Below are 111,414 nucleotides of genomic sequence, written 5' to 3' on the forward strand. Positions count from 1 at the left end.
GTTCGGCCGTCGCGGCGATGCGCTTTACGTGGGCCTGCCCGGCAATCCGGTTTCGGCCTATATCACATGGCAGATCATCGGATCGCAAATGATGGCCCGCCGCGCCGGTCTGCACCGGTCCGATCGCTTTCCGGAACACGCCGTTCTGGCCGAGCCGTTGGAGCGTCGTGCCGGTCGTCAGGAATACCGCCCCGTGCGCATCGACGGGATCGCCCCCGACGGCACGCCGCGCCTACGGCTGATGGCGGCTTCGTATAGCGGTCGGGTTGCGCTCTTGGCGCAGGCGGACGGTCTGGCGGTTATTCGCGCCGAGACCCAGGCGCTGCCAGCCGGCGAGGCGCTGGACTTTATCCGGTTCTGACGCGGTGCTGTCCCTATGACCTTTTCTGTCCAGCGCTTGCAAGGTCAAAGCGCCTGCGGCTACAACACTCTTGCGCCAGCTGAATCAGCCTGCTCGGAAGCCCGTATGGTCAAAGAACATATCCTTGTTGTTGATGACGATCCGCAGATCACATCTTTCTTGCAGCGCTATCTGGAAAAGCAGGGCTGTCAGGTCTCTTGCGCGGCGGATGGCACCGCCATGGATGCGGTGCTTGCGCGGGAAGAGGTTGATCTGATCCTGCTGGATATCGGCCTGCCGGGGCGCAACGGGTTCGACATCACGCGCGAACTCAGGGTCAGTTCAAACATTCCCATCATCGTGCTGTCCGGTCGGGATGAGATTTTCGACCGCGTCGTCGGGCTGGAATTCGGGGCCGACGACTACATCACCAAACCTTTCGAGGCACGCGAGGTTCTGGCCCGTATCCGCACCGTTCTGCGCCGCGCCCGCCCCGAGGACAAACCCGTCAACGGGGCCGAGATGCCTCTGATCACCTTCGGCGACTGGGTGCTGAACGTAAACGAACGCACCCTGACTGCGACCGGGGCCGAAGAAACCACGCCCCTGACCACCACCGAGTTCGACGTCCTGCAGGCCTTTGTCTCGAACCCGCATATGGTGTTTTCCCGCGATCAGCTGCTGGACAAGGCTCGGGGTCGTGAAACCATCGTCGGTGACCGCACCATCGACGTCCACGTCGCCCGCCTGCGCAAGAAGATCGAGCCCGACCCCGCCGCCCCAACTTTCATTAAGACGGTCCACGGCATTGGCTATTGCTTTGCCGCCAATGTGCGCAGAACCGGCGGTTAGGTTAGCTCTTTATACATATAGGTCGTCGGCTCCAGCCGGTCCTCGAACGGGTTGCGGCAATAATTCGGGATTTCTCCGGCAATCTGAAAGCCCAATGATTGGTACAGAAGACGCGAGGGATCGCTGCTGCGGGTGTCCAGCACCAGTGTGCTGCGCCCCATCTCTCTGGAGCGATCCTCCAACGCGCCCATCAGCGCTCGACCCAACCCGCGACGGCGGGCGTCGGGATGGACCAGCAGCTTGGCCACATCCGCCCGGTGGGGTTGGTTCGGCATGGTGGCGGGGATCAGTTGCACGGTGCCCTGAATGCGGCCCTCGCCATAAGCCACGAACAGATCCAGCGCCCCGGCCTGCACATCGGGACCCACGCGATCCTGCCAATAGGCGCGGGCATCGCACTGCGGAAACGGCAGGATGAACCCGATGCTGGCCCCGGTATGTACGCAGCGATGTAGGATCTCCGTCAGATCATCCAGCGCGCCGTCGAAAAAGGCCGGGCTCAGGCGCGTGATCATATCAGCACCAGCAAATACCGCGCCCCGCGCGCGGATCCGGTTTCAAACCGCGTCGGGCCGGACAGGTGATAGCGCAGGCAATCGCCGCCGCTCAGCACGTGTTCGGTGCCATCCACCGTCAGCGTCAGCCCGCCGTCCAGAAGGATCAGATGATGTTCCTGGCCCGGCTTGGGCGGTGTGTTATAGCTGATCACGGTGCCGGGGGGCAGGTGACCCTCCAACACCTCGCCGCTCAGCCCAGAAGCCGGGGGCGAAACCGACCGGCGCGTAAAACCGGTCTCGGGGTCGCGCCATTCGGGTTGGCGTTCGAAGGGTACACGGGGGTCGAAACTGTCCTCGACCATCATCAGCAGGCGCGACATGGGCAGGCCATAGGCGGCACATAACCGGCCCAGCGTTTCCGCCGTCGGGCTGACCTCGCCCTTCTCCATCCGCGACAGGGTCGCCCGGCTGATGCCGCTGTGTTCGGCCAGCTGCTCCAGCGACCAGCCGCGACCTTGCCGCAGCTCATTCAATCGTGCGGCAAGACGATGCGCAAGGTCATCCAACATGAGCAAATATGGGAATCATGATCATATTTGGGATTATTGGTTAAATTAAAATCATACGCAAACAAAAAAAGAGCGCAGCTTGCGCCGCGCTCTTCCGATTGTCCAAACGGGATGGAGTTTACTTCCAGCCAACCTCGTTAAAGATTTTCTGCGCTTCGGGGATGTTCTTGGCAACCTCGGACAGGTTCACTTCGTCGGCCTTGAACTCACCCAGCGCGGCCACGTTCTCGGCCAGCGCCGCGCCTTCTACGGCGGGGTATTCATCGTTGCCGTTTGAGAAATAAACCTGCGCCTGATCGCTGGCCAGGTATTCCAGGAACTTGACCGCGTTGTCCTTGTTGGGTGCGTTCGCTGCCACACCTGCACCCGACAGGTTCATATGCGCGCCCTCGGCATCCTGTGCGGGGAACTGCACACCGATCATATCCATGTCGGCACTGAGCCCTTTCACATCCTTACGGATCGCACGCGCAAAGTAGTAAGAGTTCGATACGGCGATCTCGCACTCGCCCGATACGATGCCGCGCAGCTGATCGGTGTCACCACCCTGAGGGTCACGCGCCATGTTGGCAACGACACCTTCGGCCCAGGACTTCGCGGCCTCGGTCCCGTGATTGGTGATGATCGAGGCCAGCAGCGTCTGGTTATAGGTGTTGCTGGATGACCGGATGCAGACCAGACCTTTGTACTCGGGCTTAGCGAGATCCAGATAGGTTGCCGGCGGATTGGCCACCTCGGCCTTATCGAAGAAGATAATCCGCGCGCGCTGCGAGAAGCCATACCACTGGTTGTCATCGTCCTGCAGGTTTGCCGGGATGCGCTCTTCCAGAGTTGCGCTGTCTACGGCCTGCAGAAGGCCGGCATTCTTGGCACGGGCCAGACGCGAGGTGTCAACGGTCAGAAGAATGTCAGCGGGAGAGTTCGCGCCCTCGGCCTCCATGCGCGCGATCAGCTCGTCAGCTTTGCCTTCAATGCGATTGATCGTGATGCCGGTGGCCTCTTCGAAATCGGAATAGAGACGTTCGTCCGTGTCGTAGTGGCGTGAGGAATAGAGATTCAGCTCACCTTCGGCAGCTGCAGAAGTCGCAATCAGTGCCGTCAGCGCGGCGGCGATACAGGTAGAGGATTTCAGCATGATGTGTCCCAAGATTAGAATACGCTGCGGGCAATAACCCGACTGATTTGGTCAATTAAACGATTCCATGGAAGATGCAAGAAATTCCGACAAAATTAGTTGGTCAAATTGTCACTGTGGATGGCGGGGCGTATCTGCGAAAGGGAACGTTTCGAAAATCGGGATGCGATCGGGGACTGGTCATGAACCAGCCGAAAACAAAAAAACCGCGCTGAGTCAGCGCGGTTTTTCTATTCGGAATGTGCCGTTCTCAGCCTTGGCGTGCTTTGAACTTGCGCTGCGTCTTGTTGATCACGTAGACGCGGCCTTTGCGACGCACAACCCGGCAATCACGGTGCCGGTTCTTGAGCGAGCGGAGCGAGTTCTTGACCTTCATGGGTCTGTCTCCAATCTGCGGCGCCTTCATCAAAGACGTGGCCAGCGCCTGGGTTAATCGGGTGCCCCGGGAAGTCCGGAACAGTGAATTCATGGTGGGCGGTACAAGGATCGAACTTGTGACCCCTTCGATGTCAACGAAGTGCTCTACCGCTGAGCTAACCGCCCATGAAACCGTTGCAAGACCTGCCCCATAACGAAATGGGGCGCGGAACCCCGCGCCGGTAGCGGGGTCTATAAAAGGAGTCGTTGGGGGGATCAAGGGGTTTGGAAGAACTATTTTCCGGTCTATGTTCAATGCGAATAACGGAGAGCTCATGACCAAACCCGCATCCAACGCTGCCTATCTACTGGATATGCCTGCCGAGCGCACGTCCTGCGTGGTATTTGCCTCTCCGCACAGCGGCAGAACCTATCCAGGGTCTCTGTTGCAGCGGTCGGTTCTGAACCGGCATGCGATTCGCTCGTCGGAAGATGCCTATGTTGACCAGCTGTTCGATTCTGCCGCTACCTTTGGCGCGCCGTTGCTGGCGGCGTCGATGCCACGGGCCTATCTTGACCTGAACCGCAGCGCGGATGAGCTGGACCCTGCCTTGATTCAAGGCGCGCGGCGGCAAGGGCACAACCCGCGTGTCGCGTCCGGGCTGGGCGTGATCCCCCGCGTGGTTGCGAACGGGCGCGCGATCTATGACGGCAAGCTGACGATGGACGAGGCGCGGCTGCGCATAGACACCTATTGGCGACCCTATCACCAGCGTCTCAAGTCACTGCTGGGCGAATCGCACGCGGCGTTCGGGCAGGCGATTCTGATTGATTGCCACTCGATGCCGCATGAGGCCGTTGCCATGGCCAGTGGTGCCCGAAGTTCTAGGCCCGAGATCGTGTTGGGTGATCGATTCGGAGCCTCCGCCTCGGGTGTGATCGTTGATCAGATCGAGGCAGCTTTCGCCTCGGCCGGTTTGAACGTGGTGCGCAATACACCCTTTGCCGGGGCCTATGTCACCCAACGCTATGGGCGCCCTGCACGCCATCAGCACGCCATTCAGATCGAGATCGACCGATCACTCTATATGAACGAAGGGACGATCCAGCCGAACGGCAATTTCCAAGCCTTCCGGGATCTGCTTCGGCAGGTGACCGCGGAAATCGCGGCGATCGGGGCCGAACCTCAGCAACTGGCGGCTGAATAGATCAGCGCAACGCGCGCCCCTTTACGATGGCATCTGTCCCGAACCGCCGCCGGATTTCATCCGTGGCGCGTTCCGCTTGCGACCGCTGCGCGGCACCGGGGTCAAGCAAATCGCCCAAGATATCCGCCTGATCCTCGGGGCATAGATCGGATAGGCCGCAGCCCAGCAGTCGATAGGGCCCTTGATCGCCCACCTGATCAAACAGGTTGCGGGCGGTTCGGTAAATCCGGTCGGCGATCTGGGTGGCATCCCGCAAGGATACTCGGCGCGTGATGATCTTGTGATTGGCCCGCTTCAGCTTCAGCGTCACCACACGCCCGGCCAGCCCTCTGGCTTTGGCGCGATCAGCTACCTTCTCGGACAGGCGCCAGATGTGCCCGTCCAGAATATCGGTGCTGGCGGTATCTTCGAAAAACGTGGTCTCGTTGCTGATCGACTTCATCGGCGTATGGGCCGAGACCCGGCGTTTGTCCTGCCCCCGTGCGACATGCCACAGGCGGTACCCCATCGAGCCGAACCGCGCCGTCAGCGCCTCTTGATCCCAGCGCAGCAGATCGCTGAAGGTGCGAATGCCCGCCCGTTCCAATGTGTCCTGCGCCGCTGGACCGATGCCCCAAATCAGGCGCACCGGTTTGTCGTGCAGGAATTCCGCCGTCTCGGCCTTGCCGATTACCGAGAATCCGCGCGGCTTGTCGAGGTCCGAAGCTACCTTAGCCAGAAACTTGTTATGACTCAGCCCGATCGAGCCCGTCAGCCCCAGTTCATTCTTCATCCGTTCGACCAGCCGCGCCAGCATCACCGCAGGTGGCGCGCCGTGCAGGCGCCGGGTGCCCGACAGGTCCATGAAGGCCTCGTCCAGCGACAAGGGCTCCACATCCGGCGTCAGCTCATCCATCATCGCCCGGATCTCGCGCGAGACGCTGGCATACAGCGACATACGCGGCCTGATCACCACCGCATCGGGGCATAAAGCCAGTGCCTTGAACATTGGCATCGCCGAGCGCACGCCGCGAATGCGCGCGACATAACAGGCGGTGGACACCACACCGCGCTTGCCGCCGCCGATAATCACAGGCTTATCGGCCAGCTCGGGGTTTTCGCGTTTTTCAACCGAGGCGTAGAATGCATCGCAATCCATATGCGCGATGGTCAGGTCAAACAGTTCAGGATGGTGTTTCACGCGCGGGCTACCGCAGGACGGGCACCGCCGCTCGTCGGTCAGGGTGGTTAGGCAATCTCGGCAAAGACCGGGCATTCCGTATTCCGCGCTCCACTCGGTTCTGGTCGGGACGATGTTTATACCAGTGTGTGTCGGTGAGCAAAAGCGCGGTTGGTTTCTGGACAAGAAAACCCCCCGCATCGGCGGGGGGAAAGGTAACGGACCTCAGGAAGAGACGGCCCGTTGGGGAGTGTCTTGCCCCGAGACTCGCGCAAATTGGGTGTTTTCGATAGGTGCAAGCGCTGCTTGCTGGAACTCGAATGTTTCATGTGTGTTTTCGGGCACAGGGTCGATTTGGCGCAGAACGAGCGGAAACTGACCTAAGGTCAACTGCTTGCAGGGCGGAGCTGCGGTGGTTTGCACCTGCTTCCGCCCTGCCTGTTAGTGCCGTGTCAAGGAATTTAACTCGTTCAGAACCGCCTCGGCTGCGGCTTTCGGATCGTCTGCCTGATAGATTGGGCGGCCCACGACGATATGGTCCGCGCCGTCGCCAATGGCGCTGGCCGGGGTTGCCACGCGTTTCTGATCGCCCAAGGCTGCGCCCGCCGGGCGCACGCCGGGGGTGACGATCAAACGGCCCTGGGCTTGAGGCAGGGCGCGGATCAGCGCGGCCTCTTGCGGGCTGGCGATGACGCCATCGGCCCCGGCCTCGAACGCCTTTGCTGCGCGTTCGACCACCAGCTCCTGCACGTCGCCCGCTTTCAGCAGGCTGGCATCCAGATCGTCGCGGTTCAGCGAGGTCAGGATGGTCACCGCCAGAATCTTCATGTCCTTGCCGGATGCCCCTTCCTTGGCCGCGCGCACCACATGCGGGTCGCCATGCACGGTCAGGAAATCCAGATCGAACTGCGCCAGACCTCGCACGGCGTTTTCCACTGTGTTGCCGATGTCGAACAGCTTCATGTCCAGAAAGATGCGCTTGCCGTGATCCTGTTTCAGCTCATTGGCCAACGCCAGCCCGCCGCCCGTCAGCATCCCCAGCCCGATCTTGTAGAAGGATACGGCATCCCCCAGCCGCTCGGCCATGGCCAGCCCCTGCAGGGCGTTGGGAACATCAAGGGCTACGATCAGGCGATCATCGGACATGGGCGGGCTCCTTTTTGGCAAACGTCTGCGTCCTAACGGGTTCCGCGTGCTCTGTCCATCTGGGTGACGCAGGTCACGCATAATTTCCGCCGCTATGTTATGTTGGCAGCATTCAAAACAAGGGACACAGTGATGAAGAAGATATTTGTGATCGGCGCAGCCCTGATGCTGGCCGCCTGCGACGATGCCCCCGAAAGCGATCCGCCGGAAACAAGCGCCGCCCCGGCCCCGACCAATGACAACCTGCCGCTGTCGGGCGGTTACCGGTCCGAGGATGACTGGTGCCAGCTGACCGGCGAAAGCGCCTTTACCATCGATTTCCTGGATCATACCGCCGATCTCGTCTCGTGTCCCACCGGCAGCAGCGCCGAGCAGTCCCTGCTGGAGATGTATGACGCCCGAAAGATGGCTGAGACCGGCGGCTATTCCGTCTATTCTATCCCGCGCGGCTAAGTTCGCCGGGCAACCCATGCGGCATTCAGCGCGATCAGTGTGATGCCCGACAGCTCCAGCAACCAGTTGATGCGGATCGATAGAATTTCGGCGCTGATCAGAGCGTCGAAATTGTGGAATCCCGCTGCGCGAATGAGAACGAAGCAGATCAGAATGATGAATCCGATCAGCGCTATACCCACTTCGCGCAGATGCTTGCGAAGCAGCCACAGGCTGACAAGTGCGGCCCAGGCCCCGCTGAACAATACGACAAGAATAAAGCCGATCTGGACCGAGCGGCGATCGTCGTACCAGCCCTGAAGCTGCGACAGACATCGTGCTGTTGCGGTCAGGGCTGATTGCAGATCAAGTTGTTTATTGATCATGAGCGCAAACAACAGCAGCGACAGGATCAGCCAGAACCAGCGGGCACCTGAAGAACGTAGGGCTCTTAGACACAAGAGTGCGGCGATCGCATAGGCCGCAACGGTGAGCCATCCGATCAGGCTGGGATCGCCAATTGTGGGCGACCATTGTTGTGTCAAACAGGTGCGGAGTTCAGTCAACAAGATCAGTGGGTGCCGCTTTAGAAGCCGAGTTCTTATCATTGTTTTGTGACAAACGGCTAGGGTTTTGCAAGCGCGGAATTTTGACTGCGTAATTGTGACAAAACACTCTTGAATACACGTCGATATTACCCAGATTGAATGTGAGGCCCAGACCGACGCGTGCCGCCAAGCGGGCGTATCACATTCAGGGCGCTTGGAAAAGGAGAATAATATGGACTTGAACAAGTTCACCGAGCGGGCACGAGGCTTCGTGCAGGCGGCGCAGACCATTGCGCTGCGCGAAGGGCACCAAAGATTGGAGCCCACACATATACTCAAGGCATTGATGGATGACGATCAGGGGCTGGCCAGCAACCTGATTACACGTGCAGGCGGCGCGCCCAACCGCGTGGTTGAGGCGCTGGATGCCGCGATGGGCAAGATTCCCAAGGTCAGCGGCGACGCCAGCCAGATCTACATGGACGGCCAGACCGCCAAGGTGCTGGACGAAGCCGAGAAGATCGCCACCAAGGCGGGCGATAGCTTTGTGCCGGTCGAACGGGTGCTGATGGCGCTGTGCATGGTGAAATCCAAAGCCAAGGACGCTTTGGAGGCCGGGGCCGTATCCGCCCAGAAACTGAACGAGGCGATCAACGATATCCGCAAGGGCCGCACCGCTGACACCGCGTCGGCAGAGGAAGGCTATGACGCGCTCAAGAAATACGCGCGCGACCTGACCGAGGCAGCGGCCGAAGGCAAGATCGACCCGATCATCGGGCGCGACGAGGAAATCCGCCGCTCGATGCAGGTTCTGTCACGCCGTACCAAGAACAACCCGGTTCTGATCGGGGAACCCGGCGTCGGTAAAACCGCGATTGCCGAGGGCATGGCCCTGCGCATCATCAACGGTGACGTGCCGGAATCGCTGAAAGACAAGAAGCTGCTCGCGCTCGACATGGGCGCGCTGATCGCCGGTGCGAAGTATCGCGGTGAATTCGAAGAACGCCTCAAGGCGGTTCTGACCGAGGTCACCGAGGCCGCTGGTGAGATCATCCTGTTCATCGACGAGATGCACACTCTGGTCGGTGCGGGTAAATCCGACGGCGCGATGGATGCCGCCAACCTGATCAAACCCGCGCTTGCCCGGGGTGAGTTGCATTGTATCGGCGCGACCACGCTGGATGAGTACCGTAAATACGTCGAAAAAGACGCAGCCCTTGCGCGCCGGTTCCAGCCCGTTGTCGTGGCCGAGCCAACCGTCGAGGACACGATCAGCATCCTGCGCGGCATCAAGGAAAAGTACGAGTTGCACCACGGCGTGCGCATCTCGGATTCGGCGCTGGTTTCGGCGGCGACCCTGTCGCACCGCTATATCACCGACCGCTTCCTGCCCGACAAAGCCATCGACCTGGTCGATGAGGCGGCTTCGCGTCTGCGGATGGAAGTGGATTCCAAGCCTGAGGAACTCGATCAGTTGGATCGTCAGATTCTGCAGATGCAGATCGAAGAAGAGGCGCTGAAGCTGGAAGATGACGCGGCATCGAAGGACCGTCTGGAAACCTTGCAAAAGGATCTGGCCGACCTGCAGGAGCAATCCGCCGAAATGACCGCCCAGTGGCAGGCTGAACGCGATAAGCTCGCTGGCGCGCGCGATCTGAAAGAACAGCTCGACAAAGCGCGTGCTGATCTGGAGATCGCCAAGCGTGAAGGCAACCTCGCGAAGGCGGGGGAACTGTCCTATGGTGTCATCCCCGAGCTTGAGAAAAAGCTGACCGAGGCCGAAAACGCCGAAAGCAACGCCATGATGGCCGAGGAAACGGTGCGTCCGGAACAGATCGCCAGCGTCGTCGAGCGCTGGACCGGTATCCCGACCTCGAAAATGCTGGAAGGTGAGCGCGAGAAACTGCTGCGGATGGAGGACGATCTGCATTCCCGCGTGATCGGTCAGGATGCGGCGGTGACGGCCGTCGCCAACGCCGTGCGCCGTGCGCGGGCCGGTCTGAATGACGAAGGCCGCCCGCTGGGCTCCTTCCTGTTCCTCGGGCCGACCGGCGTCGGTAAAACCGAACTGACCAAGGCCGTGGCGAACTTCCTGTTCGACGACGACAACGCGATGGTGCGCATTGATATGTCCGAGTTCATGGAGAAACACGCGGTTGCCCGCCTGATCGGCGCCCCTCCGGGCTATGTCGGCTATGACGAAGGCGGTGTGCTGACCGAAGCCGTGCGGCGCAGACCCTATCAGGTCGTGCTGTTTGACGAGGTCGAAAAGGCGCACCCGGATGTGTTCAACGTGCTGCTGCAGGTTCTCGACGATGGCGTTCTGACCGACGGTCAGGGCCGCACCGTAGACTTCAAGCAGACGCTGATTATCCTGACGTCGAACCTTGGGTCTCAGGCTCTCAGCCAACTGCCCGAAGGGGCCGACAGCGCGCAGGCGCGGCGGGACGTGATGGATGCGGTCCGGGCCCATTTCCGGCCGGAATTCCTGAACCGTCTGGACGAAACCATCATCTTCGACCGGCTCAAGCGGGCCGATATGGATGGCATCGTCGATATCCAGATGGCGCGTCTGCAAAAACGTCTGGCCGCCCGCAAGATCGAACTGGCTTTGGATGATGGTGCCAAGGAGTGGCTGGCCAACGAAGGCTATGACCCGGTCTTCGGTGCCCGACCGCTCAAGCGCGTGATCCAGCGCGCCTTGCAGAACCCGCTGGCCGAAGCCTTGCTTGCCGGTGAGATCAGGGACGGCGAGACAGTGCCCGTGACCGCCGGGCCAGATGGCCTGATCATCGGCGACAGGCTGGGCACCTCGGACCGACCACGTCCGGATGATGCTGTGGTACACTAAAACGTGATACTCGGAAGACCCCGCCCACAGAGCGGGGTTTTCTTTTGCCTGCAGTTCCTGACGTGCCCAGATTTTGGTGACGCGAGCCCGAAGATAAGCTTGACGCGCGTTTCCCTGCCGCCAATGCTCATCTCTGATCTTGGGGAGAAGACTGTTGAACGCAAAGCTGCGCCACATCCTGAATGCTGAAAAACCCATTCTATCGGCCCCGATGGCAGGCGCGGCGGGGCCTGAGCTGGTGGCGGCGGTCTCGAACGCGGGAGGATATGGCGTAATCCCGCTTTGGGGCAGGCCGGTTGAACAGGTGCACACCGGGATTGATCAAATCCGCGCGCTGACGGACCGCAATTTTGCGGTCAACCTGAACCTCTCGTTTCCCTATGAGGACCAGTTGCGGGCCTGTATTGACCGGCAGGTCCATGCGGTCTCGTTGTTCTGGGGTATGGACGTTGCGGCGGTCGAAACTGCCAAAGCCGGCGGTTTGGTTGTGCTGGCAAGCATTGGCAGCGCCGAAGAGGCCAAAGTGGCCGCCGATGCGGGCGCCGATGTGATTGTGGCACAGGGTTGGGAGGCCGGAGGCCATGTATGGGGGCAGGTGTCAACGATGGCCCTGATCCCTGCCGTTGCCGATGCGGTGCAGGTCCCGGTGATCGCCGCTGGCGGTATTGCCGATGGCCGAGGCATGGCGGCGGCGATGATGCTGGGCGCGTCCGGTGTCTGGATCGGGACGCGGTTTCTGGCAAGCCGCGAGGCAACGGTCCATCAAACCTATCTCGACCGGATATTGCAGGCCTCCGAGGCCCAGACCGAATGGTACCATGATCTCTATGACGGCGGCTGGCCGGATGCGCCGCATCGCGCTCTGGCCAACACGACCTCTGACAGGTGGCGGCAGGCGGGTCGCCCTGAAACCGGCACACGCCCTGACGAGCGACAGGTTATCGGACACCGCCCGACCGGAGAAGATGTGCTGCGCTATCAAAGCTACACCCCGCTGACCGGCACCACGGGCGACATCGAGGCCATGTCGCTTTGGGCCGGGCAGGGGGTCGCGCAGGTGCGTCGCGTTATGACTGCGGCTGACATTGTCAACGAAATCTACGATGATGCGCAGCGATTGGTGAACGGGACCGCACCCGTGCTTTGAGATGCAACCATTGCGTATGGCCGCAGCCTCGCGAAGGCCAAGCAATGGTCTCCTCTTGCAAGGGGCGAAAGCCGCACCCGTTTCGTTACAGTCTCTTCGCTCAATCGTTACGCCGGTTTCCCTGGCTCTGTGCTATGAGCGGACTACCTCTACCCCGAGGCAGACTGTTTACGGAGACTTACATGGCGCACCGCTGGACCAACACATTGACACATGCCGACGTCACGCCAAGGGCGGCGTTTCTGAACCGGCGGCAAGTGATGGCCGGGCTGGCAGGTGTCGGGCTGGCTGGGATGGCGCGACCCGGTGCAGCGGCGGAAACGCTGGAGCCGAATACGTGGGAAGAGATCACATCATATAACAACTATTATGAGTTCGGCACCCGCAAGGATGATCCGGCGAAGTACGCGCACACACTGGTGACCGAGCCTTGGAGCGTCACCATCGATGGTCTGGTTGACCGCCCCGGAGAGTATGACTTCAAGGATATCATGTCCGAGATGACCATTGAAGAGCGCATCTATCGCTTTCGCTGCGTCGAGGCGTGGTCGATGGTCATACCATGGGATGGGTTCGAACTGGCTGATCTGCTGAATATGGCGGGCGTCCAGGAGGGTGCGAAATACGTCGCCTTCGAGACGGCTTATCGCCCAGATGAAATGCCCGGAGTTGCTTTCCCGGTGCTTGAATGGCCCTACCGTGAAGGTCTGCGCCTGGACGAGGCGATGCACCCGCTGACGATCATGGCCACCGGCATTTACGGCAGGACGATCCCGAACCAGAACGGTGCGCCGCTGCGGTTGGTGGTGCCTTGGAAATACGGGTTCAAATCGATCAAATCCATCGTGCGCATCACCTTGACCGACACGCAGCCGCCCACCAGTTGGAACATGGCGGGCCCGCGCGAGTACGGATTCTACAGCAACGTGAACCCGAACGTTGATCACCCACGTTGGTCTCAGGCGTCGGAACGGCAGGTAGGAGGCGGCCTGTTTGCCAAACGCGTACCGACCCTGATGTTCAACGGATACGAGAACGAGGTCGCCAGCCTTTACGAAGGTATGGATTTGGCCAAATACTACTGAGACCATGCAACGCCTCAATGACATCCTGCGCCGGGTCCCTGTCTGGGCCGTTTACATGCTGGGCGCTCTGCCTGCGCCGTGGCTATTCTATCAGGGGCTGACCGGAGGCCTCGGCGTGGAACCGATTGAGGCATTGGAGCATCAGTTTGGCGAGTTGGCGCTGCAGCTTCTGATTCTGGGTCTGGCGATTTCGCCTTTGCGGCGCTTTGTCGGGCTGAACCTGATGAAGTTCCGCCGGGCGATCGGTATCCTGACGTTTTCTTATGTATCGCTGCATCTGTTGGTCTGGCTGGTGCTGGACGTGCAAATCCCCAGCCAGATCTGGGCGGATATCATCAAACGGCCCTATATCACTGTCGGGATGGCGGGATTTGTTCTGATGCTGCCGCTTGCGATCACCTCAAATAACTGGTCGGTGCGCCGCCTCGGTCCACGTTGGCGCAATCTGCATCGTCTGACCTACGTGGCCGCGATTCTGGGGGCTTTGCATTATGTGATGCTGGCCAAAGGCTTTCAGATCGAACCATTGCTCTATCTGACGACGATTCTGGGCTTGTTGGCCCTGCGCCTGCCGATTCAGCCCTTTCTGATCCGCTTGCGGCAGGTCGACTCCGCCTGACTCGGGGCCGAGTCTGTGGGTATATGTGTGAATAAGCAGGTTTTGGTGCGATCTATCGCTTGTAGTTGGGGCGAAGATATGAGGACTGAATTACTTGTCTTGATCTAAGCTTTTGATAAGTAATGGATAAATAATAATTTCAGTTTTTTATCGAGTTTCATGTTTTTTCCACTTGCAGGTCTCGGACCCAAACCGTAAATACCCCTTCACCGGCGCAGCTGAGGTTGTTGTTGGGACGCTACGGTGGTAGCGGAGACGGGCCGGAGAGACGGTTGGACGCTCGGGAGAGACTGGGGGCATCTGAGGTTGAGGTTTAGGCGGGCGCGCTGAGGGATTGGCGCACTGGTCTGATTTTTGGCTCTGGGTGTTTTGTTCTTTGACATTGATGGATAACTGAAGAGATATGTGGGCGGTTTGGTTCGTTTCGACGGATTGAATGTCTGTATATCGCGCTCTTAGGTTATATTGTTTTGCGCTCAAGTAGCGTAAGCGGTAGCGCCGATTATAGAGTGTCAGCTTCACTGTTTGAGTGGTTCACTGATTTCTTAGGAGATCTGTGTACATCAAACAGATGACTCTTGATTGTCCCTTGGCCTAGCCGGGTTGGGGGTATCGTTTGTGCGGTTTGGTAGCTGCAGCGTAGCGTAAGCTACCTGTGCTCAAGTAGCCGAATAGGCGGTAGCACAATCAAGGATGTGCAGAGGTTCGAACGTCAAGGATAGCGCAGCAATGTGCTTTCAACTTGAGAGTTTGATCCTGGCTCAGAACGAACGCTGGCGGCAGGCCTAACACATGCAAGTCGAGCGCGCCTTTCGGGGTGAGCGGCGGACGGGTTAGTAACGCGTGGGAATATGCCCTTTGGTACGGAATAGCCTCTGGAAACGGAGAGTAATACCGTATGAGCCCTTCGGGGGAAAGATTTATCGCCAAAGGATTAGCCCGCGTTAGATTAGGTAGTTGGTGGGGTAATGGCCTACCAAGCCTACGATCTATAGCTGGTTTTAGAGGATGATCAGCAACACTGGGACTGAGACACGGCCCAGACTCCTACGGGAGGCAGCAGTGGGGAATCTTGGACAATGGGGGCAACCCTGATCCAGCCATGCCGCGTGAGTGATGAAGGCCTTAGGGTCGTAAAGCTCTTTCGCCTGTGAAGATAATGACGGTAGCAGGTAAAGAAACCCCGGCTAACTCCGTGCCAGCAGCCGCGGTAATACGGAGGGGGTTAGCGTTGTTCGGAATTACTGGGCGTAAAGCGCACGTAGGCGGACCAGAAAGTTGGGGGTGAAATCCCGGGGCTCAACCCCGGAACTGCCTCCAAAACTATTGGTCTAGAGTTCGAGAGAGGTGAGTGGAATTCCGAGTGTAGAGGTGAAATTCGTAGATATTCGGAGGAACACCAGTGGCGAAGGCGGCTCACTGGCTCGATACTGACGCTGAGGTGCGAAAGTGTGGGGAGCAAACAGGATTAGATACCCTGGTAGTCCACACCGTAAACGATGAATGCCAGTCGTCGGGTAGCATGCTATTCGGTGACACACCTAACGGATTAAGCATTCCGCCTGGGGAGTACGGTCGCAAGATTAAAACTCAAAGGAATTGACGGGGGCCCGCACAAGCGGTGGAGCATGTGGTTTAATTCGAAGCAACGCGCAGAACCTTACCAACCCTTGACATCCCGGGACCGGTCCAGAGATGGGCCTTTCACTTCGGTGACTCGGTGACAGGTGCTGCATGGCTGTCGTCAGCTCGTGTCGTGAGATGTTCGGTTAAGTCCGGCAACGAGCGCAACCCACATCCCTAGTTGCCAGCAGTTCGGCTGGGCACTCTATGGAAACTGCCCGTGATAAGCGGGAGGAAGGTGTGGATGACGTCAAGTCCTCATGGCCCTTACGGGTTGGGCTACACACGTGCTACAATGGCAGTGACAATGGGTTAATCCCAAAAAACTGTCTCAGTTCGGATTGGGGTCTGCAACTCGACCCCATGAAGTCGGAATCGCTAGTAATCGCGTAACAGCATGACGCGGTGAATACGTTCCCGGGCCTTGTACACACCGCCCGTCACACCATGGGAGTTGGTTCTACCCGACGGCCGTGCGCTAACCTTTTGGAGGCAGCGGACCACGGTAGGATCAGCGACTGGGGTGAAGTCGTAACAAGGTAGCCGTAGGGGAACCTGCGGCTGGATCACCTCCTTTCTAAGGATGTTCCTGGCATCTTGAGCTTGCTCTTGATCGTGGAACACTTAGCAGAAGATCAACAAACAAAGTTGGTCAAACTCATGGACCGAGCCGTCCTCATATCTCTTCAGACACTGAGCCCTGAATGCAGGGTTCTTCAAGGGGCCTTAGCTCAGCTGGGAGAGCGCCTGATTTGCATTCAGGAGGTCAGGAGTTCGATCCTCCTAGGCTCCACCAGGATTTGGCCCTTGTAACCACGTAGGGCTGGCCCTCTCGGCATTGCTTCGCAACGCCTGTCGGCGACGCCGATTTTGCTGGCAGCAAAATCAGCTGGGTCGGTAGCTCAGGTGGTTAGAGCGCACGCCTGATAAGCGTGAGGTCGGAGGTTCAAGTCCTCCTCGACCCACCACCGTCTTATTTTGCAAAGCAAAATACGACGAACAACGGTTCCACGCAGTGCGGAGCGGCAGTTGCTTTTGCTTGCAAAAGCAATGAGAGCGGTTCTCCGGATTGGCCTGATATCCAAACAGAACAGGTTTTTGAGCATTTTGCGGAATGCTGAGATGTCTGTTCTTACAGACTATGGTGTGCGAACGCGCATTCTCTTCGAGAATACGCTGCCTCGCACCGGACGACTTTCTTCGAAAGTCGCCGCAATTGACATCGTTTAGAGAGAAATCAATCAACACTGTTTGATCGCGCCGAGTGTGGCGTTGATCTCAGTTGGTCCTCACGTGCTCAAGTAGCCGAATAGGCGGTAGCACACATAGTGAGGAGGTTTGATTAGGGATGTTTCCTCGTCCCTCTTTGAATATCCCGGCTGAAACGAACAGAGTTGTCCAAGTCAAGTACACTAACCCGCATAACTTAACAGTTATGCATGTTCTTCATTCTTCCACACGGGTCCGACCGACATCGGAAGTGTGGGTTCCAGGATGAAGAGCGGGAAAGTATGCTTTTGGTTCAGGAAAAGGGGTTGGTTGTTCCAGCTTCCGACCCGTTATGGACTTGCTTCGCAAGTCCAGTCTTTCTTTTTCTGGATCAAATCAAGCGCGAGAAGGGCGTTTGGTGAATGCCTTGGCAGCAAGAGGCGATGAAAGACGTGATACTCTGCGATAAGCCATGGGGAGCTGAGAATAAGCTTTGATCCATGGATTTCTGAATGGGGCAACCCACTTGAAAGCTTCATATTGTTATCTCTGATAATCAATATGTCGCTTAACCAAGTACTTAAGACCTGAATACATAGGGTTTTAAGAGCAAACCCGGGGAACTGAAACATCTAAGTACCCGGAGGAAAGGAAATCAATTGATACTCCCCTAGTAGCGGCGAGCGAACGGGGACCAGCCGAGCCAGATAAGTGACTAGAACACGTTGGGAAGCGTGGCCATAGCGGGTGACAGCCCCGTATAGGAAGCTTTGATGGACGTATTAAGTAGGGCGGAACACGTGAAATTCTGTCTGAAGATCGGAGGACCACCTTCGAAGGCTAAGTACTCCTTGCTGACCGATAGCGAACCAGTACCGTGAGGGAAAGGTGAAAAGCACCCCGACGAGGGGAGTGAAACAGTACCTGAAACCGAACGCCTACAATCAGTCGGAGGATCCTCGAGATCTGACGGCGTACCTTTTGTATAATGGGTCATCGACTTGGTCTTACGAGCAAGCTTAAGCCGTTAGGTGTAGGCGTAGCGAAAGCGAGTCTTAATAGGGCGCATGAGTTCGTGGGATCAGACCCGAAACCGAGTGATCTAGGCATGGCCAGGTTGAAGGTAAGGTAACACTTACTGGAGGACCGAACCCACATCCGTTGAAAAGGATCGGGATGAGCTGTGCCTAGGGGTGAAAGGCCAATCAAACTCGGAGATAGCTGGTTCTCTGCGAAATCTATTTAGGTAGAGCGTCATCCGAATACCCCGGGGGGTAGAGCACTGGATGGGTAATGGGGCCCCACAGGCTTACTGATCCTAACCAAACTCCGAATACCCGGGAGTACTAGATGGCAGACACACTGCGGATGCTAACGTCCGTAGTGGAGAGGGAAACAACCCTGACCTACGACTAAGGCCCCCAATTCATGGCTAAGTGGGAAAGCAGGTGGGACGACCAAAACAACCAGGAGGTTGGCTTAGAAGCAGCCATCCTTTAAAGATAGCGTAACAGCTCACTGGTCTAAATAAGTTGTCCTGCGGCGAAGATGTAACGGGGCTCAAGCCATGAGCCGAAGTCTAGGGATGCGTAAGCATCGGTAGCAGAGCGTAGTGTGACATAGTCTCATTCCTCCTTCATGCCTTCGGGCAGATTGGAGGAGAGAGGCTTTCGATGAAGCGGGCGCGTGAGCGATCCCGTGGAGAGATCACTAGTGAGAATGATGACATGAGTAGCGACAAAGAGTGTGAGAGACACTCTCGCCGAAAGTCCAAGGGTTCCTGCTTAAAGCTAATCTGAGCAGGGTAAGCCGGCCCCTAAGCCGAGGCCGAAAGGCGTAGGCGATGGGAACCAGGTTAATATTCCTGGGCCAGGAGGATGTGACGGATCACAGGTGTAGTTCAATCTTATCGGATTGATTGGGCTGCTGAGTGGTTCCTGGAAATAGCCCTCCATGAGACCGTACCCTAAACCGACACAGGTGGACTGGTAGAGCATACCAAGGCGCTTGAGAGAACGATGTTGAAGGAACTCGGCAAAATACCTCCGTAAGTTCGCGAGAAGGAGGCCCGGTTCCTAGGCAACTAGGGGCTGGGGGCACAAACCAGGGGGTGGCGACTGTTTATTAAAAACACAGGGCTCTGCGAAGTCGCAAGACGACGTATAGGGTCTGACGCCTGCCCGGTGCCTGAAGGTTAAAAGGAGAGGTGAGAGCCTTGAATTGAAGCCCAGGTAAACGGCGGCCGTAACTATAACGGTCCTAAGGTAGCGAAATTCCTTGTCGGGTAAGTTCCGACCTGCACGAATGGCGTAACGACTTCCCCGCTGTCTCCAACATCGACTCAGCGAAATTGAATTGCCTGTCAAGATGCAGGCTTCCCGCGGTTAGACGGAAAGACCCCGTGCACCTTTACTACAGCTTCGCACTGGCATCAGGATTGTGATGTGCAGGATAGGTGGTAGGCTTTGAAGCGGAAACGCAAGTATCCGTGGAGCCTCCCTTGAGATACCACCCTTCGCACTCTTGATGTCTAACCGCGGTCCGTTATCCGGATCCGGGACCCTGCGTGGCGGGTAGTTTGACTGGGGCGGTCGCCTCCTAAAGCGTAACGGAGGCGCGCGAAGGTTGGCTCAGAGCGGTCGGAAATCGCTCGTTGAGTGCAATGGCAGAAGCCAGCCTGACTGCAAGACTGACAAGTCGAGCAGAGTCGAAAGACGGCCATAGTGATCCGGTGGTCCCGAGTGGAAGGGCCATCGCTCAACGGATAAAAGGTACGCCGGGGATAACAGGCTGATACTGCCCAAGAGTCCATATCGACGGCAGTGTTTGGCACCTCGATGTCGGCTCATCTCATCCTGGGGCTGGAGCAGGTCCCAAGGGTACGGCTGTTCGCCGTTTAAAGAGGTACGTGAGCTGGGTTTAGAACGTCGTGAGACAGTTCGGTCCCTATCTGCCGTGGGTGTAGGAGACTTGAGAGGAGTTGCCCCTAGTACGAGAGGACCGGGGTGAACGATCCACTGGTGGACCAGTTGTCGTGCCAACGGCAGTGCTGGGTAGCTATGATCGGACAGGATAACCGCTGAAGGCATCTAAGCGGGAAGCCCCCCTCAAAACAAGGTCTCCCTGAGGGCCGTGGAAGACCACCACGTCAATAGGCCGGAGATGTAAGCGCAGTAATGCGTTCAGTTGACCGGTACTAATCGCCCGATAGGCTTGATTTGATCCAGTAATGGAAAGACAAATCACCAAAAGCATACACACCTTGAACATGGATGACGTCGCAGCGCCAAGCCGCGATGTTGATTGAAACACAACCGAGTGGCAACGCGTATTCGCAAGCGAATACGCTGCCTGCCACCCGTCGCTTTTTTGCTCCGCAAAAACAGCGACGTGGGCTTTTCCTCGGTTTGGTGGTCATAGCGCAAGTGAAACACCCGGTCCCATCCCGAACCCGGAAGTTAAGCACTGCCGCGCCAATGGTACTTGGGCTTAAGCCCCGGGAGAGTAGGTCACCGCCAAACCTAGTAAAAGCCCAACAGTCTCTCTAAACGATCAGCAGAATACGACCCGGCCTCAAGTAGCCGAATAGGCGGTAGGCCACAAAAAAGTGTCGCGGGATGGAGCAGCCCGGTAGCTCGTCAGGCTCATAACCTGAAGGTCGTAGGTTCAAATCCTACTCCCGCAACCAGCGTCAGAAAATCTCAGTACAGCCCGTGCAGACTACAATTGATCCACTGGATCAATTGCTTAACGTCCTCACCTCGTCAGGCTCATAACCTGAAGGTCGCAGGTTCAAATCCTGCTCCCGCAACCAATATCCAAACAGCCCGTTCAATCTACAAAAAGCCCACCAGACTGCGTGCTTAACGTCCTCACCGCGAGGCTAGCGTCCAAAATCCAAACCGCATCGCGAGACGATATGCTTAGTCTCAAAGTGAGTTTGTTCTTTGGCAACATTTTTGTGAATGCTGCAATTCGGTCTCTTTTCTGCCCATTTCATCATTGATAGACAGAAATTGTTAATGGTGGGATGAGTAAAAGTGCGGGCGGGTAGATGAGAACCGGAACAAACGGTCATATAGCTATTTCTTGGTCTCAAACAGAAGTTGACGGTCTTGAGGCGGCACCTCTTGGTTTGGTGTCTGTAGGGGCGTCCTGGTCTTGGCGAGGTCGCGCGTTTCAATTGACAACCGAATTTGGTGGCGATCTGCGAGGTCAGGTGTTATGCGACGAGCTCTCGGATATTGCGCGCTGGTTGCAGGGTGAAGCCGTTCAGGTGAGTTCGGATCTGGACAGGATTGAATTCTCGAATGGTGCACAGAAATTCGTGGCCCGATTGGCGACGGTTCTGGGCGAAACTGCACCGGTCCTGGTGTTTGAGAACGAAGCACCGCAGGCTGGTCAGGAATTCTGGATCAGCGCTGTTGCGGATCAGATCGAGCCTGCCGTGATCCACCGGGCAGCAGACAGCACCGTTGTCGCGTTCCCAGCCGCAGCGCAGCCGCTTGCGAGAGTGGCTCCTGGCATGGCGACGCTGGCGGCAGAGTAATCTGACCTCAGATAATAATGGGCCGAATCTCGTTCAGTAGGTAACGAGACGTGTTGACTCTGCCAAAGCCCCGGATATAAGCGCGACTTCATTGGTGTTGGTGGCCCCCGCAAGGGGATGCCTGTCATGGGGGAAACCTCAAGAGGACAACGCCCTTCATAGTGGCCTGAACGGGCCTCGACCTAAAGAAGGAGATCAGCCGTGACCAAACGCACGTCTGCCAAGTATAAAATCGACCGCCGGATGGGCGAAAACATCTGGGGTCGTCCGAAATCCCCGGTCAATCGTCGTGAATACGGCCCCGGCCAGCATGGCCAGCGCCGCAAGGGTAAGCTGTCGGACTTTGGTCTGCAGCTGCGCGCCAAGCAGAAGCTGAAAGGCTACTATGGCGACCTGACCGAGAAGCAGTTCCGCCGCATCTATGCCGAAGCCGAGCGTGTCAAAGGCGACACCGGTGAAAACCTGATCGGGCTGCTGGAGCGCCGTCTGGACGCGGTCGTTTACCGCGCCAAATTCGTACCGACCGTGTTTGCTGCGCGTCAGTTTGTGAACCATGGCCACGTCAAGGTGAACGGCAAGCGGGTCAACATCCCCAGCTACCGCGTCAAAGAAGGCGACGTGATCGAAGTGCGTGACAAGTCCAAGCAGTTGGCCGTTGTTCTGGAAGCTGTCGGTTTGGCTGAGCGTGATGTGCCTGACTACATTGATGCCGACCACTCGAAAATGACCGCGACCTTCGTGCGCGCACCGGGTCTGAGCGATGTGCCGTATCCGGTGATGATGGAGCCGAACCTGGTCGTCGAATTCTACGCGAAGAACTGATCTTCGCCGATATCGAGAAAACAAGGGCCGCGCTTTCAGCGCGGTCTTTTTTGTTTGGATGGGGGCTCTGCCCCCGTCGCTGTGCGACTCCCCCGGGATATTTTTGGCCAGATGAAGATCTGGATCAGATTGGGAGGGGGCGGCCTTCGGCAATGGCCTCCATGGCGAAGTAGGAGGTCACGCTGTCGAGTTCGACCTTTTCGATCAGGCGTTGGTAGACCTTGTCATATGAGGTCATATCCTGTGTGACGACCTTGAGCTGATAGTCATAATCGCCGCCGATGCGGTGGAAATCTACCACCTCGGGTATGGTCAGCACATGGCTGCGAAAGGCCTGCAGCCACTCGGCCGAATGGTGGCGGGTGCGGAGCATGACGAAGACCACGAGGTTCAGCCCCAGTTTCTCACGCGCGATCCTGGCGGATGAGCCTTGTAGCACCCCGTTATCGTTCAGGGCCTTCAGCCGTCGCCAGCAGGCGTTCTGGGACAGGCCGACCCGATCCGCCAGCTCGCGTTGGGACAGTGTGGCGTCTTTCTGCAGCTCTTTCAGGACGCGTTTGTCTATTTGATCGATTTTATCTTCCACAAGAGATCATATGACACAAAAAATACCAACAAGATACAAAAATAGGTGAGGTTTCCGCGCGGCGCATCAATCACATTGAGTTTAGCAATACGGAGATTGTGCAATGACCCTGTCCATCTTTCGCGCGGATATTCAATCTGCCATTCACGGAAATACTCTGCGCGACGGGCTGATTGGTGAGGGGGTACTCATCCCGGGTCTGCATCAGGATGTGCCGCTTGTATATGCGGATTACGTCGCTTCGGGTCGCGCGTTGCGGCAGGTTGAGGATTTTGTGACTGCGCATGTGTTGCCGTTTTATGCCAACAGCCACACCGAAGCCTCGTATTGTGGGTCTTATATGACCCGTCTGCGCCGCGAGGCGCGGGCCGAGATCGCCCGCATTGTTGGTGCCAGGGAAGAGGATGCGGTGATCTTCACCGGGTCCGGTGCCACCGCGGGCCTCAACCGGTTGGTCAGTCTGCTGGGAGTGCAAGAGGCTGACCGACCGGTTGTGCTGATCGGGCCGTATGAGCATCACTCAAACATCTTGCCATGGCGAGAAAGCAAGGCTGAGGTGGTGGAAATCCCTGAGGCAGCGGACGGTGGGCCGGATATGCAGGCGCTTGAGGCGGCTCTGGTCGAACATGCGGGTGCTGATCTGGTGATCGGATCGTTCTCGGCGGCCTCCAATGTCACGGGCATCATCACTGATCCTGATCCGGTAACCCGGCTGCTGAAGGCGCATGGGGCGCTGGCGGTCTGGGATTATGCGGGTGGTGGGCCGTACCTGCCGATGGATATGGGGTCGGATGGCGCGCGGAAGGATGCGATTGTGGTCTCGCCGCATAAGTTTCCGGGCGGGCCGGGGGCGTCCGGGGTGCTGGTGGTCAATCAGAATGCGGTTCAGCGCAGTTGTCCAAGCTGGCCGGGTGGGGGCACCGTCAGCTTTGTTTCGCCCTGGCGGCATGATTACAGCACCGATCTTGCGACGCGGGAGGAGGCGGGCACGCCCAATGTCATCGGCGACATCCGCGCGGCGCTGGCGTTTATGGTCAAGGATGCGGTCGGAACCGACGAAATCGCGCGGCGCGAAGCGCTTTACAACAAGATGGCCATCGAGGGTTGGTCGGACAATCCGCACCTGACCTTGCTGGGGACCGAGAATGCGCATCGTCTGCCGATCTTCTCGTTCCTTGTACGGGACAGCGACGGGCAGCCCGTGCATCAGCAGCTGTTCACGCGGATGCTCAGCGATATCTACGGGATACAGGCGCGGGGTGGCTGTGCTTGCGCGGGGCCTTATGCGCACCGTTTGCTGGGGATTGATCGCGAAACCTCGGACCAGTTGCACGCGGCTTTGTCGGCGGGTGAAGAGATGAAGAAACCCGGCTGGGTGCGGCTGAATTTCTCGTATCTTATGAGCGAAGAGACGGTTCAGTTCATCGTCGACAGCGTCAATGACCTGTCGCGCCGGACCGAGGAATATGCGCCGTTCTATGACGCCGATCCGGCGACGGCCCGCTTCAAGGCGGCCTGAGGGAATTGCCACTTTTCTCAACCCGTTGAGACAGGTATGAGGGGCGCAAGGAACGGAGCCCCTCATGACCAAACCCATACCCCAACCCGGCATTATGGACATCGCGCTGTATCAGGGCGGTCAGTCCCATGTGGCAGGGGTGGCCGAGGTCATCAAGCTCAGCTCGAACGAGAACCCGTTTGGGCCAAGTCCAAAGGCAATTGAGGCCGTGCGCGACAGTGCCGCTACCTTGCACCGTTATCCCAGCACCGATCACGCCAGCCTGCGGGCGGCGATCGCTCAGCGGCACGGGCTGGATGCGGATCGGTTGATCTGTGGCGTCGGCAGCGATGAGGTACTGCAGTTCGTGGCGCAAGCCTATACCGGGCCTGGCGATGAAGTGATCTATACCGAACATGGCTTTTCCATGTATCCGATCATCGCGCGCATGGCTGGGGCCACGCCGGTTATGGTGCCCGAGCGGGATCGGCAGGTGGATGTCGACAATATCCTGAACGCTGTGACCGACAAGACGCGGATCGTGTTCGTGACCAACCCGGGCAATCCGACCTCGACCATGATCCCCGAGGCCGAGCTGGAACGGCTAGCCAAGGCCCTGCCCGGCAACTGTCTGATGGTGTTGGATGGGGCCTATGCCGAGTTTGTCGATGGCTTTGACGGCGGTGCCGCGCTGGTGGATCGGTTCGAGACCGTGATCATGACCCGGACGTTCTCAAAGGTGTACGGGCTTGGGGGGATGCGTGTGGGCTGGGGCTATGCCGCGAAAGAGATCATTGATGTGCTGAACCGCGTGCGTCAGCCTTTTAACCTGTCGCTGACCGCCTTGGCGGCCGCTGAGGCTGCGGTGCAGGATGAAGACTACCTGCAATTCTGCCAGTCCGAAAATGCGCGCCTGCGGGTCTGGTTGTCGGATGAGCTGGCCAAGATCGGTGTGCCTTCGGACCCGTCCTGTACCAATTTCATACTTGCCCGTTTTGCCGATCAGGCCGAGGCGGAGGCCTGCGATGACTATCTCAAAACTCAGGGTTTGATCGTGCGACGGGTTGCGGGCTACAACCTGCCAAACGCGCTGCGGATCACCGTGGGCGATGAAGAGGCCTGCCGCCGTGTGGTTGCAGCCATTACCGCGTTCAAAGGGGGCGCTGCATGAGCCAGATTTATGACCGTGTGGCGCTGATCGGGCTGGGCTTGATCGCCTCGTCCATGTTCTGGGCGATGAAACGCGCAGGGCTGGCCGGAGAGGTCACTGGTTATGCCCGCTCGGATGCGACCCGAGAGACCGCGCGCCGCATCGGTCTGTGCGACCGCGTTTGTGAAACGGTGCAAGAGGCCGTTGAGGGGGCCGATCTGGTCGTGCTCTGCGTGCCCGTCGGTGCGATGGGTGCGGTTGCAGAACAGATGGCACCCGTCCTGAAGCAGGGCGCGACGGTTTCGGATGTGGGCTCGGTCAAGCGTCATGTGATTGAGGCGGTGTCGCCTCACATCCCCGAAGGCGTGCATTTCATCCCGGCCCACCCGCTGGCCGGGACCGAGCATTCCGGGCCGGAATCCGGGTTTGCTGAACTGTTTGACAATCGCTGGTCCTTGCTGGTGCCGGTCGAAGGGTCGGACCCGGATGCCATCGCCCGCCTGCGTGCGTTGTGGGAAGGCATGGGCTCGAATGTCGATGAGATGGATGCCGATCACCATGACCTTGTGCTGGCGGTGACGTCGCACGCGCCGCACCTGATTGCCTACACGATGGTTGGTGTTGCCGACGATCTTCGGCGGGTGACAGATACCGAGGTTATTAAATACTCGGCGGCTGGCTTCCGGGATTTCACCCGGATCGCAGCCTCGGACCCGACCATGTGGCGCGATGTGTTCCTGACAAACAAAGATGCGACGCTGGAAATTCTGGGCCGCTTCACGGAAGAGCTTTTTGCGCTCCAGCGCGCGATCCGAACAGGTGACGGAGAGCAACTGTTCGATTACTTTACCCGCACCCGCGCCATCCGGCGGGGCATCATTGACGCCGGGCAGGATACAGACGCGCCGGATTTCGGACGGGGGAAAGCATCCACATGACAGGGTTGAGCGGCTGTATTGCAATTGGTTTCGTCGTTCTGGCGACGACTGTTCACGCGGCGGCACCCGAAACCTCTCTTGTTCCGTTGAAACGCCCGACGTTATCGGATGCGGGGGCGGTCATCGTTCCAGCAAAAATCCGGCCAGCACTGCGACCGGTTTCGCCTCAGGTGACGGCTGCTGCTGCCCGACCGTCAGACCTGCCATTTCTGGGCCCGGAAAATTCGATCCGGCCCTATCTGCGGTCCGAGGAAATGGAGCAGAAGATTCTGTTCAAAAAACGCAAGCTGCGGAAAAGCTCGGTGTGTGGCGATGTTGATATTCAGGGCACGCCTGTTGGCCGGGTGACTGGGAAGATCAAGGCCTGCGGGATCAAGGACGCGGTTCAGATCACCTCGGTCGCGGGGGTCAAGCTTAGTCGTCCTTCGACCATGGACTGTGGCACGGCGCAGGCCTTGAACAAATGGGTGGAAAAGAGCGTAAAGCCGACCTTCAAGCGACGTGGACCGGTTGTCGAACTGCAGGTCGCGGCGCACTACGCCTGCCGAACCAGAAATAACCAAAAGGGGGCCCGGATATCCGAGCATGGTAAGGGCCGGGCGATCGATATTTCGGGTTTCCGGATGGCGGATGGTGAGGTTGTGACGGTGCTGAAGGGCTGGCGCAAAAATCCATCAAAGAAGCAGCTGGTCAAAGTCTGGCGTGGGGCGTGTGGACCGTTTGGAACGGTGTTGGGACCATATGCAGATCGCTATCACCGCGACCATTTCCATCTGGATACAGCGCGTTATCGCAGAGGGTCTTACTGCCGTTAGCGCAGAATGAGCCGCGGTGCGGGGCCCAGAGGCAGCGGCCCCAAAGCCACAAACCCATCGCGGAAGTTCAGCTGCATATCCAGCGCGTTTGGATTTCCGCCAAGACCCGCCATGAACCCCAGCGCCCGCGTCACCGGATCAACCGCCTGATCCGGTAGCGCCCCTGCAGCGTTGGCCATAGCCACCATGTCACGCCAGTTCTCGGCCTTGACCGCGATCTCTCCGGTGGGGATGCCCTGATCGTCAACGTCCAGTTCGCCGGTTGCGAACAGCCGTAGCTCGCCCCATTTCACCTCGGCCAGCCTCAGGTCAATCGCGACCGGCTGCGGGCGACCCTGTTCCAGCGCACTGCGATCCCATGGCTTGTCAAAGGTGATAAAGCTATCCAGCTCCAGCGTCTCAAAGGACTGCGGCAGAGAGGAAGCCGAGCGCATGAGCCGTCGCAACTCTTCGCCCGGTGTGAAGCCATCGACTTTGGCGGTGATGTTGTAGCTTTTGGGCGTTCCGGATTGCGCCATGATCAGGCTGAGGCTTTGCCCGCCAGCCTGCGGGGCCTGCTCATCCGAGATCAGCCAGCGCCCGGCGGTCAGGGCCATCCGTTCAAGCACCAGCGCGACACCGGGTTGCAGGTGCAACTCGGCCTGCATCCCCTCGGCCTGAACGGTGGTGGTCTGGTCGAAATAGGACAGGCGCTGTGGTGTGCTGGCAAAGCGCAGCATCTGACGGCCCGGCCAGATGGCAGGACTTTCGAACTCGATCCAGTCGGCGCTCCAGGCGGTGCCGTTCACTGGATCGGCAAGTGCGGGATTGTTCAGACGGGTGATATGCTGCAGCGGATACCCGGCGGTGGCGACATCCGAATAATCGGCCTGCCAACCCAATTCCTGCTGGCGATCGAACCACCCGGTGATGGCATTGCGCAGCCCGTAGCCTGCGACAAACCAATAGGCGCTCCACGCGAGGGCAATGAACACAAGTACGCGTATCAGACGCCGCATGATGAATGGCCCTTTTTCCTGCCTCGGATTTGGTGTTTACAGGGCCAAACGGGCAAGGACCAGAGCTATGACGATGTGGGTTTTCGGATATGGATCGTTGTTGTGGAATCCCGGCTTTCCGGTGGCCCGCAGCGAACGCGCCACGCTGCACGGCTATGCCCGGTCGTTCTGCATGCGTTCGATCCACCATCGCGGCACCGAGGAAGACCCCGGTCTGGTGCTGGCCCTGGACGAACAGCCCGAGGCCCGCTGCACCGGTCTGGCGCTTGCCGTCGAGGCCGGGCATGAAGACCGCACGCTAGCGGAACTGCGCGAGCGCGAACTGATCTCATCCGCCTATCTTGAGCGAATGCTGGACGTGCATCTGGACGCCGGTGAGGTCGTCAACGCGGTGACATACGTGATCGACGCGCATCATGTTCAGTATTGTGGCGGCCTGCCGTTGGAAGAGCAGGCCCAGATCATCGCGCATGCCGTCGGTGGGCGCGGTCCTAACGACGAATACCTCTACAACACCGCTTCACATCTGAGCGAGATCGGCCTACATGACCCCGACCTTGAGTGGTTGTCGCAACGGGTCCGCGCAATCAGCGCATAAACCCTTGGCGTCATGCCCGGAACTTCGATAGGTTCAGCCCAGAGCAGACAATACCGGGAGCCACGCGCATGGCGCAGGCACAACAGGGCGTGAGACCGCATTTCTCGCAGCCGATCCGTCAAATCCTCATGATGCTGATCGCAATCGGGCTGTCGGGCCTTGGCGTGTTCATGGCCCTGCCTTATGTGCTGCCCGTGATTCAGGCCAACCTGTACCTGAATGGATTCATCCTGCTGGTCTTTGTCATTGGTGTGGCGGCCTGTTTCCTGCAGGTGACGCAACTGATCGGTTCCGTTCGCTGGATCGAGGCCTTTGTCGGCGGTGTTGAACGCGACGACGTGCGCCCGCCGCAACTGCTGGCCCCCTTGGCGTCGCTGTTGCGGGCGCGTGGGGCGCGGTCCCAGATCAGTTCCAGCTCGACCCGGTCGATTCTCGACTCTGTGGCTGAACGGGTCGAGGAAGAACGCGAGATCACGCGCTATATCACCAACGTCCTGATCTATCTGGGCCTGTTGGGTACGTTCTTTGGTCTGGCGACCACGGTTCCGGCCATCGTAGACACCATCCGCAGCCTGAACCCGCAGGAAGGCGAGGAAGGGTTGGCGGTGTTCAACCGCTTGATGACCGGGCTGGAGTCTCAGTTGCAGGGCATGGGCGTTGCGTTTGGCTCGTCCCTGCTGGGGCTTGCCGGGTCGCTGATCGTCGGCCTGCTGGAGCTGTTCGCGGGTCATGGCCAGAACCGGTTTTATCGCGAGCTAGAGGAATGGCTGTCCTCGATCACCCGCGTCGGCTTTGCGGCGGGGGATGAAGGGGGCGCGGAGCTGGCGGTTCTGACGCCAGTGCTGGATGCGATGTCCGAACAGATGGATGCGCTGCAGGACCTTTTCTCGGCGCATGAGGCGGACCGCACCCAGGTCTCGGCCAAACTGGGCCATCTGGTGGATGCGATCACTGACATGAACCAACGGCAGGCCCAGACCGAAGGCGTCACCGCCGCGCTGGAACGCGTGGCGCTGGGGCAGGATGCTTTGCTGGATCACATGCGCGAACATGGCGCGGGTGAGGGGATTGATGCCGAAAGTCGTATGCGCCTGCGCTCGATGGACGTCCAGTTGCTGCGCATTCTGGAAGAGATATCTGCCGGTCGTCAGGACAGCATGAACGAGCTGCGCAAGGATTTCGAACTGCTTGTCAAGGCTCTGACGCTTCCGCGCGGGGCTGTGCGCACACCTTCGGACGGGGAATAAAAGATGGCCCTGTCGCGCCGCACCGGTCATCGATTCTCGGGCTCGGTCTGGCCCGGTTTCGTCGATGCGATGACGGGGCTTTTGATGGTTCTCACCTTCGTGCTGACCATCTTCATGATCGTTCAGTTTGTTTTGCGCGAAACTATTTCGGGTCAAGAGGACGAACTGACCGCGCTGTCGGATGAGGTCGCAGCCCTGGCTGGGGCGCTGGGATTGGAAGAACGCGAAAACAGCCGTCTGCAGGCACGGTTGGGCACACTGAACGCAACTCTCGGACAGGTCGAGGACGAATTGTCTGAGGCGCAGTCGCAGATCACGGGTTTTGAGGCACAGGTTGCAGCATTGCTGGCCGATCAGGAACGCGCGCGGGACGATATTGCCACCTTGGTTGATCAGCAGGATGCCTTGCTGCAAGAGCGCGCAGCACTACTGGACGAGCAGGAGGCCCTGAACCTCGCTCTGGCCCAAAGCCGTAACGAGATTGATGCCCAGACCGAAGCCGCCCGTCTTGCCGCGGCCCGTCGCGAGGCGCTTGAGGCGCTGGTGGCCGATCTTGAGGCCAGCGAGGCCACGCAGGCGGGTCAGATTGCCGATTTGCAGCAGCAGCTAGGCGATGAGGAAGCCGCGCGTCTCGCGGAAGCCGCCGCCGCCGAAACTCTGCGGAACCGGCTTCAGGATGCGGATGCCGAGCTGACCGCTATGACATTGGCGCTCGAGGCGCAGCGACAGGAAGCGGAAGAAACCCTGACATTACTGGCCGCAGCACAGGCAGCCAGAGCCGAGCTTGAGCGGCAATTCGGTGAGTTGAATCCCGATGAACTGAAGGCGCAATTGCAAGCGGCACTGGACGCGCAGACGCAGTCGCAGGCGCAGGCAGATGAGCAAAGTTCACTGGCTGAAGAGCGTGCGGCCTTGTTGGCTGTGGCGCAGGAGGCACTCGCGTCAGAGAAAGAAATCTCAACCGAGGCGCAACGCCAGACAGCTTTGTTGAACCAGCAGATGTCTGCGCTGCGCGGCCAACTTGGATCGTTGCAGGCGCTGTTGGACGATTATGAGGAACGCAACGCGGCGGCCGAGATTCAGATCCAGTCGCTGGGCCAGGACCTGAACGCAGCGCTTGCCCGCGCCGCCTCGGAAGAGCGCCGCCGCCGCCTGCTGGAAGAGGCAGAACGCGTCCGGCTCGAGGCCGAGGCGGAAAGGCTTGCCGGGCAAAATCAGGAACTGACTGCGCAGGCGGAAGATTTGCAACGCTATCGGTCCGAGTTCTTCGGGCGACTGCGCGATGTATTGGGTGATCAGGAAGGCGTACGCATCGAAGGCGACCGCTTTGTGTTTTCGTCCGAGGTCTTGTTTGACACGGGCTCTGCCACGCTTTCTGTCGAAGGTCGTCAGGAGGTCGCGAAGGTCGCCGAAATCCTGAGAACTGTCGCGGCTGAAATCCCCGAGGGTTTGAATTGGGTCATTCGGGTCGACGGGCATACGGACAACGTGCCATTGGCGGGCAGCGGGCGGTATCGCGATAACTGGGAACTTAGCCAGGGTCGCGCGCTGTCGGTGGTGCGGTTCATGGTGGATGCGTTGGGTATCCCGCCCAATCGGCTGGCAGCCAACGGCTTTGGCGAGTTCCAGCCGGTCAACCCCGCCGACACCCCCGAAGCCCGCGCGCAGAACCGCCGGATCGAGCTGAAACTGACCGAGCGTTAAACAGAGAACGCCCGCCGAAAGGGCGGGCGTTAGTTTGTTTCTAAGGTCTTTAAATCAGTCCGCTGTCAGCAGCGGAGGTTTATCGCCCGGAATACGAGGCTGGTCGGGTCCCAGAATTTCAAGGTTCAGATCACCTTTCTTGACCGAGACACGCACCACTCCACCCTTGGCCAACTTGCCGAACAGAAGTTCTTCGGCCAGAGGTTTCTTGATGTGCTCCTGAATGACGCGACCCAGCGGGCGGGCGCCCATCTTGTCGTCGTACCCCTTGTCGGCCAGCCATTCGGCGGCCTTGGGGGTCAGATCGATGGTCACATTGCGATCCAGCAATTGCGCCTCAAGCTGCAGGACGAATTTCTCGACCACTTGCAGGATGACCTCTTTCGGCAGCGGCGCGAACGAGATCACGGCGTCCAGACGGTTGCGGAATTCCGGCGTGAACATGCGTTCGATCGCGGCGGTATCCTCGCCCTCGCGACGGTCACGGGCAAAGCCTATGGCGGCCTTGGCCTGCTCCTGCGCGCCCGCGTTCGAGGTCATGATCAGGACCACGTTGCGGAAGTTCACCGTACGGCCGTTGTGATCGGTCAGCTCGCCATGATCCATCACTTGCAACAGAATGTTGAACACATCCGGATGCGCCTTCTCGATCTCGTCCAGCAGCAGCACACAGTGCGGATGCTGGTCGACGCCGTCGGTCAGCAGACCGCCCTGATCGAACCCGACATAGCCCGGAGGTGCGCCGATCAGACGGGAAACGGCGTGTTTCTCCATGTATTCCGACATATCGAAGCGCAGCAGCTCGACACCCAGCGTATCCGCCAACTGTTTGGCAACCTCTGTCTTACCCACACCGGTCGGACCGGCGAACAGGTAGTTGCCGATGGGCTTTTCGGGCTCACGCAGACCGGCGCGGGCCAGTTTGATCGCGCTGGACAGCGCCTCAATCGCTTCATCCTGACCGAACACCACCCGTTTCAGCGAGGTTTCGAGGTCTTTCAGAACCTCCGCATCATCCTTGGTCACATTCTTCGGCGGAATGCGCGCGATCTTGGCGACGACGGCCTCGATCTCTTTCACTCCGATGGTCTTGCGACGCTTGCTTTCGGCCAGCAGATGTTGCGCGGCACCGGCTTCATCAATCACGTCGATGGCCTTGTCCGGCAGCTTGCGGTCGTTGATATAGCGCGCCGAAAGCTCCACAGCCGTTTTGATCGCATCTGCGGTGTATTTGATCGCGTGATGCTCTTCAAAATAGGGTTTCAGACCGCGCAGGATTTTCACGCTGTCCTCGACCGAAGGTTCGTTCACGTCAATCTTCTGGAACCGACGGCTCAGCGCACGGTCTTTCTCAAAATGCTGGCGGAACTCTTTATAGGTGGTCGAGCCCATCGTGCGCAGCTTGCCGCCCTGCAGGGCAGGCTTCAGCAGGTTCGATGCATCCATGGCACCGCCCGATGTGGCACCGGCACCAATCACGGTATGGATTTCGTCAATGAACAGCACCGCATCTGGATGATCTTCCAATTCGGTCACGACCGCCTTCAGCCGCTCTTCGAAATCGCCGCGATAGCGGGTACCCGCCAGCAGCGCGCCCATGTCGAGAGAATAGATCGTGGTTTCCGATAGAACATCCGGGGCCTCACCGGCGACGATCTTGTGGGCCAGACCCTCGGCGATGGCGGTTTTGCCCACACCCGGATCACCCACCAGCAGCGGGTTGTTCTTGCGGCGGCGGCACAGCACCTGAATGCAGCGTTCCACCTCGTCCGAGCGGCCGATCAGCGGATCGACGTCGCCGGCGCGCGATTTGGCGTTCAGGTCGACGCAATACTTACCCAGCGCGCTTTCTTTCTGGTCTGCCTCGCCAGATGTGGTCTGCGCCTCATCTTCCACCTCATCCGCGCCGGTGACCGGTCGGTTTTCGCCGTAGGCCGGATCTTTGGCAACGCCATGGGCGATGAAATTCACCGCGTCATAGCGGGTCATGTCCTGTTCCTGCAGGAAATAAGCCGCGTTGCTTTCGCGTTCGGCGAAGATGGCAACCAAGACGTTGGCCCCGGTCACCTCGGTACGGCCCGAGCTTTGCACATGGATCGCTGCGCGTTGGATGACACGCTGAAAAGCCGCCGTCGGCACCGCTTCGGACCCGTCAATATCTGTGACGAGGTTTGACAGGTCCTCGTCGATGAATTCGACCAGTGTGCTGCGCAATTCGTCCAGATCGACGCTGCACGCTTTCATGACGCGCACTGCATCGGGTTCTTCCAGCAGCGCCAGCAGCAGATGTTCTAGCGTTGCGAATTCATGTCGCCGTTCATTCGCCGCCGCAAGGGCCGCGTGGATGGCTTGTTCCAATGTGCTCGAGAATGAAGGCACGCGGGTGCTCCTCTATATTGGGCCGGAAGGGGGTCCGAGCATCGGCCGGATCCCCATCCCAACCATGTCCTCATACTATTAGAGTTTGGTTGATCGTGGCCCGGCTTCAAGGGTTTTCTTTCACTTGACAGTCACATTTCCTGTGACCGTGGCCGTGAAGAGGGTTGAAACGCATCAAAAGCGGTCTTTTCGGGCACGGATTTCCGCAAAAACCGACGCAGGGTCAGATTTTTCCATGCCCAGATGCGCCTGAATCGCCGGATCGGCCGCGCGCAGAAACGGGTTTGTGGCCTTTTCAAGCGCCAGAACCGAGGGAACGGTGGGCTCCTGAGCGGCGCGGGCGCGGTTGATATCGGCGACTCGATCCTGCAGGGCCGGGTTGTCGGGGTCGACGGTCAGGGCGAATTTGGCGTTTGACTGGGTATATTCATGTCCAGAACACACGATTGTTTCGTCCGGCAGTGCCGCCAGCTTGCTGAGAGAGGCCCACATCTGCGCAGGTGTGCCTTCGAACAGTCGCCCGCATCCCAGCGCCATCAAGCTGTCGGCAGTGAAAACCGCGCCCGAGACCGGCATATAAAAAGCGATGTGCCCCACGGTATGGCCCGAGACATCCAGAACCTCGACAGGCTCTCCTCCGATGTAAAAACTATCCCCCTCAACCACAGACTGATCGAGTTTCGGCAGACGATGTTCATCGGCCTTCGCGCCGATCAGGCGCGCGGGGTGTTTTTCCAGAATGCCGGGCAGGCCATCGACATGATCCCAGTGATGGTGCGTCAGCAGGACATGGCTGAGCCGCCAGCCACGTGCGTTCAGTTCCGCCAGAATCGGCTCCGCCTCGGGCACATCGATCAACGCGGTCTCACCGCTGACCGGATCATGGGCGAGAAAGGCGTAATTGTCGCTGAGGCAAGGAATAGTGACGATCTCAAGAGGCATGGCCTTTTGCCCTTTCATTGCTAGACTGTGCCCAGCTAAGCCGATTGACCGGGTGTCCGCAATGCATCTTGATGTGCAGGATCTGAGGAATTTTTACTATCGCAGCACGCTGGGCCGTGCTGCGCAGGCGGCGATCCGCGGGCGGTTGGTCGATCTGTGGCCCGAAGCCAAAGGGCAAACCGTTGCAGGGTTTGGTTTTGCCGTGCCTCTGCTGCGACCCTATCTGGCGGATGCGCGGCGGGTGATCGGGCTGATGCCAGGGCCGCAGGGCGTGATGCCGTGGCCGGCGGGGATGCCCAATGTCTCGGTTCTGACCGAAGAAACGCTCTGGCCGATCGAGACAGGGCATGTCGACAAATTGGTGGTGATGCACGGGCTTGAGACCTCGGAACAGCCCAGCAAGGTGCTTGAGGAATGCTGGCGTGTGCTGGGGCCGGGGGGCAGGGCGCTGTTTGTGGTGCCGAACCGGGCCGGGCTTTGGTCGCGGTCGGACCGGACGCCCTTTGGCTTTGGGCATCCTTACTCTGCCACGCAGCTTGAGAACCTTCTGCGCAAGCATCATTTCGTCCCCGAAAACCACTGTTCGGCGCTGTACCTGCCGCCTTCATTCCGCCGGTTCTGGCTGAAATCGGGCAGCCTGATCGAAAAAACCGGCCAGCGCATCCCGACCGTCATGGCGGGCGGTGTGCTCATGGTCGAGGCCAGCAAGCTGATCCGCCCGCCCAGCGGCAGCGTGACCAAGGACACCGCCAAGCGTCCGATCAAAGCGCTGGACGGGCTGTTGAAGCCCGCCTGAGGCGGATCTTTGACGCGGCGAAAGTTGCGGGAAAAAAGTCACAGGAATCGCAAAAACCTGCATATTCGTAACATTTTTCAACTGCCCCAACCGGTCCAAAGGGTCGCACTTGGTGTAAGTGTCTGAAAGTTAAGGGTTTGTGGATAAGTATGTTACCGCTATAGCGTATTGCTAGGTTGGAATACCTCTGCTACATCCCCGGTGATTTTGATCCCCGCCCTACATGGACGGGGTTTTCTCACGCCCCAAGGTAGCGGCCGCTACCCGAAATCGGGGCCTCAAATATCGGAAGGGTGGACGTGTCCGAACCAGCTTCGATTTCCACAGGCATCGCCGAGCGCTATGCCACTGCGATCTTCGAGATCGCGAAAGAGAATAATGACCTGGCGGGTCTGGAAACCGGCATCAACGATCTGGCAGCAGCATTGGGCGAAAGCGCCGAACTGCGTGACCTGATCGCTTCGCCTCTGGTTTCGCGCGCTGAACAAGAAGGCGCAATCACCGCAGTCGCCGACAAGATGGGTCTGAACCCGATCCTGCGCAACACGCTGGGTCTGATGGCGCAGAAACGCCGCCTGTTCGTTGTGCCGCAACTGGTGCAGGTTCTGCGCGACATGCTGGCCGAAGAGCGCGGCGAAGTGACCGCCGATGTCGCCTCGGCCAAGGCACTGACCAAGACTCAACTGGATAAACTGTCCAAAACGCTGTCCGAGCGTGTGGGCAAGACCGTGACAATCAATGCGACCGTGGATGAAAGCCTCATCGGCGGTCTTGTCGTTAAAGTGGGCTCGAAGATGATCGACACCTCGATCCGTTCGAAGCTGAACTCCCTACAGAATGCAATGAAAGAGGTCGGATAAATGGGAATCCAAGCTGCAGAGATTTCTGCAATCCTGAAGGACCAGATCAAGAATTTTGGTCAGGAAGCCGAAGTGGCCGAGATCGGCCGCGTGCTGAGCGTCGGTGACGGGATTGCCCGTGTATACGGCCTGGACAACGTGCAAGCCGGTGAAATGGTCGAATTCCCCGGTGGCATCATGGGTATGGCCCTGAACCTGGAAAGCGACAACGTCGGTGTCGTTATCTTCGGTTCTGACCGTGACATCAAAGAAGGCGACACCGTCAAGCGCACCAACTCGATCGTGGACGTTCCGATCGGTGACGAGCTGCTGGGCCGTGTTGTTGACGGTCTGGGCAACCCGCTGGACGGCAAAGGCCCGATCAATGCCTCCAAGCGTGGCGTTGCAGACGTCAAAGCCCCCGGCATCATCCCGCGTAAATCGGTGCACGAGCCGATGGCAACCGGCCTGAAATCGGTTGACGCGATGATCCCGATTGGCCGTGGCCAGCGGGAACTGATCATTGGTGACCGTCAGACCGGTAAAACTGCTGTGGCTCTGGACACCATCCTGAACCAGAAAGTCTATAACGACGCAGCAGGCGACGACGAGTCGAAGAAACTGTACTGCATCTACGTGGCTGTCGGTCAGAAGCGTTCGACCGTTGCGCAGCTGGTGAAGAAGCTGGAAGAATCCGGCGCGATTGAATACTCGATCGTTGTTGCTGCGACCGCGTCCGACCCGGCGCCGATGCAGTTCCTGGCACCTTACTCGGCGACTGCGATGGCCGAATACTTCCGCGACAACGGCCGCCACGCTCTGATCATCTACGATGACCTGTCGAAGCAGGCTGTGTCTTATCGTCAGATGTCCCTGCTGCTGCGCCGTCCGCCCGGACGTGAAGCCTATCCGGGTGACGTTTTCTACCTCCACTCGCGTCTGCTGGAGCGTTCGGCGAAGCTGAACGAGGACTTTGGTGCAGGCTCGCTGACCGCTCTGCCGGTTATCGAAACCCAAGGTGGTGACGTTTCGGCGTTTATTCCGACCAACGTGATCTCGATCACCGACGGTCAGATCTTCCTGGAAACCGAACTGTTCTATCAAGGCATCCGTCCTGCCGTGAATACCGGTCTGTCGGTTTCGCGTGTGGGTTCTTCGGCTCAGACCGATGCGATGAAATCGGTTGCTGGTCCGGTTAAGCTGGAACTGGCTCAGTACCGCGAAATGGCTGCGTTTGCGCAGTTCGGTTCGGACCTCGACGCCGCAACTCAGCAGCTGCTGAACCGTGGTGCGCGTCTGACCGAGCTGATGAAGCAGCCGCAGTACTCGCCGCTGACCAACGCGGAAATCGTCTGCGTCATTTTCGCTGGCACCAACGGTTACCTCGACAAGATCGACGTCTCGGATGTTGGCCGCTATGAGGCCGGTCTGCTGGCGCACCTGCGCGGCAAGCATGCCGATCTGCTCAAGTGGATCACCGACGAAGATCCGAAGATCAAAGGTGACGCAGCGGACAAGCTTAAGGCAGCGATCGACGAATACGCCGCGACCTTCGCTTGATAGGGGGTTCCGATGCCTAGTCTGAAGGACCTTAAAAACAGGATCGAGTCGGTCAAATCGACCCGCAAGATCACCAAGGCCATGCAGATGGTCGCGGCTGCAAAACTGCGCCGTGCCCAGGAATCTGCCGAAGCCTCGCGCCCCTATGCTGAACGGTTCAATGCCGTGATGGTGGGGCTGGCGGCGTCGGTCGGGGGCAGCGACAGCGCCCCCAAGCTGCTCCGTGGTACGGGCAGTGATGATGTCCATCTGCTGGTTGTGATGACAGCTGAACGCGGCCTGTGTGGCGGCTTCAACGCGAACATCGCCAAGCTGGCCCGTCAAAAGGCGGAAGAGCTGCGCGGCAAAGGCAAGACGGTCAAGGTTCTGACCGTTGGGAAGAAGGGGCGCGATGCCCTGAAACGCGACTTTGCCGATCTGTTCGTTGGTCACGTCGACCTGAGCGAGGTCAAGCGTATCGGTTACACCAATGCGCAGGACATCGCCAAGGACGTTCTGTCCCGCTTTGACGGGGGTGAGTTCGATGTTGCCACGATCTTCTACTCGAAGTTCGTCAACGTTGTGACCCAGATCCCGACGGCACAGCAGGTCATCCCGGCCTCGTTCGAAGAGACCGAGGGCGACGACAGCGGTGCCATTTTCGACTACGAGCCCAGCGAAGAGGCCATTCTGGCCGACCTGCTGCCCAAGGGGGTTGCGACCGCGATCTTCTCGGCTCTGCTCGAAAACGGAGCGTCTGAACAGGGTGCACGGATGTCCGCGATGGACAACGCGACACGCAACGCGGGTGAGATGATCGACAAGCTGACGATCCAGTTCAACCGCTCGCGTCAGGCCGTGATCACCAACGAGCTGATTGAAATTATTTCCGGCGCCGAAGCGCTGTAAGAAAACCGGAGACGAAACATGGCGAATGCAAAAGGCAAAGTCACACAGATCATCGGGGCCGTCGTCGACGTGCACTTCGAAGATCAGCTGCCTGAAATTCTGAACGCGCTGGAAACCACCAACAACGGCAAGCGCCTTGTGTTGGAAGTTGCTCAGCACCTGGGTGAAAACACCGTCCGCACCATTGCGATGGACGCGACCGAAGGTCTGGTCCGTGGCGAGGCCGTAACCGACACCGGTTCTCCGATCTCGGTTCCGGTTGGTAACGCCACGCTGGGCCGCATCCTGAACGTGGTCGGCGAGCCGATCGACGAAAAAGGCCCGGTCGAAGCAACCGAAGCCCGCGCGATCCACCAGCCCGCGCCCGAGTTCGACGAACAGTCGACCGAGTCGGAAATCCTGGTCACCGGCATCAAGGTTGTTGACCTGCTGGCCCCCTACGCCAAAGGCGGTAAAATCGGCCTGTTCGGCGGGGCCGGCGTTGGTAAAACCGTTCTGATCATGGAACTGATCAACAACATCGCAAAAGTGCACTCGGGCTTCTCGGTGTTCGCGGGTGTTGGTGAACGGACCCGTGAAGGCAACGACCTGTATCACGAGATGATCGAATCCAACGTGATTAAGCCCGACAATCTGTCGGAATCTCAGGTTGCGCTGGTTTACGGTCAGATGAACGAACCTCCGGGAGCGCGTGCGCGTGTTGCTCTGACCGGTCTGACCCTGGCTGAGCAGTTCCGCGACCAGTCCGGTACCGACGTTCTGTTCTTCGTCGACAACATCTTCCGCTTTACGCAGGCGGGTTCCGAGGTTTCGGCTCTGCTGGGTCGTATTCCGTCAGCCGTGGGCTACCAGCCGACACTGGCGACCGACATGGGCGCCCTGCAGGAACGCATCACCTCGACCAAGTCTGGCTCGATCACCTCGGTGCAGGCCATTTATGTTCCTGCGGACGACTTGACCGACCCCGCGCCGGCAACCTCGTTTGCGCACTTGGACGCGACCACCGTTCTGAACCGTGCGATCTCGGAAAAGGGTATCTACCCTGCGGTTGACCCGCTCGACTCGTCCTCGCGTCTGCTGGACCCCGCAATCGTGGGCGAAGAGCACTACGCGGTTGCGACCGACGTTCAGCAGATCCTCCAGCGCTACAAGTCGCTGCAGGACATCATCGCCATCCTCGGCATGGACGAACTGTCGGAAGAAGACAAACTGACCGTTGCTCGTGCCCGTAAGATCGAGCGCTTCCTGTCGCAGCCGTTCGACGTTGCCGAAGTCTTCACCGGTTCGCCAGGCGTTCAGGTTCCTCTGGACGTGACCATCGCATCGTTCAAGGCTGTTGTGGCTGGCGAATACGATCACCTGCCCGAAGCGGCCTTCCTGATGGTTGGCGGCATCGACGAAGTGATCGCCAAAGCGGAAAAGATGGCCGCAGAAGCCGCCTAAGGAGTATCCCTGATGGCAAACACGATGCAATTCGACCTCGTCAGCCCCGAGCGGAGCCTTGCTTCGCTTGAGGCCACCGCGGTCCAGCTCCCCGGCGCGGACGGGGACATGACGGCAATGCCCGATCATGCCCCCACCATCACCACGCTGCGCCCCGGTCTGCTGAAGGTTGAGGCACCCGCAGGAGCCAGCGAATACCTGGTCACAGGCGGGTTTGCCCAGATCAACGGCGACAGCTTGTCGGTTCTGGCCGAAAAGGCCATTCCGGTGAGTGAAGTGACCCGGTCGCACTTGGATGACATGATCGCCGAAGCCCGCGCCTCGCACGAGGCCGCAAAGGCTGGTGACGATCAGACCATTGTCGACGATGCCGCCAAACTGCTGGCCGACATGGAAGCTCTTGGAACGCATATGAGCCTGTAACGGCTCATGTCAGTTTATTCGAAACGGCCCTGCTATGCGGGGCCGTTTTTTGTCGTGATTTCGTCAAAGGCGCGCGGTAAGGTGCCGGAATTGAATGAAAAGACGACACGATGAAGAAGTTTCATACCCACCCCATTGGTATCGATCAGGGCGAGGTTGTTCTGTTCTCGGATTTTGCCGACGGCGGAGAGATGTGGACTGGCGAGGGCGCACGTGAACGGCGTACAAGCGTCCAGTTTAGCGAAGCATTCCGATCAGCTCCGACTGTGCAGATCAGCGTTTCGCTGTGGGATGTGGACACGTCATCGGCCCTGCGTGCCGAGGTTCAGGCGCAAGACATCACACCACAGGGGTTCAGCGCCGTATTTCGCACGTGGTCGGACACGCGCATCGCACGTATACGCGTAATCTGGACCGCGATCGGAGAGGTCTCTCACGCGGATGATTGGGACATCTCGTAGGTTTCTGGTTCCCCCGGACGATCAACAGCGTCTTCAGCCTGCCTCGATCATGTCCACCCGCGTCGCGTGGCGGCCGCCCTCGAATTCGGCAGAAAGAAACGCATCGACAATATCCAGCGCTTGTCCCTCGCCGATGACGCGCGCTCCGATGGACAACATATTGGCATCGTTGTGCTGACGGATCATCCGGGCTGAAAACGCATCTGAACACACCCCGCACCGGATGCCGGGCACCTTGTTGGCGGCCATCATGATGCCCTGCCCAGTGCCACAAAGAATGATGCCCAAACGGCAATCGCCGGCAACAACCATCTCGGCTGCGGCCTTGCCGTGCAGCGGATAGTGCGTGCTTTCAGCGGTGGTCGGCCCGATATCGACGGCCTCCCACCCTTGTTGGGTAATATGTTTGGCGATGGCTTGGCGCAGTTCAATCGCAGCGTGGTCGCTGGACAGAACGATACGGTTGTTCCCGGTCACGTCTGAGCCTCCCGCTCAATCCATATGGTAAAGAGATTCATAGATCGGGGTCAGGGTCTTGTCCTCGAACAGGGACGAAACGCTGGTGCCGTTCCAGATGTTCAGGATCGCCTGCGTGAAAATCGGCGCGGTGGGCACGATGCGGATGTTGGGCGCATTGGCGACCTCAGGTTTGGGCTGGATCGAGTCCGTCAGAACCAGAGACTTCATCACCGAGTTGGTCACGCGCTCAACCGCCGGGCCGCTCATAACCCCGTGGGTGATGTAAGAATGAACCTCTTTCGCGCCATTGTCGATCAGCACCTGAGCGGCCTTGCAGAGGGTGCCGGCCGTGTCGCACATATCGTCCACGATCAGGCAGATTTTATCCTTCACGTCGCCGATCACGGTCATCTCGGCCACTTCGCCCGCCTTCTCGCGGCGTTTGTCCACAATCGACAGCGGCGCGTTGATGCGCTTGGCCAATTCCCGCGCGCGGGCCACGCCGCCGACATCCGGCGACACCACCATCAGATCATCCATTTGCCCCTTGAACTGCTTCTTTACATCCAGCGCAAAGATCGGCGAGGCGTAAAGGTTGTCGACCGGCATGTCGAAAAAGCCCTGAATCTGCGCAGCATGCAGGTCCATGGTCAGAATACGCTCGATCCCCGCTCCGGTCAGCATATTGGCCACCAGCTTGGCGCTGATGGGCGTACGCGCCTTGGTGCGGCGATCCTGCCGCGCATAGCCAAAATAAGGGATCACGGCAGTGATGCGTTGCGCGGACGACCGGCGCAGGGCGTCAGCGATGATCAACAATTCCATCAGGTTGTCATTGGCCGGATTTGAGGTCGGCTGGATGATGAACATATCCTCGCCGCGCACATTCTCGAACACCTCGACGAAAATCTCACCATCGTTGAAGCGTTCCACCCGCGCCTCGACCAGTCCCTGATCAACGCCGCGGTGCAGGCTCATGCGGCGGGCAATGGTTTTGGCAAGCGGAAGATTTGCGTTCCCAGCGATAAGCTTGGGTTCGTGAAGTGTCGGCATCGGCTGATTTTCCCCGGGCAGCAATGGCAATGTGACAGATTCGTGATGTTGACACCGCTTAGCATGGCCTTACCGTCCCGCAAAGGTAACGCAGCGGAGAAAGTGAACATGGCCCAGATTGACTACTATTTTGCGACAATTTCGCCCTATTCCTACCTGGCGGGCACAAGGCTGGAAGAGGTTGCGGCAAAGCACGGTGCGACCATCAACTACAAACCGCTCGATATCATGGCACTGTTTTCCAGAACCGGGGGCACCCCGCCCAAGGACAGACATATCTCGCGCACCGAGTACCGCGCGCAGGAACTCCTGCGTCAGTCCAAAAACCTGGGGATGGATTTTAACCTTAAACCCGCCCACTGGCCGACCAATATGGCTCCGTCCTCATATGCAGTGATCGCTGCCACTCAAGAGGGTTCGGGGGATGTCGGGCAGTTGTGCCACTCTTTGCTGCGTGCCTGCTGGGCCGAGGAAAAAGACATCGCCGATGACAGTGTGATCCGGGATTGCCTGACGCAAGCGGGGTTCGATCCGAACCTTGCCGATACCGGCCTGCTGGCGGGCGCTGAAACATACGCAGCCAACCTCGAAGAAGCCGTAGAACGCGGTGTCTTCGGCGCGCCCTTTTACATCACGCCAGATGACCAGCGCTTCTGGGGTCAAGACCGCCTCGACGACCTCGACCGTCACCTCGCGACGCTAAAGGCGTGACACAGTCCGCCTGCTTCATCTGGCCATAAATATCCCGGGGGAGTCGCAGCCTGCTGCGACGGGGGCAGAGCCCCCAACTCCCTTACAACAAGCCCAGAAATTGATCGATCTGATCCGCCGATATAGACCAGTCACACACCAGACGGCACGCGAGCATCTCATCTTCATCCGCGCCCTCCAACGTGTCGCCCCATAGGTGATATATTGCACCTGCGTCGTGCAGCTTGCGATGCAGACGACGCGGGAAGCGCGCAAAGATCATGTTGGCCTGAGGTTCATGCAAGAACGCAGCCCCGGCGGCGCGCAAACCACCAGCAAGACGCGCGCAGTTGGCGTTTGCCTGACGGGCCGATCTCAACCAAAGATCGTCCCTGAGATAGGCGGCCATCTGCGCCGACAAATAGCGATGCTTGGAAAACAAATGCGCTCCGCGTTTGCGGCGCAGCTCGAATTCCCAGGCTTTGCTTTCATCGAAGAACACCACCGCCTCGACGCCCATCAACCCATTCTTGGTCCCGCCGAAACTGACGGCGTCGACACCGGATTTCCACGTCATCTCTGCCGGAGAACAGTTCAGAGCGACCAAAGCATTGGTAAACCGCGCCCCGTCCATATGGACAGGCAGATCATACGTCTTGGCCACCCCGCACAGCGCCTGCAGTTCTTCCAGCGTATAGACCGACCCGCGCTCGGTCACCTGCGTGATGGAAACCGGACCTCGTTGCGGCCCGTGCACGCCGCGGGTTTCTTCGCCTTCGATGGACTGACGCAGCGCGTCGGGGCTCATCTTGTCACTACCTTGCACAAGGGTCAGCTTGGCCCCGCTGTAGAACTCGGGCGCATTGCATTCATCCTCATGGATATGCGCCACGGGGGAACAGAACACCGTCTCCCACGGTTGCGACAGCGTGGCCAAAGCCAGAGAATTCGCCGCCGTCCCCGTCGCCACAAGATACACCGCCGCGCCGGGAGCCTCAAAAATACCTCTAATGCGATCGCGCACCTCATTCATCAGAGTGTCCGCGCCATAGGCCATCTGATAGCCCTGGTTGGCTTCGGCCAAAGCGGCGAGTACCTCGGGGTGGACAGGCCCGGAATTGTCAGAGGCAAAATGCATCAGCTCGGCTCCTCTATGATATAGTCTTCCCACTCTTCCAAGGGGGTTTCGAATTCAGATACGGTGCGTCCCTGCACGGATATGCCTGCGGCATGAACGCTGTCCGGCGTACCAGATATCAACGGATGCCAGTCGTAAAGGGGCTTGCCCTCCCACAGCAGCCGATAGGCGCAGGTCTGTGGCAGCCAATAGGCATGGCTGTCGATGTTGTCGGGGCGCATCACGATGCATTCTGGAACGAACTGATGCCGGATGTCATACTGCGTGCAGCGGCAGCTTTCGTCATCCAGCAGGCGGCATGCGACACAGGTCAGGGCAACCTCGCCCGTGTCTTCATCCTCCAGCTTGTTGAGGCAGCATTTGCCGCACCCATCACACAGCGCCTCCCACTCGCGCGGGTTCATCTTCTGCAGCGGCTTACGCTCCCAAAAACGCGGGGTCAGCCCCGTACGGTCGATGGGGTCTTTGCTCATGGGGCAGCCAAAAGCGCGCGGGCGCGGGTGCAATCGTCGCTCATCTGGGCAATCAACCCATCGAGGCCGTCAAAGGTCATCTCGGGGCGCAAGTATTCCACCAACCCGACCGAGAGCGTTGCGCCATACAGATCGCCCGAGAAATCGAACAGGAAGGTTTCGATATTGGGGACCTCGCCGTTGAACATGGGCCGTGTCCCCACCGACGCCGCCCCGCGATAGCTGCCCCGATGCGGGCCGTCCAGCACGTCGACCAACACGGCATAAACGCCGAACTTCGGCGGGTGCAGCCCCTCGATCGACATATTCGCTGTTGGAAAACCCAGTTCGCGACCGCGCTGTTCTCCGCCAACAACTTTGCCCTCGATACGATGCCAGTGCCCCAGCATTGCGGCAGCATCGCGCGGCCGGCCCTCGGACAAGGCCGTCCGAATCGCGGTGGACGACACCACATTCTCGGACCGTTCCATCAAAGGGGCGATCGTGACACCGAAACCCATCTCGTTGCCAAACTGTTGCAGGTCCTGCGGCGTGCCGCTGCGCCCTTTGCCAAAGCAGAAATCGGCGCCAACGACCACATGCGCCAAACCCAACCCATCGCAAATCACGTTCCGGGCAAATTCGATTGGCGTCAGACCGGCCAAGGCGGCGTTGAACGGCAACTCATAAAGCTTCTGCACGCCCAGTTTCTGCAACCGGTGCGCACGGGCATTGCCACGCATCAGGCGAAAGGGCGGGGCATCGGGGGCAAAATACTCCCGCGGATGCGGCTCAAAGGTCATCACACCCAGCGGAGCCTCGGGGTGAGCATTGCGCGCAAGTTCAATGACGGATTGGTGCCCAAGATGAACCCCGTCAAAATTCCCTATGGCGACGCTGGCACCACGGTCTTCTGGCTCGACAAACTGGAAGTCACGTATGATCTGCATGAAGATTGCCTAGCGGGACTGCCCGGCAGGTTCAAGCTGCAGATCGGATCAGGCGGGGGATCAGTCGAATTTACGGCTGGGGGCCAGCACCATCGCCTCACCCACCAAGACTTTTTTCCCATCGACCGCGCAGTGGCAATCCAGCTTCACGCGGCGCTTGGAGAAGTCGATATCGATCACCTTGACCTCGGCATAGACCATATCGCCGGGGCGCACCGGGGCGAGGAATTTCAGCGACTGGCCCATATAGACAGTGCCATGTCCCGGAAGTTGCTCTCCGATCACCGCCGAGATCAGGCCTGCTGTCAGCATCCCATGCGCAATGCGGCCTTCAAAGATCGTGTCACGGGCATAGTCATCGTCCAGATGCACCGGATTGCGGTCCGTCGAGACCTCGGCAAACATCTCGATATCCTCGTCCGTCACCACCTTACGCAGGTGTCGGGACATACCCATTTCAATGTCTTCGATACAAATCGTTCCGCGCGGAAGGTTGTCCAACATGTCGCCCTCATTCGAGATCTTGCGGGTAACAAAAGTCCATCATAAGTCACCCTTCGGCAACTTTATTACTTCGCAACTGCAGAAAATCAAGCTTTTTCTGACTAACGCAAGCGACCGATAGAGAAGGTCGGATTTATATTTTCCTTTTCATTGTGGTATCTTAGTGCGTCCTCATCGGGGTGGTGCGACGTTTTGGTCTCTGCTGCTGCCAGCCCGCCGGTGATGAACAGCGTATCAATCCCTTCGCCCATCCCGCCCGCGATGTCGGTTTGGGGCCCATCGCCGATGGCCAGAATCTCGGAATCCCCGATATCGACGCCCAGCGCCGTCAGCCTTCGGCGCGCCAGATCGTAGATCGGAGGGTGAGGTTTCCCGAAATACAGGCTCTCGCCGCCCATATCGGTATAAAGCCGCGCCAGCGCCCCCGCACACCATTCCCGGATCTCACCCCGGTCGACAACAATGTCTGGATTGGCGCAGAGCAGTTTCATGCCCTTTTGCTTGGCATACAAAAAATCAGGCCGGTTCACTGCCGGATCGGCCATCGGATCAAACGGACCGCAGCACACGATGCCTTCGGCCTCATCCAGCGGCACGCGCTCGATGTGAATTGGATGATCCAGAATCTTCAGGGGCTCAAAGAAGCCAGCGTCGCGCTGCCACTCGCCCATGAAATAGACTTTCTCACCCACCGCTCCTCGAAACATCGCCGACCGCGCCGAGTCGCCGCTGGTTGCAATCGTGTCATAGGCATCCTTGGGAACACCGAACTGCGCAAGCTGTTCAGCCACCCCGGCACGTGGTTTGGGAGAGTTCGTGACCAGCACCACAAGACCGCCACTCTGCCGATACGCCTGCAAGGCGGCCACGGCCTCGGGGTAAGCAGTGATACCGTTGTGCACACAGCCCCACAGATCGACGAATAGCGCTTTGTAGTTGTCTGAGATTTCGGCAAGGGAAGAGATGATCCGGGTCATAGGCCCCTCATGTGGCATTGCTGTGAGATACCCAAGCCTATGGCAGAGCTGGCCTTGTTTGGCCAGAGGGGGCTCTGCCCCCGACGCGGCAAGCCGCGTCTCCCCCGGGATATTTTGGGGCCAGATGAAGCAGGGGGTCCGCACTTCATCTGGCTAAAAATATCCCGGAGCGCGAGGCAGAGCCTCGCAAAAAGAAAAGGGCGTCCGCTTGGGACGCCCTGTGGGATTGGGATCAAACCTTGAGGTTCGGGATGATCTGCTTTTTCCGGCTCATGATACCGGGCAGGACGACGACGTCGCCCTGGACGGAGGCGCCGAAGCTCTTTTCGGCGACGCCTTTCACCAGATCATTGGGCACCAGCAAGGTGGCCTCTTCGTTCAGGATGTCGACGACAAACAGCAGAACCTGATCCACACCATCTTCTTTGGCCACGTCGACCATCGATGCTGCAAGGCTGTCTTTGCGGTCCAGCACAACGCCCGGTGCGGTGGTTTCCAGGACCGAGACGCGGAATTTGGTGCCGTCGACCTCGTATTCCTTGCTGTCCATGCGGATCAGCTCGGCATCAGAGAATGACGATACATCAGATTTCGCGGCGAACATGTCGGCGGCGTAGGCCGATACGTCCAGTCCCAGATCGGCGGCCAGCTTCTCGGCCACGGCGCGATCATGCGCGGTGGTAGTGGGCGAGCGGAACTCCAGCGTGTCCGACAGGATGCAGGTCAGGGCTGCGCCCTTGACCGCGTCGGGCATTTTGGCAGCATCGTCGCCGATCAGGTCGATCATGATGGTGGCCGTGCAGGCCAAGGGGCGCACGGTGATATCGATCGGGCCTTTGGTTTCCAGACCACCGACCAGCTTGTGGTGGTCGATGATCGCGCGGATGTCGGCGCTGTTGATACTGGCGGGCAGCTCTGCAGGGTTATTGGTGTCGACGATGACAACCGGCGCGCCTTCGGCCACGTCTTCGATGATCTGCGGCTTGGGCAGGTCCCAGCGCTGCAGCATGAAGTTGGCTTCGGTGTTGGGCTCACCCAGCAGAACCGGAGTGGCTGCCTCGCCTTTGATCTCGTTCAGATACCAGGCCCAGAGGATGGGCGAGCCGGTCGAGTCGGTGTCGGGGGATTTGTGACCAAGAACTTGGATTGTCATGTCTGCGCCTTGAAGGAATGTGGATTTGCGCGCCTTATAGGGCGGTCGATCGGGCTTGTCACCCGCAAGCCGACCTGCTGCGACCCTTGGTCTGAAATCTTAGAAAGGGGCGCGTTCCAACGTGTATCCGGCGTTCTGCAATTGGTTCAGCAACCCGTACTCATTGTTCAGATGTCCAGCCCCGACCGCAATCACGACTGTCTGATCTTTCATGGCGAGAATCTTCTGCATCCAGTTGGCGTTTCGCTGCACCAACAATTGATCCTCGAAGCTTTGCCATTCGGCGTCAAATTCTTCTGGCGTCAGCCCTGATGCCTCAAGGCCCTGCAGCTTGGCAAGCTCGATGATCAGGGCGTGCTGTTCGTCGAGATAGGTGTTGGCCATGGTGATCATCTGATCATCGCCGGCCTGCAATGCGCCGGCCAGTCTGGTCAGCGAGGCAACCTGCTCCTCAAGCGAGTGACTGTCGAACATGGCGATCAGGTCTTCGATACGCTCGAGCGAGAATTGCGGGATGTCGTGGGCCTCTGCCAGTTCGGTCAGGCGCGTATCCATACCGCGGTCGAAATCGGGGGTATCCATCAGGCAGGGCGGGATGCCCAGCATCATGCTGAGGAACCATGGGCGCATCTTGGCGGCCATCCAGCCCGGGATGCCGCGCTCGGCCAGAGTGGCAGAGAGCGCGGCCCAGTCTTCCTCGGGCATCAGGTCGATCAGCGTGGGGCCAGAGGTGATCAGAACCGGGCTGAAATCATTGGCCAGATCGCGCTCGAACGCGTCCATCTCGGCCTGCGTGACTTCGAAATAGAAGGCATCGGCGGTGCTGAGGGTCGGGGTGAGACGGTCGATCACGGCCCCCATGCGAGGGTCATTGGTATGCAGGGTTCCGATCAGATGCAGGACCGTATCGCCCTTCTGCGCAATCCAGTGATTGCCTTCGGGGAAGGGAATCGCGTTGACGGTCTGATCCAGTTCGGCCCTGATCTCGGGCGACAGGTCCAGCCTCAGGTCACGCCCTTCGCAGGCGGCGTGCGCGGTGAGGGGTAACAGAAGGCCGATGCAAAGGCTGAGCAAGCGCATTGGGTCTCTTTCTTGGGGCTGATTTCTTGACCAAGACTTATCTATGTGTCCAGCGGCTGGCAATCCGCGCGAAACCGCATAGCATGGCGGCATGAAGCGCGAACAGGACCTCTATCTCCCAATCAAAGCCCTGCTGGAACTGCAAGGCTATACCGTCAAGGGCGAGGTGGGTGCCGCTGATATCGTCGCCATCCGCGAGGGTGGAGAACCTGTTATCGTGGAACTCAAGCTGAGGTTCAGCCTTGCATTGTTTCATCAGGCGATCACGCGGCTGAAGGTGACCGATCAGGTCTATCTTGGGGTGTGTAAGCCCACGGGGCGTAGCGCGCGCCGGGCGTTGAAGGACAATCTGGCGCTGTGCCGCCGGTTGGGTCTGGGGCTGATCACCGTGCGCGCAGATGGCGTGGTCGAGGTGCAGTGCGATCCGGGATCCTACGCGCCCCGCAAAAGCAAGACCCGAACCCAGCGTCTGCTGCGCGAGTTTGAGCGGCTGCAAGGCGATCCGAATTCCGGCGGTGCGACCCGGCATGGAATCGTGACTGCCTATCGTCAGGACGCGCTGAAATGCGCGGCGCATTTGGCGGAACATGGTGCGACCAAAGGCGCCGCAGTCGCGCAAGCCACCGGCGTCAGTACTGCGACCCGTGTGATGTATGACAATCACTATGGTTGGTTCAACAAGGTTGCAAAGGGTGTCTATTGCTTGACCGAAGCCGGGCGAGAGGGCCTGAAACACTGGGCCTACAGCTGGGATCAGCCCGACTGAGCTGTTTGGTGAAAAAATCTCTCACATCTTGTTGACTCACCGCGGGTGACCCCCTAGCTATGCGTCGTTATCACTCGATGACCTTGAGTGCTAACGCCCCGCCAATCGGCGAGGGGAGGATTAACAAACTTTGAGCCCAAGGAGCTGCAAAGATGGCATTGAAACCGCTTCATGACCGTGTGCTGGTTCGTCGCGTTGAAAGCGAAGAGAAAACCGCAGGCGGCCTGATCATTCCTGACAGCGCAAAAGAAAAGCCCAGCGAAGGCGAAGTCGTCGCAACCGGCGAAGGCGCACGCAAGGACAGCGGCGAGCTGATCGCAATGGCGGTCAAAGCTGGCGACAAGATCCTGTTCGGCAAATGGTCGGGCACCGAGGTTCAGGTCAACGGCGAAGAGCTGCTGATGATGAAAGAAAGCGACATCATGGGGATCATCGAGTAAGCCCGCGCGCTTCACTCTGATCTTCATTCCAAACTTATTTCTCAAGGAGAAACGACATGGCTGCAAAGGACGTCAAATTCGACACCGATGCCCGTAACCGCATGCTGGCAGGCGTAAATGTTCTGGCCGACGCGGTTAAAGTGACCCTGGGCCCCAAAGGCCGCAACGTGGTTCTGGACAAATCCTTCGGCGCGCCGCGCATCACCAAAGACGGTGTTTCGGTTGCCAAGGAAATCGAACTGGAAGACAAGTTCGAAAACATGGGTGCGCAGATGGTGAAAGAAGTCGCCAGCCGCACCAATGACGAAGCTGGCGACGGCACCACCACTGCGACCGTTCTGGCCCAAGCCATCGTGCGCGAAGGTCTGAAGCAGGTTGCAGCGGGTCTGAACCCGATGGACCTGAAGCGTGGCATCGACCTGGCGACCGCCAAGGTTGTTGAAGGCATCAAGTCGGCTTCGCGCGAAGTCAAAGACTCGGCCGAAGTTGCTCAGGTTGGTACCATCTCTGCCAACGGCGAAGCCGAAATCGGCCAGCAGATCGCAGACGCGATGCAGAAGGTTGGCAACGAAGGCGTCATCACCGTTGAAGAAAACAAAGGTCTGGAAACCGAGACCGATGTTGTCGAAGGTATGCAGTTCGACCGTGGCTACCTGTCGCCTTACTTCGTCACCAACGCAGACAAGATGATCGCAGAGCTCGACGACTGCATGATCCTGCTGCACGAAAAGAAACTGTCCTCGCTGCAGCCGATGGTTCCGCTGCTCGAGCAGGTGATCCAGTCGCAGAAGCCGCTGCTGATCATCGCGGAAGACGTTGAAGGCGAAGCGCTGGCGACTCTGGTTGTCAACAAACTGCGCGGCGGCCTGAAAATTGCTGCTGTCAAAGCGCCGGGCTTCGGCGATCGCCGCAAAGCCATGCTGCAGGACATCGCCATCCTGACCGGCGGTCAGGTGATCAGCGAAGATCTGGGCATGAAGCTCGAGTCCGTCACCATGGACATGCTGGGCACCGCCAAGAAAATCGAAATCACCAAAGACGAAACCACCATCGTCGACGGTGCTGGCGAGAAAGCCGAGATCGAAGCACGTGTTGCTCAGATCCGCACTCAGATCGAAGAAACCTCGTCGGACTACGACCGTGAGAAGCTGCAAGAGCGCGTTGCCAAACTGGCAGGCGGTGTTGCTGTGATCCGCGTCGGCGGCATGACCGAAGTTGAAGTGAAAGAGCGTAAGGACCGTGTGGACGATGCTCTGAACGCAACTCGCGCTGCTGTGCAGGAAGGCGTTGTCGTCGGGGGTGGTGTTGCTCTGGTTCAGGCCGGTAAAGCACTGGAAACTCTGGAAGGTGCAAACGCTGACCAGAACGCGGGTATCAACATCGTTCGCAAAGCCATCGAAGCGCCGCTGCGCCAGATCGCCGAGAACGCAGGTGTTGACGGTGCGGTTGTTGCGGGCAAAGTCCGTGAATCGTCCGATGCAGCATTCGGTTTCAACGCGCAGACCGAAGAATATGGCGACATGTTCTCGTTCGGCGTGATCGACCCGGCCAAAGTTGTCCGTACCGCTCTGGAAGACGCGGCGTCGGTTGCTGGCCTGCTGGTTACCACCGAAGCAATGGTTGCCGACAAGCCCGCCAAAGAAGGCGCGGCGCCTGGCGGTGGCATGCCCGACATGGGCGGCATGGGCGGCATGATGTAAGCTGCTTAGGCCATAGTGCTTACGAGCGGGGTCGCCTTTTGGCGGCCCCGTTTGCGTTTGGAATGCCCGCTGCGCGGTCATGCCTCCGGCGGGAGTATTTTTGAAAAGATGAAGGCTGGGCGGGTCTGGGCTGTGGGAAAGTGAGTGTGCAAACGCTGCCGAAACGGCTATGCGGTTGGTATGCGATTGTTTTTGCTGACCGCCCTGACCATGTGCGCCTTTGCGGCGAATTCCATTCTGAACCGTCTGGCGATTGACAGCGGGGCCAGTGACCCGGCGGGGTTTGCTGTCGTTCGGGTGCTGAGTGGCGCCGTGGTGTTGGCTGGCTTGGTGCTGCTGAGGGGTGGTTCGGTCCCTGTTCTCAGCAGGCGAAGACTCGTGGGGGCAGGGTCGCTATCGCTGTATATGATCGGATTTTCAGTTGCCTATTTGACTCTGGATGCGGGGTTGGGCGCGCTGATCCTGTTCGGCGTCGTGCAGATCACCATGTTCGCGGCTGGGGCCGCTTCCGGCGCTGCCCCGTCGGGACGGCAGGTTTTGGGGGCGGTCATTGCGCTGGGCGGGCTGGTTTATGTTTTGTGGCCTTCAGGAGCCCTGCAGGTGGACCCGGTGGGGACCGGTCTTATGACTTTGGCGGGGATCGGATGGGCGGCGTATTCGATCGCCGGGCGGTCTGAGCCCGATGCGCTGTCGGGCACAGCGGCCAACTTCGTCGTGGCGTTGCCAGTAACCGGCGCGGCCTTGCTTGCCTTGGGTGGGGCCTGGGAGATGACCGCGGCAGGCTACGGGCTGGCCGCGCTGTCGGGTGCTGTGACATCGGGGTTGGGCTATGCGTTGTGGTATCGTGTGCTGCCGCAGTTGGTCCCCGCCGTGGCAGCCATCGTGCAACTCAGTGTCCCGGTCATCGCCATTGCTGCAGGGGTGGTGCTACTGGGCGAAGTGGCCAGCCTGCGCCTGTTACTGGGGGCGGGATTGGTGTTGGGTGGAATTGCACTGGCGGTGGTGCGCCTGAACCGAGGCTAGGGGTTCCCTCAGGCCCGGATAGGGCTTATCTGGCGGGCATGAAATTCCTGATTGTCATAGTGTTGCTCATCGTCCCCATCGCGGCGCAGGCAAAATGTGTCGTGCTGCTGCATGGGCTTGCGCGTACCGAGGCGTCTTTCGCGGTGATGGAGCAGCTGTTCCGCGCCCATGACTACACCGTCGTCAGGCCGGGATACCCATCGACCGACCTGCCGATTCCAGAGCTTGCAAACCAGACCTTGCCCGACGCCTTTGCGGCTTGTGGCGATGACACAGTCAATGTCGTGGCGCACTCTATGGGTGGCATCCTACTGCGCTATTGGCTGCAGGATCATACGCCCGAGAATCTTGGTCGTGTGGTCATGTTGGGGCCGCCGAATCAAGGGAGCCAGCTGGTGGATGAATTGGGTGCATGGGAGGTTTTCGGCATGCTGCATGGCCCCGCCGGTCTGGCACTTGGGACCGGTCCCGAAGGTATCCCGCGGCGTCTGCCGCCCGTGGATTTTGATCTGGGCGTGATTGCTGGCGAGAACTCTTTGAACCCTGTGTTCTCATCCCTGATCGACGGGCCAGACGATGGCAAGGTCTCGGTCGAGACCACACGGGTTCAGGGCATGCTCGATCATATCGTCTTGCCTGTGACCCATACCTTTATGATGAATAACCCGCAGGTCATGGCCCAGACACTTCATTTCATTGAATTCGGTCGTTTCTCTCCCGAGATCACCTGGCTCGACGGGGTGCAGGGCATCATCGATCAGATCTGTATCGGGCAGGACTGCTCGGAACCTGTCTCGGAGCCGTCGCAATGACGAAGCTGGACCTGACTTTCACCGGGGCAGAGGTTCTGCTGCCGGGCGCTGGCCTGACCCATGCCGATCTGTCGATTGCCGATGGGGTTGTGCAAGACAGCGCAGCAGGGCGGCGGGTTGACCTTGCGGGGTACCGTGTTTTGCCTGGCATCATCGATCTGCACGGCGACGGGTTCGAACGCCACATCGCGCCGCGCCGTGGTGCGATGAAACAGATGGGTGAGGGGATCGTTGCAGCCGAAGCAGAGCTTGCCGCCAACGGGATCACGACCGCGGTGATGGCGCAGTTTTATAGCTGGGAAGGCGGTGTGCGGGGGCCTGATTTCGCGGCGCAGGTGTTTACCGCGATTGACTCGGTAAAGGCCGAGCTTGTCACCGATCTGATCCCGCAGCTGCGTTTCGAAACCCATATGCTGGATGATTACCCGGACCTGCCGGGCCGGATCAGGGACTGGCGCGTTCCTTATGTGGTTTTCAACGACCATCTGCCGCATGACCGTCTGGCGCAGGGACGTACGCCGCCGCGTCTGACTGGGCAGGCTTTGAAGGCAGGGCGTAGTCCCGAAAAGCATCTGGAGATGCTGCAGACCATGCACAAACGCGGGGCCGAGGTGCCAGCGGCGCTGGACGCACTGTGCGCGACTTTAGCTGAGCGCGGTATTCGCATGGGCAGCCATGACGATGCCACGCAGCAGGGTCGCGACGAATGGCGCAGGCGTGGCGTGGGCATCGCCGAGTTTCCCGAAACGCCCGAGGCTGCCGAAGCCGCCCGGGCAGGTGGCGACCATATTATTCTTGGTTCACCCAACGTTGTGCGCGGCGGTTCGCACAAAGGTAATGCCAGCGCGCTGGACCTGATCGCAATGGGGCTGTGCGACGCGCTGGCCTCGGATTACCACTATCCCAGCCCGCGCCGCGCGGCGCTGATGCTGGCCAAATCGGGGCTGTGCGACTTGGCCACTGCCTGGGCGCTGCTCTCGTCAGGTCCCGCGCGTGTGCTGGGTTTGACGGATCGCGGTGAGCTGTCGCACGGAAAACGCGCCGATCTGGTCGTTATGGATGCCACAACCCATCGTGTTGCGCTGACCATGTCCGCAGGCCAAATCAGCTATCTCAGCGGCGCAATCGCCAGCCGTTTTCTGCGCTGATCCAAGCTTCATCTGGCCAAAAATATCCCCGCCGGAGGCATCGCGCGGCACGCGCGATTCTCCTAGCGCAGAACCCGGTTAAAATGCCCCATCTTCCGGCCTGCCTTAACCTCGGCCTTGCCATACAGATGCAGCGCCACGTCGCGCTCGCGTGCCAGATCAGGCACACGGTCCATATCGTGACCGATCAGGTTCTCCATCACCACGTCCGAATGCCGCTGCCCGTCGCCCAAAGGCCAGCCCGCCACGGCGCGGATGTGCTGTTCGAATTGATCCACGGCGCAGCCGTTTTGCGTCCAATGACCCGAGTTATGCACGCGCGGCGCAATCTCGTTGACGATCAACCCCTGCGGCGTGACGAACAACTCAACCCCCATGACGCCGACATAATCCAGCGCATTCAGGATGTTGGCCGCCAGCAACACTGCATCCGTCCGTTGTGCCGGAGACAGCCGCGCCGGAACCGTGGTCGTATGCAGGATTCCGTCGCGGTGCACGTTCTCACCCGGATCGAAGCAAGCCACCTGACCGTCCAGACCACGCGCGGCTATGACCGAGACCTCGTGGCTGAACTCCACAAACCCCTCCAGAATGGACGGAGCGCCCGCCATATCGGCCAAAGCGGCCTCGGCATCTTCGGGGCTGCGCAGCCGAGCCTGTCCCTTGCCGTCATAGCCGAAACGACGGGTCTTCAGAATGGCGGGGGTGCCGATCTGATCAACCGCGTCGCGCAGGCTGTTCAGATCCGTGACATCCGCGAAAGCTGCGGTTTTAAGGCCCAACCCTTGCAGGAAGTCTTTCTCGGTCAACCGGTCCTGACTGACCCGCAGCGCCTCACGACCCGGACGGATCGGGCGGTGCGCTTCGAGCAAATCCAGCGCCTGCGTCGGGATGTTCTCGAACTCATAGGTGATCACATCGACCGCATCCGCGAAGGTTTTCAGCGCCTGCTCATCATCATAAGCAGCGGTTGTGACGCGATCTGCAACCTGACCAGCGGGCGGGTTGGCGCCGGGCTCAAAAATATGGGTCTTGAACCCCAGCCGCGCCGCCGCAACTGACAGCATCCGGCCCAGCTGACCGCCGCCCAATATCCCGATCGTTGCGCCGGGGGTGAGCATCTCTGCCATCGTCAGGTCTCCAATCGTTTGCCAATCGCGGTCAGAGCGGCGCGCAACGCATCATGCGCGCCCCCGGACTGCAGGGTATCCGTCATCTGTAGGCTTAACGTGCCCTCGGTCGCCAGCGCGTCGCGCTCGGTTGCCAACTGGCCTGCTTGCCCCTTGTGCATCGCGGCCAGAAAGCCTGACATTAGCTGCGTGGTATAGAATTCTGCCCCGTCCTTGTCGCCGGTCTGACGGGCCAACCACTCGGCCCCGGTGGCCATCAGGTCCAGCAGACCGGGCACCATGGCGCAGATGGCAAAATGGGCGTTCAGCGATGCCTCATCCGCAACCTTCACCACGGGGTTCTCGGGTTCGAACAACTCTGCCAGCAGGCGGTCATTGCCATAGGCGGCCAGAGGGCAACCTCCGGTCTGCAAAAAGCCCAGCGGGATGGTTTGTACGAAATCCGATGCAGGCGCGCAGAGCGTCGAAAGCTGCGCCTGTGAAACTGCGGCCATCACCGAAACGATCTGTTGATCGGCGCAAAAGGTCAGCGGGGTCAGCACATCTGTGGCGACCTGAGGGCGCAGGCAAAGGAAAACGATATCCGATGCGTCGATCACCTGCTGTGGGGTGCCCACACTGACCCCAAGCTCGGCTTGCAGGGCCGAGGAGACCTGCACATTGCGCTCGGTGACCCAGATGTCATGACCTTTTGCAGCCATTAGTCGCGCGATCGGGGCCGCGATATGGCCGGTGCCGATCAGGCCGATGCGGCTCATCCCTGCGGTGCCTCGGGGATCGAGGCCGACAACGCCTCGCGCCATGCGTCCAGCCGGTCCGCCAGCGCGGCGTCCTGCAGCGCCAGAATGCCTGCTGCCATCAGCCCCGCATTGGCCCCTCCGGCGGACCCGATGGCCATGGTGGCGACCGGAAAGCCCTTGGGCATCTGCACGATGGAATAAAGCGAATCCACACCCGATAGCGCGCGGGTCTGCACCGGCACGCCAATCACCGGCACGCGCGTTTTCGAGGCCATCATGCCGGGCAAATGTGCTGCCCCGCCTGCGCCAGCGATGATGACCTGCAGGCCACGCGATACGGCGGTTTTGCCGTAATCCCACAGGCGGTCTGGTGTGCGGTGGGCGGATACGATACGCGCCTCATAGGCAACGCCCAGTTCATCCAGAATATCGGCGGCCTCTTTCATCGTGGGCCAGTCCGATTGGCTGCCCATGATGATCCCCACTTTCACATCGCTCATCCGCTAATGTCCCTGCCTTCGGAAAGAGCGCGCACTATAGCCAAATCCGCATATGTGGCAATGCGTTCCGCACCGCTCAGGCGATGATATCGGGGGTCAGGCGGTCTTCGATCAGGCGGATGATGTCTTTCAGCCGCAATTTCTGCTTTTTCAGCCGCTTGATCGTCAACTGATCGGACGTTCCAGTGGCTTGCAGCGCCTCGATCGCCTCATCCAGATCGCGGTGCTGGCGGCGAAAGACCTCCAGCTCCACCCGCAGGACTTCATCGGTTTTCATCGAAAGATCGGTGGGCGCGTTCATGGGCGACTCAGTGTTTCAAGTGGTGCTTGCGACACAAGATAGTGTGTCAGGGTTTATCCGGCCAGACCTTGTGGACATCCCTGTATCTTCCCATATTCTATAACACGCGGTTGCCGATGATGGGGCCGCAGAATACGTCGCTTTGACAATGAAGGACGAAAATACGTGTCGAAACTTACCTTGGGCTCATACCCGCATCTTTTGGGGTTCGAGCAATTGGAACGCCTTCTGGAACGGTCTGCAAAGGCCGGAAACGAAGGATACCCGCCCTATAATATCGAACAGACCTCGGATTTTTCCTATCGCATCACCCTGGCCGTGGCCGGGTTCGCGGAAGAGGACCTGTCGATTACCATCGAGGATCGCCAACTGGTGATCCGGGGCCGTCAGCGCGACGACAGCGAGGGGCGCATATTCCTGCACCGCGGCATCGCGGCACGCCAGTTCCAGCGCATGTTCGTGCTGGCTGACGGGGTCGAGGTGGGCGAGGCGATCATGGAAAACGGTCTGCTGCATGTGGACCTGACCCGCGCCGTGCCTGAAACCGTGGTTCAGACAATCAACATACGGAAGGGGTAAGAGCAATGAATACGCCGATTGAGCTTAACACCGAAGGGGATCGGATCGTTTACGTCAAGGCCGTCGATGTGGCCGACCTGCCGCGCGATGTGCGAGAACAGGCGGGCGATCTGGATCAGCTATACGCCGTCCACGATTCTGATGGGCAGCAACTGGCGCTGGTCGCCGACCGCAAGCTGGCCTTTGTGCTGGCACGCGAACATGACCTGTCCCCGGTGGCCGTACACTAGACGGCCCCGCGTTCAGCCTAAATAACGTGACATTTGATGCGTTGCCGGTGAAACATGCGGCGACGCTTTTTGTTGGAGGACGCGCGTGGGCTGGTATGATTTCGATTGGGTAGACGCCTTCAGTGACCGGGCCTTTGGCGGCAATGGCTGCGCGGTGGTCCATGGCGGGGCGGGGCTGTCGGATGCTGTCTGCATGGCCTATGTGCGCGAGACGTCTTTGGTAGAATGCACCTTCACCGGGTCCTCTGACGTCGCCGATATCCGGATCCGCTATTTCCTTGCCAGCCGCGAGATACCCTTTGCCGGGCACCCGACCATTGCCACCGTCGCCGCGATGCGGTCTCGTGGTCTGTTTCAGGGCGATGCCCTGACGCTTGAGACCGGCGCGGGGATCGTGTCGATCAGGCTGAATGGTGACGAGATCGAGATGACACAGGTCGCCCCGCAGTTTGGCGACTACGTGCCGGCAGAACTGGTTGCCGCAGCCACCAATCTGTCGCCCGGGGACATTATTTCTCCGCCGCAATTCGTGTCGACGGGCTTGCCCTTCTGCATCACCGTCCTGCGCGATCATGCGGCGTTGCGGGCTGCAAAGCTGGATACGACGGCGTTGGGCAAAATCTCTGAGAAGGCCGGTTTCCTGGGGAATGACATGGCCGAGCCGTTTCTGGTCACGCTTCAGGGCGCAACGGCGGAGGGCGATACCTTCTCCCGCCTGTTGATGGCCCCGCCCAGCCCGCCCGAAGACCCGTTCACCGGATCGGCCACCGGCGCGATGGCGGCGTATTTGTGGAGCCACGGCCTGATGGACAAAGAGACCTTCATCGCCGAACAGGGCCATGACATGGGCCGCCCCGGTCAAGCGCGTGTGACGCGTGTCGGGCCTGCGGAGGCGATGACCGGGATCAAGGTCGCCGGGCGCGGCCATATTCTGATGCGCGGGCAGGTGAATTTGCCGGACTGACCCGCTCAGGCTCTTGGTTTCATCCACTCAAGCCGTGCAATGGGGTTTTGGGCCGGGTCAATTGCATGTCGCTGGCAGAGCCGCTGCAGATACGAGCCGGGCAACGGCAGCCCGGCCCGCTGCGTGGCCAGCCACTTTTTCTGATGACCGTAGATATGGACAGAGTGGACGCCCGGACGCTCGATCTGGTCGAGCGGAACTCTGGGATCATGCAGCTTCCATAACTCTTCGACCGCCAGCGGGTAGAGCGCCTCGGACGGTAAGGCGTGCTGATCCTCTCCGGTTTGGCGCAGGAAATGGCTCAGCGCTTTGGGGCCGGAGCAGCCCCATGACAGCGCCTCGATCCCCCAGGCTTCGCCGTTCTGAACGCGTGCCCGGTTGATCCGGTGCAGGCGCGATCCGCGCCACGGCTGGGTCGGGTTCTCCGAGGTGATGAATTCCAGCATCTGCACCAGCGTTGGCGAGTCGGGCGGCAGCCTCAGGACGCCGTTCGGGTAGGACCCGTCGCCTGTTGGGGCGAACACATAAGGGGTGTCGAAATCGAAAGGTCGCACGCAATAGGCATCCAGATCGACCCAGATGAAATTCGTTTTCTGCAGCAGGTGCAGCCGGAAAATATCCGAGAACACTGCGACCCGGTGACGGATGTTTTCCTTCAGGTCAAACGGCGGCGGCCACAGAATGTCCGAAGCGGGGCGGATATCGACGCCCTGCGGTACGCCGCCCACGTGATCTGAGGTGTAGAGAACGAAGGCATGCCCGTTGTCCAGAAACGAGCGGATGCACAGGACCTCAAGCCAGGACAGGTCCGAGCCGTGCCAGAAACCGGCGATAGTCGGCAGAGTTTGCCCCATGGATTGATCGCGCCTGCAAGTACCCCTGTCCAAGCTATAATCTGTTTCACCCAGCGGCGGCAATGCGGGCGCTGAAACGAAAACAGCCCCCGGAGGACCGAGGGCTGTTTGACTTGCGTAGGCTTAGTTGCCTGCGATCAGGCCCATGCTTTCCAGTTTCAGCAGAACCTGATGGGCGCAGTTGTCGACCTCGACATTCTCGGTCTCAACGCTGAGTTCGGGGTTCGCGGGCACATCATAGGGGTCAGAAATCCCGGTGAATTCCTTGATCTTTCCCTCGCGCGCCAGCTTGTACAGGCCCTTGCGGTCGCGGCGTTCGCATTCTTCGATCGAGGTTGCGACATGCACCTCGCAGAAGGCACCGAACTGCTCGACCTCTTCGCGCACGGCGCGGCGGGTCGTGGCATAGGGCGCAATCGGCGCGCAGATGGCGATGCCACCATTCTTGGTGATCTCAGAGGCCACATAGCCGATGCGGCGGATGTTCAGATCGCGGTGCTCTTTCGAGAAACCCAGCTCCGAGGACAGGTTTTTCCGCACGATATCACCATCCAGCAGCGTCACCGGACGCCCGCCCATCTCCATCAGCTTGACCATAAGCGCGTTGGCGATGGTGGATTTGCCCGAGCCCGAGAAGCCGGTGAAGAACACGGTGAAACCTTGCTGGCTGCGCGGCGGCTTAGTTTTGCGCAGTTCGGCCACAACCTCAGGGAAGCTGAACCATTCGGGGATTTCCAGACCTTCTGACAGGCGGCGACGCAGTTCGGTTCCGCTGATGTTCAGGATTGTGACGTTGTCCTTGTCCTCGATCTCGTCATTGGGCTCGTACTGGGCGCGCTCCTGCACATAGACCATGTGTTTGAAATCGACCATCTCGACGCCGATCTCGTCCTGGAACTGGCGGAACAGGTCCTGCGCGTCATAGGGGCCATAGAAATCCTCACCCGCAGAGTTCTTGCCCGGACCGGCATGGTCGCGGCCCACGATGAAGTGGGTGCAGCCATGGTTGGCGCGGATCAGCCCGTGCCAGACCGCCTCGCGCGGGCCAGCCATGCGCATGGCGAGGTTCAGCAGCGACATCGAGGTCGTCGAGGCCGGGTACTTGTCCAGTACCGCCTCATAGCAGCGGACGCGGGTGAAGTGATCGACATCGCCCGGTTTGGTCATGCCAACAACGGGGTGGATCAACAGGTTGGCCTGCGCTTCCTTGGCGGCGCGGAAGGTCAGTTCCTGATGCGCGCGGTGCAGCGGGTTGCGGGTCTGGAACGCCACGATGCGACGCCAGCCCAGCTTGCGGAAATAAGCGCGCAACTCGTTCGGGGTATCGCGACGACCACGGAAATCGTAGTGAACCGGCTGCTGGATGCCGACCACAGGGCCACCCAGATAGACCTTGCCAGCCACATTGTGCAGGTAGTTCACCGCAGGGTGGGCATCGTCATCCGCGCCAAACACTTTCTCGGCCTCACGCGCCTTATTGGGCGTCCAGCGGTCGGTGACGGTCATGGTGCCGAGGATGACGCCCTCTTGGTCGCGCAGGGCAATGTCCTGACCCAGTTCGATCGTCTCGGCGAAGTCTTCGCTTACATCCAGCGTGATCGGCATCGGCCAGAGCGTACCATCTGCCAGCCGCATGTTGTCGACCACATTGTTGTAGTCGGCCTCGCTCAGGAACCCTTTCAGAGGGTTGAAACCGCCATTCATCAGCAGCTCAAGATCGCAAATTTGACGCGGGCTGAGATCCCAGCTTGTCAGGTCAGCGGCCTCGATCTTCAGTTTCTGGGCAGACTCGTATGAGACATACAGTTCGGGGATTGGGGCCAGATTGGCAAGCATCGTCATCGGAAAACTCTTTTGGACGTGGTGTTTTACGTGTGGTTTAAGGCGTGTTTGGATGGCGATTTGCACCGGGGCGACAGCGAAGTCCAGAGGGGCATCGCAACAAAGGACGATATGCGCTGTTTTTTCGGCGAATGGAACGATGTTCCTGTCTGCCTGCATAATTGCGGCGAATCTCCTCAGTGTGGCTGCGTGGGTTTGTATATTTAGGCGATTCGTTCTTGCGGCGTGATCTGCTGCTGTAACGCTGAAGCATGCGGAACGGGCAGGGCTGGGACAGGGGCCGTAACGCCCCGCAGCTGGAAATCACGAAGATCAGAGGGATTACAGGTCAGGCCAGCGGCGACCAGAACATCGTTGGAAACCAGCAGTTCGACGCCCAGAGCTTTGGTTTCGCCTTCCAGTCGACTGGCCACGTTCACCGCGTCGCCAATGATCGTGCGAGGCGCATGTTTTGCCGCACCGATTTCACCCAGTACCAGGTCGCCCAGATGCAGGCCCATACCGATGCGGACGGGCTGACTGCCTTCGGCCTCAAGCTGCTGGTTGAACCGCTCCAATGCGCGCCCGATACCGGCTGCCGCGTTCAGCCCCGCACGCGCGGAACTTGCGGCGTTTGCTGTTTCGAACACAGCCAGCAGCCCATCGCCCATATATTTGTCAACAACGCCGCCTTCCGCGGTGATCGATGGCACGATGGCGTCGAAGAACCGGTTCAACAGGAATACGATATCGTAAGGCAGTTGCCCTGTGGTTCGGGCGGTGAACCCACGCATGTCCAGAAACAGCACCGCCAATTGCCGTTCCTGCCCCTGACTTGCATGCGCGCGGTGACGTGCGCCATCCGGGCGAAAGACGCGAAACACTGTCATGGGGTCCGTCGGGCGCATCTGACAGGCCAGCCTTGTGCCGTTCGGGGCACCAACAGCTTTCAGACTGCGCGCCTCGATCTCGGTCGGCGGAGGAAGGCTGTCGGCCCCCTGCTCGACAACCACGCGGCAGGTCGTGCAGCGGCCTTTGCCGCCACAAAGCGCGGTATGCGGTATGCCATTCGCATGAGACATCTCTAGCAGGGTCAGGCCCTTTTCCGAGACCACCTCTGGGCCATTCACATATCGGATGCGCACCGAATGCCGCCGCCGCCACAGTTTACGGCCCAGATAAATCAGCGCAGTCAGGGCAAGAAGCGTCCAGAACACGGCCAGCGTGTTGTCCTCGACCACAGACATGTCCTGAAACGCCTCGGACGAGGGCCAGTTGTAGTGATCTATGTATTGCTCACGCAGGTCCGGATCAGCGAAGTCGGCCCAGATGCGGCGCCCCTCGGTCAGGACGCCAGCCAGCGCGAAGGCGGGGACAAATACCGCGACACCGATCAGATAAGGCACAAGCTTGTTCCACCACGACGTCATGCGCAGCCACATATGCAGGCCGATGCAACCATGCACCCAGACCAGCAACAGCAGCAGGCTTTGCATCCAGATCGCTGTGCCCGTCCACATCAGGATGATGATATAGCCCATCTCATCGTTCACCCCGTAGATCTCGTGCGCATAGCGGGTATGGACCACATGAGCGATCAGTTGCAGCGGGATGAGCAGGCCCAAGATCACCTGCAGCGCGACACTGAACGGCATGCGCAGCGTCCTGCGCTGTGCGATCGACAACAGCGCCAGGCCAGAGTGGACCAGCAGCGAGATGTACAAAAGCAGGCTTACCAGATCGTGACGGGATACGGTTTTGCGGCCATCCTGCATTCCGTGCAGCAGGTCTGTATGAAACAGGCCGAGGCCGATATTGGTAAAGTGAAAAAACGCAAAGACGAACAGCACCAGACCGCTTGCGATCCTGAGCCGGCTGATCCACCCGCCGCGCCAAAGAGCATTCTCCAAAAGCTCACCCGTTTTTCGCTTTGCCTCAGGTGATCCTGATATGCCGCCGCGTCGCGGTCAAGACGTGGGCGCCCCATCATGCGGGCGCCAGAGCTGAGCGTTGCCCAACGGCGCGATCAGGCGGCGGTGGACCTTGAACAAGACCAGATGGCTAAGGTCCGGTCGCGATCGCGAACTGTAAAGCAAACCGTCTGCGCCTTCGGCCCGCGCCAGATCAGAATATTGCCATGTTGGCGCGGGATCACCGCGCTCTCGTGTGTCCTGCCACACAACCGAGACATCGGGCTGCCCGCGGAAATCCATCATCTGCGCGCCGTTGACCTGAAAGTGTTGCAGAACGCGCGGCGGATCATCGGATGATATGTACCGCCGGATGGCGATCCCGGCCCCTTCGACGCTGAGCGAGGCATAAAGAGCGAATTGTCCCGAATGATGAAACCGGCCTTCGGGCGCGCGCGCACGGCATAGTGGGCTGTCCGATTGCGATCGGAACAGAATTCTCCAGACCGGACCGGAGAATTCTGTGATCATATCAATCGTTCTCGGCCAGGAAGCGTTCGGCATCCAGTGCGGCCATACAGCCCATGCCCGCGCTGGTCACAGCCTGTCGGTAGACATGGTCGGTCAGGTCCCCGGCGGCAAACACGCCCGGGATCGAGGTCTGCGTGGTGCCCGGTTTGGTGACCACATAGCCGCCCATATGGGTTTCCAGCGTGTCCTTGACCAATTCGTTGGCGGGGGCATGACCGATTGCGACGAAGACACCTTTGCAAGGAATTTCAGTGATTTCACCGGTCTTCACGTTCTTGACGCGTACAGCTTCCACACCCAGTGGCGCATCGGTTCCGACGACTTCCTCCAGTTGATGGAACCAGAGCGGCTCGATTTTCTCATTTTTGAACAGCCGGTCCTGCAGGATCTTCTCGGCGCGCAGTTCGTCGCGACGGTGGATCAGAGTGACCTTGCTGGCGAAATTGGTCAGAAACAGGGCTTCTTCGACTGCGGTGTTGCCGCCGCCGATGACTACGATTTCCTGTCCGCGATAGAAGAACCCGTCGCAGGTGGCGCAGGCAGAGACACCAAAGCCCTTGAATTTCTCTTCGGACGGCAGGCCCAACCACTTGGCACGCGCCCCGGTGGCCAGAATGACGGCATCGGCGGTATAAACCGTGCCGCTGTCACCCTTTGCAGTGAAGGGGCGCTGGCTGAGGTCCAAATCGCTGATGATATCGCCGATTACTTCGCAACCCATCGCCTTGGCGTGGTCCTGCATCCTGACCATCAGGTCGGGGCCCTGCACTTCGGTGTCACCGGGCCAGTTCTCAACCTCGGTCGTGGTGGTCAGCTGCCCGCCCGGTTCGATCCCCTGCACCAGAATCGGCTCTAGCATGGCGCGGCTGGCATAGACGCCCGCAGTGTATCCGGCAGGTCCCGATCCGATGATCAGAACCTTGGTGTGTCGTGTTTCGGCCATGGTATCCCCACTCAATTTGCCCTTCTGGACAATTGTCCAGTGCGGTTCGATATAACGACCCGTTGTCTGCGCTTAAAGCCCCTTCCTGTTGCATACCCGATTTGCACCGGCACTGTGCTGGGCTTGGAAAAACCTATATGTGAAATAAAGAATATTGCGCGGTTGTGAAATATAATTGCGCCCGTCACACCTGCTGCTATAACAACTGAAAACTTCAGGAGCATTAAATGGTCACGACTCGGCTGGATGAAATCGACCGCAAGATTCTGGCGGAACTGCAGGCCGATGGCCGGATGACCAATGTCGAGCTTGCCAAACGCGTCGGAATTTCTGCGCCACCCTGTCTGCGCCGTGTCCGCACGCTTGAGGATTCGGGATATATCCGCGGCTACCACGCCGAGGTCAACGCCCGCGAATTGGGATTTGAGGTTCAGGTTTTTGCCATGGTCGGGCTGGAAAGCCAGGCTGAATCCGAACTCAGCGCCTTCGAGGACCGTTGCCGCGACTGGCCGTTGGTCCGCGAATGCCACATGCTGAACGGCGAAGTGGATTTTATCCTCAAATGCGTCTCACCCGACCTCAGCAGCTTTCAACAGTTCCTGACGGGCGAGCTGCTGACCACGCCGAACGTGGCCAGCGTCAAGACCTCGCTTGTTATCCGAGGCGCAAAAGACGAGCCAGGCGTACCATTTGACGTGCTGGAAGACCGGATGAACCGGACGGCCTGAGCCTGACATTGCCTTGATTGGTTGCGCAGGGCGGCAAAAGGGCCGCCACGGCCATATAACAGATCCAACTTAGTAATAGCTGCATGATGCCCCCACACTTGCAGTACTCGTTAACATTTTACGCAGTCAGCGCATCGATTTCGCCATCTCCGGCACGCGGCAACAGCAGCGGTCCGAAGTCACTGAGCGATTCTATATGTGAGAATAGATTCAGATAGACCGAACGCAAAGAGTGACTGATCATTCGCACCGCATTTGCGCCCGGATGATAGGTCTCGAACTGCAGACCATCGACGCGAATGACCGAATGGCGCGCGACACAGATGTGAAACAGCTCTACCGGAGTGGGCGGCAGGGTTTCGATGACACCCGTGCCGTCCTGAAACTCGTGGACAGGTGTCAGCATCGGTTGCCCACCATTCAGGTGCCGCAAATGGGCAGGCGTATGCAGCAGGCGCGCTGCGGGCCCGGCGATCACGCCGGACATTGGCTTTTGCATACCAAAGGTATCGGCCATGATCCGGGTCAGCGGGCGGGTACGTCCCCGCGAATCTTCGCGCCCGGGGATCAGTGTGACCGACCCTTTCCATAGAACCGTCTCGGACCCGCCGTCCTGCGTCAGAACCTCATCGCCGGGCAGCAGGTCTTCGATCGCCATTGGGCCTTGGGGCGTTTCCACCAAAGAGCCGCGCGTGAATGCGCAAAAGGCGTCTTCGAACATCGGCAAAGCCGGGGCGATATGACGGGTCTGCGAAACATCCCCGTTTTTCAGCAAAGAGCTGACCTCATAGCGCCGCAGCTGCGCCTTGGGTGTAGTTGTCGGACGCGGTGTATCGCGCAGCAGTGCAGATGTACCGACCGCGTTTCTGGCCGCGCGGGCCAGCGAATTTGGAATACTCATGTATATTCCGTCCCCTCTAAAATTCGCCCTGACGGGTTGAACCCCCGTGCAGTCCCGCAGGACGACCTTGTTCTTTGTCTTTAATCAAAAGGGCAAACGCAGACTGGACGTCGCAAAAGCACCGCGCCGCGTTAGAAAATAACAGTATCTTGGCCAAGTACATGACCCCCCAGACAAACTCGTAAATCGCAGGCATCAATTGCCTGCGCAGACACAACTCCGAAACCATGGTCGCAAATCCCATCTACGACCGCACATACCGGACCGGAGTCCCCCCGATATGCGCTATGCCCGTGAGGCCGGCAGCTGGCCTCGTGGGGTGCTTATGTCAGCGACGTGCGGCCAGACGGCGCGCGACTCTGACAGAGTGACTTGAAACCCGCTTCCAGGGCATTTCCAGTTCCTGGTCTTTGACAGCCGCAAAAACGGCGTTGAGAAAGCGTGATTTCGATTTCATTTTTTGTCCTGCTTCGATGGAGCAAACCGCCCCGGTTTCCGTTTATGAACCCAATGTGACGCTGATTTGCGGCACTCATAAGGCTGCACCGGGATGAATTGAGGACAAAATGAAGGTTTCAAGTACCTCTTTTTTCGCGTTCCCAGCGCTCACTTGCCCCGATTCCGGGTAACCGTCTGAGCACTGGCTAAAATTTGTGACGATTCTGCCTTAGATAAACACAAAGAATGTGGCGAAAGCTGGGCAGTTTTGCCTTATTTGGCGTCAGAGTTACAATCTGATCGCGGAAATGAGGCGGCCATAATCGGCCTCATTGGCGTGGGTCGCGCGCCGATAGGAATAAAAGCGGTCGGGATCGGAATATGTGCAATGTCGCGTCCATTCTGCCTGTCCGACGCCAGCTTGCCTGAGGCGGTGCAGGCCAAAGGCGGGCAGGTCAAACAGCATCCGATCCCCCCGTCCATTTGCAAAGAAACGTGTGTTTTCTGGTGCGCCAGCGACGAAGTCATCCAGAAACTCGGGGCCCACCTCATAGGCGCGCTGCGAGATCGTTGGGCCAATCACCGCGATCGTGTTTTCCCGTTTCGCGCCAAGCGCTTCCATTGCGTCCAGCGTCGCCTCAAGCACGCCGTCCAAAGCACCGCGCCATCCGGCATGGGCTGCGCCGATCACCTTTGCGTCAGGATCGGCGAACAAAACCGGTTGGCAATCGGCCGTCAGAACCGTCAGGGCCAGGCCCGGTGTCGCACTGACCACGGCATCGGCTTTGGGCTTGTCGCCTGAAATAGGACCGTCGACGGTTATCACGGTTGGCGAATGCACCTGATGTACCCCGATCATGGCCTCTGGGGCGACTTTCATCGCGTCGGCGACACGCTTGCGGTTCAGGGCAACGACCTCGGCCAGGTCAGAAGAGCCGGTGCCACAATTCAGGCCGCTGAAGATGCCCGACGATGCGCCGCCGCGGCGGCTGAAAAACCCGTGCTGTATCGGCGACAATGTGTCTGAAGTCAGAATTTCCAGCGTCATGGTTCCAGTCCCGGTGGCGGCGTGGCGTGGGGTGGGTAGAGGCCCAGCACTTTGAACAGGTTTCCCATTTCATCGGGATGCGTCAACCGCCGATGTGCTGCGATCAGCGTCTCAAGCTGAGCACCGCTCAGCGATGTCGCGAGTGACTGAGCGCGCGCAGTGATCCCAAGCCGTTCAAGAAACATTCCCTGCGGTGTGAGTTTGGTATGTGCGCAGCCGGCGGCGTGGGCGGCCAGAGCCAGGGGTTCGAAATCGACATGCGCTGTCAGGTCCGCCTGTCCGGGCGCATCAAGCGGCGCGACCGTTTTATGAGCGCGAACCGCCTGCAGCGTATCGCCAAGTGATCGCCAGTCTCCATAGTCGATGATCAGCGCGGCACCGCCATTGCGGGCGATCTGCGCAGATATATGGCTGAGAATGGGGATGGCGGCGGCACAGTGTTCTACCAGGTCGCCGTCATTTGTGTCGGTCAGGCGATGGCCCAACGCGCTTTGCGCGGCGCGCGGGCCGAGGCCGAAAGACAGCGTATCGTCATCGCGCCCGACCAAGCGCTCGCGCCAGCCCGTCCCGTCGCGCAGGAACTGACGAATGGGCAGAGCGTCGAAGAATTCATTCGCGATCAGAAATATCGGAAGATCCGGAACGGCGTCGATGCGGTCGACCCACTGCGGTTCATATGCACCTAGCGTCGCCGCCTGAATCTCACGCAAGGCCGAAGACGCTTCGAGCAATGTGATCTGTGCCGCATCATGGAAGCCCGGGACCTGACGGGTCGCGCGCAAGATATCCGCCATCAGGGTGCCACGTCCCGGGCCAAGCTCAGTCAGCGCAAATCTGTTGGGCTGCCCCTGATCGATCCAGCTTTGTGCAAGAGACAGGCCGATCACCTCACCGAACATCTGGCTGATTTCCGGGGCGGTGACGAAATCGCCCTGCGCGCCGAAAGGGTCCTGTGTGCTGTAATAGCCGTGAACCGGATGCAGCAGGCAATCAGCCATGTAGTCGGCGACGCTTATCGGGCCATCGTTCTCGATGCGTGCCAGAAGGTGGTCTTTGAGATTCATGCTGTGCGCCGTGCGCGCAAGGCGAACCAAAGACCAATCGCGATCATCGGCAGACACAGCAATTGCCCCATGGTCAGGCCATACCCTCCGACATGCCAGGCCAGACCCAACGGGTTTCCGGGCGCAACGAATTGTGCATCTGGCTGGCGGAAGAATTCAACGAAAAAGCGCGCTGCGCCGTAGCCGGCCAGAAAGATGCCCATGACCAGACCGGGCCGACTGAATGCGCCGCGCCGATAGACCAGCCCTATCAGTGCGAGCCCCAGCACCAGCCCCTCAAGCAGGGCTTCGTATAGCTGCGAGGGATGCCGCGCGCACAGCCCGATCACATCAGGGCAGTCCTGCGCTGCCGCGCCCGGAAAGATCACGGCCCATGGCAGGTCCGAGGGGCGGCCCCAAAGCTCGGCATTGGTAAAGTTGGCCAGCCGCCCCAGCAGCAGGCCGGGGGGGACGGTATGGGCCACCAGATCCGCGAGCGAAAGCAGGGGGATTTGGTGCCGTCTGCCGTACAGATATGTGGCGATGATCACGCCCAACAGCCCACCATGGAAGGCCATGCCGCCCTGCCAGACCATCAGAATCTCAACCGGATGCGCCAGATAATAGGCCGGCTGGTAGAACAGAACAAAGCCAAGCCGCCCGCCCAGAATCACGCCGATAATGATCCAGGTGACCAGATCCTCAAGCTGTTCCGGCTGCATCGGAGGGGTTTGGCTGGGCCAGAGCGCCGTTCTGCGCAGCGCCACCACTGCCATGCGCCACGCGATCACAATGCCCGCAATATAGGCCAGGGCATACCACCGCAGCGCGAAATCCATCCCGAACAAAGAGATCGAGAACAGCTCGGGAGACAGATCGGGAAAATTCAGAACAGCCTGCATGTGCGTCTCATTGCCCGGGGTTTGCGGGGCAAGTCAACCTTGAGCCCGCGCTATTCTTTACCCATATAGAGAGCAATTGCGAAATCGGAGAAAGCCATGCAGACCCGCAACAAGATTCTGGACGATATGTCTCAACTGATGACCAACGCCATGGGCGTGGCCCAGGGCGCGCGGGAAGAGGCTGAGAACGCGATGAAGTCGATGATGGATCGTTGGCTGGCGGATCGCGATCTTGTCACGCGGGAAGAGTTCGACGCCGTTCGTACGATGGCGCAGAAAGCACGCGAGGAAAACGCGGCGCTGGAACAACGCATCGCCGCGCTTGAGGCAAAGCTGGACAAGTAAGTCCCATTCAGAATTTCGGGTGAAGAAATTGATCGCGCAATCCGGCATGGGTTGCGCGATGCCGTGCATCATGCCGCTTGGCAGAATTTAATCAAGTCAAAGCTGCGCAACACGCCAATATTTTGATCGGCGTTGCCAACTGTCCACAACTTATTGCTGTTATCCCCAAAAATGGGGGTTGTCAGAGTCTCAGCCACATCGCACCATATTTAGTACAGACAGACTGGGGAAGCCCGGCTTGTAGAGCAGGCAACTAGCGCTGGGGCGCTGCCAGCCCCAAAATGCTAGAGATTAGTGAGGTGGCATTATGGCCCTTTCCGAGCAGTATCTCGAAGAAGACCTTCATCCGATCGACATTGTTGAACATCTTGCCGAACATCACGACTGGGATTTTGACCGGATCGGGGATGATCAGATTGCCATGGCCGTTGAAGGCCAGTGGCGCACCTATTCAATTACACTGGCTTGGTCCAACTATGACGAAACGCTGCGCATGGTCTGTTCCTTCGAGATGGAACCACCGGCCGAGCGTGAAACCGAGCTGTATGAGCTGCTGAACAAGATGAACGATCAGTGCTGGGCCGGGGCGTTCACATACTGGGCCAATCAGAAACTGATGGTGTATCGCTATGGTCTGGTGCTGGCGGGCGGCCAAATGGCCAGCCCCGAACAAATCGACACCATGATCAACGCCGCCGTGCTGAGCGCCGAGCGCTACTATCCCGCGATCCAGCTGGTCACTTGGGGCAACCGCAGCCCGGAAGAGGCGATGCAAGTCGCCATTGCAGAGGCCTATGGCCGCGCGTAAAGCTTTGCCCCAAACCAAATAGGGGAGGGGCAATCATGGATATCTCGCGTGTCGCGGAACAGGGCCTTGTGCTTTTGGGATGCGGCAAGATGGGCTCGGCCATGCTGGCTGGCTGGCTGGACCATGGTCTGCCTGCAGCGTCGGTCTGGGTTATTGATCCCTATCCCTCGGATTGGTTGAAGGCGCAGGGTGTCAACATCAACACAGCCCTGCCCGAATCCCCCGCGGTGGTTCTGGTGGCCGTTAAGCCGCAGATGATGGGTGAAGCCCTGCCTGCCATTCAGGCGCTGGGAGGGGGTCGTAGTCTGTTCATATCCGTCGCGGCGGGCACCTCTCTGGCTACATTTGAAGATGTGCTGGGCGCAGAGACCCCCATCATTCGCGCCATGCCGAACACACCAGCGGCAGTGCGGCAAGGAATCACGGCGCTGGTCGGGAACGCCAAAGCCTCCGACGAGGATGTTGTTCTGGCCGAGGGCCTGCTGTCGGCCATTGGCGAAACGGTGCGTCTGAAGGATGAAGCGCAGATGGATGCGGTCACCGGGGTCAGTGGCTCGGGTCCGGCGTATGTGTTTCATCTGATCGAAACACTGGCACAAGCGGGTGAGGCCCAGGGTTTGCCGCATGATCTGGCGATGAAACTGGCCAAATCGACGGTTGCCGGGGCAGGGGCGCTGGCGCTGGCGGCAGAAGAAGACCCCGCACAATTGCGGGTCAACGTGACGTCACCCAACGGGACCACACAAGCTGCGCTTGAGGTGTTGATGCACGAAGACACCGGTTTCCCCGACCTGCTGCGCCGCGCCGTGGGGGCTGCAACCAATCGTTCCAAGGAGTTGTCTCGTGAGTGAGATTTCGTTCGATGATTTTCTGAAGGTCGACATCCGCGTGGGCGAGGTCACCCGTGCCGAGCCCTATCCCGAGGCGCGCAAACCCGCGATCAAGATGTGGATCGATTTCGGCGACGAGATCGGAGAGCGTAAAACCTCGGCCCAGATCACCGCGCATTATGATCCATCCAATCTGATCGGTAAGCAGGTGATGGCCGTTGTGAATTTCCCGCCGCGTCAGATCGGTAAGTTCATGTCCGAAGTTCTGGTTCTGGGTCTGCCGGACGAAAACGGTGAGATCGTGTTGATCGGCCCGGATGGCAAAGTGCCCGTCGGTGGGCGGATGCACTGAAAAAGCCGCTGATCCGGGATCTGTTTCGCGTCCCGGTCACAAGCCCATCGCCTTGCGCCAGTGTTTACGACACAGTGAAACATAGGTTTCATTTCCGCCAATCTGGACCTGCGCACCTTCTGTGATGGTGGTGCCGTTGTCGTCCTGACGAATCACCATGGTTGCCTTGCGTCCACACTTGCAGATGGTGCGGACTTCGCGCATTTCATCGGCCAGCGCCAACAGAGCCGCAGAGCCTGGAAACAGCCTACCCTGAAAATCCACCCGCAATCCGTAGGCCAGAACTGGGACCTTCAGATCATCCACCGCGCGGGCCAGTTGCCAGACCTGTTCGTCCGAAAGGAATTGCGCCTCATCCACAAAAACGCAGGCAATCGCGCCTTGGTTCATCCGGCTCTCGATCATGGAAAAGACGTTGTCGTCAGGGCGGAATGTATCGGCCTGTTCCGATATCCCGATCCGCGACGCAATGCGCCCCTTGCCCGCGCGTCCGTCGACCGCTGCGGTCATCAGATAGGTCTGCATGCCGCGTTCACGATAGTTGTGCGAAGCCTGCAGCAACACGGTCGATTTACCGGCGTTCATGGTGGAATAGTTAAAGTAGAGCTTTGCCATAGCGTACGGTCTAATTGCGGCATTCCGCCGGGACAAGCCCGCCTATGTGCAATTCAAAGCGACGCCGCCATTGCAGCTGCCGAGGTCGAGCAGATGCTCTTGGGGATGGAGAACCCCGCGCCCTCAACAGCGGCGTCGTCGGCCTACATGCGGCCTTAACACGCAAGGCGAATAATCTTGCCCTGCTTTTACTCATTACCGGCACGAACGGCCGCCACTCACTCACAAAATCCCTGCATATCTGAGGGATAGTCAATTAATGGCATTTCAATTATGACTCGAATATGGGAAATTTCCCTACCCTTTCCCCCGGCACGGACAGGCAGGGGGGCAGGAGCGCAGGTAACAAGGGTAGCAAAATGGCAGATATCGGGGCCTATCTGAAAAAGCATACCGAGGCATTGGTTAAAGATGTCGGAATCGAAGCGGCGTGTGAGATCACTGGAAAGTCCAAAGCGACGCTGGGTCGATACTATTCTGACAATCCTGAGCACGCGGATCGGTTCATGCCCGTTGACGCGGTCGCCCGGCTGGAAGAAGCAGCCTCTTACCCGCATGTGACAGCTGCGCTTGCGGATCTCAAGAACATCACCCTGTCTTATGATGGGCGCAATTCAAACAGCCCGCGCACGGGTGGAGTGAACTCGGACGTGATCGCGCTCAGCCAGAGGTTCGCGATGCTGATGACAGAGTATCAGTCGGCGATCGAAGACGGGATCATCACGGTTAACGAAGCCAAGCGCCTGCTGAAAGAAACCAGCCTGCTGCAACAGGTTTTGATTGAGATGAAGCTGCATCTGGAAGAAGAAAGCGTCAGCTGACAGCTGGACACTTTCTTTAAGGCCAGAACAGAACCCGGCATTCAAAGCGTTACGCCATTGACGCCTCTGGCACGCCCAAGATCCACCGCCTGCGGACCGCTATCGCTGCTGGCTTAGCGTTTTCCTTTACCGCTGCCTTTTCCACCCTTGTCTCCGCCGTGGCCACCTTTGCCACCCTTGTCGCTACCGTGGCCGCCCTTGCCGCCACCTTTTCCGCCCTTGTCGCCTCCGTGGCCGCCTTTGCCGCCGCCTTTGCCACCCTTGTCTCCGCCTTTGCCGCCACCCTTGCCGGGTTTGTCGCCACCTTTGCCCGGCGTCTCACCGCCGTTGCCGGGGTTTCCGCCGCCATCTCCGGGCGTGTCACCGTTTCCGGGGGCACCGCCCCCGCCCGAACCGCCGCCGGTGCCACCATTGGTGCCCCCTCCGCCGCCCGAAGTTGATGCGCCGCCCGGTCCGTCGCTGTTGCGATCCTCACCTGCATTTGCGGCGGCGATTGACGCGGTCGGCAGGTCCGTCAGCAATGCCGTCAATCCAAGGCATTGTTGCGAGGTGTTTTGCAGCACCGTCTCAAAATCCGAACGCTTCTGTAAATAAGACACAAATCCGGGCGTTACATGTGAACATCCGCATAGCGCGCCATAGTCACCGGCATTTGCTGCAGCACGTGCGATGTTGACGGTACAAACCTGCGGCTCGCTCGCAGCGGCACTGGTCGCCATGATGCCGATAAACGGCACCGTAACCAAAGTCGCAAGTCCAACGCGGTTGGTTCGTTGCATAACGGGGTGCTCCTTTCGCTCTATCACCTGAATGCGCCGGGCATCCGAATGGGATGTGTGCGCGTCACGTGAAGGAGCGGTTGCGCCCGCGTTAAGAAATCTTGAACAAGCCCGAACCGAGCCTCAGCCGTGTCGTTTCACGATGACCGAGCCGACTGAATAGCCCGCACCGAACGAGCAGATCAGGCCGATATCGCCATCACTCAGGTCATCCGAGTGTTTGGAGAATGCAATGATCGATCCCGCCGAGGACGTGTTGGCATAGTCCTGCAGAATGTTGGGCTGTTCACCCGGCTCGGGTTCGCGGCCCAGAACCTTTTTGCCGATGAAGTCGTTCATGGTCTTGTTGGCCTGATGCAGCCACAGGCGCTTGAGATCGCTGCTGGCCACGCCCTCGGCGTCCATATGGTCGCTGATATGCTTGCTGACCATCGGTAGAACTTCTTTGAACACCTTGCGCCCGTTTTGCATGAATTGCATGTCGCGGCGATCCACCAGACCATCGGGGCGCGAGCGGCGCAGAAAACCGTTGTTGTTGCGGATGTTGTTGGAAAAAGCGGTGGCGCAGCGGGTCGACAGGATCTCGAAATGCGGTCCTTTGACGTCGTCCAGACGCTCGATCAGGGTGGCCGTCGCAACATCGCCGAAGATGAAATGACAATCGCGGTCACGCCATTCCAGATGGCCCGAGCAGATCTCGGGGTTAACCACTAATGCTGCCCTGACCGAGCCCGAGCGCACCATATCCGCCGCCGCCTGAATACCAAACGTGGCCGAAGAACAGGCCACGTTCATGTCAAACCCAAACCCCCCGATTCCCAAGGCCTGTTGAATCTCGATAGCAATCGCCGGATAGGCACGTTCGTGGTTCGAGGCGGCACAGATCACAAGATCGACATCCTCTGCGCTGCGCCCGGCTTGCGCCAGCGCTTTGCGGCAGGCATCCACCGCCATCTCGGTCATGATCCCGGGTTCGTCATCACTGCGCTGGCGTAGCGACGGGTGCATGATCTCTGGGTCCAGCACGCCGGTCTTGTCCATCACGAACCGGTTCTCGATCCCTGATGCTTTGAGGATGAACTCTTCCGATGAATGCTGCATCGGTTCCATCTCTCCCGCTGCAATCGCCTCGGCATTCTGTGCGTTTATCCGATCGGCATAGGCGTTGAACGCCTCGACCAGTTCGGCATTGGTGATGACATTTTCGGGCGTATAAACACCGGTTCCGGTGATTGCAGGAGTGTACATGGCGGGTCCTGAGTTCATGATCTGCACAAAATGCAGTCACTGCAGGCTTTGATCAAGGTGTATTGACCCAAGGGAATGCGGAACCATCCGCTTCGAAACTTGAATAGTTCATAATTCGAAGTATATTCCCACGCGACTCGGACGGAGTGGCCTAATGTCAGATGATATCAGCAGCCGGTTGGGACGCCTCAGCCCTGAGATTCAGGCGATGATGGGGGTCTATGCGCTGTACTGGAAACTTGAAGAAAGCTTTGACCGCATCGAAACGGACCTGAACCATCAGGAATGTCATATGCTGATCAAACTGGATGCGCCCAAGCGGATGGGGGTGCTGGCTGCGGATATGTTGACCGTGCCGTCGACGATCACGGCCACGGCGGACGGGTTGGAAACGGCCGGGTATCTGACCCGTCAGCGCGATCCGGAAGACCGCCGCGCCTGGCTTCTGGTTCTGACCGAGCAGGGCGAACAGGCGCGCAACATGCTGGTCGCCGTGGCCGGAGAGCTGTTTCACAGCGCGTCCGGCCTGAACGCCAAAGAAACTGCCGAGTTTGCGCGTCTGGCGCGCAAAATCCGCGACAACATTCTGAAAACCGGAATTCCCGAGGGACTGAAGAAATGAAACTCCTGACTTCTGTCGGCTTTGCTTTGGCCGTTCTGACTGCCCCCGCCGCTGCGCAGGACGCCGCGAAACCCGTGAAACTCATGCAGGTCAGCGAGACCACACCCGGCTTTTCGCGCCAGTTCTTTGGCCGCGTTGCCGCGCGCCAGACCGTTGATCTGGCGTTTCAGGTCGCAGGCCAGATCGTCGAGATGCCCGTGACCGAAGGGTTTGTCATTCCCAAGGGCGAGCTGATTGCCCGACTGGATCAGGAGCCGTTCGAACTGCAACGCGATCGCACCCGTTTGCAGAAGGATCAAGCCGACCGGACGGTAGCCCGCCTGTCGCGCCTGCGCGGCACGGCAGCCAGCCAGGTGGCTGTCGATGATGCCGAAACAGCGGCGCAGCTTGCTGCGATCGCGGTGCGTGATGCGGAATACGAACTGGAACATGCCACCCTGACCGCACCCTTCGATGCGCTGGTCTCAAGCCGTGCGGTCGAGGCGTTTGCAACGGTGTCTGCCGGGACCCCCATCGTGCGTATCCACGATATGTCCGAATTGCGCATCGAGGTCGATGTGCCCGAAATCCTGTTCCAACGTTCGGGGCAGGAGGATGACATCACCATCACCGCGAAATTCCCGGCCAGCGATGAAATTTTCCCGCTTGAGATCCGCGAATTCGATGCCGAAACCTCGAGCGTGGGCCAGACCTTTCGCATTCAATTCGGCCTGACACCACCTGAGGGACTGCAGATTCTACCGGGCTCGTCGGTCACTGTTACGGTGCAGGTGCAGGATGAACGCACGGGTATATTCGTTCCTCCGACCGCTATTGTTGCCGATGCAAGCGGTGCGCTGGGCGTACTGGTCTTCTCGCCAGTTGGCGCGGATGAGGGCACGGTCCGCCGCGTTCCCGTCACCATCGAACCCACCCAAAGCGGTGATGTTCGGGTGCTGACGGGCCTGTCGGATGGTGAGGAAATCATCGTGGCAGGCGGTGGGGCGCTGACCGACGGGCAGGCCGTTCGCCGCTTCGTCGGCTTCTCGAACTGAGGGGCGGATTTATGAAGATCGCACGCGCTTCGATTGACCGACCGCTTTATACGTGGCTTCTCATCCTGATTGCCTTGTTTGGCGGCATCTGGGGTTTCATGTCGCTTGGCCGCCTTGAAGACCCGGCCTTCACGATCAAACAGGCGGTTATCGCGACTCAATACCCCGGTGCCACCGCCGAGCAGGTGGCGCTGGAAGTCTCTGAACCTTTGGAATCGGCCATTCAACAGATGGGCGAGGTGGATGTCATCACCTCGGTCAACCAGCCGGGTCAGTCGCTGATCGAGGTCGAGATCAAGTCGACCTATGACGGCAGTGAATTGCCTGACATCTGGACACGGCTGCGTGCCAAGGTACGCGATGCCGCGCGGGGTCTGCCTTCGGGCGTCAGTGCCCCCTATGTGAATGACGGGTTCGGCGATGTGTTCGGCCTGTTTTATGCGGTCACGGCGGACGGATTTTCGGACGCCGAGAAACACGATCTGGCCACCTTCCTGCGCCGCGAATTGCTGACGGTCAGGGGTGTCGCCGATGTCGAGGTTCAGGGCCTGCCGGACGAGGCGATATTCATCGAACCGGACCTGTCAATCTCGGTTAACCAGAACGTGCCCTTGCAGGCGATCAACGAGGCTATTGCAAACGCGGATTCTGTCAATGCCTCGGGCTCGTTGCGGTCAGACAGTGACCGGACCACAATTCTGACGGCAGAAGGCTCGGACAGCGTCTCGGCGATTGCGGGGCTCTCGGTGGGTTCGCAGGGGCAGGTGGTCAACCTGTTTGATATGTCCGATGTGTATCGCGGTCGGCAGAATGACCCCGATATCATGATCCGCTTCAACGGGACCGAGGCTTTCACACTCGGCATCGCCGGGCTGGCCACGGAAAACATCGTCGAGGTCGGCCAGCGCGCAGATGCGAAACTGGCCGAGCTGGATTCCGAGATTCCCTTTGGTGTCGAAATCCTGCCCATCTATCAGCAACATGTTGTTGTCGATGAGGCCTCGAACGCTTTCCTGCTGAATCTTGCGATGTCGGTCAGCATCGTGGTTGCGGTTCTGGGCATATTCATGGGTTGGCGCGCCGCCATCGTTGTGGGTTCGACCCTGTTGCTCACCGTTGTGGGCACGCTGCTGTTCATGTCGATCTTCTCGATCGAGATGGAGCGGATTTCGCTGGGGGCGCTGATCATTGCCATGGGCATGCTGGTCGACAACGCCATCGTTGTGGCCGAAGGGATGCAGATTGCGATGCTGCGCGGAAAGTCTTCGCGCGATGCGGCCGAAGAGGTCGCGTCAAAGACGCAAATCCCGCTGCTGGGCGCGACAGTGATCGGGATCATGGCCTTTGCGGGCATTGGCCTTAGCCCTGATGCGACCGGAGAGTTCCTGTTCTCGCTGTTCGCTGTCATCGGCATTTCACTGCTGCTCAGCTGGGTGTTGGCGATCACGGTTACGCCGCTGCTGGGGCATTATTTCTTCAAACAGGGCAAAGAGGGTGAGATCGACGCCTATGGTGGCATTCTGTTCCGCGCCTATGGCGCGATCCTGAACTGGGCGCTGCGGTTCCGCTGGCTGGTGGTGGCGGCGCTGATCGGGATCACCGTGGCCTGTTTCGCGGGCTTCGGGTTGATGAAACAGCAGTTCTTCCCCAACTCGAACACGCCGCTGTTCTTCGTGCATTACAAGCTACCACAAGGCACGCCCATTGCGCGCACGGCCGAAGATATGGCTGTGTTTGAAGACTGGCTTGCAGATCGTGATGACGTCGTCTCGGTCGCCACGTTTGTGGGGCAGGGGGCGACGCGGTTCATGCTGACCTATGCTGCGGAAAAGCCGAACCCCAGCTATGGTCACATGATCATCCGCACCGAAACTCTGGACGATATTCCCGCCCTGCAAGCCGATCTAGAGGCCTTTGGCTCGGCTCAGTTCCCCGAAGGCGAATTCCGCACCAAGCGTCTGATTTTCGGCCCCGGCGGAGGCGACCCGATTCAGGCGCGCTTCTCGGGCAGTGATCCGGTGGTTCTGCGGCAACTGGCCGAGGAAGCTGTGGCGCGGATGTCAGCGGCGTCCCCCAACGCACTGCATGTCCATCACGACTGGCGCGAACAGGAACTGGCGGTGCAGCCGATCTATGCGACGGAACGGGCCCAGACCGCGGGCGTTTCGCGCGAAGATATTGCCGCGACGCTGCAATTCTCGACCGATGGCATCACCGGTGGCGTTCTGCGTGAACGTGACCGCCAGATCCCGATCATCCTGCGCCGCCCGGCGGACGGAGACTATTCGATTGTCGATCAGGTGGTCTATTCCGATCAGTCGGAGCGGTTCGTCCCGATCGAGCAGATGGTAGACGGGTTCGAATACAAGGCGCTCAACACTCTGGTGCACCGGCGCGACCGGGTTCTAACCATAACCGTCGGCGCGGACATTCCCGCCGACATGACCGCCGCGCAGGTCCATTCCGAGGTGCGCGGCACCATCGAACAGATGGAACTGCCCATTGGCTACAGCATGGAATGGGGCGGTGAGTTCGAGGATTCGGGTGACGCGCAAGCCAGCCTTGGGCGGCAATTGCCGCTGAGCCTGCTGATTATGGTGCTGATCTCGGTGTTGTTGTTCAACGCGATCCGGCAGCCGATTATCATCTGGCTACTGGTTCCGATGTCGGTGAACGGCGTGGTCATTGGCTTGCTGGGCACCGGTCTGCCGTTCACCTTCACCGCGCTGCTGGGTCTGCTCAGCCTGTCGGGCATGCTGATCAAGAACGGCATCGTGCTGGTTGAGGAGATCGATCTGGTCCGGGCCACCGGCAAAGCCTTGAAACCCGCCATCGTCGAGGCCTCGGTCTCGCGTCTGCGCCCTGTCATGCTGGCGGCGATCACCACCATTCTTGGGATGGCACCGCTGCTGACGGATGCGTTCTTTGTGTCTATGGCAGTCACCATTATGGGGGGTCTGGCCTTTGCCACCATCCTGACCATGGTCGCTGCGCCAGTTTTTTATATGCTGTTCTTCGCAAGGGACGAACGGCGGCAACGAGCACCTCAGCCGGTGCTGTAACGAAGAAAGCCCCGGCGCGTTACCGGGGCTTTTCCATTCGGTCGGCTGACGGATCAGCCCTGCAGCGATTTGACCTCAACATCCCCTTCGGCCTGCGCCTTGATCGCCAGCGCGGCGGCGTTCGATCCGGCAGCCGTGGTGAAATAGGGGATCTTGTCATACAGCGCGATGGACCGGATGGCCTTGCTGTCCTCGACCGCCTGCGCGCCTTCGGTGGTGTTCATCACCAGTTGCACTTGACCGTCTTTCAGCATGTCGACCACGTCCGGGCGGCCCTCGTAGACCTTGTTGACCACCTCACAGGCGACGCCCTGTTCTTCCAGCCAGCTTTGCGTGCCACGCGTTGCGACCAGCGTAAAGCCTTGTTCAATCAGCACCTTGGCGGCCTCAAGCATCGCTTTGCCCTTGTCGGCATCCTTGATCGAGATGAACGCACGCCCCGAGGACGGCAGCACCATCCCGGCCCCCATCTGCGCCTTGAGGAAGGCGCGCGGGAAATCGCGGTCCCAGCCCATAACCTCGCCGGTCGAGCGCATCTCGGGGCCCAGAATGGTGTCGACACCCGGGAAGCGGGCAAAGGGCATGACCGCCTCTTTGACCGAGAACCAAGGCATGTCGGGGTCGGCCAGCGTCATCTGGTCGGCGATCTTGGTGTCTTTGCCCTCTTGGTAAGCGGGACGCATCGGGAAGGCCGAAAGCTTCTCACCGGCCATGACACGCGCTGCGATCGAGGCAATCGCGCTGTCGGTCGCCTTGGCGACAAACGGAACGGTGCGCGAGGCGCGGGGGTTCACTTCGATCAGGTAAATCTCATCATCCTTGATCGCGAATTGCACGTTCATCAGACCCACGACGTTCAGCGCCTTGGCCAGTTTGAAGGCCTGATCCTTGATCTGCTCGATGATCTCTTTCGACAGCGAATAAGGCGGCAGCGAACAGGCTGAGTCGCCCGAGTGAACGCCCGCCTCTTCAATATGCTGCATGATGCCTGCAACGTGAACGTCGGTGCCATCGCACAGCGCATCGACGTCCAGTTCGACCGCACCGGCCAAATAGCTGTCGAGCAGCACAGGGCTATCGCCCGAGACCACCACGGCCTCGTTGATGTAACGCCGCAGCTGATCCATATCGCGCACGATCTCCATCGCGCGCCCACCCAGAACGTACGAGGGGCGGATCACCAGCGGGAAGCCGATCTCTTCGGCGATCTCAAGCGCCTGTTCATCGGTCGAGGCGATGCGGTTTTTAGGCTGCTTCAAGCCCAGCTCGTTGACCAGCGCCTGGAAGCGTTCCCGGTCTTCGGCCAGGTCAATCGCGTCGGGGGTGGTGCCGAGGATCGGAATACCTTCGGCTTCCAACGCGTTGGCCAGTTTCAGCGGTGTCTGACCGCCGAACTGAACGATGACGCCGTGCAGTGTGCCGTTTTCCTGCTCTTTCGTCAGGATTTCCATGACGTGTTCGAAGGTCAGAGGCTCGAAATACAGACGGTCCGAGGTGTCATAGTCGGTGCTGACCGTCTCGGGGTTGCAGTTGACCATGATGGTCTCATACCCCGCCTCGGTCAGCGCAAAGCACGCATGGCAGCAGCAATAGTCGAACTCGATCCCCTGACCGATCCGGTTCGGACCACCGCCGAGGATGACAACCTTCTTGCGGTCGCTCGGCCGCGCCTCGCATTCGACCTCACCCATCATCGGGGCCTCATAGGTCGAGTACATATAAGGCGTCTGGGCTTCAAACTCGGCCGCGCAGGTGTCGATGCGTTTGAAGACGGCGTTCACACCCAGATTGCGGCGGGCGCGGCGGACATTGTCCTCGTCACGGCCCGTCAGGTTGCCCAAACGCGCATCGGTGAAGCCCAGCATTTTCAACTTCCGGATGCCGTCTTCGGTCATCGGTAGACCTTCTTTGCGCACTTGACGCTCGGCCTCGATGATCTCGCGGATGCGCGCAAGGAACCACGGGTCGAACTTGGTGACGCCGAAGATTTCATCATCGGACAGACCATGACGCATGGCCTGAGCAATCGTGCGCAGACGGTCGGGCGTCTGCTGGCTGATCGCCTTGATCACGGCGGCCTTGTCGTCGGCTTCGTCCCAGACACCCACGCTCAGGCCGGGGATTTCGATCTCATCAAACCCGGTCAGGCCAGATTCCATCGAGGCCAGCGCTTTCTGCATCGATTCGTGGATGGTACGGCCGATCGACATGGCCTCTCCCACCGATTTCATAGCGGTGGTCAGGTAGGGTTCGGAACCGGGGAACTTCTCAAAAGCGAATTTTGGGATTTTGGTGACGACATAGTCGATGGTCGGCTCGAATGAGGCGGGGGTGACCTTGGTGATGTCGTTGTCCAACTCGTCCAACGTGTAGCCGACGGCCAGCTTCGCGGCGATCTTAGCAATCGGGAAACCGGTCGCTTTGGAGGCCAGTGCCGAGGACCGTGACACGCGCGGGTTCATCTCAATCACGACCATGCGGCCATCATCAGGGTTGATTGCCCATTGCACGTTCGACCCACCGGTCTCGACCCCGATCTCACGCAGAACGGCAATCGAGCCGTTACGCATGATCTGGTACTCCTTGTCGGTGAGCGTCAGGGCAGGGGCCACGGTTATCGAGTCGCCGGTGTGCACACCCATCGGATCGACGTTTTCAATCGAACAGACGATGATGGCATTGTCGGCGGTGTCGCGCACCACCTCCATCTCGTATTCTTTCCAGCCCAGCAGGCTTTCATCGACGAGGATCTGATTTACCGGCGAGGCATCCATGCCCGAGCGGCAAAAGTGGATGTAATCCTCACGGTTATAGGCCACGCCGCCGCCGGTACCGCCCAGGGTAAAAGCAGGGCGGATGATGGCGGGCAAGCCGATTTCTTCCAGCTCATCCAGCGCCATCTGCACGCCTGCATCCAGATCGGTGGAGCCATCTTCGCGCTTGGGGGCAGTCACGATGGTTGCTTTGGGATTCTCAAGACCCAGACGGTCCATCGCCTCGCGGAACAGGGCGCGGTCTTCGGCCATTTCAATCGCGTCGCGCTTGGCGCCGATCATCTCGACGCCGAACTTCTCCAACACGCCCATCTCTTCCAACGCGAGCGATGTATTCAAGCCAGTCTGACCACCCATGGTGGGTAGCAGGGCGTCGGGGCGCTCTTTCTCGATGATCTTAGCGACCACTTCGGGGGTGATTGGCTCGATATAGGTGGCGTCCGCCAACCCGGGATCGGTCATGATCGTCGCCGGGTTCGAGTTCACCAGAATGACCCGGTAGCCTTCCTCGCGCAGCGCCTTGCAGGCCTGAGCGCCGGAATAGTCGAACTCGCACGCCTGACCGATAACAATGGGGCCTGCCCCGATGATCATGATCGACTGGATGTCGGTTCTTCTCGGCATGGCCTTGTTCCTTCGATTGTCCGCGAGTCAGGGCACCGCCCCAGCGCCCAAATTGTCCTGCGTTATAGGCACCGCGCGAAAAGGTGCAAGAGGTATCGGAAACAAGGGTGAAATTGCCGCTTTCCCCCCTTTCCCCTGCTGGCGTATCCTCTATATCGCGCAGCACGGCAAATGAGGATGCACTTGCGTATTCGTTTCGATCAAGGACCAGCCGGGCGTGGTACCCGGTTCGAGCGTCCCTCCCAAATCATCCGCGCCGATAACGCGGATGAGGTGCCCCAGGCCCTGGCGGCGCTGGATCAGGCGCGCGCGGATGGCGCATGGCTGGCGGGATATGCAAGCTATGAGCTGGGCTATGTGCTTGAGCCGCGCCTTGCGGATCGCCTGCCCGAGGGGCGTCGGTTGCCGCTGCTGTGCTTTGGCGTGTTCGATGCGCCCGACCGCGTTGGACTGTCTGCCGATACCGGTGGCGTGACCGCGTTTCAGCCCCGTTGGGACGAGGCGCGTTATACGGACGCCTTCCGCAAGGTGCATGACGCCATCGGTGCGGGCGATATCTATCAGGCGAATCTGACCTTCCCCATCGACCTCGAAGTCACCGGCGACAGCGCCGCGTTGTACGCCGCGCTGGCTGCGGGCCAACCCGTTGGTCATGGCGCGCTGGTCGAGCAAGACGGGCTGCCCGACCTGCTGAGCCGCTCGCCCGAGTTGTTCTTCCGCACCGATGCAGAGGGCCGGATCGAAACCCGCCCGATGAAGGGCACCCAGCCGCGCAGCGAAGATCCGGTCGAGGATGAACGCCGCCGTGCATTTCTGACCACGGACGAAAAGAACCGGGCCGAGAACCTGATGATCGTCGACCTGCTGCGCAACGACATCAGCCGCGTGGCGCTGGCCGGGTCGGTCAAGGTGCCCGAACTGTTCAAGGTGGAAACCTATGCCACCGTTCACCAGATGGTCTCGCTGGTGCAGGCGCAGTTGCACCTTGGGGTGGGCCTGTCGGATATTCTGGCGGCGCTGTTCCCCTGCGGCTCAATCACCGGCGCGCCCAAGATTCGCGCGATGGAAATTCTGTCGGAGCTGGAGCCGTGGCCCCGCGACGTCTATTGCGGCACCATCGGCTGGGCCGCGCCGGACGGGCGGTCCGAGTTCAACGTGGCCATCCGCACCCTCATGGTCGAAGACGGCAAGGCGACCCTGAACGTGGGCGGCGGCCTTGTCTGGGACAGCACCGCCCCATCGGAATATGAGGAGGCGCTATGGAAAGCCCGCTTCGCCCACCAGCTGACCCTGATTTCCGCCTGATCGAAACGCTTGCTTTTCGGCCGGGGCAGGGTTTTGTGCGGCTGGACAGCCATCTGGCGCGTATGGCGCGTTCTGCCCAAACCTTCGGGATTTCATTCGATCGGGCTGCGGCGCTGACGGCATTGCACGCGGCCTCAGACGAGGCCCCGCTGCGCTGCCGCCTGACGTTGGACGCAGGCGGCGGCTTCGCACTGGCCACCGGAGCACTTGCGGCGAACCCGCCGCTCTGGAGGGTAAGCGTGGCGGAACAGCGTCTATCGTCGTCGGATATCTGGTTGCGCCACAAGACCACCCGCCGCGTGGTCTATGATAAAGCGCGGGCGGCTTTGCCCGAAGGTGTGGATGAACTGCTGTTCCTGAATGAACGTGATGAGCTGTGCGAAGGCACGATCACCAACCTGTTTCTTGATATGCCCGATGGCCGCCGCCTGACGCCAGCATTGTCCAGCGGTGTTCTGCCCGGGGTCCTGCGGCAGGAGATGTTGGATCAGAAAGCCGCGATTGAAACCGTACTGACCTTGACCGATCTGCAAAATGCCCAAACCATCCATATCGGCAATTCCCTGCGGGGATTGATCCGGGCGGAGCTTGTAACACCGTGAGCAGACAAAGCGACTGGGCCGCGCGCCCTGCACAGATGCAGCGGCTGAGGCTGGAATTCGCGCTGTTCTACATCGCAGTTCCGGTCCTGATCGCGGTACTCTTCCCGCCGGATTGGATGTTCCCGGCGCTCTTTGCATTCACGGGTCTGGGCATTGTCCTACTGCACAATACGCCCGGGTTTTCCTGGGCCGAGCTACGCTATGGCTGGCGCAACTGGTCCTGGGCCGAGGTTTTGCTGTTCACGATTGCGATGGCGGGTTTCTGTTCGGCGCTTGTGCTGATCGCGCGACCCGATGCGGCCTTCGGGCTGCTGAAACACCGGCCCGAGTTACTGGCGTTCATCTGGATCGGCTACCCGCTGGCCTCGGCCCTGCCGCAAGAGCTGCTGTTTCGCACCCTGTTCTTCCGCCGCTACCACGCGATCCTGCCTGACGGGCGGCCTGCATATCTCTGGAATGCAACGCTGTTTTCGCTGGCGCATCTGATGTATTGGAGCTGGATCGTCGCTGCGATGACCTTCGCCGGAGGGGTGCTGTTTGCATGGGCCTATCGCCAGCGCGGGTCGTTCCTGTACGCGGTTCTGCTGCATGCGATCGCGGGCAATATCATCTTTGCTGCCGGTCTGGGCGTCTATTTCTATTCCGGCAATGTGCAAAGACCGTTCTGACGTCCAAGCTGCCTTGACTTTCCAAGCCCGACAGGGTGTATCGGCGCGACGAATTCTGCGCCCGAAGGGATATTTTCATGCACGCCTATCGCAGCCACACCTGCGCCGCTCTGACCGCCGCCAATGTCGGTGAAACCGTCCGCCTGTCCGGCTGGGTGCATCGTGTCCGAGATCACGGCGGCGTGCTGTTCATCGACCTGCGTGACCATTTCGGCGTGACGCAGGTTCTGTGCGACGGTGACAGCGCCGCCTTTGCCGAGCTCGAGAAAGTGCGCTCGGAATGGTGTATCCGCATCGACGGAACGGTCAAAGCGCGCGACCCCGAACTGGTGAACCCGAAACTGCCCACTGGCGAGATCGAGGTTTATGTGCGGGAATTGGAAGTCTTGGGCGCAGCCGATGAACTGCCGCTGATGGTGTTCGGCGATCAGGAATACCCCGAGGAAACCCGCCTGCGCTATCGCTATCTAGACCTGCGCCGTGAGGCGATGCAGCAGAACATGACCCTGCGTTCGGACGTTGTGGCATCCATGCGTAAACGCATGTGGGATCAGGGGTTCCGCGAGTATCAAACGCCGATTATCACGGCCTCGTCGCCGGAAGGCGCGCGCGACTTCTTGGTGCCGTCGCGCCTGCATCCGGGTAAGTTTTATGCGCTGCCGCAGGCCCCGCAGCAGTTCAAGCAACTGATCATGGTGTCGGGCTTCGACAAGTATTTCCAGATCGCGCCGTGCTTCCGCGATGAAGACCCGCGGGCTGACCGCTCGCCCACCGATTTCTACCAGCTTGACATGGAGATGTCGTTTGTCGAACAGCAGGATGTGTTCGACACGATCCAGCCTGTTCTGACCGGTGTGTTCGAAGAGTTCGGTGGTGGTCGCAAAGTCGATCAGGAATGGCCGCAGATTTCCTATAAGGACTCGGCACTGTGGTACGGCACTGATAAGCCCGACCTGAGGAACCCTATTAAAATGCAAGTCGTCTCCGACCACTTCCGCGATAGTGGCTTCGCGATTTTCGCGAAGCTGTTGGAGCAGGACGGCACCGAAATCCGCGCCATCCCCGCGCCGACAGGTGGCAGTCGCAAGTTCTGCGACCGTATGAATGCCTTTGCTCAGAAGGAAGGTTTGCCGGGGATGGGTTACATCTTCTGGCGCGATCAGGGCGAGGGGATGGAAGCAGCAGGCCCGCTGGCCAAGAATATCGGGCCTGAGCGTACCGAGGCGATCCGCCAACAACTGGGTCTGGGCATCGGCGATGCGGCGTTCTTCCTGGGTGGCAAACCGAAAGCCTTTGAGAAGGTGGCTGGCAAAGCGCGCGACGTGATCGGCGAGGAATTGGGCCTGACTGAGAAAGACCGCTTCGCCTTTGCCTGGATCGTGGATTTCCCGATCTACGAACAGGACGAAGAAACCGGCGCGATTGACTTTGAACACAACCCGTTCTCGATGCCGCAGGGCGGTATGGAGGCGCTGCAGGGCAATCCTCTGGACGTGCGCGGCTATCAGTACGATCTGGCCTGTAACGGGTATGAGCTGGTCTCGGGCGCGATCCGGAATCACAAGCCTGAGATCATGCTGAAGGCCTTTGAACTGGCTGGCTATGGCGAGGACGAAGTGAAATCCCGCTTTGGGGCCCTGTTCAATGCCTTCCACTACGGCGCACCACCCCACGGGGGCTGTGCGGCTGGTATCGACCGGATCGTGATGCTGCTGGCCGATGAGGCCAATATCCGCGAGGTCATGATGTTCCCGATGAACCAGCGCGCCGAGGATCTGATGATGGACGCACCCTCTGATCCGACCTCGGATCAGTTGATGGAGCTGGGCCTGCGTCTGATCCCGCAAGACTGATCGAAACCGCCCGCCTTGTGCGGGCGGTTTTCGTTTTGGGGCAACCGCACGATCACTCCAACGGGTTTGCGATGTCCCTACGATTGCTTCGGATGCTTTTTGCTGTCAGGCGCGTCTGACGATAGACCCAGATGCACAGAATGCTTGCTGTCACAAAATAGGCGGTCAGCATTTCAGATCGCCTCCTGCCGTTCCAGTCGCTCTTGCACCAGCCCGGCGACCCGTGCCGCCTGTGCTGTCACCGGCGCGCCCTGCACCTGCGATTGGGCAAGCTGCCCTGCTGCATCGGCCAGCACCGTATCCTGCGCATCCCGCGCCACGCTTTGCAGAAATTGCGCGACGTAGTCGAATGTGCGCTGATCGGTCGGACCGGTCAGCAGGTCTGCGATATGGGCCATGTCATCCTGATAGGCCAGTGGATCGGGGTAGACGACCTCATCCCGCACGGCCTCGAGCCCGCCGGGGCGGCGGTCTTCGGGCAAGAGTTCGAGGATGGTTTTCTGGAAATAAGCGACCGAGCTAAGTGGTTTTGCCAAGAAACCGTCTGCCCCGGCACGCATTGCGGTCGATCTGGCGTTATCGTCACCCGACAGCCCCAGAATAACGCTGATACGCGGCACCGCATGGGTGAGTTCTGCGATCAGATCGGCACCCGACCCATCCGGCAGCCCCATATCGACGATCAGGACAGAGGGGCGGTAGATCTGCAGATGTCGCCGCGCCGATTGCAGGCAATCCGCCCGCCGGATACGCGCGCCGCTGTGCAGGCATATCAGTCTTATTGCGTCGCAGGCATAGCGACTATCTTCAACCACAAGGATCGTCTGGCCCAGTAGCGGCCGCATCTTGGTGGCAAGCGTCTGAGGGGCGAAAGGTCCCGAATCGTCCATGGCAGAACTCCTGATTAGCAGATGCTTCACGCTAGGAACTTCCGGCTAATACAGGGTTAACGCGCGTTTTGGCGCACTTGCCCTTTCATCGGTCAGCCCCCATAACCGCTGCAACGCAGAACGGAAGGAGAGTTCCATGATCGGTCGTCTCAATCATGTTGCCATTGCGGTGCCGGACCTCGAGGCCGCCTCGGCCCAATATCGCAACGCCTTGGGTGCCAAGGTTGGCGCGCCGCAGGACGAGCCAGATCACGGGGTTACCGTCGTGTTCATCGAACTGCCCAACACCAAGATCGAACTGCTGTATCCTTTGGGCGAAAACAGCCCGATCAACGGATTTCTGGAAAAGAACCCCGCCGGTGGCATCCATCACGTCTGTTATGAGGTCGAGGATATCATTGCCGCGCGCGACCACCTGAAGGAGACCGGAGCACGTGTTCTGGGGACAGGAGAACCCAAGATCGGCGCACACGGCAAGCCGGTACTGTTCCTGCACCCCAAGGACTTCAACGGTTGCCTTGTTGAGCTGGAACAGGTCTGACGCCGATGACGATCACCGCCGCGCTGGTTCTGTTCGCTGTCATCTGGTTTTTGACCCTGCTGGTCGTGTTGCCGGTCCGGATCAAGACGCAGGGTGATCTGGGCGATATCGTTCCGGGCACCCATGCGGGTGCGCCGGAAGTGCATCACATGAAGAAAAAGCTCTGGATTACCACCGGGATCACGGTGATCTTGTGGGCGATTATCGCCGGGATCATCATCTCGGGCCTGATCTCGGTACGCGATTTTGACTGGCTGAACCAGTTGGAGCCGCGCGAATAGCGCCTAGGCCCGCGTACCGGACAGCCCGTGATAGATATGGGTGAAGGTCGCGGCCCCAAGGATCGGGATCAGCAGGTTCACCAGCGGCACCGACAAGGGAATGGCCATCAAGATACCTGCGGCCCAGATGGTCGTCGCGTGTTTGGCCCGCAGCTTTTTCGCGCCGTCGCGCCCCAACCGGCGCATCGCGGCGAGGGTGAAGTATTCTCGCCCCAGCAGAAACCCGTTCATGCCCCAGAAAATGAACAAGGCGAAGGGCGTGAAGAACGCGTACAGGATCAGCGCCAGCAGGTTCGCCACGATCAACACACCGAGAAAACTGAGCGTATCGCGCAACGCGTCGCCGAAGGGAATGCGCTGGGCGGGGGGCAGGCCGGGATAGTGCTTGTCCTCAACGGCTTGGGCCACCTCGTCGAGAAACATCGACGTAATGGCCGATGCGACGGGCACCATCAAAAAAACCGAAAGCACCATCATCAGCAGGAACGACGACACGCTGAGCAGGTCGTTCAGCCACGTCACCTCACCCAGGATCGGCAGGGTGGCCTGTTCGCCCACCAAGGCGTTGATCAGCCACAAGAACCCGGCGTAGGCGGCAACCAGCAGCGCAAAGGTCAGGCCGACACCCAGCAGCAGCACGCGGCGGAATCTGGGATCTCCGATCTGGCCAAGCGCCAGCAGGAAGGATTGAACGATGATCATTCCGAGACCCACTGAGTCAGCGCCTCGACATCGGGGCGCGGGCGTTCGGGCGGGACCGAGCCTTCGGTCGCGATGTGGATGAACCCGGCGATCCGCTCGTTATCGGCCAACCCCAAGGCGGCCTCGCCGAAAGCATGATCATGGGATTGCCACCCCGACAACCAGTTCGCGCCCCATCCGGCCGCCAAGGCTGCGTTCAGCAGGGCCAGACAGACTGCACCGGCAGAGTAGGTCTGCTCGATCGCAGGCACTTTTTCAGAAGGTTTCTGCACCTCGATGACCGCAACCGCGAGATGCCCCATATCAAATTGGCTGCGCGCCTTGGCGATCTCTTCTTCGGTTTTGCCCAAAGACTGACCGCAGCTTTCCGTCAGTCGGGCCAAACGCGGCATGGCCTCCTTTGCGATGACCACAAAGCGCCACGGCTCAAGCTTGCCATGATCCGGGCTGCGCGCAGCGGCGGTGAGTAGCGGCAACAGCTGGTCCCGTGTGGGGGCCGGGGCCACCAGCGACTTGGCCGGGCGCGACCGGCGCGCGTGCAGAAAATCAAGCGCAGCTTGGTTCTTCAGGGACATATGTTAAAATCCTTCACATGGGCAGTCTGTATGTCGGAGGTACGCCATCCTCTTTCAAGGGCAACCTGCCCCTGAAAGGGCGGTAAATTCAATTGGAAATACCTGTGGCGATGGGCCGTCCGGCCCGAAAGCAGCAGCTATTGCTGGCCGGGGTCCGTCTCGCGAATCTGGTAAACCCCTTCGGGCAGGTCCAGCGCGGCGGCCAGATCACGTACCTGTTCGGGTGACAAGGTGATCTTTTGAATCTGATCGGTCCGGGGGTCCAGTTGCTCGATCGTGACGCATTCGGCGAAGCTGTTGATCACAATATCTTCCTGCAAAGGCTTGGGGCCTTCATCCACCAGCGTAATGACCGTCGAGTCGAATTCGTGCTCTATTGAAAACATATGCGCAGAGTGCCGATCACGAGGCAGTAATGCAACCCGGCACAGGTGCAATCTGCTGTGGTCCCGCCGCGCCAGGCGCGCTATGCTCACCAACGGTCAGAATGACTGAGAGGATCCCGGATGCGCCGTCTTGCCCTTACGCTGGTTTTATTTCTGGCTGCATGCGGTTCGCAGTCGGTGGTCGCTGTTCCGGCTGAAGACTGGCGGCCCGGCGCATCAGCGCAGAAAGCCAGTGCGCGCAGCTTTGAACAGGTGGGGCGCGATGTTGCGTCAGCCGCTGGAAAAGAGTGTCGCCGCCAATCGTCAACGGCGAACTGCGACTTTGTGGTTCTGGTCGATCTCAATCCGCGGGCGCCGGCGAATGCCTTCCAGACACTTGACGATGATGGTCGCCCGTTGATCATCTTTACGCAACCGATGATCCGCTCGGCTCAGAATGCCGATGAGATTGCCTTTGTCATGAGCCATGAGGCAGCGCATCATATTCTGGATCACATCGCGCGTCAGGCCGCCAATGCCAAGGAAAGCGCACGTATCTTCGGTGATCTGGCGCGCCAGCGCGGGGCGAATGCGGCAGGTATCGAACGTGCGCAAAAACTCGGCGCTCAGGTCGGGGTTCAGAACTATACGCAGCAATTTGAACTTGAGGCGGATCAGCTGGGCACGGTGATTACGCATGCGGCAGGGTATGATCCGCTGGTCGGCATGGCCTTTTTCCAGCGCATTCCGGACCCGGGTGATCGATTTCTGGCGACGCACCCGCCGAATGCCCAACGGGTTGAAGCTGTGCTGACGACAGCACGCCGACTGGGCTTGCAATGATGATGGAACTGACACAGCTGGGCGTGGTGCTGAGCGACCGCGGGTCGAAATACGCCGTGACAGGGGCACGGGCGACCAGCCGGGCCGAGGTGGATGCGGTTTTGGCTGATCTGAAGACTGACAAAGCATATGCAAAAGCCACCCACAACACCTGGGCTGCAATCCTGCCAACAGGGGCGTTGAAGGCCGATGATGGCGAATCCGGCGCGGCGATGGTGATTTTGCGAATGATGGAACGAGCCGGGCTTTCCGATCATGTCATCATCGTAACCCGTTGGTATGGCGGCAAGAAACTGGGCGGAGACCGGTTTCGCAGGGTGCAGGATGCCACCCGCGCCTATCTGGATCATTTGGGCCTTTGACCTGAGTCAAGGCGCCCGTGGCCCGATTGTATAGCCTTTCCCCAAGCGTGACAGGGAAAGGAAAGCGCATGTCGTATCGCGAAACGCTCAAGCGCCATGCCGGTCTTGTGGACGAAATGGCCACAACGCTGGGCGTAGATCTGCAACAGGCCGCTATTGATGGCGCGTTGCCAGTCGATGATATAGCCGAGGCCGTGCTGCGTTGCACGGAATGTCCAAACCCAGGTCATTGCGAGTCGTTTCTTGCGGAAACGCAGGTTGCATCGCGCACACCGGAATACTGCCGAAACCAAGAGCTTTTGAAGCGATTGATGCCTTAACTTCGGGGGGCCGCATGACTCAGCTTGGTCAGGTGATGACGCATCTCAGGCTGGTGCTGCGCATGGCACGCACCACTGGCACCGACGTGGTTGCAGCGCATCGAGACGGATACCTGAGCCAGCAGGATTGGGCCGAGATGATCCAGCAATGCCGAGGTTGCGAATGGGCGCGCGCCTGTCCTGACTGGATGAATGACAATCAAACTGCAGACCACGCGCCTTGCACTTGCCCCAATAGGGACCGGTTCGCCGCGCTAAAAACCCGAGATGGATAGGTGATCAAATGCCACGGACCTCACTGGGTGAAATCGATACGCACTTCTGGCTGACGCGCTCGGTGGCGCGCTGCATGGGGGTGTCCCTGACCGAAGCTATAGCCGAAGGCAAGCTGACGCCCGACGAATACGCACGGATCGTAACGCAGTGTCGCGCGTCTGATTGTAGTCAGAAATGTCAGGCCTGGCTTGCCGAGCAACAGGAGCGTGCCGAAGAGGCACCTGCATTCTGCGCCAATGCAAAGTCGCTGAACGACCTGCGGTAAGGGCGTTAAAGCTTGGAATGCGATCCGTCGCAAAGCGGTGGTTTCGCGCTGTGTTTGCAACCGCAGAAGAACAGTTTCTTGTCGCCCTCAGCCGTGTATTTCATGGGTTCCAAACCGGTGTCTTTATGAGAGCCATCACAGAATGGCTGGCGCTGAGATCTGCCGCAGGTGCACCAGAAATAGGTCTTGCCCGCATTCACCTCGACCGCGTACGGCCCTTTTTGGGCAATGATTGGTGCATCTGACATTTGGCTTCTCCGTGATTTGCTGATGTCTTCACCTCAGTTTAGGACGCTCTGACAAAAAGGACAGAGCGCCACAGCCGACCGGTGGGACAGCGCAGTTTCGCCTCATTCACAATTATGTGATCAAGTCAGTTGCCAGAGCAACCTGTTGGTCTTATTCTGAGAGTGGCCTGAAAAATCGGGCAATATCAGAAAAGTAATAGAGGATTGACGGACATGAAACTGAAATTTGCTGCCATCTGTGCCACCGCATTCGTGCTGACTGCGTGTTCGCAGCAAGAAGAGCCGACCCCGGTATTCATCCAGCCCGACTATGACAAGTTCGGCACTCCCAGCTGTGCGGCAGGCTATGAACTTGCCACAACCGAAGCGGGGCAGACCGTCTGCAATCCAGTCACGCAATAAGATGCTCTCAGGCGGTCTCGCCCGGGGCCGCCTGAAGTCGCATCATCAGAACCGCCCTTGGGGGCGGTTTTTTCTTGCCTTTCGCCTTCCTCTGCTGAATCTGTGATCACTCATGTCGATCGGACAGACCTATGCGCAATTTCTTCAACCGCCTGAACGACCGCACCCGTTGGAGCTGGCAGGGCCTGCGCGCGACGTGGCGCGATGAGTACTCCTTTCGAAGTTGGGGCTGGGCCAATCTGATCTCATTGGCGTTTGCTTTTCTGCTGCCCCTGAATTCGGCGGATCGGGCGCTGATCTTGATCATGGGCGTCTTGGTTCTGGTTGCTGAGTTGTTCAATACCGCCATCGAACGTGCGGTCGATCATACCTCGACCGACCAGAACCCGTTGGCCGGGCAAGCCAAGGATGCTGCCAGTGCTGCGGTTGCGCTGACGGCTATCGCTGCAGGTGTTGCGTGGGTGTTTGCGCTGATCGGGTTGCTCTGAACGCTCAGGTCGTGGGCAGCAGACGCCCCCACAGGTCGTATTCCCCGGCCTCATCCACCTCGACCCGGACGATGTCGCCGGGTTTCAGACCCTCAAACCCTTCGTCAATGAACAGGTTCCCGTCGATCTCGGGCGCGTCGGATTTGGTGCGGCAAGTTGCGGCCTCGTCATCGACCTCATCCACGATCACGTCCAGCGTCTGACCGACCTTGGCGGCCAGCTTCGCCTCGGAGATCGCCTGCGCCTTCTCCATGAAACGATCCCAACGATCTTGCTTGACTTCGGCGGGGACGTGATCGGGCAGGTCGTTTGACCGGGCTCCGTCAACGTTTTCGTACTGGAAACAGCCGACGCGATCCAATTGCGCCTCGTCCATCCAGTCCAGCAAGGTCTGGAATTCGGCCTCTGTCTCGCCGGGATAGCCCACGATGAAGGTCGACCGCAGGGTGATATCGGGGCAGGTTGCGCGCCATGCCGCGATCTCGTCCAGCGTTTTGGCCCCAGCCGCCGGGCGCGCCATGCGTTTCAGCACATCGGGGTGGGCGTGTTGGAACGGAATGTCGAGATAGGGCAGCACATTGCAGCCCGCATCCGCCATAAGCGGGATCAACTCGCGCACATGGGGGTAGGGGTAGACATAGTGCAGCCGCACCCAGGCATCGAACTGGCCCAGCTCGCGCGCCAGATCGGTGATGTGGCTGCGAACCTCGCGGTCTTTCCATGGGTTCACATCGTATTTGCGATCCAGCCCATAGGCTGAGGTATCCTGCGAGATCACCAGAAGCTCACGCACACCATTATCCACCAGCTTCTCGGCCTCGCGCAGCACAGCATGGGCCGGGCGACTGGCTAACTTACCGCGCATATCGGGGATGATGCAGAACTTGCACTTGTGGTTACAGCCCTCGGAAATCTTGAGATAGCTGTAATGGCGCGGGGTCAGTTTCACGCCTGAGGCGGGCAGCAGATCGACATAAGGGTTGGGATCGGGCGGAACGGCGGCATGGACGGCATCCAGCACCTGTTCGTACTGGTGCGGCCCCGTGACCGCCAGAATACGCGGGTGATGTTCTCGGATATAGTCAGGCTCGGCCCCCAGACAGCCCGTCACGATGACTTTGCCGTTTTCGACCAGCGCCTCGCCAATGGCCTCAAGCGATTCCGCCTTGGCGCTGTCCAGAAACCCGCAGGTGTTCACAATCACGGCATCGGCCCCGGCATAATCGGGTGAAATGCCGTATCCTTCGGCGCGCAGCCGGGTCAGAATACGCTCACTGTCGACCAGCGCCTTGGGACATCCCAAAGACACCATCCCAAGGGTGGGCTGGCCGCGACGGGCCGTGTCGGTGATCTGGGCCGAAGGGGCCAGATCAGGGCGGAGGTTTGGCGGGTTCGTACTCATGGCCGGGCATATAGAGGGGAAAGCTTCCCCTTGCAAATGCCGCCCGCACAGGGCTGACTTGGACCAGAGCAGATAAGCCGGAAAGGCAGACCCATGAAGTGGCTCATTCGTATTGTTTTTCTTCTGGTTGCGGCCTTCGGTCTGGTGATTGGCGCGTTGCTGCTGATGCCGGGTGACAAACTGGCGACCATTCTGGCGGAACAGGTCAAGGCGCAGACAGGCCGCGACCTGACCCTGTCAGGTGATGTGCGGCTGTCCTTCTGGCCGGTTCTGGGCATGGAGACGGGGCCCGTCACCTTCGGCAACGCCCCCTGGGCCGGGTCCGAGCCAATGCTGAGCGCCCAAAGCCTGGCGGTAGGGGTCGATGCCGCGGCCCTGATGTCCGGCGACATCCGCATCAAGCGAGTGTTGGCCGATCGCCCTGTTCTGCGGCTCGAACGCACAGACGGGCGCGGAAACTGGGAGTTGCACCAGCCCGGAAACTCGGAGGTCTCTGGTGCATCGGCGCAAGCGGTCGAGAGCCGTCCCATCACGCTGGAACGGCTGGAACTGACCGGTGCCCGGCTGATTTACCTTGAAAACGGGGCGGTCAGCATGGACTTCGCCAATGTCGATCTGTCCGCCCGCTGGCCAGATATCACCGACCCGATGGAGCTGCAGGCTCGCATGCCAGTGCCCGGCGGTGCCGTTGAGGTTGACCTGACCATCCCCGACCTGCCTGCCTTTTCCAGCGGTGCGGTCACGCCGCTGGAGCTGAGCCTGACCGCACCGGGCGGAGATGTTCTGTTCTCGGGTCGGGTGAATCTGGCCGGAGAAATGGATGGCAAGACCACTGTCACAGCACGCGACACCCACAAGATGCTGGCAGCCTTCGGGCAGGGCGGTGTGCAGGTGCCCGAGGGGCTGGGACAGGTGGCCTTGGTCTCGGGTCAGATGACCTATACCAGCGATGGCCGGATCTCACTGCGCGATATGGTGGCTGTTCTGGACAGCAACCGATTGCAGGGTGAGGCTGATATCCAAATCGCCAACCCGCCCAAGGTGACGGCGCGCCTTGACGCTGGCGATCTCGATTTGTCGCAAGTTGGCGGAGCGGATACCTCGGACGGAGGGGCGGCTTCAGATGGCTGGTCGAAACAGTCCATTGATGCCTCATTTCTGGGGCTGGCCGATGGCAGTATCCGCCTGCAGGCCAATTCAATCGCTGTGCCCGGCATGCGTTTTGGCAAAAGTGACCTGACACTCAGCATTGATCGGTCGCGCGCCGTGCTCAAGATGCACCCGGCCTCGCTGTTTGGCGGTCACCTGAACGGTCAGGTCGTTGCAAACAACCGCAATGGGCTGTCGGTCGGCGGCAATCTGAAAGCCGACAATATCGACATCAATGAGGCGCTGACCACTTTGGGCGATATCAAGCGCTTGTCCGGCACCGGCTCGGGCACGCTGGAGTTTCTAGGTGTCGGGCAGACCGAGGATCAGATCATGCGCTCGCTCAGCGGGAAGGGCAGTATCGCGGTGGGCAAGGGTGTGATCTCGGGTCTTGACCTTGATCGGTTGATGGGCCGGGGCGAGGGGTCGGGTGGGACGACCGTGTTCAACAGCCTGACGGCCAGTTTCACGATGCAAAACGGCGATCTGAGGAATAACGACCTGCTGATGCAGTTAGACAATTTCCGCGCCGATGGGGCGGGCCGCGTGGGGCTCGGCGCGCGCGACATTGACTACCTGTTCACCCCCGTCGCATTGCGGGCCAACTCCGGTCAGGGCATCTCGGTCCCGGTGCGGATCGTGGGGCCATGGAGCGATCCGTCGATCAAGCCTGACCTCACCAAAGTTATCGAGGCGGCGGCAGAGGGTAAGCTCAAGGACCTTGAAGATGACGCCAAGGGCAAGGTTCTGAAAAAGGTGGGTGACGAGCTGGATACGACCATAACCGACACGGAACAGGTTGAGGATGCGCTGAAGAAGAAGCTCGAGGAAGAGGCCAAGAAAGGTCTTCTGAAACTGCTCGGCGGGGATTGATCGGGGGCGCATCACGCCCCCGGATCATCAAATCGTCTGATCGTAGTCGCCAACGCCGGGTTCGGTGCGGATCACAGCGTCGATATCGGCAAAGATCGCACGCATCTCGGCTCCGCTCTCGCTGCTTTCGCAGACCACGACAAGGTTTGGCGTGTTGGACGACGCGCGCACCAGCCCCCAGCTGCCATTGTCCAGAATAACCCGCGCGCCGTTGACTGTTACGACCTCTTTGATCGCGCGGCCCGCGAGGGTTTCTCCCGCGTCGGCCTTTGCGACCAGCTTGTCAACCAGCCGCTGCAGGATGTCGTATTTCTCGGTATCGGCGGCATAGGGTGACATGGTGGGGGTCGACCAGGTCTTGGGCAGCGCCTTGCGCAGGTCCGACATGCTCTGATCCGGGTTGCGATCCATCAGCTTGCAGATTTCCACTGCCACGCGCATGCCGCAGTCATAGCCACGTCCAACCGGTTCGGCCAAAAAGTAGTGACCGGATTTCTCGAACCCGGCCAGCGCGCCGATTTCCTTGACCCGGCGTTTCATATGGCTGTGGCCGGTTTTCCAGTAATCGGCCTTGACCCCTCGTGCCTGCAACTCGGGGTCGCTGGCAAAAAGGCCGGTGGATTTCACATCCGCGACAAAGATCGCGTTCGGATAGAGCTTGGCCAGATCGCGCGCCATGATGACGCCAACCTTATCGGCAAAAATCTCTTCGCCCTCATCATCCACGACCCCGCAGCGATCACCGTCACCGTCGAACCCCAGCGCCAGATCGGCGCCGCTGGCTTTGACCGTGTCGGCCATGTCGTGCAGCATCTCCATAGCTTCGGGGTTCGGGTTGTAGTTGGGGAAGGTATAGTCCAGCTGCGTGTGGCTGGGCACGACCTCAACGCCGATACGTTCAAAGATTTCTGGTGCAAAGGCGGCGGCGGTGCCGTTGCCGGTGGCGCAAACGACCTTGAGCGGGCGGGACATTTTGAAGTCGCCGACCAGATCGTCGATATAAGCCTCCTTGACGCCATCTACAAACTCGTAAGAGCCACCCGGGCGGGCGACCCCTTCACCGTTCAGGACGATATCGCGCAGTTCCGACATCTCATCCGGGCCGTGGGTCAGCGGGCGGTCAAAGCCCATCTTGACGCCGGTCCAGCCGTTCGGGTTGTGGCTGGCGGTGACCATCGCGACTGCAGGAACGTCCAGATGGAACTGCGCGAAATAGGCCATTGGGCTCAGCGCCGGGCCGATATCCTTGACCTGAATACCCGCCTGCATCAGCCCCACGATCAGCGCGTTTTTGATCGACAGCGAATAGTCGCGATAGTCGTTACCGACCGCGATCACCGGTTCGATCCCGCGTTTGTGCATCTGGGTGCCCAGACCCAGACCAAGCGCGGTCATGCCGGGCAGGTTGATCTCATCCGGGTATTTCCAGCGCGCGTCATATTCGCGGAAGCCGGTGGGCTTGATCATCGGGTCGCGCAGAAAGCTCCAGGTGTTCTGGGTCACCTCGGCAAGGGGTTTGGTCATTACAAATCTCAATCGTTAAATCTGAATCGGGTTATCTTTGGCGAGCGCATCAAAGCGCATCAATGTGTCAATCAGATGGCCCATCTGATCCAGCGGGATCATGTTGGGGCCGTCCGAGGGCGCGGTGTCGGGGTCCTGATGCGTTTCGATGAATAGCGCACCAACACCAAGCGAGACCGCCGCCCGCGCCATGACCGGTGCAAACTCCCGCTGTCCGCCAGAGGATCCGCCCTGACCGCCCGGTTGCTGCACCGAATGGGTGGCGTCCATGACCACCGGATACCCCGTTTTGGCCATCTGCGGCAGCGAGCGCATATCGGCAACCAAAGTGTTGTAGCCAAAGGATGTTCCGCGCTCGGTCAGCAGGATATTCTGATTGCCGGTGCTTTCGATCTTGGTGACGATGTTGGGCATCTCCCAGGGGGCCAGAAACTGACCCTTCTTCACGTTCACAGCCTTGCCGGTATTGCCCGCCGCCAGCAGCATATCCGTCTGTCGGCACAGAAACGCCGGGATTTGCAGGATGTCGACAGACTCGGCCGCAATCGCGCACTGAGCTTCGGTATGAACGTCTGTCAGAACCGGGATGCCCATGGTCTTGCGAATATCGCCGAGAACCTGCAGTCCGGCGTCGATCCCCATCCCGCGCTTGCCTGACAAGGACGTCCGGTTGGCTTTATCGTAAGACGCCTTGAACACATACTGCGCGCCTGCGGCGTCACAGGCCTCTTTCATGGTGCCTGCGATCATCTGGGCGTGATCGGCGGATTCAAGTTGGCAGGGGCCGGCGATAATCGTCAGCGGAAGATCGTTGCCAACCGTCAGGTCGGCGATTTTTACATGTTTCATGAGTCTTTACGAGGATACCTGTTCACGAAGGACCGACGCGGTAAGCGAGATCATCAGGTAGATACCAGCAAATAACAGGAAAGCCAAAATCGTATTTTCGAACTTGCGCGGGTAGCTGGGTTCCTGACTGGGCACCGGGTTCACGGAAACGGTCAGATAGCGCACCTTGCGGTTGGCCTCGGTTCGGGTGGATTCCATTTGCTGCATCGCGGTTTGCAGCATCATGTCCCGCGCCGCCAGATCGGCCTGCGCCATCTGAATTCGTACGCTCAACCGTGCTAGCGAGTTTTCGCCTGCGGAAACATCCAGCATCTCGGCATTCAGTTCCTCCAGAACCACTTCGAGCCGCGCGATATCTGCACGGGTGCCGTCCACCTTGGCCTGATTGGGGCGCAGGTTATCCAGCAGGGCGGCCAGTTGCAGTTCTTTATCCTGCAGCTCGACTTCGACCTGATCGATGCGCCCGCGCAGGCTGGCGATGACACTTTGCGGATCCAGAATAGCGCCCTGCAATTGCAGCTCGATCAAGTCCTCTTGCGCCTGCCGGCGGGCATCTTGCGCAGCGTCGAAACTGGCGACCGCATCGCGCATCTGGTCTTCGCGTTTCTTTTCCGAAAGGGCATTGACCCTGTCTTCGGCATAAGAAATCAAGCGCTCGGAAAACTGGGTTGCGGTCGCGGCGTCGGGTGCCACAACCTCCATGCGGATCACACCTTCGGTTGGATCGTATCCGATTGTGATCATACGCTTGAAGGTCTTGTAAGCCTCTTCAAGCGTTGCGTCAGGGGAAAGCCGCTGGATCGGGTCTATCGACTCCTGTTTGAACACATCGGTAAAGCCCGCGTCGCGATCAAGCAGGATCAGAGCCTCTTTTGATTCCAGAAACGACTGAACCGAGATCGAATCCTGCGTCGTGGCAAATTGCGTACCGGCCAACAACCCTCCGATGCTGCCGGGGCCGCCATCGGCCTGAAGGATCAGAAATTCGGAATCGCTGGCATACATAGGGGTCGCGATGCGGTAGAAATAGGTGCCAACGATCAAGGTCGGCAGCAGGACAAATGCAGCCAGCCTTGCGAACAGCATCATAAGCTTGCGACGGCGACGGCGCGCGATGTCTTTCTGAATCTGACCGATCTCGTATTCGCGCCGCTGCGTGGGGCTCAGCTCGGGGCCGGGCAGATTTGTCTGACCTTCTTTTGCAGTTTGAGGCAGGTGGATTTTGATATTGTCCTGCGCTTCGTTTTGCGCAGGATCTACTGCGGCCAAGTCCAGCAGGTTGGCCCGCTGAAACGGGTCGATCCCCTTCAGGCGCAGCAGACGCACCGCATCGTAGTCCGAAGTCGCCGCCAGGCCGTTTTTCTGTGCCAAACGCCGCGCCACACGCAATTGGCGACCGGTGAGCCCTTCGCGCTTAATCGCGTCCAGTTCGGTACCCGGCTGGGCATCATTTGCAGCCTGCGGCGTCTGAGTCGCCTCGCGAATGCGCGCCATGGCATTGGCGCGCGCCTCGGCAGTGCCCTCACCGCTTGGTGTGCGGTCGGGATTGTACTTTCTAGCCTTGGGCTTCGTAGTCATAAAGCTGCTTCGCCTCTTCCAAGGTTTCAAACATATACAGCTGGCCATCCAGCAGCACCGCCGCTTGCCGCGCGAATTTCTCAAGAACTGCAGGGTTGTGCGAGACGATCACAAGCGTCGTGGTGCGCAGGCGTTCCTGCAAAATGGCACCGGCTTTCCTGTTGAATTCGACGTCCGTTGTCGAGGGCATCCCTTCGTCAATCAGGTACATATCGAAATCCAGCGCCAGCATCAGCGCAAAGGTGAATCGCGCCCGCATGCCGCTGGAGTAGGTGCCAAGAGGCTGGTTGAAGTACTCACCCAGATTGCAAAGCCAGCTGCAATAGGCTTCGACATAGTCGGGATCCATGCCGTAGATCTTGGCGATGTAGCGCGCATTCTCAAGCGCCGACAGCCGCTTGGCCACTCCGCCGGTGAAGCCCATGGGGAACGACACCCGGCAGTCACGCCGGATCACACCTTCGTCAGGTTTTTCCAACCCCGCCATCATGTTGATCAGCGTGGTCTTGCCGGTCCCATTGGGGGCCAACACGCCCAGCGAGGTGCCAAGTTCGACCCGGAACGACACCCGGTCCAGAATCACCTTGCGGCGGGTTCCGGTCCAGAAAGACTTGCTGACATTGTCAAATTCCAGCATGCGCGGCCTGTAGATCGCTCGAAGTGTTGTCGGTTTGAAAGCGTGGGTGCTACCGATCCATGTTGGCCACATTATGTCGAAATATGAAACAAATGATCAATGCACATCCGAGGCCATGACGACGAAGTGTTGCAGCGCGCACCTGTATCGGCAGGGGCGCGGGGTGCCGCTGCCTTGACCCGGTGAAATTTGCAGCGCCAGATGACCGCATGACTTCACTGATCGACGATATCCGCGCCTGCCGTATTTGCGCAGACAAGTTTGCCCAGACCGAAACCGCGCACCAGCCGCGCCCGGTGGCATGGTTCCGCCCCGGAGCCCGCATTCTGATCGCAGGGCAGGCTCCTGGCGCGCGGGTGCACGAATCCGGCAGGCCCTTCACCGACCCGTCAGGGGACCGCCTGCGCGACTGGCTGGGGGTAGACGAGGCCGCCTTCTATGACCGAGACCGGGTGTCGATCGTGCCGATGGCGTTCTGTTTTCCCGGCTACAACGCCCGCAAGGCGGATTTGCCGCCACCGCCGATTTGCGGGAAGACATGGCATGCTAAGGTGATGGCCGAGCTTGGGGACGTGCCGCTGACGGTGCTGGTGGGCGGTCATGCGCACAAGTATCACCTTGGGGCCAAGACGCCCGTAACCGAGACTGTCAGTCGGTGGCGGGACCATGCGCCGCGGGTCTTTGCCTTGCCTCATCCGTCGTGGCGCAATACGGCTTGGCTGAAGAAGAACCCGTGGTTCGAGGCCGACCTGCTGCCGGTCCTGCGCGCCCGGGTGCAAGAGGTGATGAATGGCTGAAACAACGGCGTTGGACGCCGCCCATGCCGCGATGGAGGCAACCCCGCAGGACGATGCCGCGCGGTTGCGGTTCTTCGAACGGCTTGCCGATAGTGAGCTGTTCCTGATGCTGACCGAGGAGGCGCGCGACGAGAATATTTCGCCCGAGTTATTCGACGTTGCAGACGGGCGTTTCGTGCTGGCCTTTGACCTCGAGGAGCGGCTTGCGCGGTTTGCAGGTCGCCCGGTGCCGTATGTGGCGCTCTCGGGCCGGGTTCTTTCGTCGATGCTGGCGGGACAAGGGATCGGGCTGGGGCTGAACCTTGAGGCCGCGCCATCCTCGATGCTGATCCCGGCCGAGGCGCTGGCGTGGCTGGCCGATACGCTTCAGCACGGTCCCGAGGAAGTTCAGCAACAGCTGGCCGAATTCACGCCGCCTGCGGGCCTGCCCGACGTCCTGCTGACCGCGTTAGACGCTAAACTGGCAACCGCTGCAGGGCTCGCCGCTGCGGCGTTTCTGGTGGGGACCAGAACGCAGGATGGCGGTCAGGGCCATCTGCTGGGCTTTGTCGCCGCTGTCGAGGGCGCGCAATCCGCACTGGCCCGTGCGGTGTCCGAGGCTCTGACCTTCTCAGGCATCGAAGCCGGGGCGCTGGATGTGGGGTTCTTCGCGCCGGATGACCCCGCCGCCGCTGCGCTGGCGAAGGTCGGGCTGCGGTTCGATCTGCCGCAACCGCAGGCCCCGCAAATGGAAAGGGCCGCTCCGGGTTCTGATCCCGAACGGCCCCCCATTCTGAAATAGTCGGCGAAGCGCTTAATCCGCCGGAGCCAGCTTGTCCTGCGTGCGGGTCTCGAAATCGCTGGCATCGTGGCGCTCGTGCAGCTGCGTGTGCGGCTCACCAAAGGCGCGGTTGACCATACGGCCGCGCTGAACCGCCGGGCGGGCGTCGATCTCTTTGGCCCAACGCATGACGTTTTCATAGCTTTCGACGTCAAGGAACTCTGCCGCGTCATAGAGACGGCCCAGAACCAACTGCCCGTACCACGGCCAGATCGCCATATCGGCGATGGTATAGTCGGGACCGGCGATATAGGGCTTCTCGGCCAGCTCCAGATCCAGCACATGCAACTGGCGTTTCGCCTCCATGGCGAAGCGGTCAATCGGGTATTGCCACTTTTCGGGCGCATACGCATAGAAATGGCCAAAGCCGCCGCCCAGATAGGGCGCGCTGCCCATCTGCCAGAACAGCCAGTTCATGGTCTCGGTACGTTCCGGTCCGCTTGCGGGCAGGAACGCGCCGAATTTCTCGGCCAGATGGAACAGGATCGAGGCGCTTTCGAACACGCGGATCGGGGTCTCGCCCGACCGATCCCACAGCGCAGGAATTTTCGAGTTCGGATTGGCCCCGACAAAGCCCGAGCTGAACTGGTCGCCTTCACCGATATTGATCAGCCAGGCGTTGTATTCGGCCCCCTCGTGGCCCAGTGCCAGCAACTCTTCGAGCATCACGGTCACTTTGACGCCGTTGGGCGTGGCCAGCGAATACAGCTGCATCGGGTGCTTGCCGACCGGCAGGTCCTTGTCATGGGTGGCCCCGGCGATGGGGCGGTTGATATTGGCAAAGCGACCGCCGCTTTCGCTGTCCCATGTCCAAACCTTCGGAGGGGTATAGGTGGATTGTTCGCTCATCTCATGCCTTTCCTTCAGAACCGGCCCCCAAGGCCGCTGCACCCACAGCTAATATTGCAGAACCCAAAGTCCAACCCCGGTCCGGCCGCAAACTTTGTAACATTCGGCACGGATTGGCTCACGAATCACGTTCTGATGTCACAGCGGCGCGAGGTGGTCTTCGCACCGATCGAAAACCCCCTATTGTCTGAGCAGACCCATCAAGCCGGGTTCGCTGAAACCGTAAGGATATGAGGACCAATCATATGAAACGCTTTGCGCTGAGTCTTGCCGCAACATTGGCCTTTGCTGTACCCGCTTTTGCAGGGGATCAGTATGTTGATGGCACCGGATTCGCCGTCTCAGGATATGACGTCGTTGCCTATCGCAGCCTGGATCAGGCGCCTGTTGGCCAATCGCAACCCGAGGCCGTGCGTGGCCGGGCGGATATCACCGCCGAATACAATGGCGCAACCTGGGCGTTCGCCAGCGAAGAAAACCGTGACAGATTCCTTGAAAACCCGGCCTATTACGCCCCCCAATATGACGGGCACTGCGCTTATGGTGTTTCGAAAGGCGGCAAAGTTCCGGCCAACCCGCACCTGTGGCGGATTGTCGACGACAAGCTGTACCTGAACATCACCGATGTTGTCGTTGGTTTCTTCGAAGAGGACATTCCCGGCAACATTAATCTGGCCGAAGGCAACTGGCCGGGTATCGAACCTGCTGCGGCTTCGACCAGCGTGATCCCGAAATTTACCTCGGAAGGCCCGATCTCGAACTGATCACCCCCTCGGACCTGAAGCAAGAAGCCCGGCCGCAAAGGCCGGGCTTTTTGTTTGCTTGCACTATCCGGCCAGTTCGTAGGTGTCGCGCATGTCCTGATCCGCTTCAAAGCGGATTTTAACGCTTTTTGCGCCTGGAAACTTACGCTCGCGGATCGGGTCGGGGATGACGATTTCGCCCGAGCCCGAGCTTTTGGACTGGAAGGTCAAAATCTCTGTCTCGGCCTTTCGGCAACTGGCCAGAACCGAGGTTGGCAGCGCAACCCGGTTGGCCCCTTCGCAGACCGATGAGGCCACGAAATATGTCAGGTCGCGGCCAAAGCATCCGATCGCCTCGGGCACATGGTCTGACGATCTGTCTTTGCGCATTCCGCCCGTGTCGTTCGAGAAATCCGTCAGCGCGCGCTCGGGGTTCAAAAGATCGCGGCAAGCCTCGATCTGATCCGGGCCCAGCTCGATCACGCGCTTTTTCAGGCGCGGTCGGCGCGGCATTGACGACCCCTGGGCCCCATGAAGGGTCAGCCCCTCTTTGCGCAGGTAGTCATAGGCCGCCTTGGCCTGCGAAAACCCGCCATAATCCCCGCCGGTATGATCGGGATGGTCGTGGAAGGCGACTCTGCGCCAGGCCTCTCGAATTTCGTCCGCACTGGCGTTTTGGGCAAGACCCAGAACCTGCAACGCGTCGGTCCGAGCCTTGATCTTGCTCACTGGCTCCATACTCACAATACTCGTTAAAACTACACTGGACCCAGAGTGCCAATGGTCACTTTTTTGTCAAATTTTACCGGGTATTAGGCAGGGCATACTCAACAGTTAGCGGGCGCGTGTTTCGATTGTCGCCGATATGGTGTTCTGCCCGCCATGTACGGCGGGCCGATCCGTCATTGCCTCAGGCCACGTTTTGCAAGTCGGCGCGCGGCGTGATGCCCAATGCAAAGCAAACATCGCGGGTCAGTTCGGGACGGTTGAGCGTATAGAAATGCAGCTTGTCCACGCCGCCCTCGATCAGGTCCGAGCACAGCTCGGTGCAGAGCGCGGTGGCCAATAGGTCTTCGCGATCATCGCGCAGGGCCTTGTCAAAGGCCTGCTCGACCCATGCCGGGATGCGCGTCCCGCAGCGCTGGGCAAAGCGGCGCGCCCCTTTCCAGTTCTCGATTGGCAGGATGCCGGGCACGATCGGCTTGTCGATGCCCGCCTTTTCGCAGGCATCGCGGAAGCGGAAGAAGGTTTCAGCCTCGAAGAAGAACTGGGTCAGCGCCTCGTCCGCGCCAGCATCCAGTTTGGCCTTCAGCCAGTCGACATCCGTGCGCGCGCATTGCGCCTCGGGGTGGATATCCGGATATGCACCGACGCGGATGTTGAATTTCCCGGTTTCGGCCAGTGCTGAAATCAACTCGACAGAGTTCGCAAACCCGTCCGGATGCGGAACAAATCGATCCTGCCCTTTCGGCGGGTCCCCCGCAGCGCCACGATATCGCGCACCCCTGCCGCCGCGAAGGCGTCGGCGATGGCCAGTGTCTCGTCCCGTGTGGCGTCGACGCAGGTGAGGTGCGCCGCCACCGGCAGGCCCGAGGATTTGTGCAGCGTCGCGACCGCATCACGCGTCAACTCGCGCGTTGTGCCGCCCGCACCATAGGTAACCGAGACAAATCGCGGCTCGAGCGGGGCCAGTGTTTGTACGGTGTCCCACAGGCGGAACGAAGCCTCCAAAGATTGGGGCGGAAAGAACTCGAATGAAATCTCGGGCTGGGTCATGGCGGCCTCTGTATCTGTCATTTCCGCTCTTGTGCCATTTGAATCATTGTGAGACAAACTCATATTATTCAAGAACAACATGAGCTGCATGAGATATGCATATCGAATTCCGCCACCTGCGCACGATCAAAGCCATCCACGAATGCGGCGGGCTGGCGCGGGCCGCCGATCAGCTGAACATCACGCAATCCGCGCTGAGTCATCAGATCAAGGGGTTAGAGGATCAGGCCGGGGTCGAACTGTTCCTGCGCCGGTCGAAGCCGATGAAGCTGTCGGCGGCGGGCCTGCGCCTGTTGCGGCTGGCAGAGCAAATCCTGCCGCAGGTCGAGGCGATGCAGCAAGAATTCTCATCCCTGCGCGACGGACGCACGGGCCGGATGCATATCGCCATAGAATGCCATGCCTGCTTCGAGTGGCTGTTTCCGGTACTCGAATCGTTTCGCAAGTCATGGCCGGACGTCGACGTGGATATCCGCCCCGGCCTGGCTTTTGATGCGTTGCCAGCCTTGCAAAAGGAAGAGGTCGATCTGGTTGTCTCATCCGATCCCGAGGACCTGCCCGGCGTCGAGTTTGTAGAGCTTTTTGACTATAACGCGGTGTTCGTCGCCGCCTCGTCCCATCCCTTGGCCGAAAAACCCTATATCGAGGCCGAGGATTTCCGGGGCCAGACCCTGATCACTTATCCGGTCGAACGCACCCGGCTGGACGTGTTCAGCCAGTTGCTGATCCCGGCGCGGGTTGAACCTGCCGCAATCCGGCAGGTCGAGCTGACGGCGGTGATCCTGCTGCTGGTCGCCTCGAACCGGGGGATTTCCGTGCTCCCCGACTGGGTGGTGCGCGAGGTGAAGTACAATTCCGACTATGTTACCCGCCCGCTGACCAAGGACGGGATCACCCGCAGGCTTTATGCTGCGGTGCGTACAGAGGACCTTGAAAAACCCTTTGTTCAGGAACTGGTAAAGCTGGCCCGCACAGAGGCACGCGCGCTGCAATCACAGTAGCGCCCGGCGCAGGGCAGCCATGCGCATCATTCCTCTTGGCAAGGCTGCATTGCATCAGTATACGCGCGGTTTGACCGGACAGGAGCCTATGGACAATGGTTGGCAGTGCAAATCTCAACATCATGATCAAAGCCGCGCGCAAGGCGGGGCGGTCTCTGGTCAAGGATTTTCGTGAAGTCGAGAACCTGCAGGTGTCGATGAAAGGCGCGGGTGACTTTGTTTCGAAGGCCGACATCGCTGCCGAGGCGATCCTGAAAGAGGAACTGCTGGGCGCGCGTCCGACCTATGGCTGGCTGGCTGAAGAGGGTGGCACGATCGGTGGCGAAGACCCGACCCGCCGCTGGATTGTCGACCCGCTGGACGGCACCACGAACTTTCTGCACGGGCTGCCGCACTGGGCTGTTTCGATCGCACTGGAACACAAAGGCAAGATCGTTGCCGGTGTGATTTATGATGCCGCCAAGGACGAGATGTTCTTTGCCGAAAAGGGCGAGGGCGCGTGGATGAACGATATGCGCATCCGTGTCTCAGGCCGTCACCGCATGATCGAATCCATTTTCTCGACCGGCCTGCCATTCGGTGGCCGCTCGGACCTGCCTGCGACCCTGCAGGATCTGGCGCGCCTGATGCCCGCCTGCGCCGGGGTGCGTCGCTGGGGCGCTGCGGCACTGGACATGGCCTATGTGGCCGCTGGCCGTTACGAAGGCTTTTGGGAGCGTCGGCTGAACGCATGGGATGTCGCCGCCGGCATCATCATCGTGAAAGAGGCCGGCGGGTTTGTTCAGGCCCTGAACCCCGAAGGCAGCGTGCTTGACGATGGCGAAGTGATCTGCGCCAACGAGCCGATTTTTGACACCTTTGCCAAAGTGATCCGGGGCTGACCCGCAACCCCGGTCTGTTGATCGCAGCGCGCGTCCGGTTCGGGCGCGCGTTTTGGTTTAGAAGTCGACCTCGATCGCGATCCCCTGTCGAACCGCCAGATTGACCACTGCGCTGGCCACGGCAAGATCCTGCAACCCGACGCCAGTGCCATCGAAGACCGTGACCTCATGGTCGGAGATGCGTCCGGGATGGGTGCCGTTGATGACCTCTCCGATCTGGCGGATATCGCTTTCCGCTTTGGTTCCGATGGCGACTGCATGCTGGCTTTCGCCCAAGGTCACCGCCTGCGCGACCTCGTCGGTGAATACACTGG

General features: G+C 59.7%; 112 protein-coding genes, 4 tRNA genes, 3 rRNA genes and 1 pseudogene (2 of these 120 running past the window's edge). 68 read left to right on the forward strand and 52 right to left on the reverse strand.

Features of this window, described 5'->3' with window-relative positions; all coding sequences use genetic code 11:
* A protein-coding gene (locus tag ACR3EN_RS09340) for a molybdopterin molybdotransferase MoeA (protein WP_480825167.1) crosses the window boundary here: on the forward strand, positions 1-361 show its end. It extends 884 nt beyond the left edge of the window; 361 of the gene's 1,245 nt are visible here — the last part of the coding sequence; its start codon lies beyond the left edge, outside the window; it ends in the stop codon at positions 359-361.
* 105 nt (positions 362-466) lie between these two features.
* The gene (locus tag ACR3EN_RS09345) at positions 467-1,192 is read left to right on the forward strand and encodes a response regulator (protein ID WP_480825165.1); all 726 of its coding nucleotides are present in this window, start codon (positions 467-469) and stop codon (positions 1,190-1,192) included.
* Here ACR3EN_RS09345 and ACR3EN_RS09350 read toward each other — a convergent pair.
* The 5 genes from ACR3EN_RS09350 to ACR3EN_RS09370 form a co-directional block, all read right to left on the reverse strand.
* On the reverse strand, positions 1,189-1,707 hold the full coding sequence (locus ACR3EN_RS09350) for an N-acetyltransferase family protein (protein WP_480825163.1): 519 nt from the start codon (positions 1,705-1,707) through the stop codon (positions 1,189-1,191). The two genes, ACR3EN_RS09345 and ACR3EN_RS09350, sit on opposite strands and share 4 nt — an antisense overlap.
* Positions 1,704-2,258: a helix-turn-helix domain-containing protein gene (locus tag ACR3EN_RS09355; RefSeq protein ID WP_480825161.1), complete on the reverse strand. Its 555-nt coding sequence runs from the start codon at positions 2,256-2,258 to the stop codon at positions 1,704-1,706. The genes ACR3EN_RS09350 and ACR3EN_RS09355 overlap by 4 nt, the downstream gene beginning before the upstream one ends.
* A 118-nt stretch (positions 2,259-2,376) precedes the next feature.
* The gene (locus tag ACR3EN_RS09360) at positions 2,377-3,393 is read right to left on the reverse strand and encodes a Fe(3+) ABC transporter substrate-binding protein (protein WP_480825159.1); all 1,017 of its coding nucleotides are present in this window, start codon (positions 3,391-3,393) and stop codon (positions 2,377-2,379) included.
* Between the two features lie 250 nt (positions 3,394-3,643).
* A complete protein-coding gene (ykgO, locus tag ACR3EN_RS09365) occupies positions 3,644-3,769 on the reverse strand; it encodes a type B 50S ribosomal protein L36 (protein WP_005648635.1) in 126 nt (41 codons plus the stop codon).
* Between the two features lie 92 nt (positions 3,770-3,861).
* Positions 3,862-3,936, reverse strand: a tRNA-Val gene (locus ACR3EN_RS09370).
* A gap of 149 nt (positions 3,937-4,085) precedes the next feature.
* Between ACR3EN_RS09370 and ACR3EN_RS09375 the strand changes: the two genes are divergently transcribed.
* Entirely contained in the window at positions 4,086-4,958 is an 873-nt protein-coding gene (locus tag ACR3EN_RS09375; protein WP_480825157.1) for an N-formylglutamate amidohydrolase, read from the forward strand.
* A gap of 1 nt (position 4,959) precedes the next feature.
* Here ACR3EN_RS09375 and ACR3EN_RS09380 read toward each other — a convergent pair whose 3' ends face one another.
* Together ACR3EN_RS09380 and pyrF are read right to left on the reverse strand one after the other, a co-directional pair.
* Positions 4,960-6,213, reverse strand: a complete 1,254-nt coding sequence (locus tag ACR3EN_RS09380) for a DNA polymerase IV (protein ID WP_480871196.1) — start codon at positions 6,211-6,213, stop codon at positions 4,960-4,962.
* A 345-nt stretch (positions 6,214-6,558) separates the two neighbouring features.
* Positions 6,559-7,263 (reverse strand): orotidine-5'-phosphate decarboxylase, encoded by a 705-nt coding sequence (gene pyrF, locus ACR3EN_RS09385; protein ID WP_480825154.1) that lies wholly within the window; start codon positions 7,261-7,263, stop codon positions 6,559-6,561.
* A gap of 132 nt (positions 7,264-7,395) precedes the next feature.
* On the opposite strand from pyrF, the gene ACR3EN_RS09390 reads away from it, so the two are divergent.
* Positions 7,396-7,716: a hypothetical protein gene (locus ACR3EN_RS09390; RefSeq protein ID WP_480825152.1), complete on the forward strand. Its 321-nt coding sequence runs from the start codon at positions 7,396-7,398 to the stop codon at positions 7,714-7,716.
* On the opposite strand, the gene ACR3EN_RS09395 is transcribed toward ACR3EN_RS09390, so the two are convergent.
* Positions 7,713-8,240 (reverse strand): isopropylmalate isomerase, encoded by a 528-nt coding sequence (locus ACR3EN_RS09395; RefSeq protein WP_480825150.1) that lies wholly within the window; start codon positions 8,238-8,240, stop codon positions 7,713-7,715. The two genes, ACR3EN_RS09390 and ACR3EN_RS09395, sit on opposite strands and share 4 nt — an antisense overlap.
* Before the next feature lie 235 nt (positions 8,241-8,475).
* On the opposite strand from ACR3EN_RS09395, the gene clpB reads away from it, so the two are divergent.
* The 12 genes from clpB (at position 8,476) to rpsD (ending at position 22,148) form a co-directional block, all read left to right on the forward strand.
* A complete protein-coding gene (gene clpB, locus ACR3EN_RS09400) occupies positions 8,476-11,094 on the forward strand; it encodes an ATP-dependent chaperone ClpB (protein ID WP_480825148.1) in 2,619 nt (872 codons plus the stop codon).
* Between the two features lie 154 nt (positions 11,095-11,248).
* The gene (locus ACR3EN_RS09405; RefSeq protein ID WP_480825146.1) at positions 11,249-12,241 is read left to right on the forward strand and encodes an NAD(P)H-dependent flavin oxidoreductase; all 993 of its coding nucleotides are present in this window, start codon (positions 11,249-11,251) and stop codon (positions 12,239-12,241) included.
* Between the two features lie 182 nt (positions 12,242-12,423).
* Positions 12,424-13,326, forward strand: a complete 903-nt coding sequence (msrP, locus tag ACR3EN_RS09410; protein ID WP_480825144.1) for a protein-methionine-sulfoxide reductase catalytic subunit MsrP — start codon at positions 12,424-12,426, stop codon at positions 13,324-13,326.
* A 4-nt stretch (positions 13,327-13,330) separates the two neighbouring features.
* The gene (msrQ, locus tag ACR3EN_RS09415) at positions 13,331-13,945 is read left to right on the forward strand and encodes a protein-methionine-sulfoxide reductase heme-binding subunit MsrQ (protein WP_480825142.1); all 615 of its coding nucleotides are present in this window, start codon (positions 13,331-13,333) and stop codon (positions 13,943-13,945) included.
* Positions 13,946-14,683: 738 nt separating this feature from the next.
* Positions 14,684-16,145, forward strand: a 16S ribosomal RNA gene (locus ACR3EN_RS09420).
* A gap of 143 nt (positions 16,146-16,288) precedes the next feature.
* Positions 16,289-16,364: transfer RNA gene (locus ACR3EN_RS09425), tRNA-Ala, on the forward strand.
* Between the two features lie 95 nt (positions 16,365-16,459).
* Positions 16,460-16,536 (forward strand) — tRNA-Ile (locus ACR3EN_RS09430).
* A 635-nt stretch (positions 16,537-17,171) separates the two neighbouring features.
* Positions 17,172-19,998 (forward strand): 23S ribosomal RNA (locus ACR3EN_RS09435).
* Between the two features lie 185 nt (positions 19,999-20,183).
* Positions 20,184-20,298 (forward strand): 5S ribosomal RNA (gene rrf / locus ACR3EN_RS09440).
* Together the 16S, 23S and 5S rRNA genes with 3 tRNA genes alongside form the textbook arrangement of a ribosomal RNA operon.
* Before the next feature lie 90 nt (positions 20,299-20,388).
* Positions 20,389-20,465: transfer RNA gene (locus tag ACR3EN_RS09445), tRNA-Met, on the forward strand.
* A gap of 495 nt (positions 20,466-20,960) precedes the next feature.
* A complete protein-coding gene (locus tag ACR3EN_RS09450) occupies positions 20,961-21,326 on the forward strand; it encodes a hypothetical protein (RefSeq protein ID WP_480823124.1) in 366 nt (121 codons plus the stop codon).
* Between the two features lie 201 nt (positions 21,327-21,527).
* Positions 21,528-22,148 carry a 30S ribosomal protein S4 gene (gene rpsD, locus ACR3EN_RS09455; RefSeq protein WP_170392466.1) on the forward strand — a complete coding sequence of 207 codons (621 nt, stop codon included), beginning with the start codon at positions 21,528-21,530 and terminating at the stop codon, positions 22,146-22,148.
* A 124-nt stretch (positions 22,149-22,272) separates the two neighbouring features.
* Here rpsD and ACR3EN_RS09460 read toward each other — a convergent pair whose 3' ends face one another.
* Positions 22,273-22,734 carry an Lrp/AsnC family transcriptional regulator gene (locus ACR3EN_RS09460; RefSeq protein WP_480530843.1) on the reverse strand — a complete coding sequence of 154 codons (462 nt, stop codon included), beginning with the start codon at positions 22,732-22,734 and terminating at the stop codon, positions 22,273-22,275.
* A gap of 103 nt (positions 22,735-22,837) precedes the next feature.
* Between ACR3EN_RS09460 and ACR3EN_RS09465 the strand changes: the two genes are divergently transcribed.
* The 4 genes from ACR3EN_RS09465 (at position 22,838) to ACR3EN_RS09480 (ending at position 27,135) form a co-directional block, all read left to right on the forward strand.
* Positions 22,838-24,253, forward strand: a complete 1,416-nt coding sequence (locus ACR3EN_RS09465; protein WP_480823121.1) for an aminotransferase class V-fold PLP-dependent enzyme — start codon at positions 22,838-22,840, stop codon at positions 24,251-24,253.
* A 64-nt stretch (positions 24,254-24,317) separates the two neighbouring features.
* Positions 24,318-25,403 carry a histidinol-phosphate transaminase gene (gene hisC, locus ACR3EN_RS09470; RefSeq protein ID WP_480823119.1) on the forward strand — a complete coding sequence of 362 codons (1,086 nt, stop codon included), beginning with the start codon at positions 24,318-24,320 and terminating at the stop codon, positions 25,401-25,403.
* Positions 25,400-26,320, forward strand: a complete 921-nt coding sequence (locus ACR3EN_RS09475) for a prephenate/arogenate dehydrogenase family protein (RefSeq protein WP_480823117.1) — start codon at positions 25,400-25,402, stop codon at positions 26,318-26,320. The genes hisC and ACR3EN_RS09475 overlap by 4 nt, the downstream gene beginning before the upstream one ends.
* Positions 26,317-27,135 carry an extensin-like domain-containing protein gene (locus ACR3EN_RS09480; protein ID WP_480823115.1) on the forward strand — a complete coding sequence of 273 codons (819 nt, stop codon included), beginning with the start codon at positions 26,317-26,319 and terminating at the stop codon, positions 27,133-27,135. Before ACR3EN_RS09475 ends, ACR3EN_RS09480 begins: the two co-directional genes overlap by 4 nt.
* Here the strand turns inward: ACR3EN_RS09480 and ACR3EN_RS09485 are convergent.
* Positions 27,132-28,133: a DUF2125 domain-containing protein gene (locus ACR3EN_RS09485; RefSeq protein ID WP_480823113.1), complete on the reverse strand. Its 1,002-nt coding sequence runs from the start codon at positions 28,131-28,133 to the stop codon at positions 27,132-27,134. The genes ACR3EN_RS09480 and ACR3EN_RS09485 overlap by 4 nt on opposite strands.
* A gap of 67 nt (positions 28,134-28,200) precedes the next feature.
* On the opposite strand from ACR3EN_RS09485, the gene ACR3EN_RS09490 reads away from it, so the two are divergent.
* The 3 genes from ACR3EN_RS09490 (at position 28,201) to ACR3EN_RS09500 (ending at position 31,682) form a co-directional block, all read left to right on the forward strand.
* Positions 28,201-28,731: a gamma-glutamylcyclotransferase gene (locus tag ACR3EN_RS09490; protein WP_480823111.1), complete on the forward strand. Its 531-nt coding sequence runs from the start codon at positions 28,201-28,203 to the stop codon at positions 28,729-28,731.
* A 68-nt stretch (positions 28,732-28,799) separates the two neighbouring features.
* Complete coding sequence (locus tag ACR3EN_RS09495) at positions 28,800-29,978, forward strand: biopolymer transporter ExbB (RefSeq protein WP_480823109.1); 1,179 nt, start codon at positions 28,800-28,802, stop codon at positions 29,976-29,978.
* Between the two features lie 3 nt (positions 29,979-29,981).
* Positions 29,982-31,682, forward strand: a complete 1,701-nt coding sequence (locus ACR3EN_RS09500) for a peptidoglycan -binding protein (protein ID WP_480823107.1) — start codon at positions 29,982-29,984, stop codon at positions 31,680-31,682.
* Between the two features lie 54 nt (positions 31,683-31,736).
* On the opposite strand, the gene clpA is transcribed toward ACR3EN_RS09500, so the two are convergent.
* Positions 31,737-34,061 carry an ATP-dependent Clp protease ATP-binding subunit ClpA gene (gene clpA, locus ACR3EN_RS09505; RefSeq protein WP_480823105.1) on the reverse strand — a complete coding sequence of 775 codons (2,325 nt, stop codon included), beginning with the start codon at positions 34,059-34,061 and terminating at the stop codon, positions 31,737-31,739.
* A 174-nt stretch (positions 34,062-34,235) separates the two neighbouring features.
* Positions 34,236-35,003 (reverse strand): hydroxyacylglutathione hydrolase, encoded by a 768-nt coding sequence (gene gloB / locus ACR3EN_RS09510; RefSeq protein WP_480823103.1) that lies wholly within the window; start codon positions 35,001-35,003, stop codon positions 34,236-34,238.
* A gap of 61 nt (positions 35,004-35,064) precedes the next feature.
* Here gloB and ACR3EN_RS09515 point away from each other — a divergent pair, with 61 nt between their 5' ends.
* The 7 genes from ACR3EN_RS09515 to ACR3EN_RS09545 all read left to right on the forward strand — a co-directional run bounded on the left by ACR3EN_RS09515 (position 35,065) and on the right by ACR3EN_RS09545 (position 41,413).
* Entirely contained in the window at positions 35,065-35,799 is a 735-nt protein-coding gene (locus ACR3EN_RS09515) for a class I SAM-dependent methyltransferase (protein WP_480823101.1), read from the forward strand.
* A gap of 299 nt (positions 35,800-36,098) precedes the next feature.
* Positions 36,099-36,659 (forward strand): F0F1 ATP synthase subunit delta, encoded by a 561-nt coding sequence (locus ACR3EN_RS09520; protein ID WP_480823099.1) that lies wholly within the window; start codon positions 36,099-36,101, stop codon positions 36,657-36,659.
* Complete coding sequence (gene atpA / locus ACR3EN_RS09525; protein ID WP_480783926.1) at positions 36,660-38,198, forward strand: F0F1 ATP synthase subunit alpha; 1,539 nt, start codon at positions 36,660-36,662, stop codon at positions 38,196-38,198. It abuts the gene before it with no gap.
* A gap of 12 nt (positions 38,199-38,210) precedes the next feature.
* Positions 38,211-39,086: a F0F1 ATP synthase subunit gamma gene (locus ACR3EN_RS09530; RefSeq protein ID WP_480823097.1), complete on the forward strand. Its 876-nt coding sequence runs from the start codon at positions 38,211-38,213 to the stop codon at positions 39,084-39,086.
* A gap of 18 nt (positions 39,087-39,104) precedes the next feature.
* On the forward strand, positions 39,105-40,529 hold the full coding sequence (atpD, locus tag ACR3EN_RS09535; RefSeq protein ID WP_170655972.1) for a F0F1 ATP synthase subunit beta: 1,425 nt from the start codon (positions 39,105-39,107) through the stop codon (positions 40,527-40,529).
* 12 nt (positions 40,530-40,541) lie between these two features.
* Positions 40,542-40,952, forward strand: a complete 411-nt coding sequence (locus tag ACR3EN_RS09540) for a F0F1 ATP synthase subunit epsilon (protein WP_480823095.1) — start codon at positions 40,542-40,544, stop codon at positions 40,950-40,952.
* A gap of 110 nt (positions 40,953-41,062) precedes the next feature.
* Positions 41,063-41,413, forward strand: a complete 351-nt coding sequence (locus tag ACR3EN_RS09545; protein WP_480823093.1) for an H-type lectin domain-containing protein — start codon at positions 41,063-41,065, stop codon at positions 41,411-41,413.
* 33 nt (positions 41,414-41,446) lie between these two features.
* Here ACR3EN_RS09545 and rpiB read toward each other — a convergent pair whose 3' ends face one another.
* Together rpiB and ACR3EN_RS09555 are read right to left on the reverse strand one after the other, a co-directional pair.
* Positions 41,447-41,890, reverse strand: coding sequence for a ribose 5-phosphate isomerase B (rpiB, locus tag ACR3EN_RS09550; RefSeq protein ID WP_480860925.1), 444 nt, complete (start codon positions 41,888-41,890; stop codon positions 41,447-41,449).
* A gap of 15 nt (positions 41,891-41,905) precedes the next feature.
* Complete coding sequence (locus ACR3EN_RS09555) at positions 41,906-42,925, reverse strand: ribose-phosphate pyrophosphokinase (protein ID WP_480823089.1); 1,020 nt, start codon at positions 42,923-42,925, stop codon at positions 41,906-41,908.
* Positions 42,926-43,033: 108 nt separating this feature from the next.
* Between ACR3EN_RS09555 and ACR3EN_RS09560 the strand changes: the two genes are divergently transcribed.
* Positions 43,034-43,636 (forward strand): DsbA family protein, encoded by a 603-nt coding sequence (locus tag ACR3EN_RS09560; RefSeq protein WP_480823087.1) that lies wholly within the window; start codon positions 43,034-43,036, stop codon positions 43,634-43,636.
* Between the two features lie 82 nt (positions 43,637-43,718).
* Here the strand turns inward: ACR3EN_RS09560 and ACR3EN_RS09565 are convergent, their stop codons facing one another.
* The 7 genes from ACR3EN_RS09565 to ACR3EN_RS09595 all read right to left on the reverse strand — a co-directional run bounded on the left by ACR3EN_RS09565 (position 43,719) and on the right by ACR3EN_RS09595 (position 49,869).
* Positions 43,719-44,753, reverse strand: a complete 1,035-nt coding sequence (locus ACR3EN_RS09565; RefSeq protein ID WP_480823085.1) for a threonine aldolase family protein — start codon at positions 44,751-44,753, stop codon at positions 43,719-43,721.
* On the reverse strand, positions 44,753-45,226 hold the full coding sequence (locus ACR3EN_RS09570; protein WP_480823083.1) for a YcgN family cysteine cluster protein: 474 nt from the start codon (positions 45,224-45,226) through the stop codon (positions 44,753-44,755). Before ACR3EN_RS09570 ends, ACR3EN_RS09565 begins: the two co-directional genes overlap by 1 nt.
* Entirely contained in the window at positions 45,223-46,155 is a 933-nt protein-coding gene (locus ACR3EN_RS09575) for a bifunctional riboflavin kinase/FAD synthetase (RefSeq protein WP_480823081.1), read from the reverse strand. Before ACR3EN_RS09575 ends, ACR3EN_RS09570 begins: the two co-directional genes overlap by 4 nt.
* 60 nt (positions 46,156-46,215) lie before the next feature.
* On the reverse strand, positions 46,216-46,659 hold the full coding sequence (locus tag ACR3EN_RS09580; protein ID WP_480823079.1) for a MaoC family dehydratase: 444 nt from the start codon (positions 46,657-46,659) through the stop codon (positions 46,216-46,218).
* 101 nt (positions 46,660-46,760) lie between these two features.
* Entirely contained in the window at positions 46,761-47,636 is an 876-nt protein-coding gene (locus tag ACR3EN_RS09585; protein ID WP_480823077.1) for an HAD family hydrolase, read from the reverse strand.
* Between the two features lie 232 nt (positions 47,637-47,868).
* Entirely contained in the window at positions 47,869-48,789 is a 921-nt protein-coding gene (locus ACR3EN_RS09590) for a manganese-dependent inorganic pyrophosphatase (protein WP_480870608.1), read from the reverse strand.
* Positions 48,790-48,888: 99 nt separating this feature from the next.
* A complete protein-coding gene (locus ACR3EN_RS09595; protein ID WP_480823073.1) occupies positions 48,889-49,869 on the reverse strand; it encodes a TraB/GumN family protein in 981 nt (326 codons plus the stop codon).
* Positions 49,870-49,960: 91 nt separating this feature from the next.
* Between ACR3EN_RS09595 and ACR3EN_RS09600 the strand changes: the two genes are divergently transcribed.
* The 6 genes from ACR3EN_RS09600 to ACR3EN_RS09625 all read left to right on the forward strand — a co-directional run bounded on the left by ACR3EN_RS09600 (position 49,961) and on the right by ACR3EN_RS09625 (position 55,758).
* On the forward strand, positions 49,961-50,635 hold the full coding sequence (locus ACR3EN_RS09600; RefSeq protein ID WP_480823071.1) for a DUF2161 domain-containing phosphodiesterase: 675 nt from the start codon (positions 49,961-49,963) through the stop codon (positions 50,633-50,635).
* A 152-nt stretch (positions 50,636-50,787) separates the two neighbouring features.
* On the forward strand, positions 50,788-51,075 hold the full coding sequence (gene groES / locus ACR3EN_RS09605) for a co-chaperone GroES (protein WP_010441779.1): 288 nt from the start codon (positions 50,788-50,790) through the stop codon (positions 51,073-51,075).
* Positions 51,076-51,131: 56 nt separating this feature from the next.
* Entirely contained in the window at positions 51,132-52,775 is a 1,644-nt protein-coding gene (gene groL, locus ACR3EN_RS09610; RefSeq protein ID WP_480823069.1) for a chaperonin GroEL, read from the forward strand.
* A 180-nt stretch (positions 52,776-52,955) separates the two neighbouring features.
* Positions 52,956-53,798: a DMT family transporter gene (locus ACR3EN_RS09615; RefSeq protein WP_480823067.1), complete on the forward strand. Its 843-nt coding sequence runs from the start codon at positions 52,956-52,958 to the stop codon at positions 53,796-53,798.
* A gap of 38 nt (positions 53,799-53,836) precedes the next feature.
* Positions 53,837-54,610 (forward strand): esterase/lipase family protein, encoded by a 774-nt coding sequence (locus ACR3EN_RS09620; protein WP_480823065.1) that lies wholly within the window; start codon positions 53,837-53,839, stop codon positions 54,608-54,610.
* The gene (locus ACR3EN_RS09625; RefSeq protein ID WP_480823063.1) at positions 54,607-55,758 is read left to right on the forward strand and encodes an alpha-D-ribose 1-methylphosphonate 5-triphosphate diphosphatase; all 1,152 of its coding nucleotides are present in this window, start codon (positions 54,607-54,609) and stop codon (positions 55,756-55,758) included. The genes ACR3EN_RS09620 and ACR3EN_RS09625 overlap by 4 nt, the downstream gene beginning before the upstream one ends.
* Positions 55,759-55,820: 62 nt before the next feature.
* Here ACR3EN_RS09625 and ACR3EN_RS09630 read toward each other — a convergent pair whose 3' ends face one another.
* The 4 genes from ACR3EN_RS09630 to ACR3EN_RS09645 form a co-directional block, all read right to left on the reverse strand.
* Positions 55,821-56,888 (reverse strand): 5-(carboxyamino)imidazole ribonucleotide synthase, encoded by a 1,068-nt coding sequence (locus ACR3EN_RS09630; protein WP_480823061.1) that lies wholly within the window; start codon positions 56,886-56,888, stop codon positions 55,821-55,823.
* Positions 56,889-56,890: 2 nt separating this feature from the next.
* Positions 56,891-57,691: an NAD(P)-binding domain-containing protein gene (locus ACR3EN_RS09635; protein WP_480843523.1), complete on the reverse strand. Its 801-nt coding sequence runs from the start codon at positions 57,689-57,691 to the stop codon at positions 56,891-56,893.
* Positions 57,643-58,128, reverse strand: a complete 486-nt coding sequence (purE, locus tag ACR3EN_RS09640; RefSeq protein ID WP_480530909.1) for a 5-(carboxyamino)imidazole ribonucleotide mutase — start codon at positions 58,126-58,128, stop codon at positions 57,643-57,645. The genes ACR3EN_RS09635 and purE overlap by 49 nt, the downstream gene beginning before the upstream one ends.
* Before the next feature lie 76 nt (positions 58,129-58,204).
* Positions 58,205-58,429 carry a YdcH family protein gene (locus ACR3EN_RS09645; RefSeq protein ID WP_037308505.1) on the reverse strand — a complete coding sequence of 75 codons (225 nt, stop codon included), beginning with the start codon at positions 58,427-58,429 and terminating at the stop codon, positions 58,205-58,207.
* Positions 58,430-58,594: 165 nt separating this feature from the next.
* Between ACR3EN_RS09645 and ACR3EN_RS09650 the strand changes: the two genes are divergently transcribed.
* The 3 genes from ACR3EN_RS09650 to ACR3EN_RS09660 all read left to right on the forward strand — a co-directional run bounded on the left by ACR3EN_RS09650 (position 58,595) and on the right by ACR3EN_RS09660 (position 60,202).
* Complete coding sequence (locus ACR3EN_RS09650; RefSeq protein ID WP_058275530.1) at positions 58,595-59,008, forward strand: Hsp20 family protein; 414 nt, start codon at positions 58,595-58,597, stop codon at positions 59,006-59,008.
* 5 nt (positions 59,009-59,013) lie between these two features.
* Positions 59,014-59,238 (forward strand): DUF1150 family protein, encoded by a 225-nt coding sequence (locus ACR3EN_RS09655; protein ID WP_480530911.1) that lies wholly within the window; start codon positions 59,014-59,016, stop codon positions 59,236-59,238.
* Between the two features lie 85 nt (positions 59,239-59,323).
* On the forward strand, positions 59,324-60,202 hold the full coding sequence (locus tag ACR3EN_RS09660; protein ID WP_480823057.1) for a PhzF family phenazine biosynthesis protein: 879 nt from the start codon (positions 59,324-59,326) through the stop codon (positions 60,200-60,202).
* A 5-nt stretch (positions 60,203-60,207) separates the two neighbouring features.
* On the opposite strand, the gene ACR3EN_RS09665 is transcribed toward ACR3EN_RS09660, so the two are convergent.
* The 5 genes from ACR3EN_RS09665 to trxB form a co-directional block, all read right to left on the reverse strand.
* Positions 60,208-61,056, reverse strand: a complete 849-nt coding sequence (locus tag ACR3EN_RS09665) for a glycosyltransferase family 32 protein (RefSeq protein ID WP_480823055.1) — start codon at positions 61,054-61,056, stop codon at positions 60,208-60,210.
* A 123-nt stretch (positions 61,057-61,179) separates the two neighbouring features.
* On the reverse strand, positions 61,180-62,898 hold the full coding sequence (locus ACR3EN_RS09670) for a bifunctional sulfate adenylyltransferase/adenylylsulfate kinase (protein ID WP_480823053.1): 1,719 nt from the start codon (positions 62,896-62,898) through the stop codon (positions 61,180-61,182).
* Between the two features lie 203 nt (positions 62,899-63,101).
* Positions 63,102-64,787, reverse strand: coding sequence for an adenylate/guanylate cyclase domain-containing protein (locus tag ACR3EN_RS09675; protein ID WP_480870605.1), 1,686 nt, complete (start codon positions 64,785-64,787; stop codon positions 63,102-63,104).
* Between the two features lie 57 nt (positions 64,788-64,844).
* The gene (locus tag ACR3EN_RS09680; protein WP_480823049.1) at positions 64,845-65,318 is read right to left on the reverse strand and encodes an RES family NAD+ phosphorylase; all 474 of its coding nucleotides are present in this window, start codon (positions 65,316-65,318) and stop codon (positions 64,845-64,847) included.
* A 1-nt stretch (position 65,319) separates the two neighbouring features.
* A complete protein-coding gene (gene trxB / locus ACR3EN_RS09685; RefSeq protein WP_480860886.1) occupies positions 65,320-66,261 on the reverse strand; it encodes a thioredoxin-disulfide reductase in 942 nt (313 codons plus the stop codon).
* Between the two features lie 227 nt (positions 66,262-66,488).
* On the opposite strand from trxB, the gene ACR3EN_RS09690 reads away from it, so the two are divergent.
* On the forward strand, positions 66,489-66,989 hold the full coding sequence (locus tag ACR3EN_RS09690) for an Lrp/AsnC family transcriptional regulator (RefSeq protein WP_480823045.1): 501 nt from the start codon (positions 66,489-66,491) through the stop codon (positions 66,987-66,989).
* Between the two features lie 118 nt (positions 66,990-67,107).
* Here ACR3EN_RS09690 and ACR3EN_RS09695 read toward each other — a convergent pair whose 3' ends face one another.
* From ACR3EN_RS09695 to lgt, 4 genes are all read right to left on the reverse strand, one after another.
* Complete coding sequence (locus tag ACR3EN_RS09695; RefSeq protein ID WP_480823043.1) at positions 67,108-67,890, reverse strand: Hint domain-containing protein; 783 nt, start codon at positions 67,888-67,890, stop codon at positions 67,108-67,110.
* A gap of 727 nt (positions 67,891-68,617) precedes the next feature.
* The gene (gene pgeF / locus ACR3EN_RS09700; protein ID WP_480823041.1) at positions 68,618-69,376 is read right to left on the reverse strand and encodes a peptidoglycan editing factor PgeF; all 759 of its coding nucleotides are present in this window, start codon (positions 69,374-69,376) and stop codon (positions 68,618-68,620) included.
* A complete protein-coding gene (locus ACR3EN_RS09705; RefSeq protein WP_480823039.1) occupies positions 69,373-70,440 on the reverse strand; it encodes a class I SAM-dependent methyltransferase in 1,068 nt (355 codons plus the stop codon). Before ACR3EN_RS09705 ends, pgeF begins: the two co-directional genes overlap by 4 nt.
* Entirely contained in the window at positions 70,437-71,321 is an 885-nt protein-coding gene (gene lgt, locus ACR3EN_RS09710; protein WP_480870603.1) for a prolipoprotein diacylglyceryl transferase, read from the reverse strand. The genes ACR3EN_RS09705 and lgt overlap by 4 nt, the downstream gene beginning before the upstream one ends.
* Positions 71,322-71,417: 96 nt before the next feature.
* On the opposite strand from lgt, the gene ACR3EN_RS09715 reads away from it, so the two are divergent.
* The 4 genes from ACR3EN_RS09715 (at position 71,418) to ACR3EN_RS09730 (ending at position 73,656) form a co-directional block, all read left to right on the forward strand.
* Complete coding sequence (locus tag ACR3EN_RS09715) at positions 71,418-71,666, forward strand: accessory factor UbiK family protein (RefSeq protein WP_480823035.1); 249 nt, start codon at positions 71,418-71,420, stop codon at positions 71,664-71,666.
* Between the two features lie 307 nt (positions 71,667-71,973).
* Positions 71,974-72,474, forward strand: a complete 501-nt coding sequence (locus tag ACR3EN_RS09720) for a type III secretion system chaperone family protein (RefSeq protein WP_480823033.1) — start codon at positions 71,974-71,976, stop codon at positions 72,472-72,474.
* A 35-nt stretch (positions 72,475-72,509) separates the two neighbouring features.
* Positions 72,510-73,325 carry a pyrroline-5-carboxylate reductase gene (proC, locus tag ACR3EN_RS09725; protein WP_480823031.1) on the forward strand — a complete coding sequence of 272 codons (816 nt, stop codon included), beginning with the start codon at positions 72,510-72,512 and terminating at the stop codon, positions 73,323-73,325.
* Complete coding sequence (locus tag ACR3EN_RS09730; protein ID WP_480823030.1) at positions 73,318-73,656, forward strand: tRNA-binding protein; 339 nt, start codon at positions 73,318-73,320, stop codon at positions 73,654-73,656. Before proC ends, ACR3EN_RS09730 begins: the two co-directional genes overlap by 8 nt.
* Before the next feature lie 36 nt (positions 73,657-73,692).
* On the opposite strand, the gene ACR3EN_RS09735 is transcribed toward ACR3EN_RS09730, so the two are convergent.
* Entirely contained in the window at positions 73,693-74,271 is a 579-nt protein-coding gene (locus ACR3EN_RS09735; RefSeq protein ID WP_480823028.1) for a thymidine kinase, read from the reverse strand.
* A 359-nt stretch (positions 74,272-74,630) separates the two neighbouring features.
* Between ACR3EN_RS09735 and ACR3EN_RS09740 the strand changes: the two genes are divergently transcribed.
* Complete coding sequence (locus ACR3EN_RS09740) at positions 74,631-75,092, forward strand: hypothetical protein (RefSeq protein ID WP_480823026.1); 462 nt, start codon at positions 74,631-74,633, stop codon at positions 75,090-75,092.
* Positions 75,093-75,205: 113 nt separating this feature from the next.
* On the opposite strand, the gene ACR3EN_RS09745 is transcribed toward ACR3EN_RS09740, so the two are convergent.
* Positions 75,206-75,871 (reverse strand): hypothetical protein, encoded by a 666-nt coding sequence (locus tag ACR3EN_RS09745; protein WP_480823024.1) that lies wholly within the window; start codon positions 75,869-75,871, stop codon positions 75,206-75,208.
* A 123-nt stretch (positions 75,872-75,994) separates the two neighbouring features.
* Positions 75,995-77,119 (reverse strand): beta-ketoacyl-ACP synthase III, encoded by a 1,125-nt coding sequence (locus ACR3EN_RS09750; protein WP_480823022.1) that lies wholly within the window; start codon positions 77,117-77,119, stop codon positions 75,995-75,997.
* A 154-nt stretch (positions 77,120-77,273) separates the two neighbouring features.
* On the opposite strand from ACR3EN_RS09750, the gene ACR3EN_RS09755 reads away from it, so the two are divergent.
* From ACR3EN_RS09755 to ACR3EN_RS09765, 3 genes are read left to right on the forward strand one after another with little or no spacing between them, the layout of a single operon-like run.
* On the forward strand, positions 77,274-77,741 hold the full coding sequence (locus ACR3EN_RS09755) for a MarR family winged helix-turn-helix transcriptional regulator (RefSeq protein ID WP_480823020.1): 468 nt from the start codon (positions 77,274-77,276) through the stop codon (positions 77,739-77,741).
* Entirely contained in the window at positions 77,738-78,775 is a 1,038-nt protein-coding gene (locus tag ACR3EN_RS09760) for an efflux RND transporter periplasmic adaptor subunit (RefSeq protein ID WP_480870601.1), read from the forward strand. Before ACR3EN_RS09755 ends, ACR3EN_RS09760 begins: the two co-directional genes overlap by 4 nt.
* Before the next feature lie 11 nt (positions 78,776-78,786).
* Complete coding sequence (locus tag ACR3EN_RS09765; protein ID WP_480823016.1) at positions 78,787-81,837, forward strand: efflux RND transporter permease subunit; 3,051 nt, start codon at positions 78,787-78,789, stop codon at positions 81,835-81,837.
* 53 nt (positions 81,838-81,890) lie between these two features.
* Here the strand turns inward: ACR3EN_RS09765 and carB are convergent, their stop codons facing one another.
* Positions 81,891-85,235, reverse strand: coding sequence for a carbamoyl-phosphate synthase large subunit (carB, locus tag ACR3EN_RS09770; RefSeq protein ID WP_480823014.1), 3,345 nt, complete (start codon positions 85,233-85,235; stop codon positions 81,891-81,893).
* A gap of 177 nt (positions 85,236-85,412) precedes the next feature.
* On the opposite strand from carB, the gene ACR3EN_RS09775 reads away from it, so the two are divergent.
* The 4 genes from ACR3EN_RS09775 to aspS all read left to right on the forward strand — a co-directional run bounded on the left by ACR3EN_RS09775 (position 85,413) and on the right by aspS (position 89,663).
* Positions 85,413-86,540, forward strand: a complete 1,128-nt coding sequence (locus ACR3EN_RS09775) for an aminodeoxychorismate synthase component I (protein ID WP_480823012.1) — start codon at positions 85,413-85,415, stop codon at positions 86,538-86,540.
* Positions 86,495-87,142 carry an aminotransferase class IV family protein gene (locus ACR3EN_RS09780; protein WP_480823010.1) on the forward strand — a complete coding sequence of 216 codons (648 nt, stop codon included), beginning with the start codon at positions 86,495-86,497 and terminating at the stop codon, positions 87,140-87,142. The genes ACR3EN_RS09775 and ACR3EN_RS09780 overlap by 46 nt, the downstream gene beginning before the upstream one ends.
* Positions 87,139-87,810, forward strand: a complete 672-nt coding sequence (locus ACR3EN_RS09785) for a CPBP family intramembrane glutamic endopeptidase (RefSeq protein WP_480823008.1) — start codon at positions 87,139-87,141, stop codon at positions 87,808-87,810. Before ACR3EN_RS09780 ends, ACR3EN_RS09785 begins: the two co-directional genes overlap by 4 nt.
* Before the next feature lie 77 nt (positions 87,811-87,887).
* Positions 87,888-89,663 (forward strand): aspartate--tRNA ligase, encoded by a 1,776-nt coding sequence (aspS, locus tag ACR3EN_RS09790; RefSeq protein ID WP_480823006.1) that lies wholly within the window; start codon positions 87,888-87,890, stop codon positions 89,661-89,663.
* A gap of 173 nt (positions 89,664-89,836) precedes the next feature.
* Here aspS and ACR3EN_RS09795 read toward each other — a convergent pair whose 3' ends face one another.
* Positions 89,837-90,553, reverse strand: a complete 717-nt coding sequence (locus tag ACR3EN_RS09795; RefSeq protein ID WP_480823004.1) for a response regulator — start codon at positions 90,551-90,553, stop codon at positions 89,837-89,839.
* Between the two features lie 136 nt (positions 90,554-90,689).
* Here ACR3EN_RS09795 and mce point away from each other — a divergent pair, with 136 nt between their 5' ends.
* Both mce and ACR3EN_RS09805 read left to right on the forward strand, forming a co-directional pair.
* A complete protein-coding gene (gene mce / locus ACR3EN_RS09800; protein ID WP_480530961.1) occupies positions 90,690-91,094 on the forward strand; it encodes a methylmalonyl-CoA epimerase in 405 nt (134 codons plus the stop codon).
* A gap of 5 nt (positions 91,095-91,099) precedes the next feature.
* On the forward strand, positions 91,100-91,375 hold the full coding sequence (locus ACR3EN_RS09805) for a DUF1467 family protein (protein WP_480823001.1): 276 nt from the start codon (positions 91,100-91,102) through the stop codon (positions 91,373-91,375).
* Positions 91,376-91,378: 3 nt separating this feature from the next.
* Here ACR3EN_RS09805 and ACR3EN_RS09810 read toward each other — a convergent pair whose 3' ends face one another.
* From ACR3EN_RS09810 to ACR3EN_RS09820, 3 genes are all read right to left on the reverse strand, one after another.
* A complete protein-coding gene (locus tag ACR3EN_RS09810) occupies positions 91,379-92,077 on the reverse strand; it encodes an EI24 domain-containing protein (protein ID WP_480822999.1) in 699 nt (232 codons plus the stop codon).
* Complete coding sequence (locus tag ACR3EN_RS09815) at positions 92,074-92,652, reverse strand: nitroreductase family protein (protein WP_480822997.1); 579 nt, start codon at positions 92,650-92,652, stop codon at positions 92,074-92,076. Before ACR3EN_RS09815 ends, ACR3EN_RS09810 begins: the two co-directional genes overlap by 4 nt.
* A gap of 137 nt (positions 92,653-92,789) precedes the next feature.
* Complete coding sequence (locus tag ACR3EN_RS09820) at positions 92,790-93,038, reverse strand: hypothetical protein (RefSeq protein ID WP_480822995.1); 249 nt, start codon at positions 93,036-93,038, stop codon at positions 92,790-92,792.
* Between the two features lie 120 nt (positions 93,039-93,158).
* Between ACR3EN_RS09820 and ACR3EN_RS09825 the strand changes: the two genes are divergently transcribed.
* The 5 genes from ACR3EN_RS09825 to ACR3EN_RS09845 all read left to right on the forward strand — a co-directional run bounded on the left by ACR3EN_RS09825 (position 93,159) and on the right by ACR3EN_RS09845 (position 95,083).
* Positions 93,159-93,860 carry a M48 family metalloprotease gene (locus tag ACR3EN_RS09825; protein ID WP_480822993.1) on the forward strand — a complete coding sequence of 234 codons (702 nt, stop codon included), beginning with the start codon at positions 93,159-93,161 and terminating at the stop codon, positions 93,858-93,860.
* On the forward strand, positions 93,860-94,222 hold the full coding sequence (locus tag ACR3EN_RS09830; RefSeq protein WP_480822991.1) for a YigZ family protein: 363 nt from the start codon (positions 93,860-93,862) through the stop codon (positions 94,220-94,222). The genes ACR3EN_RS09825 and ACR3EN_RS09830 overlap by 1 nt, the downstream gene beginning before the upstream one ends.
* A gap of 68 nt (positions 94,223-94,290) precedes the next feature.
* Positions 94,291-94,542 carry a DUF6455 family protein gene (locus tag ACR3EN_RS09835; RefSeq protein ID WP_480822989.1) on the forward strand — a complete coding sequence of 84 codons (252 nt, stop codon included), beginning with the start codon at positions 94,291-94,293 and terminating at the stop codon, positions 94,540-94,542.
* A 14-nt stretch (positions 94,543-94,556) separates the two neighbouring features.
* Complete coding sequence (locus ACR3EN_RS09840; protein WP_480822987.1) at positions 94,557-94,817, forward strand: DUF6455 family protein; 261 nt, start codon at positions 94,557-94,559, stop codon at positions 94,815-94,817.
* An 8-nt stretch (positions 94,818-94,825) separates the two neighbouring features.
* A complete protein-coding gene (locus tag ACR3EN_RS09845) occupies positions 94,826-95,083 on the forward strand; it encodes a DUF6455 family protein (RefSeq protein WP_480822985.1) in 258 nt (85 codons plus the stop codon).
* 5 nt (positions 95,084-95,088) lie between these two features.
* Here ACR3EN_RS09845 and ACR3EN_RS09850 read toward each other — a convergent pair whose 3' ends face one another.
* The gene (locus ACR3EN_RS09850) at positions 95,089-95,331 is read right to left on the reverse strand and encodes a CDGSH iron-sulfur domain-containing protein (RefSeq protein WP_480822983.1); all 243 of its coding nucleotides are present in this window, start codon (positions 95,329-95,331) and stop codon (positions 95,089-95,091) included.
* A gap of 213 nt (positions 95,332-95,544) precedes the next feature.
* Between ACR3EN_RS09850 and ACR3EN_RS09855 the strand changes: the two genes are divergently transcribed.
* Positions 95,545-95,733, forward strand: a complete 189-nt coding sequence (locus ACR3EN_RS09855) for a hypothetical protein (protein ID WP_480822981.1) — start codon at positions 95,545-95,547, stop codon at positions 95,731-95,733.
* Between the two features lie 131 nt (positions 95,734-95,864).
* Positions 95,865-96,221: a diacylglycerol kinase gene (locus ACR3EN_RS09860; protein ID WP_480822979.1), complete on the forward strand. Its 357-nt coding sequence runs from the start codon at positions 95,865-95,867 to the stop codon at positions 96,219-96,221.
* 4 nt (positions 96,222-96,225) lie between these two features.
* On the opposite strand, the gene rimO is transcribed toward ACR3EN_RS09860, so the two are convergent.
* Positions 96,226-97,623, reverse strand: coding sequence for a 30S ribosomal protein S12 methylthiotransferase RimO (gene rimO, locus ACR3EN_RS09865; protein WP_480822977.1), 1,398 nt, complete (start codon positions 97,621-97,623; stop codon positions 96,226-96,228).
* Positions 97,624-97,716: 93 nt separating this feature from the next.
* Between rimO and ACR3EN_RS09870 the strand changes: the two genes are divergently transcribed.
* Positions 97,717-99,645 carry an AsmA family protein gene (locus ACR3EN_RS09870; protein WP_480822975.1) on the forward strand — a complete coding sequence of 643 codons (1,929 nt, stop codon included), beginning with the start codon at positions 97,717-97,719 and terminating at the stop codon, positions 99,643-99,645.
* 27 nt (positions 99,646-99,672) lie between these two features.
* Here ACR3EN_RS09870 and ACR3EN_RS09875 read toward each other — a convergent pair whose 3' ends face one another.
* The 4 genes from ACR3EN_RS09875 to ACR3EN_RS09890 are packed head-to-tail and all read right to left on the reverse strand — an operon-like array spanning position 99,673 to position 104,233.
* Entirely contained in the window at positions 99,673-101,169 is a 1,497-nt protein-coding gene (locus tag ACR3EN_RS09875; protein ID WP_480822973.1) for a phosphomannomutase/phosphoglucomutase, read from the reverse strand.
* A 15-nt stretch (positions 101,170-101,184) separates the two neighbouring features.
* Positions 101,185-102,018 (reverse strand): 3-deoxy-8-phosphooctulonate synthase, encoded by an 834-nt coding sequence (kdsA, locus tag ACR3EN_RS09880; RefSeq protein ID WP_480822971.1) that lies wholly within the window; start codon positions 102,016-102,018, stop codon positions 101,185-101,187.
* Positions 102,019-102,024: 6 nt separating this feature from the next.
* Entirely contained in the window at positions 102,025-103,596 is a 1,572-nt protein-coding gene (locus tag ACR3EN_RS09885; protein ID WP_480822969.1) for a KpsE/RkpR family capsule polysaccharide export protein, read from the reverse strand.
* Entirely contained in the window at positions 103,574-104,233 is a 660-nt protein-coding gene (locus ACR3EN_RS09890) for an ABC transporter ATP-binding protein (RefSeq protein WP_480822967.1), read from the reverse strand. Before ACR3EN_RS09890 ends, ACR3EN_RS09885 begins: the two co-directional genes overlap by 23 nt.
* Positions 104,234-104,442: 209 nt before the next feature.
* Here ACR3EN_RS09890 and ACR3EN_RS09895 point away from each other — a divergent pair, with 209 nt between their 5' ends.
* Together ACR3EN_RS09895 and ACR3EN_RS09900 are read left to right on the forward strand one after the other, a co-directional pair.
* A complete protein-coding gene (locus ACR3EN_RS09895) occupies positions 104,443-105,030 on the forward strand; it encodes a uracil-DNA glycosylase family protein (RefSeq protein ID WP_480822965.1) in 588 nt (195 codons plus the stop codon).
* Positions 105,023-105,811 carry an SseB family protein gene (locus tag ACR3EN_RS09900; RefSeq protein WP_480822963.1) on the forward strand — a complete coding sequence of 263 codons (789 nt, stop codon included), beginning with the start codon at positions 105,023-105,025 and terminating at the stop codon, positions 105,809-105,811. Before ACR3EN_RS09895 ends, ACR3EN_RS09900 begins: the two co-directional genes overlap by 8 nt.
* Before the next feature lie 12 nt (positions 105,812-105,823).
* Here the strand turns inward: ACR3EN_RS09900 and yghU are convergent, their stop codons facing one another.
* Entirely contained in the window at positions 105,824-106,699 is an 876-nt protein-coding gene (yghU, locus tag ACR3EN_RS09905) for a glutathione-dependent disulfide-bond oxidoreductase (protein ID WP_480822961.1), read from the reverse strand.
* 245 nt (positions 106,700-106,944) lie between these two features.
* Between yghU and ACR3EN_RS09910 the strand changes: the two genes are divergently transcribed.
* Positions 106,945-107,463 carry a YHS domain-containing (seleno)protein gene (locus tag ACR3EN_RS09910; RefSeq protein ID WP_480822959.1) on the forward strand — a complete coding sequence of 173 codons (519 nt, stop codon included), beginning with the start codon at positions 106,945-106,947 and terminating at the stop codon, positions 107,461-107,463.
* Positions 107,464-107,526: 63 nt separating this feature from the next.
* On the opposite strand, the gene ACR3EN_RS09915 is transcribed toward ACR3EN_RS09910, so the two are convergent.
* The gene (locus ACR3EN_RS09915; protein WP_480822957.1) at positions 107,527-108,180 is read right to left on the reverse strand and encodes a J domain-containing protein; all 654 of its coding nucleotides are present in this window, start codon (positions 108,178-108,180) and stop codon (positions 107,527-107,529) included.
* Between the two features lie 172 nt (positions 108,181-108,352).
* Positions 108,353-109,308: pseudogene (gene metF, locus ACR3EN_RS09920) on the reverse strand (methylenetetrahydrofolate reductase [NAD(P)H]).
* A gap of 5 nt (positions 109,309-109,313) precedes the next feature.
* Between metF and ACR3EN_RS09925 the strand changes: the two are divergent.
* On the forward strand, positions 109,314-110,219 hold the full coding sequence (locus ACR3EN_RS09925) for a LysR family transcriptional regulator (RefSeq protein WP_480822955.1): 906 nt from the start codon (positions 109,314-109,316) through the stop codon (positions 110,217-110,219).
* 95 nt (positions 110,220-110,314) lie between these two features.
* The gene (locus tag ACR3EN_RS09930) at positions 110,315-111,100 is read left to right on the forward strand and encodes an inositol monophosphatase family protein (RefSeq protein ID WP_480822953.1); all 786 of its coding nucleotides are present in this window, start codon (positions 110,315-110,317) and stop codon (positions 111,098-111,100) included.
* Between the two features lie 57 nt (positions 111,101-111,157).
* On the opposite strand, the gene bhcD is transcribed toward ACR3EN_RS09930, so the two are convergent.
* Positions 111,158-111,414, reverse strand: partial view of an iminosuccinate reductase BhcD gene (gene bhcD / locus ACR3EN_RS09935; protein WP_480822951.1) — the 3' end only. 709 nt of this gene lie beyond the right edge of the window; only the last 257 of its 966 coding nucleotides appear in the window; the start codon falls outside the window, past its right edge — the gene reads right to left on this strand; it ends in the stop codon at positions 111,158-111,160.

Source organism: Ruegeria sp. G7, assembly GCF_056535465.1.

Coding starts and splice junctions, on each gene's coding strand:
- ACR3EN_RS09345 (WP_480825165.1), top strand. CDS start 467: ATGGTCAAAGAACATATCCTTGTTGTTGATGACGATCCGCAGATCACA.
- ACR3EN_RS09350 (WP_480825163.1), bottom strand. CDS start 1,707: ATGATCACGCGCCTGAGCCCGGCCTTTTTCGACGGCGCGCTGGATGAT.
- ACR3EN_RS09355 (WP_480825161.1), bottom strand. CDS start 2,258: ATGTTGGATGACCTTGCGCATCGTCTTGCCGCACGATTGAATGAGCTG.
- ACR3EN_RS09360 (WP_480825159.1), bottom strand. CDS start 3,393: ATGCTGAAATCCTCTACCTGTATCGCCGCCGCGCTGACGGCACTGATT.
- ykgO (WP_005648635.1), bottom strand. CDS start 3,769: ATGAAGGTCAAGAACTCGCTCCGCTCGCTCAAGAACCGGCACCGTGAT.
- ACR3EN_RS09375 (WP_480825157.1), top strand. CDS start 4,086: ATGACCAAACCCGCATCCAACGCTGCCTATCTACTGGATATGCCTGCC.
- ACR3EN_RS09380 (WP_480871196.1), bottom strand. CDS start 6,213: ATGCCCGGTCTTTGCCGAGATTGCCTAACCACCCTGACCGACGAGCGG.
- pyrF (WP_480825154.1), bottom strand. CDS start 7,263: ATGTCCGATGATCGCCTGATCGTAGCCCTTGATGTTCCCAACGCCCTG.
- ACR3EN_RS09390 (WP_480825152.1), top strand. CDS start 7,396: ATGAAGAAGATATTTGTGATCGGCGCAGCCCTGATGCTGGCCGCCTGC.
- clpB (WP_480825148.1), top strand. CDS start 8,476: ATGGACTTGAACAAGTTCACCGAGCGGGCACGAGGCTTCGTGCAGGCG.
- msrP (WP_480825144.1), top strand. CDS start 12,424: ATGGCGCACCGCTGGACCAACACATTGACACATGCCGACGTCACGCCA.
- msrQ (WP_480825142.1), top strand. CDS start 13,331: ATGCAACGCCTCAATGACATCCTGCGCCGGGTCCCTGTCTGGGCCGTT.
- ACR3EN_RS09465 (WP_480823121.1), top strand. CDS start 22,838: ATGACCCTGTCCATCTTTCGCGCGGATATTCAATCTGCCATTCACGGA.
- hisC (WP_480823119.1), top strand. CDS start 24,318: ATGACCAAACCCATACCCCAACCCGGCATTATGGACATCGCGCTGTAT.
- ACR3EN_RS09475 (WP_480823117.1), top strand. CDS start 25,400: ATGAGCCAGATTTATGACCGTGTGGCGCTGATCGGGCTGGGCTTGATC.
- ACR3EN_RS09480 (WP_480823115.1), top strand. CDS start 26,317: ATGACAGGGTTGAGCGGCTGTATTGCAATTGGTTTCGTCGTTCTGGCG.
- ACR3EN_RS09485 (WP_480823113.1), bottom strand. CDS start 28,133: ATGCGGCGTCTGATACGCGTACTTGTGTTCATTGCCCTCGCGTGGAGC.
- ACR3EN_RS09490 (WP_480823111.1), top strand. CDS start 28,201: ATGACGATGTGGGTTTTCGGATATGGATCGTTGTTGTGGAATCCCGGC.
- ACR3EN_RS09495 (WP_480823109.1), top strand. CDS start 28,800: ATGGCGCAGGCACAACAGGGCGTGAGACCGCATTTCTCGCAGCCGATC.
- ACR3EN_RS09500 (WP_480823107.1), top strand. CDS start 29,982: ATGGCCCTGTCGCGCCGCACCGGTCATCGATTCTCGGGCTCGGTCTGG.
- gloB (WP_480823103.1), bottom strand. CDS start 35,003: ATGCCTCTTGAGATCGTCACTATTCCTTGCCTCAGCGACAATTACGCC.
- ACR3EN_RS09515 (WP_480823101.1), top strand. CDS start 35,065: ATGCATCTTGATGTGCAGGATCTGAGGAATTTTTACTATCGCAGCACG.
- atpA (WP_480783926.1), top strand. CDS start 36,660: ATGGGAATCCAAGCTGCAGAGATTTCTGCAATCCTGAAGGACCAGATC.
- ACR3EN_RS09530 (WP_480823097.1), top strand. CDS start 38,211: ATGCCTAGTCTGAAGGACCTTAAAAACAGGATCGAGTCGGTCAAATCG.
- atpD (WP_170655972.1), top strand. CDS start 39,105: ATGGCGAATGCAAAAGGCAAAGTCACACAGATCATCGGGGCCGTCGTC.
- ACR3EN_RS09540 (WP_480823095.1), top strand. CDS start 40,542: ATGGCAAACACGATGCAATTCGACCTCGTCAGCCCCGAGCGGAGCCTT.
- ACR3EN_RS09545 (WP_480823093.1), top strand. CDS start 41,063: ATGAAGAAGTTTCATACCCACCCCATTGGTATCGATCAGGGCGAGGTT.
- ACR3EN_RS09555 (WP_480823089.1), bottom strand. CDS start 42,925: ATGCCGACACTTCACGAACCCAAGCTTATCGCTGGGAACGCAAATCTT.
- ACR3EN_RS09560 (WP_480823087.1), top strand. CDS start 43,034: ATGGCCCAGATTGACTACTATTTTGCGACAATTTCGCCCTATTCCTAC.
- ACR3EN_RS09565 (WP_480823085.1), bottom strand. CDS start 44,753: ATGCATTTTGCCTCTGACAATTCCGGGCCTGTCCACCCCGAGGTACTC.
- ACR3EN_RS09570 (WP_480823083.1), bottom strand. CDS start 45,226: ATGAGCAAAGACCCCATCGACCGTACGGGGCTGACCCCGCGTTTTTGG.
- ACR3EN_RS09575 (WP_480823081.1), bottom strand. CDS start 46,155: ATGCAGATCATACGTGACTTCCAGTTTGTCGAGCCAGAAGACCGTGGT.
- ACR3EN_RS09580 (WP_480823079.1), bottom strand. CDS start 46,659: ATGTTGGACAACCTTCCGCGCGGAACGATTTGTATCGAAGACATTGAA.
- ACR3EN_RS09585 (WP_480823077.1), bottom strand. CDS start 47,636: ATGACCCGGATCATCTCTTCCCTTGCCGAAATCTCAGACAACTACAAA.
- ACR3EN_RS09590 (WP_480870608.1), bottom strand. CDS start 48,789: ATGACAATCCAAGTTCTTGGTCACAAATCCCCCGACACCGACTCGACC.
- ACR3EN_RS09595 (WP_480823073.1), bottom strand. CDS start 49,869: ATGCGCTTGCTCAGCCTTTGCATCGGCCTTCTGTTACCCCTCACCGCG.
- ACR3EN_RS09600 (WP_480823071.1), top strand. CDS start 49,961: ATGAAGCGCGAACAGGACCTCTATCTCCCAATCAAAGCCCTGCTGGAA.
- groES (WP_010441779.1), top strand. CDS start 50,788: ATGGCATTGAAACCGCTTCATGACCGTGTGCTGGTTCGTCGCGTTGAA.
- groL (WP_480823069.1), top strand. CDS start 51,132: ATGGCTGCAAAGGACGTCAAATTCGACACCGATGCCCGTAACCGCATG.
- ACR3EN_RS09615 (WP_480823067.1), top strand. CDS start 52,956: ATGCGATTGTTTTTGCTGACCGCCCTGACCATGTGCGCCTTTGCGGCG.
- ACR3EN_RS09620 (WP_480823065.1), top strand. CDS start 53,837: ATGAAATTCCTGATTGTCATAGTGTTGCTCATCGTCCCCATCGCGGCG.
- ACR3EN_RS09625 (WP_480823063.1), top strand. CDS start 54,607: ATGACGAAGCTGGACCTGACTTTCACCGGGGCAGAGGTTCTGCTGCCG.
- ACR3EN_RS09630 (WP_480823061.1), bottom strand. CDS start 56,888: ATGGCAGAGATGCTCACCCCCGGCGCAACGATCGGGATATTGGGCGGC.
- ACR3EN_RS09635 (WP_480843523.1), bottom strand. CDS start 57,691: ATGGCGCGAGGCGTTGTCGGCCTCGATCCCCGAGGCACCGCAGGGATG.
- purE (WP_480530909.1), bottom strand. CDS start 58,128: ATGAGCGATGTGAAAGTGGGGATCATCATGGGCAGCCAATCGGACTGG.
- ACR3EN_RS09645 (WP_037308505.1), bottom strand. CDS start 58,429: ATGAACGCGCCCACCGATCTTTCGATGAAAACCGATGAAGTCCTGCGG.
- ACR3EN_RS09655 (WP_480530911.1), top strand. CDS start 59,014: ATGAATACGCCGATTGAGCTTAACACCGAAGGGGATCGGATCGTTTAC.
- ACR3EN_RS09665 (WP_480823055.1), bottom strand. CDS start 61,056: ATGGGGCAAACTCTGCCGACTATCGCCGGTTTCTGGCACGGCTCGGAC.
- ACR3EN_RS09670 (WP_480823053.1), bottom strand. CDS start 62,898: ATGACGATGCTTGCCAATCTGGCCCCAATCCCCGAACTGTATGTCTCA.
- ACR3EN_RS09680 (WP_480823049.1), bottom strand. CDS start 65,318: ATGATCACAGAATTCTCCGGTCCGGTCTGGAGAATTCTGTTCCGATCG.
- trxB (WP_480860886.1), bottom strand. CDS start 66,261: ATGGCCGAAACACGACACACCAAGGTTCTGATCATCGGATCGGGACCT.
- ACR3EN_RS09690 (WP_480823045.1), top strand. CDS start 66,489: ATGGTCACGACTCGGCTGGATGAAATCGACCGCAAGATTCTGGCGGAA.
- ACR3EN_RS09695 (WP_480823043.1), bottom strand. CDS start 67,890: ATGAGTATTCCAAATTCGCTGGCCCGCGCGGCCAGAAACGCGGTCGGT.
- pgeF (WP_480823041.1), bottom strand. CDS start 69,376: ATGACGCTGGAAATTCTGACTTCAGACACATTGTCGCCGATACAGCAC.
- ACR3EN_RS09705 (WP_480823039.1), bottom strand. CDS start 70,440: ATGAATCTCAAAGACCACCTTCTGGCACGCATCGAGAACGATGGCCCG.
- lgt (WP_480870603.1), bottom strand. CDS start 71,321: ATGCAGGCTGTTCTGAATTTTCCCGATCTGTCTCCCGAGCTGTTCTCG.
- ACR3EN_RS09715 (WP_480823035.1), top strand. CDS start 71,418: ATGCAGACCCGCAACAAGATTCTGGACGATATGTCTCAACTGATGACC.
- ACR3EN_RS09720 (WP_480823033.1), top strand. CDS start 71,974: ATGGCCCTTTCCGAGCAGTATCTCGAAGAAGACCTTCATCCGATCGAC.
- proC (WP_480823031.1), top strand. CDS start 72,510: ATGGATATCTCGCGTGTCGCGGAACAGGGCCTTGTGCTTTTGGGATGC.
- ACR3EN_RS09735 (WP_480823028.1), bottom strand. CDS start 74,271: ATGGCAAAGCTCTACTTTAACTATTCCACCATGAACGCCGGTAAATCG.
- ACR3EN_RS09740 (WP_480823026.1), top strand. CDS start 74,631: ATGGCAGATATCGGGGCCTATCTGAAAAAGCATACCGAGGCATTGGTT.
- ACR3EN_RS09745 (WP_480823024.1), bottom strand. CDS start 75,871: ATGCAACGAACCAACCGCGTTGGACTTGCGACTTTGGTTACGGTGCCG.
- ACR3EN_RS09750 (WP_480823022.1), bottom strand. CDS start 77,119: ATGTACACTCCTGCAATCACCGGAACCGGTGTTTATACGCCCGAAAAT.
- ACR3EN_RS09755 (WP_480823020.1), top strand. CDS start 77,274: ATGTCAGATGATATCAGCAGCCGGTTGGGACGCCTCAGCCCTGAGATT.
- ACR3EN_RS09760 (WP_480870601.1), top strand. CDS start 77,738: ATGAAACTCCTGACTTCTGTCGGCTTTGCTTTGGCCGTTCTGACTGCC.
- ACR3EN_RS09765 (WP_480823016.1), top strand. CDS start 78,787: ATGAAGATCGCACGCGCTTCGATTGACCGACCGCTTTATACGTGGCTT.
- carB (WP_480823014.1), bottom strand. CDS start 85,235: ATGCCGAGAAGAACCGACATCCAGTCGATCATGATCATCGGGGCAGGC.
- ACR3EN_RS09775 (WP_480823012.1), top strand. CDS start 85,413: ATGCACTTGCGTATTCGTTTCGATCAAGGACCAGCCGGGCGTGGTACC.
- ACR3EN_RS09780 (WP_480823010.1), top strand. CDS start 86,495: ATGGAAAGCCCGCTTCGCCCACCAGCTGACCCTGATTTCCGCCTGATC.
- aspS (WP_480823006.1), top strand. CDS start 87,888: ATGCACGCCTATCGCAGCCACACCTGCGCCGCTCTGACCGCCGCCAAT.
- ACR3EN_RS09795 (WP_480823004.1), bottom strand. CDS start 90,553: ATGGACGATTCGGGACCTTTCGCCCCTCAGACGCTTGCCACCAAGATG.
- mce (WP_480530961.1), top strand. CDS start 90,690: ATGATCGGTCGTCTCAATCATGTTGCCATTGCGGTGCCGGACCTCGAG.
- ACR3EN_RS09805 (WP_480823001.1), top strand. CDS start 91,100: ATGACGATCACCGCCGCGCTGGTTCTGTTCGCTGTCATCTGGTTTTTG.
- ACR3EN_RS09810 (WP_480822999.1), bottom strand. CDS start 92,077: ATGATCATCGTTCAATCCTTCCTGCTGGCGCTTGGCCAGATCGGAGAT.
- ACR3EN_RS09815 (WP_480822997.1), bottom strand. CDS start 92,652: ATGTCCCTGAAGAACCAAGCTGCGCTTGATTTTCTGCACGCGCGCCGG.
- ACR3EN_RS09820 (WP_480822995.1), bottom strand. CDS start 93,038: ATGTTTTCAATAGAGCACGAATTCGACTCGACGGTCATTACGCTGGTG.
- ACR3EN_RS09825 (WP_480822993.1), top strand. CDS start 93,159: ATGCGCCGTCTTGCCCTTACGCTGGTTTTATTTCTGGCTGCATGCGGT.
- ACR3EN_RS09830 (WP_480822991.1), top strand. CDS start 93,860: ATGATGGAACTGACACAGCTGGGCGTGGTGCTGAGCGACCGCGGGTCG.
- ACR3EN_RS09835 (WP_480822989.1), top strand. CDS start 94,291: ATGTCGTATCGCGAAACGCTCAAGCGCCATGCCGGTCTTGTGGACGAA.
- ACR3EN_RS09840 (WP_480822987.1), top strand. CDS start 94,557: ATGACTCAGCTTGGTCAGGTGATGACGCATCTCAGGCTGGTGCTGCGC.
- ACR3EN_RS09845 (WP_480822985.1), top strand. CDS start 94,826: ATGCCACGGACCTCACTGGGTGAAATCGATACGCACTTCTGGCTGACG.
- ACR3EN_RS09850 (WP_480822983.1), bottom strand. CDS start 95,331: ATGTCAGATGCACCAATCATTGCCCAAAAAGGGCCGTACGCGGTCGAG.
- ACR3EN_RS09855 (WP_480822981.1), top strand. CDS start 95,545: ATGAAACTGAAATTTGCTGCCATCTGTGCCACCGCATTCGTGCTGACT.
- ACR3EN_RS09860 (WP_480822979.1), top strand. CDS start 95,865: ATGCGCAATTTCTTCAACCGCCTGAACGACCGCACCCGTTGGAGCTGG.
- rimO (WP_480822977.1), bottom strand. CDS start 97,623: ATGAGTACGAACCCGCCAAACCTCCGCCCTGATCTGGCCCCTTCGGCC.
- ACR3EN_RS09870 (WP_480822975.1), top strand. CDS start 97,717: ATGAAGTGGCTCATTCGTATTGTTTTTCTTCTGGTTGCGGCCTTCGGT.
- ACR3EN_RS09875 (WP_480822973.1), bottom strand. CDS start 101,169: ATGACCAAACCCCTTGCCGAGGTGACCCAGAACACCTGGAGCTTTCTG.
- kdsA (WP_480822971.1), bottom strand. CDS start 102,018: ATGAAACATGTAAAAATCGCCGACCTGACGGTTGGCAACGATCTTCCG.
- ACR3EN_RS09885 (WP_480822969.1), bottom strand. CDS start 103,596: ATGACTACGAAGCCCAAGGCTAGAAAGTACAATCCCGACCGCACACCA.
- ACR3EN_RS09890 (WP_480822967.1), bottom strand. CDS start 104,233: ATGCTGGAATTTGACAATGTCAGCAAGTCTTTCTGGACCGGAACCCGC.
- ACR3EN_RS09895 (WP_480822965.1), top strand. CDS start 104,443: ATGACTTCACTGATCGACGATATCCGCGCCTGCCGTATTTGCGCAGAC.
- ACR3EN_RS09900 (WP_480822963.1), top strand. CDS start 105,023: ATGGCTGAAACAACGGCGTTGGACGCCGCCCATGCCGCGATGGAGGCA.
- yghU (WP_480822961.1), bottom strand. CDS start 106,699: ATGAGCGAACAATCCACCTATACCCCTCCGAAGGTTTGGACATGGGAC.
- ACR3EN_RS09910 (WP_480822959.1), top strand. CDS start 106,945: ATGAAACGCTTTGCGCTGAGTCTTGCCGCAACATTGGCCTTTGCTGTA.
- ACR3EN_RS09915 (WP_480822957.1), bottom strand. CDS start 108,180: ATGGAGCCAGTGAGCAAGATCAAGGCTCGGACCGACGCGTTGCAGGTT.
- ACR3EN_RS09925 (WP_480822955.1), top strand. CDS start 109,314: ATGCATATCGAATTCCGCCACCTGCGCACGATCAAAGCCATCCACGAA.
- ACR3EN_RS09930 (WP_480822953.1), top strand. CDS start 110,315: ATGGTTGGCAGTGCAAATCTCAACATCATGATCAAAGCCGCGCGCAAG.